This is a genomic window from Peribacillus sp. BM1, from assembly GCF_056679975.1.
Window position 1 is genome coordinate 1,960,835 of the sequence record NZ_CM155259.1, and the last position, 115,343, is coordinate 2,076,177.

Consider the following 115,343-nt stretch of genomic DNA (forward strand, 5'->3'; position numbering starts at 1 on the left):
TTTTATTATTTCTAATAATTTTCTATCTATGCATGATTTACCTGGGGTTTTATAGTCACAATTTTTAAGTTAGACGGTAGTCACTTAAACAGGTTTACTTTTTGCAAACAAGTGAACAATATTAGTGAAAGGTTGTGAATAAAAGGTGAAAATCCTTGGTGTGACTTGTCTAATGATGGCACTTTTATTGAGTTTTACGCTGTACTTGGATATTCTACAAGGCTTTAATTTAAGAACTTCGTTAATGAACGTTTATAATCCCTTTGTTGTGATGGAAACGCCCGAATTAGTTGTTCTATTTCTTCTCATTTTATTATTATTTGTAGATGCGATAATTACCTTTGTTCAAAAAAAGAATGAAAAAACAAAGAAGACTAAAACATAATGCTAAAAACACAGTAATTCATGGAGAAGTGTATTTTCTATTTAGATAAAATGGAGTTTCGAAGAAGTAGTTTGAATGAAATGGTAGATCAGTATGTAAATGAACCGGCTGATGATGAAAAAATGTATGGTTGTAGAAAGAAAAGTAGATATTCTTTGTTTATTCACCGCTTTCGCAAATTACTTACCAACTTATGACTACCACGGAACTTCAGGATTCACCGCTAGACTCGGGCGTATCTCTTCATTGCTGCCAGAGTCCTATATTAAGGACACAGTTAAATACTCCCAATCAAACAAACCGATTCAAATCTTCCGCTCAACATCCAATAGCTAGAATTAACAATCAAGTTACTTAAAGTGCGTGTTCAAAAAGAAGGATAAAAAGAGCCGAGAAGCGCATCTCGAGAGACCTGCGCAGATACAGTAATATGTGAGGACCGGACCTTGCGCAGGATGTGCTGACTTCTGTGTTGCTCGTATGACGTGCGCGATGATGCAATTCGCAAGCTTTTTTACCGGGCTTTTTGAACAACCTCTTAAAAGTTTTTGTTCAAAATATTTAGTGCTCACCGATTATTTTTAGTATAGTAGTAATAGAGACTTAAAAGAGGTGAAGGCCATGTATTTGACGATTAAAGAGACAGCTGAGTATTTATCGATGCCTGAATCTTATATTGAAAGTTTGATTTTGCAGAATAGAATTCGAACCGTTCATGATGGAGAGCAATATTTAATATACAAGGATCAGTTCAAGACTCATTTCGAGCAAGTTGAGACATACAAAAAACACCTTGAAGATATTTTGAGTGAACCGATCCCTGAGGATTTAGATATTAAGGATGAAGATTAAAGACGAGGAGGATCTAGTTTGAGCATTCAAAAAAAAGTGGGTTTGGTGTTGGATGTAGAGACAACGGGTTTAAGTCCAAATGAAGATGAAATGATTGAGCTTGCTATGAAGCTGTTTTCATATAATGAGGCGACAGGGGAAGTCTTGGAAGTAATTGAGGAAGATTCGTTCCTCAGAGAGCCTATGTCGGTGAGTGCAAGGCGGAGCTACGAACATGCTTATGAAGTACATGGGATTCCGTTTGAGTTAGTCCGTGGGAAAAGTTTTTCCGATGTGTTGATTAAGACGTATTTTAACCGTGCAGATGCTATTTTTGCCCATAACGCATCGTTTGATCGCAGTTTTTTAGTTCGGATGTATCCAGATGTTAATGAAGTGAAATGGTATTGCACAATGAGAGGTGTCGCCTGGAAAGACTATGGGATGTATAACAGTAAGTTATTGACATTATTAAAAAATCACGATATATCGGACGTTCAATCTCATAGAGCGATGGATGACATTACATATTTACTTGAACTTATCAAAAAACAAAATCCATATGGTGACTTATATTTGCAGGAGATACTAAAACGTGGGCCGATGCGAAAATACAAGCCTGCTGTTACACAAGTAAAGCGGAAATCAGCTTTTAAATTATGAACGAATTGTTCTACATGCAGTCCTAAATCCGCAAAATGTATGGAAATGGAAAAATCAGAAAGCGCCGTACGAGATTGGAGATAGATAAGTGAATGAAGTAATGAATTTTTTGAAAAGTAAAGGCTTTACTAGGTTCTTAACATTATTAATATTGATTATCGTGCTTACTAGTATCGGAAGTATGGTTAATCTCGTCTTATTTACGTTCATCTTTACGTTTCTTATGGGCAGGCTACAAAATCTTTTATCAGCCTACGCAAATAGATACGTGAGAATTAACCCTAAGCTGATATTAGCTGTGTTATACACAGTATTTGTACTTGCGCTAGCATATGTGCTGTACAAATATCTCCCTGTCATCACGATGCAAATTTCCGAATTAATTGGTCAGATTTTTCATTTTTATCAGCACCCGCCGGATAACCAGGTGATTCACTATATAAAAGATTTTATTAATAGTCCTGATTCGTCCTTCGATATTCCGAAGCAATTCAATGCTGTATATGGTTATCTATCTGGAATAGGTTCACTCGCCATCCAGGTACTTATCTCGATCATTTTAAGCTTATTTATCCTGCTTGAAAAAGATAAAATAATCCGCTTCACGTCCAAATTTAAGCATGGAAAGTTCGGTGAGTTTTTCTTAAATCTTGAACACTTTGGGAAAAAATTCACGAATTCGTTTGGGAAAGTCATTGAAGTACAATTTTTGATTGCGACAACGAATTCTGTTCTTTCTGTATTATTCTTATGGATTCTCGGTTTTCCACAGTTACTAGGGCTAGGAATTATGATTTTCTTTCTTGGTTTAATCCCGGTAGCAGGTGTAATCATTTCCTTAATTCCACTTTGCATGATTGCCTATAGTATTGGGGGGCTGACAAAGGTTATCGCGGTTCTGGTGATGATTGCTGTTATTCATTCATTAGAGGCTTATGTCCTCAATCCTAAGTTCATGTCGGTCAAGACGAACTTACCTACATTTTTCACTCTGGCCGTATTGCTTGTATCTGAGCATTTCCTTGGCACTTGGGGATTGATCATCGGGATTCCAATCTTTATCTTCGTCATTGATATGCTTGAATTACCAAATGAAACTGAAAAACTACCCATTAAGAAAAATAAGGTTAAATAAAGTGAAACTTCAATCAGTGGAGGTTTTCTTCATCCCCACTGATTGTTAGTTGAACCAATCGGGCTTTTACGGGCAGTTGACCCCCACCTCAAGGCTTCTTCGATTCTTCTAAGCCTTTGAGGTGGGGGTCTTTACTGCTCGTTACTGCGGGATAAAAAAAGGATAGGATCAAGTGAATTTTTATCTGCTTGGTTCTATCCTTTAAATGAAAGTATTCTATTTTGTTTTTGAAAGGATGCACAATTGAATTGTGGAAGGTCTTAGATGAATGAAAGAGGGCTCCTATATTGAAAAAGTGACGAATAATTCCACGATTATTAGTTTTTTAGAGAGTAATAGCAATGTCGTTTGGGCTTTAGAATCTGTTTTAAAAGAAGAAGGACTTCCTCATTTTAAATGATGCTCGTACTTATCGGATAAAAACTACCATCGATAGTGAAGGAAATTTTTCCTGTTTCTTCAGATACAACAAGAATCACTGCATCACATTGCTCAGACAACCCTAATGCTGCACGATGTCTTGTACCTAATTTCTTTTCTCCGGCTTGTTGTTTAGTTAAAGGCAGGATATTAGCAGCAGAGAAAATTTCATTTCCGCGAATGAGGACAGCCCCATCATGTAGCGGATTTCCAGGATAAAAGATAGTAGCTAATAATTGTGGGGTAAGTTCAGCACGAATTAACGTTCCTTTTTGAATGAAGCTATCTACAGCGATTGATCGTTCAATTACAATAAGAGCCCCATGACGAATTAAGGAAAGCTGTTGAATACTTCTTGAAATATCTTCATATTTTGCTGTGTATTCTGATAAGTAACAATTCATATAAAAGCTAGCTGCTGCTGATTGGACTTGAATGAAGCGATTCTTAATCTCCTCAAAGCTCCCCAATAAACAATTACTTTCCTTTTGAAGTACGTTCAATGATATCTCGAGGTGCTCGATAATTTCCTTAATATCAGCCTCAATCCTCTGTTTCATCGGCGAAAAATCACATGTATTCATTGTTCCTCATTCTCCTTTCGTTTTAGTTTGAATAAATTCTAGATATTTATGTACATCGTATCCTTAAAATAGTTATAATCGGTCTTCTAAAGAGAGGACTGTTTTTATCTAATTTAATAATTTATAGGAACTGAGTTTATCAACAAATTTATCCACAAGTAACAGGAAAAGGAAGTGGAGGATTCTCCTTAACTCGTCCCTATTATTTAAATAATCTGATTTTTTATCCACGCTATACACAGGGATGTGGATAACTTATCCTGCTTATAAATCGCAGACGTGCATCCTTTTTACTCAGTAGAAATTGGACAGACATACTTCGTAGAGCTTTACATTCGGGATGGAACATAAAGCCACTCCTAGTTAAAATTCTTATTTTCAATAATAACAACCTTTGTTTTTGCTGAACGCCCTGCTTGTTTCGTGTATTCAACTAATTGAACAATAGTAGGATAGCATTGCTTTGCACCTAAGACTAATAAGGGGACACCGATAAAGTCGATTTTTAGCCGTCTAGAAAATAGCCCCCCCATTGTCATTGCAAATGGTACAGTTGGAGAAGTGTTGGAAAAAACAATTCTATCCTCTCCATGATAGACATCTTGCAATATTTCACTTAAATTTTTTAAAGCAGGAACAACGAGTTTATCGTTCTTCCGGCCCAGTGTATAGACAGAGTTTTCATCCTCATCTATGCCATGAAAGATAATTCGGCCCATATCATGGTTCGTTAACTTATTAAAATAATCAATATCTAAAATTTCTGCTTTGGTCAGCGTTCGACCAGTAGGTAATTTGTTTAAATGATACGCTGCCGCCATTGCTGTGCTATGTGTTCCGGCATAATCATTGTATATATAAATCATGATTTCACCCTTTTTTTAAACATTGATATCTTGGTAGTATCTCCATATATACTTGTATTATCCAAAATGAATTCTAAATCGAAAAAAAGTGGCTCGCTCGAAAAGTAGCATTGCCGTTATTCGAACAAGAAGATAGTTTCATTCTCCTGGTCTTGGTCCAGCATTCTTTCCGGAACTTTCAACGGTCAGGATGGGACGTACCGTTATATCTTCATTAACTCGGATTTGACAAGATAATCGTAAATGATCCTCAATCCCTTTTTCTACAAAGGCATTCTTTTCAATCGTTGTTACATCCGAGAAATTACCTGCTAACACTTCCACTCTACAAGTTGTACATTTCGCCTGTCCTCCACAGCGGTGGAGAATATGTACCCCATTATCTTCAAGAGCTAATACTAATTTTTTCCCTTGTTCCACTTCAAATGGTTCTTGCCCCCAAACAGTTACATATGGCATTGTTTAATACGCTCCTTATACAATAATGGTAATACTAATCATTGAAATAATCTAATGAAGAAGCAAACGTTATAAATAGATAATAAATATGAAACAAACATATTTGTCTAGAATCGTACATTTACCTTCAAAAGAACTTTTAAGATGCTGTCTATTTTAAAAATTATCTTACTTCATTTCTTGTTTGTCTTTCCATGGTTCAAAGGAAAATGGGATGCCGATCATTTTAGCTGTTAACTCGTCATACGATACTAAATCCTTTCTTGACAACTCCTTTAAAGAGCGTTTCCCCATTGCTCTAAGTGCGATTTTCATTTCTTCGATACTGGCTGTTAAGAATTTTTCCGCGGCTTTTACTCCTTCTTCTACATTAAATTGGTCTTTGAATTTCCCTTGATTCCAAACACTTTGTGTAGGTGGTTCAAATGGAAGGGCATTCAATGTTTGACTATGTGCGACAGCAAATAATATAGTGGAGCCTAAATATACAGCATCAGCACCGAGTGCAAGTACTTTTAAAAAATGTCCAGGTACTAAAAGCCCTCCTGAGATAATTAAACTAATTTGCCCTTTCATCTTTCTTTTTTCTAAATGATTGGCAGCCCGGACAACCGCATGCAATGTCGGTATTCCGAAGTCGTCTGATAAAATGGGAGGAGCTCCGTGTGTGGCTGCTTGTCCTCCATCAATCGCAATATAATCAACACCAATCTCAATTAAATGATCAATATCTTCTTCGACTTTTCCACCTGCACCCATCTTCACACCAATTGGAACACCACCTGATATGTCTCGAAGTTCCTTAATAAGTTCTTTTATATCTGCTAATGTTTGATCTTCAAAAAAATGTTCAAATATGACGCCATCTTCATTTTCTTTAAGCCCCATAATTTCACGAGCACGACCTGTTAAATTTTCGGGAGATATTTTTCCACCCATTCCAAATAATGCACCCTGCCCGAATTTAATTTCGATCATGTCGGCACGCTTAATAAGGTCTTCTTCCTTGGACCATTCTGTTTTGGAAAACTGCAAAATATATTTTCCTGCTGTGTCTAGTTCTTCAGGTAAGATCCCGCCTTCTCCGGAATTAATCGCGGTTCCGACATTTTTAGCTGCACCGGCTAAAGACAGTCTCACTTGTTCGCTTAGTGCAATTCCATAGGCCATCCCGCTGATCATAAGCGGAATTTTTATTTTTAACGGTTTTTTTGCTTTTGGCCCAATCATTATCTTCATATCAACTTCTTCTTCACCATCAATAGGAAACGGTGTCGTTTGTGCAGGTATAAAGGTAATCGGATCCAAATGCGGCCATTTTTTTGAGGAGCCGAGTGGGCGATGAAGGAGGTCACCAGTTTCTGCACGTAAGCTATTTTCAAGTATATTTTGAACGCCCATATGCCGAAGCCCTGGCATCAATTCCATAATATTTTCTTGATAACTATCGGTTAAAATGATTTTTCCAGTCTGCTTTACGAATCGTTTTATCATCCAACGCCAACCAACGAGCATGAATAAAAATAAAACAAACAAGATGGCTATCATTGCAAAAGTAAAATAAGATAAAAGGTTCAACATATACACTTCTCCATAATCAACTAAAATTTCCCCGCATTAACGGGCAGTAAAGCCCCCCACCTCAAGACATAGAGGAATCAAGGAAGCGTAGGTGGGGGATAACTGCCCAATCTAGTTGCAGCTCCTAGCCCGTCTGAGGTCATAAGCTGTAATACTCTGTGGCAAACTGCGCCACGTCGTATTCCATCTTATGCTTGTCGGGGCTGGGTAGTCGCCTCACTTTTTGAAGTAAAAGCCTGATTGGTGAGATACAGTGAAACTTACCTTTGTGATCTTCAAAGGTTTAGTTGAGGCCCACAGAATCAGGATGTGGGTCACACAGACGAAGACATGAGGACGCGGCGCACTTAGTCTGTGATTCATTGAACCTTAGTTCGTACTGTCGATTGATCGAAGCGAAAGCGAAGATCTTAGCGACAGTACGAACGGGACTAACAATCAGTGGGGGATGAAGAAAATCACCACTGATCGAAGTTTTACTTTATATATAACATTATATCCTAATATAGGAAAATTATGTAGTGTGTAGCTAAAGACGTTTTGAAAGAGCCAATACTTTTAATGCGAATTTTATCTCTTGAAAAATTCCTAAGTCCAGAAAATATGTCCTCACCAATTTCAGGATTTCTTGTATAGAATACCCTAAATGTAGAATTATAGAAAAAGGAGTTAGGGTCACCAGTGAAAAGAGGGGGATCAGCTTGATTCGTAATGTGAGTAAATTAGTAGGGAAAACAAAAGAAAAGAAGCCTCATTTACAAAGGAATCACAAGGATTTTAAACGACAGGATCCCCTTTATGAAAATTTTAATCAAAATGTCGAAACATTTCGTTCGGTTTATGAGAATTGTTCAGATGTCGTTTTCCGTCCGTTCTTCCTTTTTGGAAAAACAAGGGCAATCATAATATATATTGAGGGTCTGTCAGACATCGAGGGAATCGAAGAATTTGTCCTTTCTCCACTTATGAAGGAACCAACCAATGAGGCCCAATCAATCAATGAATTTCTTGAACATAAAATGCCCGTTTCTAAAGTGAAAAGAGTACATACGATAACGGATTGCATCGAGTCAATCTCCACTGGAAATCCCATTCTTCTTTATGAGGGTGAAAGTAATGGATTTTCTTTAGGATTGGCTAAATGGGAAAAACGAGGGATTGAAGAAGCGGTTGCAGAGGCAGGAATCAGAGGGTCTCGAGAAGGATTTAATGAATCTTTAGAGGTAAATACGTCTCAATTGCGACGAATTATTAAAAGTCCTGCACTTAAAATACAAACAATGAAAATCGGAAAGTATACGAAGACGACTGTTGCGATTGCGTATATTGATGGACTTGTAGATACAACGCTTATTGAAGAGATAACCAAACGGTTGGAACGAATTGAGATAGATGGCATATTGGAAAGTGGCTACATTGAGGAAATGATTGAGGACAACCCTTATTCACCTTTTCCTCAAATCATGTCAACTGAAAGGCCAGATATTGCTAGTTCTAATTTGCTAGAGGGACGGGCGGTTATTCTAGTAGAGGGAACTCCTTTTACTTTAATTGCTCCAATATCCTTCTTTTCCTTGATGCAATCACAAGAGGACTATTATCAACGCTTTCTGATGGGCACTTTTATCCGTTGGCTCCGTTATGTTTTCCTTGGAATCTCACTATTACTACCATCTCTTTACATAGCCGTTCTAACGTTCCATCAGGAGATGGTGCCAACGCAATTGTTGCTAAGTATGGCATCTTCCCGGGAAGCGGTCCCTTTTCCTGCCTTAGTAGAAGCGTTGCTCATGGAAATTATGTTTGAAGCAATGCGTGAAGCAGGGATTCGATTGCCGAAGCAAATAGGTTCCTCTGTCAGCATTGTGGGAACGCTCGTGATTGGACAAGCTTCTGTCCAGGCAGGGTTGGTTTCAGCACCAATGATCATTGTGGTGTCCATAACGGGAATCTCTTCTTTTATGATGCCTCGTTATACTGCTGGAATTGCAATTCGAATGCTCCGTTTTCCATTAATGATACTTGCTGGTACCTTAGGACTGCTCGGAATCATGATGGGAATGATTGCTATGGCCATTCACTTGTGTAATTTGCGTTCTTTCGGAGTTCCTTACTTATCACCACTAGCACCGCTAAAAACTCGCGAGCTAAAGGATGTACTGTGGCGATCACCTTTGTGGATGATGGATACACGCCCGCATCTTACGGGGGAATCTAATTTATACCGTCAGTCATCGGGACAAGAGCCAAGTCCAAAAAGGGGAGGAGAATCGGATTAAATAATAGCTAAAGGTGAACAAAATAATGGAGAAAGGAAAGGGGAGTCACTCGATGAAAAGCATCTTTTTATTGATCTCCGTTTGTGGATCGCTTCTTTTACTAAGCGGCTGCTGGGATCGAGTAGAAGTCAATAATTTGGCTATTGTCACTGCAGCAGCCATTGATAAAAAAGGTGACAATCAAATTGAACTCTCCATTCAGGTGTTCATTCCCAAAACATTCAGTAGCGGAGGCGGGCAAGAAGGAGGCAGTTCCGGCGGAGAATTAGTAACGGAGGTAGCATCCAGTAAAGGGAAAAATATTGCAGATGCCCTATCAAGACTTCAAAGCTATATGCCTAGAAAAATCTTTTGGGGACAATGTAAAGTCTTTATATTTGGCGAAGAGGTTGCAAAAGAAGGAATACAAGATCATTTGGATTTCCTGCTCCGCCATCCACAGACAAGAGAAAGAGCCTATGCCTATGTCGGCGAAGGAAAAGCAAAGCGGATCCTTGAAACGGATTCTGGCATGGAACGCTATTCGGGGGAGATCTTACTTGAGGTCTCCGATTTAGGTATCGCGATGCGGACCACGCTGAAGGACTTGAATGAGATGTTGATTGGCACGTCTCATGCTGCTGCTTTGCCATACGTTAAAATATCAACAGCAGTGAAGAAAAAACGAAAGGAGTCATACCATTTCCCACGCATTTTCGGTACAGCTGTTTTTCAAAAAGATCAAATGGTTGGAAAAATTACTGAACGGGAAACAAGAGGGATCTTATGGTTGAGAAATGAAGTGAAAAATTACACGGTTACCGTAAATTCCCAAAGTCTAAATGGAGACGTGTCTTTAAATCCGGTATCAACTGATATCGAGCTAATTCCACGAATGGACGGTGGAAAATGGAAAATGAATGTAAATATCAGCACAGAAGGAAATGTTGTGCAAAACAGTTCGAATATTGATTTTACAAATCCAAAATCAGTTAAGAAAGTAGAGAAAGTGTATCAAGAAGCAATCAGAAAGCGAATCGAATTGGCTCTACAGTTAATCCAGCATGAACTAAAGACGGATATTGTAGATTTTGCTAAAGAATTCGAACGGAAATATCCGAAACAGTGGAAACGAGTCGAAAATCGCTGGGAAGAGATTTTCCCAGAAGTGGAAGTAAAAGTAAATGTTAAGACCAAAATTCGTGGGCAAGGATTATACAGTAAACCTGGAAAATGAGGAAGAGGTGAATGAAAAGTGAGGTGGGGTGCTTTTTTTTGTACAACTGTTATCATCGCTATAATCATTTTATTTGAATGGCCGAGTATGAAAGAAAACCCTAAAAAAGACAAGATGACCTTTTTTACACTGTTCTTCATCGGTTTATTACTATCGATGTTTAATCTCCCAGAATTGACAGGACCTACTGCATGGATTAAAACTATTTTCAGTCCGTTTGGAAAGTTTATGAAAATGTAAATGTTTGTTGCAAGAGGTATGAGTTCATATTTCCTTACTAACACGAAAAAGGAGCAAGATGATGGAGAAAGGCAAAATTTCATCCCTTCAGATGGCACTCATGATGTATCCTACGATGTTGGCTACCATTATTCTTGGGGTACCCAACTTCACAGCACGATATGCCAAAACAGATTTATGGTTGTCACCCATTTTAGCTTCTCTCATCGGCTTTGTGACGGTGTATATCGCTTTTAAGCTACACAAACTTTATCCGAAACAAACGATTATTCAATTAAGTGGTCACATTATTGGTCGGATTCCTGGGAAAATACTAGGTTTTTTATTTTTATTTTTTTATATCCAGGTCACGGGAATCGTTATCAGACAGTATGCAGAATTTGTAGTCAACGCTTTTCTAATCAATACCCCTAGTATTGTGATCATGGCATCGATGGTATTACTCTGTGCCTTTCTCGTAATAGGAGGTTTAGAGGGATTGGGGAGATTTGCTCAATTAATTTTTCCTATATTAATAATTCCACCATTCATCTTAATCATTTTATTGTTACCTGATTTTGATTTTAAAAATATATTCCCGATATTGGAAAATGGCATTATGCCTCCACTTAAGGGAGCGATTGTACCGAGTGGCTGGTTTACGGAATTTTTTCTGATCACTTTTCTCCTGCCTTTTTTAGTGGATAGGAAAAAAGGGATGAAGTATGGGATGATAACAGTTTTCTTCGTTATGATGACATTAGTTGTGGTGAATATTACTGTTCTTTTTATACTCGGACCAACGACGGCTACTATGGTTTATCCCTTGATGATCGTTGCTCGATATGCGAGTTTGGCTTCTTTTTTTGAACATTTGGAGTCCATCGTCATGGCTATCTGGATAGTAGGAGCGTTTGTCAAAATTTCTGTGTTTTATTATGCGACTGCTTTAGGAACCGCACAATGGCTGAATCTTTCGAACTACCGACCCATTGTATGGCCGTTAGGGATTCTGATCGTGGCATTCAGCTATTGGTCACTTCCTAGCAGTATGGAATTGGAACGTTTTCTTGTCCAGGCTTTCCCCTTTTACGGTTTATTGATACAAACGATGATTCCTCTATTTTTGTTGGTAATCGCAGTTGTTAGTAAGAGAAATGAAAAAGGATCTGAAACGAACTGACTTTTGATCACTTGTATAGCCGTATTTCGTATTTGTTAATTAGGTTTGTGGCAAGGAATATAGATTTTGAGAGATCTTTGAAACCTGATTCATTGAGACAAACACCCAAAAGGTATAGACATTCACAACTAAGCGGATAGGTACTCGTTACCCACTCAAAAAACAAAGTAAAAACAGTTCTCTTGCTTTAGGGCGCTGTTTTTTCGTTTTAGAAGGCGTTCTTTGGAAATGTAGCAGAATACGGTGAAGGGCCAAGATAGAGGAACGGTTCGTATTGGACAATAGAACGATCTGTGTAGTCGCAACATTCAATTCAGTACATTGCCACTAGGTCCTCTTTTTTTAACGGAAGAGAAATGAGTACAATAAAAAATTGTTACTACTTTGTGAACGCTATTGCAAATGTGAAAAGGGGATAGTATGATGAATGTACAGAAAGTTAGTGAAAACATTCACAAACTATACTTTAGACAAACTAACCATGGAACGCAAGCATTTTTTTAAGTAATCATGTGAATAATTTCACAAACTTTCGTTAAATTATTTTAAGGAGAGATGTAGAATGAAAACGAATTGGAATAACGGACCGATTATTAGTGGAGTTTGGACAGTATTGAGAATTTGGTTAGGCATTCAATGGGTAATGGGCGGTTGGGGCAAACTTACTAGTGGTGAATTCAATGCAGGTGGATTTATCCAAGGAGCGATAGCGAAAGCTGGTGGAGAACACCCGGCAGTACAAGGTTGGTACGCAAGCTTCCTTGAACAAGTGGCTTTACCAAATGCAGAACTATTTAGCTTCTTCGTTCAATGGGGTGAAATATTAGTAGGGGTCGGACTAATTCTTGGAGCGGCGACAATTCCAGCGTTAATTGCAGGAGCTTTCATGAATCTTAATTTCCTTTTAGCAGGGACGATAAGCACGAACCCAGTTTTCTATACAATCGCTATCATTCTCCTTTTTGCAGGGGCAGGAGCATATAATTATGGTGTAGACCGCTTTGCAATTCCATTCATTAAAGGATGGATAGGTAAAGATAAGGGGAACGGAAAGATTTTTCGCAAAAGAGAAATTGCTCATTAAGATTAAGAAGAGGATGACTCAGTGAGTCATCCTCTTCTTAATGTGTATTATGATTCTGTTTCGCCCGCTTATCGGCTGCTTGTGAGCGTTGTTGTGCTTCTAAATCGTCATGGTCAGCAAGTTCTTGGGAAAATTCAATATCAAGTCCATCGCTTTTCTGATTTTTGAATCGTTGAACTGATTGTTGGTTAAGTTCTTTCGCCATTCTTAATTCCCCCTATTATGCAAAATGAGAATGTCTCATAAGGGTCTGACCTCGCACTCTAAATCAGTATGTAATGTTTCAGATACTAATGTTGTACTGTATTTAGTTGTTACGGGGTCTGACCCTTTGCTTTTGAGATACCCTCATTTAGCTTTTGTAGAAATCAAAATATCATGAGCGGAAATTCCCTCCAGCTTAATATAGTTTGCCAGATGACGCGTATCCACCAGCACGATCCGCTTTCTTAAAGTCCTTAGAGTAGAGAAATTCTTGTGTGGACGTTAATTTGTTCTTGACCAGTTTTTCTTTTCTCTTGCTTCCCATCTTCATCAGCTCCTATTGTGCAGATGTTCTTATTTTTTCCAATTCAATTGATTTTATACGATGAACTTTTAAGGAGAATTGAGTAAACGCCATTCTTTATAATTACTTAACAAGATTCATACACAGATAAAATAAAGCCGGATTAAACTAAACATATGAAAAGGAGGGTGATTATGAAGCAATACTACTGTAATTATTGTTTAACGTTGACTAAGAAGAATGAGATTTGTAAAGAGTGCGGTAATAAAATTATAAAACCAATAGAGGTCAATATTCAAAAGCAAAAAGCTTGAGGAATATTGCTTTTTTTATGTGAAAATATAACTAAGTTCTTCATCGCCTTCCTCTTACCTGCAATCCTTCATCTTTATTGTTTCTAAAAAAATCCTAGAATATATGAAAGAACTTCCAATTTAACAATCTTTATGCAAGCCTTTTGGTTGAACAAGGCACTTGTGATTTTCTTAGTAGACAGAAGATTTACATACTCGGAAGTTCTTCTTCACTTTTTTTGTTGTATCCTTCATAATTGGAATTGTTGGAAATAATGGAAGCTTCACCTCATGCTATCCATGAAGCTGTTCCCATAGTAAGATAAATTCCATGCGTATGATTTTTTTAATGAGCACATAAAGTAGAGTACATAAGGGAGATGGCGTTTGTGAAATGGATATACCTGTTGATGGCACTAGCTGGTGGACTTGCTGTAGGAATCCAGGCAGTGGTCAACGGTGGGCTTGGTAAAAAGGTTGGAACGATAGAAGCTTCATTTATTTCATTCTCTGTCGGCACAGCAGCTTTATTTTTTGTTGTGATTTTTTTCGGCAAAGGGAATTTGCTTGCTATTTCTGAGGTTCCGAAAGGACAATTAATTGGCGGATTACTTGGCGCTTTTTATGTCATAGTTATGGTCACGACGGTTCCAAAGCTCGGAGTTTCTTCAGCCCTCTTTGCCGTCATTGCAGGGCAGATTATAATGGGAGCGGTCATCGACCATTTTGGCTTGTTTGGAGGAGAAAGAATCGCGCTTGACTTAAAGAAATCTGTAGCTATTGTATTCATGATCGGATCTATTTATTTATTTAATCATAAGTAGGAAGAATTTTGTCAAAAAAGACTAGATTTGAAAAAGGACCAAAAATGGTCCTCAATTAAAAATTATTTTAATAAATCGACAAGTGCTGCCTCTAGATCGGGAAAAGCGAAGGTGAATTCATGGCGTTGTAAAACGTTTGGAATCACCTTTTGTCCTTCTAATACGAGGGCGCTCATTTCGCCGAGCATGGTTTTTAACAAAAACGGTGGCACAGGAAACCAATGAGGGCGATGTAGGACGGTCCCAATCGTTTTCCCGAAGTCCTTCATTTGCTGTGGGGATGGGGAGCTAAAATTAACAGGTCCTTTAATTACTTCAAGATTCACACAAAACAAAATCGCTCTAGCAACATCCTTAACATGAATCCAAGACAGCCATTGTCGGCCTGTCCCAATTGTACCGCCGGCAAATAACTTATAAGGAGTTACCATCATAGGAAGCGCCCCCTCACTCTTGCCAAGTATAACACCGAAACGTGCAAATACTAATCGGCTACAATATGCTTTTGCCTTTGATGCTTCTTTTTCCCATAACTGTACTGTACGTGATAGAAAATCTTCATCAATTGTTCCACTCTTTTCTGTGAAAACCTCTTTTTCTGACGTTCCATAATATCCGATTGCACTGGCATTAATGACCACTGCCGGTTTTTCTGTAAGCATTGAAAGGATTCGAGTCATTTCTCTCGTTGTCTCGACCCGACTCTCGACTATGATACGTTTACGTTTATCTGTCCAACGCCCGCTGTTCAACGATTCCCCAGAAAGATTAATGAATGCGTAAATACCTGCCAACTCATTCTCTGGACGTGCAGATTGATTAAGCCATTTCACATATTTTACACCGGTAATAGGCTTTTTGTTTTCTGGATTTCTTGTAAGGATATAGATTTCATGGTTTTCTTTTCTAAGCTCTTGAATAAGAGCCATACCGACAAAGCCGCTTCCGCCTGCTATGGCAATTTTCATCATTTGCCTCCTTGATTCAAGCCTTATCCCCGTTTAACAAGCTGTAATACCCCAACTGATGGAAGTTCCTCTTTTTTCCATCGTTACTTATTTCGATTCTTTTTCGCATAAACCTTCTTTCAAATATGGTACATTAGACAAAGAGGTGGTATTCTTGGCCGTTATTACGAAAATAACAACTCAACAAAAACGAACAGACCGCTATAATGTCTTCATGGATTATGGAAAGGGAAAAGGCGAGGAGTACGCCTTTAGTGTTGATGAAGAAGTATTATTGAAATTTCAGCTAAAAAAAGGCATGGAAATCAATGAATATGACCTTGCCGATATTCAACTGTATGATGAAATTCAGAAAAGCTTTACAAGTGCATTGAATTATTTATCGCACCGTATGCGTTCAGAGCAAGAAATTCGTATGTATTTAAAGAAAAAAGAAGTAGATGAACCGATTATACAAGAAACGGTTTTGAAGCTATATAAATATAAGTACTTGAATGATCTCGAATTCGCTCGTGCTTTTGTAAGAACCTATATGAACGGTGGAAATAAAGGGCCGATCATCATTGGGCAAGAGTTAAGGGAAAAAGGGGTCAAGCTTTCGATTATTGAGCAAGCTATGGTGGAATATCCGAGTGAGCAGCAAATTGAACATGCTATCATGATGGCTGAGAAAGCAACTAAGAAAGAGACGAAGCTTTCTGCGCGGGCCTTACAACAAAAGCTGGACCAAATATTATCTCGAAAAGGCTTCTCTAGAGATGTGATATCGATTGCGCTTGAAGAGGTTACGGTTGAGAAAAATGATGACGAAGAATGGCAGTCACTCATGTTTCAGGCTGAAAGAATAAAACGGCGATATCAGGGGTATACCGGATATGAATATGAGCAGCGAATGAAGCAAGCGTTATTTCGTAAGGGCTTTTCAATTGAAATGATTGACCGATATTTATCAGATGAAAAACACGATTAATCAAACCTGTTGACCGATGTCGATTCGTTTCGGTAAGCTTAAGTGTGAGTGGACCATCTTTTAAAATAAAGCTAAAGGACCGGTGACGGTATTGCTAGAGAGGTGCTAATAATGAGCGAAACAAGATATAGCCAAATGTCAGCATATGAACTTCAACAAGAAATAGCAGGTTTGCATGAGAAAGCGCGCAAAGCGGAACAACTTGGCATCGTAAATGAATTTGCTGTCCTTGAACGGAAAGTAATTATGGCAAAAGCATATCTGCTTGATCCAAAAGATTTCAAGCCTGGTGAAATGTACAGTATTGAAGGAGATCTAGGAACATATTTCAAGATTGATTACCTAAATGGAGTCTTTGCCTGGGGCTATCGATTAAGCGGCACGAAACAGGAGGAAGCCCTGCCAATCTCAATGTTAACACCTTTAAAATAGGCTACCTTCGCATATCTTGTTGCTTTTAAATGATATTTACACGAATATCCGGGGTTCATTTTAGTTACAGGTACTTCGCTTTGTGCGGGCGGTCTAAAGGAGCCTCCTCAGTGTTTTACACTTGCGGAGTCTCCCTAAAACACGCTTCTCTTAGCAGGAGTCTCGCAGATCAACTACAATCAACATCTGTTCGAATCTGTTACTTGCAAAAACAACAAACTTTACGAAAAGAGCCTTAAAATAAAAGCAAGGTCAGACCTGTACCAACTTATTAAATATTATCTGAGGTTCTTTCGTTTGAGGCTCTCATGCGTTCTTGAGGATGGTCATTAATCGTTCCATCTGCACGCTTTGACGAAAATTCAGCTTTTGCACGAGGCCCACCTTCGAACCTATTTTTGTTTTGATTTTGAAAATTACTCGCTTTATTTCTCATGTTTTTTCTCCTCCAAACAATCGGGAATCGTCGCGCTTCTTAGGCACGTACGATTAGTATGAGGCAAACATCTGGGAAGTATGATTAAATGATAGGTGAAAAAATTGGTAAAGGAGAGTACAGAAATGGAAGAATATAAAGAACAATTAACTGAACGATTGCTACAAAAAAATGATCAAATCACTTATGAGCAAGCATTAACCTGGGTAGAATTACTGTGGGAAGATTTTGAAGCCACCTATGCAAAAGCAGGACATGAATACGCAGGGGCGGAAATGACTTTGAAGGTTGTCACACAATGGATTGACAATTATGGCGAACGGCTACATGACTTTGTAGCGAAAAATCCGAAATATCGTCATTTACTTCAAGGGGAAAATGAGATTTGATGTACATGAAATAGGTGATCTAAGAAAGGGTCTGACCTCGCAATCAACACACAGTTTAAAGATTATTTAACCTTCATTAATCTGTGTGTAGTAGTCGCGAGGTTTGACCCTTTGCATTTTGAATGATCCTTTTTAAAGTGGAATTAGCTTCAATTTCTTTCGCAATTTGTCTTCGCTAAATATCCAGCCTGTATAGGAATTTTTAATTTGAAGATCATGGTCTAGATGAACAACGGCAACAAAAGGATAAAATCCGTTGCTACGGTATCTGAGGTCGATGAACCGAACTTCGAAAAATTCGTCGAATTCAGCAATTTCAAATCGATATACTGGTGAAAAAGACAAGAAAGCGGCTAAATTTTTATCGTGTTTCGCTACATGGAGAATCTCACTATCGGGAAGTGGAATCCGGTCAAATGTATCGAGAATCGTTACTTTTCCATTTTCTGCACGAGCGACATAATAATGTTTCTCAGCGATAACCGCCACTTTCCAGCGATGATAGTTCATCGTTGGTGATAAAATAATCTTTGATGCAGATGGAATTGCCTTTTTGACAGCAGCTTTTATGAATCGCTGTTCTCGGAAGCGAGCGATATAGTAGATAATCAGAACGAAGTAAATCGTAAGAAACGTATAGCCAGGCGGAAATCCGAAGCCCCAAAGAATGAGTCCGGCAACATGGATCCCGAATATAAATGGATCAAATGTATTGATAATGCCAAATGCTACCCACTTTGAAGAAATCGGTCGAATGGCTTGCGTGCCATAGGCATTAAAAATGTCAACAAACACATGGAGAAATACGGCAAAAAAAGTCCAAAGCCATAGATGTAGAAGATTAGAAGAAGAAAATATACTGTAAAGAACGCCAGTAATTAAAATGGGCCAAAGCAAAACAGCTGGAATGGAATGGGTAATTCCCCGATGATTTCGAATATAGACAGCATTGTTCCGCAATTTAAGTATGGTATCGATGTCTGGAGCCTGGGAACCAATAATTGTACCAAACATAACTGCTTGGGCAGTTAGTGTATGGTCTGCCACGATAGGATCTAAAGTGGCCAGCCCTGAAAGAGCGATTCCCATGACAAAGTGAGTACCTGTATCCAAAAAGCCAACCCCTTTGTATTTGATAGTAATAGAGGATGTTCAAAAAGTCTGGTAAAAAAGCTTACGAATTGCATCAAAGCTCAAGAATGACCTTCTGTTAAAACCGCGCATGTCCTGTGCGCAACACAGAAGTCAGCACATCCTGTGCAAGTCTGGTCCTTACGTATTACTGCATACGTGCAGGTATAAACGGTCGCTCCTCGAACTTCTTGGCTCTTTTTATCCTCTTTTTTGAACACACACTAATAACTTACATGTAATGAACCGTTTTTTTTATGATATCTAGATTTAAATTATAAATGTTAATATATCGTTATTTTATCCCAATTTAACAGGCTGTAATACCCCACCTCAAGACTTAGTGGAATCAAAGAAGCCTAAGTGAAGGATAAAAAAACCACTGATGGAAGTTTTGCTTTATTCCTACTATACATCATTTAATCACATGATATACTTTGAAACGTTAAGAAATAAAAATGTACGTTCACCCTTATTTATATTCCCTTCTTTAAATGAGGTTAACATCTTGGAGGAAGAAATGTGAAAGAAGAAGTAAATGCATTAAAGACAATAGATCGTAAACAATTTCAACATGACTTAATTTCTTGGTTTGCAAGTGAGCATCGGGATTTGCCATGGCGAGAGAATAAAGATCCATACCGGGTTTGGGTTTCAGAAATCATGTTACAGCAAACTCGAGTCGATACAGTTATTCCTTATTTTAATAGATTTATGGAGTGGTTTCCTACTCTTGATGAATTCGCAGAAGCAGATGAAGAGCGCGTTTTGAAGGCGTGGGAAGGTTTAGGTTACTATTCTCGTGTCAGAAATCTGCATAGTGCTGTAAAAGAAGTGAAGGCTACGTATGGCGGTGTTGTTCCAGATACACCGGAAGAAATTGCACAATTAAAAGGAGTAGGACCTTATACAGCAGGTGCTATTTTAAGCATTGCATATGGAAAACCGGAACCCGCTGTAGATGGGAACGTGATGCGCGTACTTTCACGGATCTTGCTGATTCGAGAAGATATTGCTAAGCCGAAAACGAGGAAGACTTTTGAAGCAGCAGTCAGGGTTTTGATTGACCACGACAATACTTCGTTTTTCAATCAAGCCCTTATGGAACTCGGTGCTTTAATCTGTACACCTGGTAAACCAGCATGCTTATTATGTCCGGTGCGGGAGCATTGCGAAGCATTTAAGGAAGGTGTCCAATCAGAGCTACCAATCAAAATCCAAAAGAAAAAAACCCGTATGGTACCACTTGTGGCCGCGGTACTTATTAATCATAAAGGTGAATTTTTAATTCATAAACGACCAAGTAAAGGCTTATTAGCTAATCTCTGGGAGTTCCCTAACTTTGAAATTCATACTGGCCTTTTGGCAAAGCGCGATTTTTTCAATCAGGAATTGAAGGAGTTACTAGGTGTAACATCAGAATTGGATGAGCTTTTGGTAAAGATCGAGCATGTCTTCTCACATCTGGTTTGGAATGTTGATACATTTTCTGGTGTCATTCCAGCAGAAATTGACCAAAATATCATGGAAAAGCATCAATTCAAATGGGTAAGTGAGATGGATCTTGAACAGTATGCATTCCCTGTCCCACACCAGAAAATGATGGCGGCTTTTAAAGAAAAAAATAAGTGAAATAGAGGAAGACTTCCCCATAAGGAAGGGTCAGACCGCGCAATCACTCATTATACTTTAAATTAAGTGAATGGTTCCGCTAGAAACTGTGAGTTAGTGCGAGATCAGACTCTTTGGGGAATTTTCTAGTTTGTGGTTGTTCAGGAAAAGTAATGAATTAAACAGAACCTAAATAAGCTAGAATTAGCATCATTTGGGTCCTGTGTTTTTACTTATGTGTATTCGAATAATCTGTTTCCAGATTATTTAGGCCACCACGATTTACGATTTCTTCAACAATTTCTCGATGAATCACTTGTCCTTCTTGGTTTAAATAAGGTACCATTTGTTGAAGAGAGTGATGAAAAAAAGCAAGCTCATCTTTATCCCATTCTGACTTTTGCAGCATCGACAATTCTGTCATATCACGACCAACATACATATTAGAACACTCCCTTTTGCATAATCATTCTATTTTTCATTTAAAAAGCAAATTTTATTCTTAGTTCTGAAAGGATGGATCAATCTATGACACAAAAAGTAGCACTTGTAACAGGAAGTAGTAAAGGACTTGGACGAAGCACCGCATTGACGCTTGCAGAGGCCGGTTATGATGTAGTGATTAATTATGCACGCAGTAAATCAAAAGCATTGGAAGTAGCGGCTGAGATTGAAGCGATGGGCAGAAAAACATTAGTCGTGAAAGCAAATGTTGGAGACGTAGAAAAAATTAAAGCAATGTTCCAAGAAATCGAAGAAGCGTTTGGCCGATTAGATGTGTTTATCAATAACGCGGCATCAGGTGTTCAGAGACCTGTGATGGAACTTGAGGAGTCCCACTGGAATTGGACAATGGATATTAACAGTAAAGCTTTCCTTTTCTGTGCACAGCAAGCAGCGAAGCTTATGGAGAGAAACGGTGGCGGAAAGATGGTCAGTATCAGTTCACTTGGTTCGATTCGATACCTGAAAAACTATACTGCTGTTGGAGTTTCCAAAGCTGCATTGGAAGCACTAACCCGCTACCTTGCTGTTGAACTGGCACCGAAGAACATTTGCGTTAATGCGGTTTCAGGCGGTGTTATTGATACGGATGCACTCAAGCATTTTCCGAACCGCGAAGAATTATTGGCGGAAGCGGCCGCAGAAACTCCAGCTGGCCGAATTGTTTCAATGGAAGATATGGTAAAAACCATCATGTTCTTGATATCTGAAGATGCAAGCATGATCCGAGGTCAGACAATTATCGTAGATGGCGGTATTTCTCTTTTAGTGTAAACGGAAAACAATAATTGGATAAACTTGGTTATGAAAATTTGGATATCTAACTCCCTTCCTGGTTATCTTATTATTCGTGGAGGTGATTACGAATGGCAAAGAAATCAAAAGCAGGTACAGATATTCAACAAGTGCAAAAACAAAATAATGCTGCCACTTCAGGGCAATACGGCACTGAATTTGCGAGCGAAACGAATGTCCAAGAAGTAAAGCAACAAAACCAACAAGCACAAGCTGGTAAAAGCTTTGGTAAGTCCAACGATGGATCACAAGGCCAATATGGTACTGAATTTGCAAGCGAAACAAATGTTCAAGAAGTTAAGAAGCAAAATCAACAAGCTGAAGCTGGTAAAAGATTTGGTAAATCCAACGCTGGATCACAAGGCCAATACGGTACTGAATTTGCAAGCGAAACAAATGTTCAAGAAGTTAAGAAGCAAAACCAACAAGCTGAAGCTAATAAAAACCGCAACAGCAATTTTCAAGACTAATCATTTCCATCAGTGAAAAGGCATCCTTATCCGAGGATGTCTTTTCCTTTTGATTGAAAGTCGTCTTAATAATAGGTTCGATGTATATCGACAAAACTTCTCTAATCCCTACATAATCTTTTAAAGGAAATTTATTATGAAGCAAGAATACATATAGATAAATATTCTTTCGGTGAGGTGGGGTCCTGAATGCGAGAATTTGATAGACTGATTAATGAGCAATTAAAAACGATGGATAAATTATTATTTCTACAAACAGAACTAGAACGTTGCCAAGCGATTGAGAAAGAATTATATGACTTAGAGCGAAAATCGCAGGTGGGTACTCTACATGACGAAATTAAGCAGATGAAACAAGAACTAAATGATATTCAAAATCAGTTTGAGAAACAAACCGAAGAAGTGATCCAATATTATCAAAAAGAACTAACGACTGCGAAATAATGATGTAGAGATTAATTATTAGTCAAGATGAGTATAAGCGTATAAAGTCAGTAGAAACATGGAAAATCACTGTTTTTTACTGCTTTCTTCGTTTTTTTACACATTTTTACTAAATGATTAATCTCTTTTGTTTTAAAATCAGCGATAAATCGCTATAATAAAGAGATATAGGAACTTGACAGGCGTATATACAAATGGACTTACATGAATGTAAAACAGAAGTTGGTAAAAGAAAGTAGGGGAAATTAATATGGAGATTCCCACCGAAGGAGGAAGGGTCCAAATTCAGAGTTACAAGCATAATGGTCACATCCACAGAATCTGGGAAGAAACGACCGTTTTGAAGGGAACACAGAATCTTGTTATCGCTGCTAATGATCGCACAATGGTGACGGAGTCTGATGGAAGAACGTGGATAACGAGAGAACCGGCTATCTGCTACTTCCACTCGAAGTATTGGTTCAATGTGATAGGCATGCTGAGAGAAGACGGTGTTTATTATTATTGCAATATCAGTTCACCGTTTATTTATGATTCACAAGCGCTTAAATACATTGATTATGACCTGGATATTAAGGTGTTTCCGGATATGACCTTTAATCTGCTTGATGAGGATGAGTATGAAAGGCATCGGAAAGAAATGAATTACCCGGAAGAGATTGATCAAATATTGAGAACGAACGTTGATTATTTGATTTATATGATTCGGCAACGAAAAGGACCTTTCTCTGCAGAATTTATCGATTCGTGGTATGAAAGATTTTTGACTTATCGTTGAATCAAAGGATGTCCCATAGCGAAAGGGGTCAGAACCCACATCTCCTATATATTGTTTAAGATGTGAACACGACACAATAAACGGTGTATAGAATGTGAGGTCAGACCCTTTGGGGACATCTTTTTCTTTCGAATCAACAACGTTGTAAGTGAAAAACAATAGATTGGTGAAATTGCGTGATTTTATTTTAGTATCACCTTTAGAAAAAATGGAGGATTTCTGTGGACAGCATAAAAAGATATTTGCAATTTGTAAAACCTTATAAATGGCAGATTGCAGGTACGATATTAATTGGCTTGCTGAAATTTGCCATTCCGTTATTAATCCCGCTTTTATCCAAATATGTTGTGGATGATATTATTGCAAGTTCTAAGTCTGTGGATGAAAAAACAAATCAGTTGTTTTGGGTCATTGGGATTATGCTGTTTGTTTTTGTTGTGTTACGTCCGCCGATTGAATATTATCGGCAATATTTTGCCCAATGGGCCGGTACAAAGATTCTCTACGACATTCGCAATAGCTTATTTACCCATATTCAAAAGCTCAGTTTTAAGTACTATAGCAACACAAGAGCTGGGGAAGTGATTTCCCGGGTGATTAATGATGTAGAACAAACGAAGAATTTTGTCATAACGGGCTTAATGAACTTATGGCTAGATATTGCAACGATATTCTTTTCTGTGGCGATTATGTATACAATGGATGCTAAGCTAACCATTGTCAGCTTAATTATGTTGCCATTCTATGTATTCTCAATCAAGTATTTCTTTGGCAGATTGCGTGGATATACGAGAATTCGTTCTCAAGCTCTCGCCGACCTACAGAGTCATTTACACGAAAGAGTTCAAGGAATGCCGGTTATAAAGAGTTTTGCTATCGAGGATTATGAACAAGAGCGGTTTAGTAAACAAAATAAGAATTTCCTTGATAAAGCTCTTCAGCATACGGGTTGGAATGCGAAATCATTTGCTGTTGTGAACACGATTACCGATATTGCGCCACTTTTGGTAATCGGCTACGCAGGTTATGAGGTGATTCACGGGAATTTGACCTTGGGAACGATGGTGGCTTTTATTGGTTTTATTGATCGTCTTTACAACCCACTGCGTCGTCTCGTCAACTCCTCAACGACTATGACCCAAACATTGGCTTCAATGGATCGAGTGTTTGAATTGGTAGATGAAAAATATGACATTGATGATAAACAAGAGGCCGTTGAATTAAAGCAAGTTGCAGGTGAAATTACATTTGACAATGTTTCATTTGCCTATGCAGAAAATGAGCGAGATGTGCTGAAAAATATTCACCTTGATGTCAATGCAGGAGAAACAATAGCATTAGTTGGAATGAGTGGCGGTGGGAAATCCTCACTAATTAGTCTGATTCCGCGCTTTTATGATGTTAGTAAAGGGAGAATTTTGATTGATGGAAAAGACATTCGTGACTTCAAGGTTCGTAGTCTAAGAGACAAAATTGGAATGGTGCTACAAGATAACATTTTATTTAGTGAATCTGTGAAAGCGAATATCCTCATGGGTAAACCAGATGCCACAGACGAAGAAATGATAGAGGCAGCTAAAGTTGCGAATGCACATGAATTTATTATGAATCTTACGGAGGGGTATGACACAAAGGTTGGTGAACGTGGAGTCAAGCTTTCGGGTGGCCAGAAACAGCGGGTGGCCATTGCTCGAGTTTTTCTGAAAAATCCGCCGTTACTTATTTTGGATGAAGCAACATCTGCGCTAGATTTAGAAAGTGAGCATCTTATTCAAGAAGCTCTCGAAAAATTGGCCAAAGAAAGAACTACGTTTATTGTAGCCCACCGACTATCGACTATCACTCATGCGAATCGAATTGTCTTAATTGATCAAGGAGAGATTGCTGAAATCGGTACACATGATGAATTAATGAAATTGCAAGGTCGTTATTACCAGTTATTCCAAGTTCAACAACTCAACTTAACAGAACAAACCGCTGATTGACACGGAGAATATCGTGATTTTGATGTCAAATAGTAGTTAAAAAAGAAAATGAATAACGAGAAAGAGGCCGACATATGTCAGCCTCTTTCTCGTTATTCGTGAATCTAAGTTCTCTCAATCGTCTAGATTAACCGATACCTGGTTTTCATCTTTATGATACGATTGGAAACTGTTAATTAACATTTCAAGATGTTCGAGCTGTTCGTCATACTCATTAATGTATGCAATGAGTGGAACTAATCTAGTGGAAAGCTCAGCCAGTTCATGATCCATTTCATTATGCTGTTTGAAAAATAAATCCAGCAGTTCTTCCCTAGTTAAGCAATTTTCCATCCAGTCTTCCGCGTAGCTCCCTATTCGAATTTTCCTAATATGCTTCAGTAGCATTTCTTCATGCTTGTAAATGAGGCAATCGATATGTTGAATGATCTTCAACTCAAAATCATCAGGCATCATATTAATTTCATTTTCAAATTTATGAATCCGCCTTAAAGTTTCGTAGGCTTTTTTTGTTGTGATGATATGCTGCCGATATACGACAAGCTTTCTGGATGTAGAGATGTTTTCCTTCTTGTACTTGCGTTCTTCCTTAAACATGGAAAAAAGATGCTCCATGTTTATTAAGTCATCTTTGATACGGCTGATATCTTTTTTTAGTAGCGTATGCTCTGAGGCATGGCGTGTACTAATTCGAATCCACTTTAAGATATCTTCGGTGGTGCTACTAATTTGTGAGTAAACCTTCGCTTCATACTTTGGCGGAATGAATACCAAGTTCACAATGAATGAAGAGAGAATTCCTAATAAAATGGACAGAAACCGGAAAGATGCGAATTCCAGAAAATTACCTTGCTGGTTCTCCATAATCGCGATCACGGTAACCACGGTCAGAACAATCGTATTTTCCATTTTTAACTTTAAATTTATCGTTATGACAACCACTACGGCCAATCCGACGAGAAAAAAATTATTTCCAAAAAGCAATACGAATAAAACCGCGACGACTGCCCCAATAATATTTCCTTGTATTTGCTCCATCACTGTCTTAAATGATCGATAAATCGTCGGCTGAATAGCAAAAATAGCAGAAATTCCAGCAAACACTGGAGCTGGCAGGCTAAGAAGTTGAGCTAAATATAATGCCAAAACAATTGCGATTCCCGTCTTAATAATGCGGGCACCAAACTTCATGAGTTAAATTCCTTTCTTCTTCTTCAATTTTTATCTATACATGTATGCGATAATTATTTAATTATAAAAGTAAGGATTCATCTATGTACGTACTACTTTACACGTAAAAGATTACAAGTAAACAATAATGTAATATACATGGTTATTAGCATACTTTCAAGTGATAATTACAAATGAACTGATAAATGTGGAAAGATAGATAGAAAGAAGGATAGTAAAGCTTAAATTGAGCCAATTACATCATTTCAAAAGTGAGGAGTTGGAATTCGGGTTTTCTGCTTTTCTTATACTTAGTGATTGGAATTCAACTCTCGGCTGATATATGCAAGGTGGGCAAGGATTTTGACAGATTCACTTGGATGAACCACTTCATATGCAATAAAGGCGGCTTAAGATAGTAGGAAATGGACGGAAAAATATTATTTGCATCGAAATTGAAATATATGCCATGAATCTAAAATTTATGCTTCAATTGAAAAAATGGATAGATTATATTTGTTCTTTAGATGACACTTGGCATAGCTGGTTCGGTGCAGTTAATGGTAAGTGAGTATTGATGAATTTGAGGAATTGGTCGACGACTCATTTTGTTTTTCTTAATAAGAAAAATCTAGAAGTCATTGACTTCTAGATTTGAACGAAAGAGTATAGTTATACAATTATTTTTGTTCTTTAAGCATTTTAAATGCATGATCAACTGCAATTAATGTATTGTGGATATCTTCCTCTGTATGTGCGATTGTTAAGAACCAGGCTTCGTATTTTGAAGGAGCAAGGTTAATGCCTTGGTGAAGCATAAGTTTGAAGAACTTCGCGAATATTTCTCCATTTGTATTTTCAGCTTGCTCGTAGTTTTCAACTTTTTCGTTTGTGAAGAAAATCGTTAAAGCACCTTTTAAACGGTTAATCGTAATTTCTGTATCGTGTTTTTGGGCAGCTTTTAGGATACCATCTTCAAGAATTGCACCTAGTCGATCGAGTTCATCATAAATGCCTTCTTGTTTAAGAACTTCTAGGCAGGCAATACCTGATAACATGGAAGCTGGGTTACCAGCCATTGTTCCAGCTTGATAGGCTGGTCCAAGTGGTGCAACGGTTTCCATGATTTCTTTTTTACCACCATATGCTCCGATTGGTAAACCACCACCGATGATTTTTCCAAGCGCGGTTAAGTCTGGCTGCACTCCGAGCATGTCTTGGGCGCCGCCGTAACAAAAACGGAATGCTGTGATGACTTCATCAAATATAACAAGTCCCCCAGCTTCGTGTGTTAATTCAAGGACCTCTTCTAAGAACCCTGGATTCGGTTCCACGATGCCAAAGTTGCCGACAATTGGTTCGACAAGGACAGCTGCGACTTCACTTCCCCATGTTTTTAGTGCTTCTTTAAAAGGCTCGATATCATTGAATGGCACAGTGATTACTTCTTTCGCGATTGCTTTGGTTACACCAGCAGAATCCGGTGTTCCAAGTGTTGCTGGGCCGGAACCAGCAGCAACGAGAACAAGATCAGAGTGACCATGGTAGCAACCGGCAAATTTAATGATTTTATCGCGCCCTGTATACGCACGTGCTACGCGAATTGTAGTCATGACTGCCTCAGTACCTGAATTGACAAAACGAACTTTATCCATAAATGGCATCGCTTCTTTAAGCAATTTCGCGAACTTCACTTCATGAGGAGTAGGTGTTCCGTAGAGAACTCCTGTCTCAGCCGCTTTCTTAATCGCTTCTGTAATATGAGGGTGTGCGTGACCTGTAATGATTGGGCCATATGCAGCTAAGTAATCAATATACTTATTGCCGTCTACATCCCAGAAATAAGCACCCTCACCGCGCTCCATCACAACCGGAGAACCACCGCCAACCGCCTTATATGAACGAGAAGGACTATTCACACCTCCAACAATATGCTCTAACGCTTCCTTATGTAAACGCTCCGAATTCGTAAAATTCATTCAAAACCAACCTCCTAAAATAACGTCATTCCCTATCATACCATTAATCCGGGAAATGGGGTCTGACCCCTGCCTTTACATTCCAACCCCCTTGCTACAAGTGTATTTACGAGGGGGAAAAAAGTTCGGGAAATAGGGTCTGACCCCTAAAGTTGCGTCTGAATGAAGGTGAGAAGTGCGATAATGGTTTGGGGATTTTGGATGTTAAACTCCTGATGACGTAGTTCTCCTTTGGGATTGTAGGGTATGATTTTTCCAGTACCTCTTTCTTCATTAATAAATAACTTGAAGCTAAAAGGTGTTTCGGTAATGGAACCAGAATCATCTCTCTCAATAATTTGTCCTAACAGTTCTCCATAATCTGCTTCAAAAAGAAAATCGTATCCGCTATTTTGAGCCAGTTTTTCAACTTGTGATAAGATTAATTGTTGTACAGAACCGATTTTATTCATTCTACTCAACTCGCTTTCACGGGTTTTAAACCCTTTTAGGCATTTTTATTGTTTTACAACTTAGCTTTGGATAGACTAATTCATTGGGTAACTAAGGCAATTGGAGGAATAGTACATGAACAATGCAATTGAAGTAACTCAACTGCGGAAGGAATTCAAATCGTATTCCAGCCGTACAGGATTAAGAGGTGCATTTCGTGATTTGTTGACACGGAACTATAAAATTGTCCCAGCAGTAAACGATATTAATTTTACTGTAAAACAAGGTGAGATGGTAGCTTATATTGGCGAAAATGGAGCAGGAAAATCGACAACGATTAAAATGTTGACTGGAATTCTAGAGCCCACCTCAGGAAAATTACGCGTGAATGGGATGAATCCACATCGTGAACGAGAAAAGTTTACACGGACGATCGGCGTTGTATTTGGACAGCGCTCTCAATTATGGTGGGATATTGCCGTTCAGGAGTCATTCAGATTACTGAAAAAAGTGTATAAAGTATCGGATCAGCAATATGACGAGCATATGGGTCATGTCATCAAAACGCTCGACATCGGTCCTTTACTAGATAAACCTGTTCGGAAGCTTTCGCTTGGTCAACGCATGCGCTGTGAATTAGCTGCAGCATTGATACATAATCCACCGCTATTGTTTTTGGACGAACCGACGATCGGACTTGATGTACTCGTTAAATTGAAAATTCGTGAATTTCTTAAAGAAATTAATGAGAAGTACAATACGACCATTTTATTAACAACCCACGACCTTGGAGATATTGAAGCCCTATGTAACCGAGTGGTTATGCTTGATGAAGGGAAAATTGTGTATGATGGTGAGCTGGATTCTTTGAAAAACAACTGGGCTGAACAAAAAGAAATCCATTTTCAGTTTATGAATCATGTAAACCTATCTGAGCTAAAGTCTCTACCACTCACGTTTTCTGCCGAATGGGAATATGACGAGAAAAGCCAAACCTATATTGCTTATTTAAAAGAAGAAGATGAAAATATCTCTCAACTGATTTCAGTTGTAGTTTCTCAGTTTAAAATTAAAGACGTGAAAATTCATGAAACATCGATCGAGGAGATTGTCCGTAATATTTATGAAAAAGGCATGAAATGATTGTATGAAATTTCTCGTTCAAATACTCAATAGAAAGGAGCTCGAATCTTGGATAAGTATGTAGAGATGATACGAATGCGCTTTTTGATGATGCTGGCGTATCGTACAGATTATTATACGGGGATATTAATATATAGTATTAATATTGGTGCTTACTATTTTTTATGGAATGCGATTTACGGAGAAAAATCCTCTATTGAAGGACTAACGAGCATCCAAATGACAACATATGTAGCAATTGCATGGATGGCGCGTGCATTTTATTTTAACAATATTGATCGTGAAATCGCAGCTGAAATAAAAGAAGGGAAAGTAGCGATTGAACTGATTCGACCTTATAACTACTTAGGGATGAAAACGATGCAAGGGTTGGGAGAAGGAATTTTTCGATTCTTTTTCTTTTCAATACCAGGAATGATTTTGGTTGCGCTCATTTTTCCGATTCAACTCCCTTATAACCCGGTAAGCTGGGGATATTTCGGTATATCATTGTTGTTAAGTTTTGTTATTAACACACAGATTAATCTACTTACAGGGATTACAGCGTTCTTCTTTTATAATAACTCAGGATTAATTCGGGCCAAAAGGGTAATCATTGACCTTTTTTCGGGCTTGATTTTACCGATTAGCTTTTATCCATTTTGGGCTCAAGATATTATGAAGTATTTGCCGTTTCAAGGAATTAGTTATGTCCCGAGTATGATTTTCACCAATGGTTTTAGTGGCAGTGAAATCGTTTATGCATTACTTCAACAATCAGTTTGGGTACTTATTTTGTTGATACCTATTCGACTACTTTGGACAGCCGCGAAAAAACAGCTGATCATACAGGGAGGTTGAAGTGATGTTTTATGTAACGATGTTTTTTCAATATATGAGCCAATATATGAAAACTCGGTTGGAATACAGAGCCGATCTAATTGTAGAAATGATTTCTGATTTTCTGAATCAGGCGGTGAACTTAGTTTTTATTCTTGTTGTATTTGGACATACGCAATTTTTAAGCGGTTGGAGCCGTGACGAAATTATCTTTATTTATGGTTTTTTTCTTATTCCGTTTGCTTTATTCAGTTCTTTTTTTAACATATGGGACTTTAATGAACGGTATATTGTGAAAGGGGAGATGGACCGGATATTAACAAGGCCGATACATAGTTTGTTTCAAGTTATTCTTGAGAGGATGGAGCTTGAATCGCTTTTTGGTGTTGTGACAGGACTTGTAATAGTCGTTTATGCTGGTTCTTCTTTAGACCTAGCCATTAATTGGTATGATCCATTCTTGTTTATCTTATTTGCGATTGGCGGGGCACTAGCATATGCGGCGATTTTCATTGCCATTGCGAGTATTGGTTTTTGGTCGGATGCCAAAACCTCCATTATGCCGATGATGTACAATATCGGTAACTATGGCCGCTATCCAGTGGATATATACAATAAAGTCATTCGCTTTCTGTTAACATGGGTTCTACCATTTGCCTTTGTCGGCGTATACCCAGCCGCCTACTTCCTTGGTAAAAAAGAATGGTACGCCTTTTCTTTCGCAACACCATTAATCGGAATTATCTTCTTTACACTATCCATCCTCATCTGGAACAGAGGAATCCGTAAATACCGAGGTGCCGGGAACTAACCTGGGAAATGGGGTCTGCCCCCTACATAACACCACAAAACCCTTGGTATAACAAGGGTTTTTGTGTATTTAGGAAATTGAAAAATAGGGTCTGCCCCCAAATTTGTTCCTTTTTGCATATATGTGCTGGACAAGGAGTAGGTATAGTATGAGGGAGTTTTATCCTACGCTTAACGGGCAGTAAGGTCCGATTGGTTCAACTAACCATCAGTGGGGATGAGGAAAACCCCCACTGATGGAAGTTTCACCTTATAGTGAAAAGAGGAATGGGGATGACTTTTTATGCGTTGTTGATTGCCATTAACCTTTGTATGGTTATGAGTATTCGTACATTATTCTTGACTACCGGTAATAAGAAGCGATTTTCGATGGAAACACTTGGGTGGGCGGTTAATCTATATGCGACGATCTTAATTGGTTTTGCCTTGATATATCTATTATTTGAACTGCAAAATCATTCCGTGATCCTCGATAATGGCAAGAGAGTGGAAGGGGATTTCTTCCAACAATTACAGACTTCGTTTTATTTCAGTGCAATGACGATGTTTTCTGTCGGTTACGGGGATATCAGTCCAATTGGAATGGGAAGAATGGTAGCGACAATTCAAGCGTTCGTCGGCTATGCACTGCCGGTAGCCTTCGTAATTCGAACGGTGAGCGAGTTGGACCAGTATGAGCGGAATAAGAAGTGAAAGTTGTCTTTGCTGAAAAAATTAGGTACCCTAAATTATAGAACCTATAGAATAGAAACTGGAGGGTATCAAATTGACATTACAAGTAGGAGAAAAAGCACCAGATTTCACACTTCATGCAAGCGAAGGTGGGGAAGTTTCATTATCTGACTATCTAGGAAAAAATATCGTTCTATTTTTCTACCCGAAGGATATGACACCAGGATGTACAACGGAAGCATGTGATTTTAGAGATCAGCACGCTCAGTTTGATGAGCTTAATGCGGTTATCTTTGGAATCAGTCCAGATCCAATAGCAAGCCATAAGAAATTTATCGACAAACACGGTCTGCCGTTTACATTATTAGCGGATGAACATCATGAAGTTTCTGAAACATATGAAGTATGGAAGTTGAAGAAAAACTTCGGCAAAGAATATATGGGAATAGAGCGCTCGACTTTTTTAATCGACGAAAAAGGAACACTGGTCAAAGAATGGCGTAAAGTCAAGGTAGAAGGCCATGTTGAAGAAGCACTCGAATACTTGCGAAACAAAGCAGAATAAGCGAGGGATATGATGAGAGACGAACGACTGAATAAACTGGCGACTCTCCTGCTAACCCATTCGATAAAACTAAAAGCGGGAGAGCGTGTATTAATAAGAGGGCACTACAATGCAAAACCGTTAATAAAAGAATTAATTGATGAAACGTATAAATTAGGAGCCTATCCATACATCGATATTATGGATGACGAATTGAACCGTCATTTAGCGATGGGCTACGAAAAAGAACAGCTTAAAACACTTGCTTCTTGGATGATGAAAAAATATGAAGATACAGATGCAGTCATCATTGCTTATGGGGAAGAAAACGATGCTGAGCTTTCAGAAGTGCCAGCAGAGAAGCATCGAATTCGTGGTGAAGCGATGAAGAAGCCGACATTCTTCTATGTCAATAATCGTCGTTGGGTGCTACTTAACTACCCAACAATGGGTTTGGCACAAAAAGCTGGCATGAGCTTAAGCCGCTTTGAGGACTTTTTGTTGGATGTAAGTACAGCTGATTATGAAAAAATGGACAGTGCCATGCAGCCGTTGAAGCAATTAATGGAACGTACTGATCGAGTTCGTCTCGTATCACCAGGAACGGATTTATCCTTTTCGATAAAAGGTATTCCAGCCATTGTTTGTGCAGGTGAAAATAATATTCCGGATGGGGAAGTATTTACGGCTCCGGTCAAGGATAGTGTCAATGGAACGATTACTTTTAATACTCCATGTCCATATCAAGGCATGACTTTTCGAAACGTATCATTAACCTTTAAAGAAGGTAAGCTGATTGAAGCAAAGTCTGATCAAACGGAAAAAATGAATGAAATTTTTGATACAGATGCAGGTGCCCGTTATATTGGTGAATTTGCTATTGGCGTAAACCCATTTATTACAGAACCAATGGGTGACATTCTTTTTGACGAAAAAATTTGCGGTAGTCTGCACTTCACACCAGGTGAGGCTTATGAAGAAGCGGACAACGGAAATCGTTCAAGTATTCATTGGGATATGGTGTTAATTCAACGTCCTGAATATGGTGGAGGAGAAATCTATTTTGATGATGTTTGTATCCGCAAGGACGGTCTATTTACATTGCCGGAGCTAGTAGGATTGAACCCTGATCAACTAAAATAGCCTGCCTATTTTTCTTGGGAAAGGCTATTGTCCAACTCAACTTTTCTATCATTGAATATATTAAAGTATGGGAATACCTCCTCAGAATAACTTACGCGGGCCAATTGCTCGCGGTTTTTTATGGAAAAAATAATCGACTATGCGTAAATAATATAAAGAGAAAACAATTGCCTATTGGAGGAATTCGTATGCTTGTATTATCAACGATTGTACCATCCAAAAAGATTCAAACTGATATCGCAGCAAACTTCCCGAATATTGAATTTCACTATCGAGAGGAACTTGCGGTAGGTGAATTATCCCAAGCTGAAGTTTTAATTACATACGGTGAAGATTTAGAAAATCAGCATATTCGAAAAGCTTCCAAGCTTAAATGGATTATGGTCATGTCTGCGGGCCTTGAAAAAATGCCCTTTGAAGCAATTATTGAACGAGGTATTCTCGTAACAAATGCCCGTGGTATACATAAAACCCCAATGGCTGAATATACATTCGCTATGGTTCTTCTGCACGAAAAACAAGGGCGGTTGCTGCTTGAAAATGAAAGGAATGAAAAATGGGACCGTGACATTAAAGTAGGGGAACTAAATGGGAAGACGATGCTAATCCTTGGTACAGGTGCAATCGGTGGCGAAATTGCCCGCATGGCTAAAGCATTTAACATGAAGACGATAGGCGTGAATCGAAGTGGTAGCCCGACTGAATATATCGACAGAATCATTCAGAAGAATGCTCTTATTCCTGCGCTTTCACAAGCGGATTATCTTATATCCATTTTACCGTCCACTCATGAAACAAAGGGGCTCCTTCAAGGAGAACACTTTAAGGTGATGAAGAATTCGGCTGTGTTTGTAAATATCGGTCGAGGAGACGTAGTAGACGAGAATATCTTGCTTTCAGCACTTGCTAATCAAGAGATTGCCCACGCGATTCTCGACGTATTCGATCCTGAGCCATTAGCAAAGGGTCATCCATTCTGGAAAATGGATAATGTGACCGTAACTTCTCATTTATCAAGCAGATCCTATGAATATCTACCACGGGCGTTCCGGATTTTTGAACAAAATCTTTCTAGTTATCTCGATGGCAAATCTAATTTTGTTAATAAGGTTGATCCAGAAAAAGGATATTAATTTGGTTTTAAAGAACAATGCTTGATATGGTAAAATTAAATGAATTTCCAAGGCATTGTCAAGACTTCATAGGAGAAGCATTGACAAAGTGAGTCAATCAAAGGTACACTAATTATAAATATTCTAATGTAAGAATATCTACTTGATAAGAAAAAGAGGTGCATTACGGTGTCCCAAGAGCTATTAAAAGAAGCATTGGATTCATTGAAAGATACCGGAGTACGTATCACCCCTCAACGTCATGCAATACTTGAGTATTTAATAAACTCGATGTCTCACCCAACGGCAGACGATATTTATAAAGCTTTGGAAGGTAAATTTCCAAATATGAGCGTGGCAACAGTTTATAATAATCTTCGAGTATTTCGTGAAGTTGGTCTGGTTAAAGAATTAACTTATGGGGATTCCTCTGCGCGATTCGATTTTGTCACAACAAACCATTACCATGTGATTTGTGAAAAGTGCGGTACAATTGTTGATTTCCACTATCCAGCGTTAGAAGAAGTCGAGCATTTTGCTTCACAGGTCACTGGATTTAAAGTGAATACCCATCGTTTAGAGGTTTACGGAGACTGTCCAGCTTGCCAAGGGAAAAGCTTGCACTAAAAAAGGTTCCGCCTACTAAGGCTGGAACTTTTTTTATGTTTAGAAATTAGTAAGCTATCTGCATAATGACATTACATGTTGGAATTATGGGTAGAACAAGGTGAAGTAGATTACTAGTAGGAAGAAAAGAGACAGTGATGCTGCCTCTCATTGTTCGTGTTGAGTTTGTTTACGATTATATTTTTGATCAAACTCTTTACCTTCGAGACTTTTATCAAGAGTTAAAGATTCATCACAGTGCATGCAAATATCTACTCTGCCTAATATTTTTGTAGGCTTACTGCAGTTTGGGCAAATCACCTGCACCGTTTTTGTCGAGAGCATACCAATCCAGAAATAGACGACCGTGCTAGCTACGATGAATAGAAGACCGAGTAACATAAAAATCGTCATAACAATTGGATGGGATTTGAAAAAGATCCCTCCGTACATCACAATAAAACCGATGAAGATCAGACTGAGAGCAAATGTCCTGATTTTATTTATCTTACTAGAATATTTCGCCATAGTTGTCCCTCCTGAAATTTTACTATATCATATTTTATTGGAAAAGAAGAACAACATGCAGTAAAAATATAGCAAATCAAGAAACGGGAAAGTATCTATAAAAGATTGTTCTAATGCAGGGATTACAGGTGGAATGTCGAACAAGTAAACATACCACAATTTTTTGGGGGAATTAAGAAATGGAAGATATTCTTCGTCCGATTTATCAAGAGCGAGCAAGCTTAAAGTCAACGCTAGGCATATTATTAATAGAAAAAAGAAAAAACACAAGCTCTAATACAGACACTTTCGATTATATTTTATTTGTAATAGTAAATGAAGCGGAAGAACCAGTTTTTTTAAAGCATTATACATATAAAGATCAAAAAGCAGCTCTGCACATTGTCCACGAAAATCAATTAAAAGAATGGTTATTGCTTGGCACGAATCGAAAAGTAGTCGATTGGCTTCAAAATGGAAAGGTTTTATATGATCATAATGAATATCTCTACAATCTTAAAACGGAGCTTCGTGAGTTCCCTTTCTATGGACGGAAAATTAAGATCGGTATCGAATTTGCGAAATTAATAAGAAGGTATATGGATGGAAAAGCATTTTTTGAAGATGGACACTATCTAGATGCTTATAATCACGTGGTCCATTCTTTGCACCATCTCGCTAGATTAGAAGTGATTGAACAAGGTTTTTATCCAGAAGTAACGGTCTGGAATCAAGTGAAATATATGGAGCCAGAAATTTTTAAACTGTATGAGGAGCTTGTCAACAGTGAGGAAACTATCGAGAAGAGGCTTGAACTTTTGTTTCTCGCTAGTGAATTTCTTATCTATTCCAGAACTAATACAGGTTCGCAGCATTTATTAGAAATAATGAAAGAAAGACAAGGTTACTGGAGCATATCAGAATTAATGGAACATCCTGAAATTGCCCATTATGCAGTTGATTTAAGTGTGTTGTTAGAATACTTAATAGATAAGACGATAGTTGAAGTCGTTGAAATTGAGACCAAGGGGCATGAAGTTTATCATCGTCATTATCAAGCTTGATAATTATTTTAAAAAAGTTGTTGACCTTATGTTTGTATGATGTTATATTTATATACGTCGCTGAGGGACATAGGTTTTCACAGCGGCGGAGAAACATCTCGAAAGACTTTTTTGAAAAAATATGTTGACAGTACATACGCTAACGTGTTAAATTGATAAAGTCGCTTACGAGATAAACGATAACAAATTGCTCTTTGAAAACTGAACAAAACAAAGCGCCAACGTTTTAAATTAAGTGAGTATACACTATAAAAACAATGAGCAAGTCAAACACTTTTTGGAGAGTTTGATCCTGGCTCAGGACGAACGCTGGCGGCGTGCCTAATACATGCAAGTCGAGCGAATGATAGGGAGCTTGCTCCCTTGATTTAGCGGCGGACGGGTGAGTAACACGTGGGCAACCTACCTGTAAGACTGGGATAACTTCGGGAAACCGGAGCTAATACCGGATAATTTCTTTTCTCGCATGAGAAGAGATGGAAAGACGGTTTCGGCTGTCACTTACAGATGGGCCCGCGGCGCATTAGCTAGTTGGTGAGGTAATGGCTCACCAAGGCCACGATGCGTAGCCGACCTGAGAGGGTGATCGGCCACACTGGGACTGAGACACGGCCCAGACTCCTACGGGAGGCAGCAGTAGGGAATCTTCCGCAATGGACGAAAGTCTGACGGAGCAACGCCGCGTGAACGAAGAAGGCCTTCGGGTCGTAAAGTTCTGTTGTTAGGGAAGAACAAGTACCAGAGTAACTGCTGGTACCTTGACGGTACCTAACCAGAAAGCCACGGCTAACTACGTGCCAGCAGCCGCGGTAATACGTAGGTGGCAAGCGTTGTCCGGAATTATTGGGCGTAAAGCGCGCGCAGGTGGTTCCTTAAGTCTGATGTGAAAGCCCACGGCTCAACCGTGGAGGGTCATTGGAAACTGGGGAACTTGAGTGCAGAAGAGGAAAGTGGAATTCCAAGTGTAGCGGTGAAATGCGTAGAGATTTGGAGGAACACCAGTGGCGAAGGCGACTTTCTGGTCTGTAACTGACACTGAGGCGCGAAAGCGTGGGGAGCGAACAGGATTAGATACCCTGGTAGTCCACGCCGTAAACGATGAGTGCTAAGTGTTAGAGGGTTTCCGCCCTTTAGTGCTGCAGCTAACGCATTAAGCACTCCGCCTGGGGAGTACGGCCGCAAGGCTGAAACTCAAAGGAATTGACGGGGGCCCGCACAAGCGGTGGAGCATGTGGTTTAATTCGAAGCAACGCGAAGAACCTTACCAGGTCTTGACATCCTTTTGCCCTCTCTAGAGATAGAGACTTCCCTTCGGGGACAAAAGTGACAGGTGGTGCATGGTTGTCGTCAGCTCGTGTCGTGAGATGTTGGGTTAAGTCCCGCAACGAGCGCAACCCTTGATCTTAGTTGCCAGCATTTAGTTGGGCACTCTAAGGTGACTGCCGGTGACAAACCGGAGGAAGGTGGGGATGACGTCAAATCATCATGCCCCTTATGACCTGGGCTACACACGTGCTACAATGGATGGTACAAAGAGCTGCAAACCCGCGAGGGTAAGCGAATCTCATAAAGCCATTCTCAGTTCGGATTGTAGGCTGCAACTCGCCTACATGAAGCCGGAATCGCTAGTAATCGTGGATCAGCATGCCACGGTGAATACGTTCCCGGGCCTTGTACACACCGCCCGTCACACCACGAGAGTTTGTAACACCCGAAGTCGGTGAGGTAACCTCTAAGGAGCCAGCCGCCTAAGGTGGGACAGATGATTGGGGTGAAGTCGTAACAAGGTAGCCGTATCGGAAGGTGCGGCTGGATCACCTCCTTTCTAAGGAATATAACGAGCGCTTTTGTTTTGTTCAGTTTTGAATGAGTAATTCATTCAACTCAAAATATGAAGTGAATTAGAAACAAGCTATTCAAGGAAGCAATCAAAGGAGCACCGGAACGTATTTATATACGTGAGGATGCGAGTGAGAGAAGCTGACGAAGAAGAGCGCCGTTTATAATTCGCTGAATCGTTCTTTGAAAACTAGATAATAGATAGAAGGCAAATTTTTGCATTAATTTTTCAAGACATCAAGTAAGACCTTTTAACAACTAGGTTGTTTGGTAAACTTTTCGTTTATCAGCCATCATATGGTTAAGTTAGAAAGGGCGCACGGTGGATGCCTTGGCACTAGGAGCCGATGAAGGACGGGACTAACACCGATATGCTTCGGGGAGCTGTAAGTAAGCTTTGATCCGGAGATTTCCGAATGGGGAAACCCACTGTTCGTAATGGAACAGTATCTTTACCTGAATACATAGGGTACTGAAGGCAGACCCGGGGAACTGAAACATCTAAGTACCCGGAGGAAGAGAAAGCAAATGCGATTTCCTGAGTAGCGGCGAGCGAAACGGAAGATAGCCCAAACCAAGAGGCTTGCCTCTTGGGGTTGTAGGACACTCAACATGGAGTTACAAAGGAACGGGGTAAGTGAAGTGATCTGGAAAGATCCGTCAAAGAAGGTAAAAACCCTGTAGCTGAAACTTCGTTCCCTCCTGAGTGGATCCTGAGTACGGCGGGACACGAGAAATCCCGTCGGAAGCAGGGAGGACCATCTCCCAAGGCTAAATACTACCTAGTGACCGATAGTGAACCAGTACCGTGAGGGAAAGGTGAAAAGCACCCCGGAAGGGGAGTGAAATAGATCCTGAAACCGTGTGCCTACAAGTAGTTAGAGCCCGTTAATGGGTGATAGCGTGCCTTTTGTAGAATGAACCGGCGAGTTACGATTTCATGCAAGGTTAAGTTGATAAGACGGAGCCGCAGCGAAAGCGAGTCTGAATAGGGCGCATGAGTATGAGGTCGTAGACCCGAAACCAGGTGATCTACCCATGTCCAGGGTGAAGTTCAGGTAACACTGAATGGAGGCCCGAACCCACGTACGTTGAAAAGTGCGGGGATGAGGTGTGGGTAGCGGAGAAATTCCAATCGAACCTGGAGATAGCTGGTTCTCTCCGAAATAGCTTTAGGGCTAGCCTCGAGATGAGAGTATTGGAGGTAGAGCACTGATTGGACTAGGGGCCCCCAACGGGTTACCGAATTCAGTCAAACTCCGAATGCCAAATACTTATTCTCGGGAGTCAGACTGCGAGTGATAAGATCCGTAGTCAAGAGGGAAACAGCCCAGACCACCAGCTAAGGTCCCCAAGTTTACGTTAAGTGGAAAAGGATGTGGAGTTGCTTAGACAACCAGGATGTTGGCTCAGAAGCAGCCATCATTTAAAGAGTGCGTAATAGCTCACTGGTCGAGTGACTCTGCGCCGAAAATGTACCGGGGCTAAACGTAACACCGAAGCTGTGGATGGATACCGTATGGTATCCGTGGTAGGAGAGCGTTCTAAGGGCGTTGAAGCTAGACCGGAAGGACTGGTGGAGCGCTTAGAAGTGAGAATGCCGGTATGAGTAGCGAAAGAAGGGTGAGAATCCCTTCCACCGAATGCCTAAGGTTTCCTGAGGAAGGCTCGTCCGCTCAGGGTTAGTCGGGACCTAAGCCGAGGCTGAAAAGCGTAGGCGATGGACAACAGGTTGATATTCCTGTACCACCTATACATCGTTTGAGCGATGGGGGGACGCAGAAGGATAGGGTAAGCGCGCTGTTGGATATGCGCGTCCAAGCAGTTAGGCCGGAAACGAGGAAAATCCCGTTTCCATTAAGGCGGAGCTGTGATGGCGAGGGAAATATAGTACCGAAGTTCCTGATTCCACGCTGCCAAGAAAAGCCTCTAGTGAGATGTAGGGTGCCCGTACCGCAAACCGACACAGGTAGGCGAGGAGAGAATCCTAAGGTGTGCGAGAGAACTCTCGTTAAGGAACTCGGCAAAATGACCCCGTAACTTCGGGAGAAGGGGTGCTTTTTAGGGTGAATAGCCCGGAAAAGCCGCAGTGAATAGGCCCAGGCGACTGTTTAGCAAAAACACAGGTCTCTGCGAAGCCGCAAGGCGAAGTATAGGGGCTGACGCCTGCCCGGTGCTGGAAGGTTAAGAGGAGAGGTTAGCCGCAAGGCGAAGCTTTGAATTGAAGCCCCAGTAAACGGCGGCCGTAACTATAACGGTCCTAAGGTAGCGAAATTCCTTGTCGGGTAAGTTCCGACCCGCACGAAAGGCGTAACGATCTGGGCACTGTCTCAACGAGAGACTCGGTGAAATTATAGTACCTGTGAAGATGCAGGTTACCCGCGACAGGACGGAAAGACCCCGTGGAGCTTTACTGCAGCCTGATATTGAATTTTGGTACAGCTTGTACAGGATAGGTAGGAGCCTGTGAAGCCGGAGCGCTAGCTTCGGTCGAGGCGTCGGTGGGATACTACCCTGGCTGTATTGAAATTCTAACCCGCGCCCCTTATCGGGGCGGGAGACAGTGTCAGGCGGGCAGTTTGACTGGGGCGGTCGCCTCCTAAAATGTAACGGAGGCGCCCAAAGGTTCCCTCAGAATGGTTGGAAATCATTCGTAGAGTGTAAAGGCACAAGGGAGCTTGACTGCGAGACCTACAAGTCGAGCAGGGACGAAAGTCGGGCTTAGTGATCCGGTGGTTCCGCATGGAAGGGCCATCGCTCAACGGATAAAAGCTACCCCGGGGATAACAGGCTTATCTCCCCCAAGAGTCCACATCGACGGGGAGGTTTGGCACCTCGATGTCGGCTCATCGCATCCTGGGGCTGTAGTCGGTCCCAAGGGTTGGGCTGTTCGCCCATTAAAGCGGTACGCGAGCTGGGTTCAGAACGTCGTGAGACAGTTCGGTCCCTATCCGTCGTGGGCGCAGGAAATTTGAGAGGAGCTGTCCTTAGTACGAGAGGACCGGGATGGACGCACCGCTGGTGTACCAGTTGTTCTGCCAAGAGCATCGCTGGGTAGCTACGTGCGGACGGGATAAATGCTGAAAGCATCTAAGCATGAAGCCCCCCTCAAGATGAGATTTCCCATAGCGTAAGCTAGTAAGATCCCTGAAAGATGATCAGGTTGATAGGTCAGAGGTGGAAGCGTGGCGACATGTGGAGCTGACTGATACTAATCGATCGAGGACTTAACCTTATTGTTCTTGAAAAAAGCAAAAAACCTTCTTATTATCTAGTTTTGAAAGAATGAAAAAATATTATTGACTTTATTTAAAAGTATGATATAATAATAAATGTCTTTCAGAAAAAAATGTCTGGTAATGATGGCAAAGAGGTCACACCCGTTCCCATTCCGAACACGGAAGTTAAGTTCTTTTGCGCCGATGGTAGTTGGGGGTTTCCCCCTGTGAGAGTAGGACGTTGCCAGGCAGTTTTTTAAAACCACATTGTATTATTCCGCAGTAGCTCAGTGGTAGAGCATTCGGCTGTTAACCGAACGGTCGTAGGTTCGAGTCCTACCTGCGGAGCCATATGGAGAGCTGTCCGAGTGGCCGAAGGAGCACGATTGGAAATCGTGTAGACGGGTAACCCTGTCTCAAGGGTTCAAATCCCTTGCTCTCCGCCATTCTAAATAACGTGGCCCCTTGGTCAAGCGGTTAAGACACCGCCCTTTCACGGCGGTAACACGGGTTCGAATCCCGTAGGGGTCACCATATACATAACGGAGGATTAGCTCAGCTGGGAGAGCATCTGCCTTACAAGCAGAGGGTCGGCGGTTCGATCCCGTCATCCTCCACCATTATTTAATCAAATTTCATCATTTCTATTATCGCGGGGTGGAGCAGTTCGGTAGCTCGTCGGGCTCATAACCCGAAGGTCGCAGGTTCAAATCCTGTCCCCGCAATCTGGTCCGGTAGTTCAGTTGGTTAGAATGCCTGCCTGTCACGCAGGAGGTCGCGGGTTCGAGTCCCGTCCGGACCGCCATTTTATTTACTAGTTAAACAAGCTTGTTGTTCATATAAATTAACTGGCTCAGTAGCTCAGTCGGTAGAGCAAAGGACTGAAAATCCTTGTGTCGGCGGTTCGATTCCGTCCTGAGCCATCAGTAACTTAATATGGAGGGGTAGCGAAGTGGCTAAACGCGGCGGACTGTAAATCCGCTCCTTCGGGTTCGGCAGTTCGAATCTGCCCCCCTCCACCATTAATTATAGGGGTATAGTTTAAAGGTAGAACAAAGGTCTCCAAAACCTTCGGTGTGGGTTCAATTCCTACTACCCCTGCCAACTTACAAATTCATCTTACATCATGGCGGTTGTGGCGAAGTGGTTAACGCACCTGATTGTGGTTCAGGCATTCGTGGGTTCGATTCCCATCAGTCGCCCCATTTTTAAACATAATGAATTAATTTTTGAATATATATGTAACAATGGGCTATAGCCAAGCGGTAAGGCAACGGATTTTGATTCCGTCATGCGAAGGTTCGAATCCTTCTAGCCCAGCCATATGCGGAAGTAGTTCAGTGGTAGAATACAACCTTGCCAAGGTTGGGGTCGCGGGTTCGAATCCCGTCTTCCGCTCCAAAAGATGGCGGCATAGCCAAGCGGTAAGGCAGAGGTCTGCAAAACCTTTATCACCGGTTCAATTCCGGTTGCCGCCTCCATAAAGTTTTTGCCGGTGTGGCGGAATAGGCAGACGCGCACGACTCAAAATCGTGTTCCGTAAGGAGTGCCGGTTCGACCCCGGCCACCGGTATCAAATGGTCGAGTGAAAGAAAATGCAATCGAAAAAGAGTTCTCACACTTTGTGGGAGCTCTTTTTCGATTCTTCATAAATAGCAAAAATAGTGTCTTAATACAGGAAGCCTTTGATAATGTAGGATTTTTTCTTATTACGCAAACGGACCAGATTGTGGAACAATACGCTCAAAGAAATTTTAATATCTAAATTAAAGTTTAGCATAGTTTGTGTGTGGGAACTTATACTATAGGGAGGTTAGTTTAATAAGAAAAGAAATTTTAAATATAAAAACACAGGGTTAAACTACCCCGTGTTACATTACTTCTGTTTATCTAACGCTAATTTCAACCCTTTTTGATAATATTGCGTCATCGTTTCTTCAGGAACCATGCTTCCACCAGTCCCCCAAATAATATGTGTACCCTTACTCATCTTTTCTGTTAAACTATGCTTCTGTAAATAATCGATGCCCTCTTTACATAATTTACTTGGTCCTATCATGCCTGCTAGTGCAGAAGGTTCTAAGTGGATCCCCTCTGTATCGACTAGTTCTTTTAGCAACTTATACAACTGTTCATCACTAACCGTATAATTACCACTTAAAAAAGGCTCCATAGTTTTACCGACAAACCCAGATGGCTTTCCTACAGCAAGTCCATCCGCGTCTGTTACATTATCGATACCAACATCTTGTACAGAAACTTTATCATGAAGTCCAGTCATTAAACCGAGTAACATACATGGTGAGTGGGTAGGTTCTGCAAAGAAACAGTGAACATGGTCTTGATACAATAATTTCAATCCAAAAGCTACGCCACCAGGGCCGCCACCTACTCCACATGGAAGGTAAACAAACAAAGGATGATTTTCATCAATTGTTATCTCTAGCTCTTCTAATTGTTTCTTCAATCGAGATGCAGCCACTGCATATCCTAAAAATAGGTCGTGAGAATTTTCATCATCCACAAAATAACATGTTGGATCACTATCTGCTTGGATTCGACCTTCTTCTACAGCTTTACTATAATCAGCTTCATATTCAATAACTTTGACATTTTTGCTTCTAAGCAAGTCTTTTTTCCACTGTTTTGCATCAGCTGACATATGAACAGAAACATTAAAACCTAACTTTGCACTGATGATGCCAATACTAAGTCCTAAATTTCCAGTCGAGCCTACTGCGATTGAATATTGTGAGAAGAAAGTTCGAAACCTATCACTATCTAAAATTGAATAATCATTTTGAATCGTTAACAATTGATGTTGAAAAGCTAGTTCTTCTGCATGTTTGAGAATTTCATAAATCCCGCCTCTTGCTTTAATAGATCCTGATATAGGAAGGTGACTATCACATTTTAGTAATAATTCGCCTAATATAGGTTGTTGATACTCCTGTTCTAAGGATTGTTTCATCGAAGGAATTCTTACTAAAGGAGATTCTATGATACCATTCGATGCTTTTGTTTCAGGGAAAACCTTGGCGATATATGGGGCAAAACGTTTCAACCTTTCCTCTGCATCTCTTACATCTTCTAGAGTAAGGGGGGATTTTTTAATTCCCGTTTGAAATTTTTCGACATTTGGATTTATCCAAAATACTTCATCCATCGAAATGAGCTTATTTAGTAAAGGATATTGGTCTTTCCATGTTTGTAATTCCTGGCTTTCAATCTCTTTCATTTATTTGGTCCTCCTAATTATCTTGTAGTAAGGTGTTTTATAAATTATAATTAAATAAACTTAAATACAGTTTAACACACACTTAACTATATGTTAATTAATATTAACTTTATTTAAATTAAATTTAACATCTTATAAAGGAGTATCGATTATGGAAAATATAGATATTGGTAAGAAAGTTGAAAAATATAGAAAAGCTAAAGGATTGAGCAGTAGAGAGTTAGCAAAATTAGCTGATATTACACCTTCAATGCTAAGCCAAATTGAACGTGGATTGGCAAATCCTTCTATTCAAACCTTAAAGGTCTTAGCTAAAACCCTAAATGTTCCAACTTTTAGTTTTTTACTTGAAGAGACAATTACGGAGGATTTAATCGTTAGGTCCAGTAAACGTAAGAAAATGATCATTGATAATTTGTCTTATGAGTTATTGTCGCCGAATTTTACGGGGAATTTAACAACAGCGATTATGAACGTTCCTTCGAATACTTCTTCATCCGAAAATCTTCTAGAACATAAAGGAGAAGAAGTAGCATTTATTTTGGAAGGAAAAATTAAGGTGTATTTGGGTGAAGAAGAATATCTATTAGAAGCTGGTGATAGCGTGAAAATACCAGCAAATTTGAAACATAAATGGGAAAATAATTTTAGTGAAAAGGCAATTGTATTATTTTCAGTTACCCCACCTGCGTTTTAACAACCAACCGAAAGAATTCCCCTTCCTCAAGCCTGTGAAGGGGATGAATTTAGGTTGGCGTTAGCCAAAGGCTTTTATTTTCAGAACTAATGTTCAATGTAATTAGATGTTTCAAGTCCCTCGCGATTAAAGAGTGTATGATAAATTTAACCATTATTTATCAAAAATCCACACTGGTTGTTTATTGTGCGGTATACCCACCATCAAGTACAACAGCCTGCCCGGTAATGCCGCGTGCTTTCTCGCTTGCGAGGAAGATAGCGTAATCGGCAATTTCACTGACATCGAGTAAACGGTTTTGAGGCACCAGTGGATAAATGACTTCTTCCAAAACGCTTTCTAACGGTACTTGCCTTGTTTTTGCCAGGTCTTGCAGCTGTCCACGGACAAGTGGTGTATCTACGTAACCGGGGCAAAGGGCATTTACAGTGATACCTGAAGAAGCGCTTTCTAGAGCGGCGACTTTGGTTAACCCAATGACTCCGTGTTTAGCGCTGTTATAGGCGGCTTTGTTGGCAAAACCAATTAGGCCGTTAATGGAAGCAATATTGATAATTCTGCCAAATCCTTGTGCCTTCATAATTGGCAATACATGTTTGATGGCGATAAATGGGGCCGTTAACATGATTTTGATCATGAGTTCGAATGTTTCAGTTGGGAATTCCTCGATGGGAGAAACATGTTGGAGCCCAGCATTATTGATAAAAATATCGACACGACCGTATTTATTTTTTGTTTGTTCGATTAATTGGATAATGTCTTCTTCTTTAGCCACATCTGCTTTAAGGCCAATCACTTCTAAACCATTACCCTTAAGTTTTTGAGCAGATTCTTCGACCGTTTGTTGATTAAGATCGGACAATACAACTTTTGCACCGTTTTCTGCAAAAGACTTACCAATTTCGAAACCGATTCCTCTTGCTGATCCAGTGATGATGGCGACTTTTTGATTAACCATTTTACATTCCTCCAATAAAAATGTAATGGTTACTTGCAGAAATAGGTCATTGGCATGTGTACTTAGGAAATTTTAAAATAAGGGAAGTTAGTCTGTTTAATAAAAGGGAAGGGGAAGGTCTTTCAAAATTAGAATGTTAGGGTTGGGTTTTGATGAAAAGTCTATCACAATTATCGGAATTTTTAAAGAAAATTATTGAAGTTTTTTCAATTCTCATTTTTGGCATGATTTTTGCATGTATTACTTATAGCTACATATTGTACTAGAAAGAAGAAGTTGAAATGATAAAACAGATTGTACTCATAGGTTCTGGTGTGAAGGGGAGCAGAATTGCACAATCTTTTGTGGTCAGTGGGTATTCTGTCGTCATAAATGATATTAAAGTAGAATGCTTGTCTAAAGCAAAAGGAATAATTTCTGATAATCTTGCATTACTAGTCGAAGAAGGTGTGTTGACTAAACAGGAGAAGCAACACGCCCAATTTACTATTACGTATACTTGTGATTTTTGGGGGGCAAGGGACTTTATTGATTGCTGAGAGACTCTGAATCTAGTGGTATTTCCTTCCTTTTCCTATGTTATAATGAGTGAAACAAAGAGAAAATAAGGAGAATGGGTATGACCATTAATGATCAATCTATTCAATTTGAAATCTTAAAAGCGATCGTGGACAAATTACCGTTTGGCGTTTTTGTTACAAAAAATGAAAGTGATATCTTCATGTGTAATTCACTGATAGTAGAGTTTTTTTCCGAAAATCAACTAGATGTCAAACTTTCGATCATTACCGAAAAAAAGCTTAAGCCTAGAGTAAATACACCCATTCAGTTAAATGGGAACCAAGGTATTGTCCGAAAAGAAGTGATTATGATCTTAAAAGAAGAATATCAGCTTTATCTTCTTTTATTTTCAAATAATAAAAATGATTTTCTTAATATAGATAATCATGAAGAGCTACTATTTAAAGATATGATCGAATTTGCTTATGACGGTTTGGTCATGGTTTGTCCAAAAGGGTACGTTCAAATGCTGAGCCAGGCTTATGCGGATTTTCTTGGTGTGGATCAGGAAAGCTCGATTGGTAAGCATGTGACAGAGGTAATTGAAAACACTCGTATGCATATTGTCGCAAAAACGGGGAAACAAGAGCTAGCGGAGCTTCAAAAAATAAATGAAGGATATATGATCGTGACTCGATCGCCGATTCTGAAAAACGGGAAAGTGATGGGAGCTGTCGGTAAGGTATTATTCAAAAATGTTGGGCAGGTTACTGCTATATCTAAACGGATTAAATTGCTTGAGGTTGAGCTGAAAAAGTACAAAGGCGATTTCCGTGAAAGAAACAAGGCTTCTTATACGTTCGATCATTTAATCGGGGAAAGCGAGGCTTTTAATGAGGTAATTAACCAAGCGAGAAAGGCAGCTAAAAGTGATTCAAATGTATTATTATTGGGTGAAAGCGGAACAGGTAAGGAGTTGTTTGCCCATTCCATTCATAATGCTAGTCGTCGTGCTATGGGGGTATTTGTTAAGGTAAACTGTGCTGCGATTCCAGCAGAGCTATTAGAATCAGAGCTTTTTGGCTATGAAGAAGGTTCTTTTACAGGTGCAAAGAAAGGTGGAAAAGCAGGGAAGTTTGAAGCGGCAGACGGCGGTACTATTTTTCTTGATGAAATAGGTGAACTGCCGATGCATATGCAGGTGAAATTACTACGTGTTTTACAAGAAAAAGAGATTGAACGTGTAGGTTCCGCTGGTAGTATCCCGATTGACGTGCGCGTGATTGCTGCAACGAATCGTAATTTAGAAGAAATGGTAGCGAAGGGTGAATTTCGACTTGATTTGTATTATCGCTTAAAAGTTATGGAAATTACGATTCCATCGTTGAAAGAACGGCAACCGGATATAGAAATTTTAGTCAATCATTTTATCGATAAATACCAACAGATTATGAAAAAACAGGTAAAAGGAATTTGCGAGCATGCTTTGCGTTTACTTACTTTGCATTCGTGGCCTGGTAATATTCGAGAGTTAGAGAATATTATTGAACGCGCCTTGAATTTCGTAGATGAAGGAACAGTCATCGGGAAAGAACATCTACCTGAAGAAATAGCTGGTCATAGAGAAATAAATTCAATTCGTTCATTAGTTGAAGTGATGGAAGATACGGAGCGTAATACGATTTTAGCTTGTTTAGGGATGACTCAAGGAAATAAATCTGAAACAGCGAAACAATTAGGTGTTAGCCGGACAACACTGTATGAAAAAATGAAGAAATATGGTTTGTTATCTTAGGGAAAGCTGTCTTGAAAAAGGTATGCTCTAAATACTCTACAAACAGTGTGCTAAATAAACTTGTAAATACTGTATTTAGGAATTGTGAACCTTTACCTTTGAGACAGTTTTTTTACTTGCGAAATAAGATGTGTTAGAAAATCCGTACATGAAAAAAGGAGAAATCTATCATGTGTAAGATAAACCGAACATGGTTTGGACCATCTATTACTTGTTGTTAATAAAAACGAACAGTGATTGGATAGTTTTAGAATTTTTTCGGACAAATTCTAATTGATTTTACGATGATTGATCTTTTATTAAAATTTTTTAAACAAAGAACGTGTATTGAATTATCGCTTTAAGAAAATGAATCGTTAAGTTTGGCATGAAACTTGCATAGATATAAGATGAATGGTTTCTCTGTGAGATAGATAGTTTGCAAGCATGTACATGGTAGTTAGGATTTTATTTATGTAAGCGTTATCAAAGGTGAGGGAGTTAGTCATCATCCTATTTGATCTGACTTGGGGAAGGCAGGTTTTAATGGGAATAAGCTAATTTAGAGAATCATAGTTATCTTGATAGGCTGAAGATTTTGAAGATAGGAAAGTATAGGTTTCTTTATAGGTTCTGATGTCTAGCTCCAGCTCCTAACCCCTCGAGGTCATAAGCCAATCAAGCTAAGGGTGAGAAAACCATTCTTCCTATATCTTGCCTGTCTTATGCTATGCCTGAGGTTGACCAAGGCGCTTGCGCTTTTCATATGGGGATGGGTTTTAATTTGAATCAAAGGGGGAATTTACTTGGCTATTCAGATTATTGCTATTGTGTTGGCTTTAGGTTTGTTGATCTTTTTGGCGTATCGGGGTTATCCAGTTATTATTATTGCGCCACTTGTTACATTACTTGCTGTTGTTTTATCTGGAGGACTTTTGTTGCCAAGCTATACGGAAACGTATATGACAAATGCTGCTAACTATGTGAAATCATTCTTCCCAATCTTTTTATTAGGGGCCATTTTTGGGAAAGTGATGGAGATGAGCGGTGCAGCGGCATCGATTGCGCAAACGATCGTAAAAAAATTAGGATCGCAGCGGGCGATTTTATCTGTTGTGTTAGCCTGTTCCGCGTTGACATATGGCGGGGTTTCCTTGTTTGTAGTTGCCTTCGCTGTGTATCCATTCGCAGCTGCTATTTTTAAAGAAGCAGATATTCCTAAACGACTTATTCCGGGAGCAATTGCGCTTGGAGCATTTACTTATACAATGGATGCACTGCCAGGAACACCGCAAATCCAAAATATCATTCCAACGAATTATTTTGGAACAGATACTTATGCAGCACCATTAATGGGAATTATCGGAGCCATTATCGTATTTATTGGCGGAATGATCTGGCTGGAGCGTCGTCGTAAACAAGCTTTGGTCAAAGGGGAAGGGTATGGAACTGGCCATATTAATGAACCAGAAAGTACAGAAATGGCTTCACTTCCTAATTTTTGGCTGGCGATTGTACCACTCGTACTTGTAATCTTATTCAATTATTTGTTTAGCCGTAGCGGAATTTCCGTTAAGAACTGGTACGATCAAACCGTATTAGCGGACACATTTAATATAGCTAATGTTAGTACAGTTACTTCTTCTTGGTCATTGATTGTTGCTTTAACAATTGGGGTACTGGCAGCGATGCTTTTAAATGTTAAACGGATTAAAGTAAAGCTGGCAAGCGGATTAACAGCTGCTGCAATGGGTTCATTGCTAGCTATTTTTAACACAGCCTCTGAAGTTGGGTTTGGGAATGTAGTCAAAACATTACCCGGCTTTAAAGTAATTCAAGACTCAGTTTTCAATGCTAGTAGCAACCCACTCGTCTCTGAAGCGATTGCTGTAAACGTTCTTGCAGGTATTACCGGTTCTGCTTCTGGCGGATTGTCCATCGCTTTGGAGGTAATGGGAAGTCACTATTTGCAATTGGCACAAAACCTTGGCATTTCGCCTGAAATGCTACACAGGATTGCTTCCATGGCTTCCGGTGGAATGGATACACTTCCACATAATGGAGCAGTAATCACATTGCTTGCCATCACAGGGTTAACACATCGTCAATCTTATAAAGATATTTTTGTCATTACGATTTTGAAAACAGTGGCCGTATTTATTCTTGCATTTTCCGCATCATTATTTATCTAAAGAATACGAAAGAATGGGGATGGAAAAATGGGAAAAGTTCTATCATCATTAGACGAAGTCATTCAACAAATTGAGGATGGCGCGACAATCGTTGTTGGTGGCTTTGGCTTATGTGGAATTCCAGAAAAATTAATTACGAGTTTACGAGATAAAGGATTAAAAGATTTAACAATAGTCAGCAATAATTGCGGTGTCGACGACTGGGGACTAGGTTTGCTTTTGGAAAATAAACAAATAAAAAAAATGGTCGCTTCTTATGTAGGCGAAAATAAATTGTTTGAACAACAATTTTTAAGCGGCGAACTTGAGGTAGAGCTTGTTCCTCAAGGTACACTTGCTGAACGCCTACGAGCAGGAGGAGCGGGAATTCCCGCTTTTTATACAGCTACAGGGGTAGGGACAGAGGTCGCTAAAGGGAAAGAGCATAAAGAGTTTGATGGCAAAACATATATTATGGAAAAAGGAATTGTTGGCGATTTTGCGTTTGTGAAGGCGTGGAAGGCGGATCCGTTTGGCAATCTTGTTTATCGGAAAACGGCTAGAAACTTTAATCCCGTAGTCGCCACAGCTGGGAAAGTGACAATCGCAGAGGTTGAAGAAATAGTTGGAATCGGTGAACTGAATCCGGATGAAGTTCATACGTCTGGCGTGTACGTTCAAAAAGTTTTCGTTGGTGAGAATTATGAGAAACGAATTGAAAGGCTTACAACAGCTAATGCATAAAAGGAGGGTTTGTTATGACTGGGAGAAAACGTATTCTAGAGCGTGCCGTTAAAGAAATACAAGATGGAATGTGTGTGAATTTAGGAATCGGGATGCCTACCTTAATTGCTAATATGATTCCAGAAGATGTCGATGTCATGTTGCAATCAGAAAATGGCTTACTTGGAATTGGTGCTTATCCGAAAGATATCGAAGTGGACCCAGATTTAATTAATGCCGGAAAAGAAACGGTCACAGCAAAAGCAGGTGCTTCCTATTTCGATAGTGCTGAATCGTTTTCGATGATTCGTGGTGGCCATATTGATCTTGCCATACTTGGTGGGATGGAGGTTGCCGAAAATGGCGACTTGGCAAACTGGATGATCCCAGGGAAAATGGTGAAAGGAATGGGTGGCGCAATGGACTTAGTGCAAGGCGCTAAACGAATAGTCGTGATTATGGACCATGTGAATAAGCATGAAGAGTCCAAAGTCAAGAAGGTTTGTACATTGCCACTAACTGGTCAAGGCGTCGTACATTGCCTAATCACTGACTTAGCGGTATTCCACTTTACTGAAGCGGGGATGGAATTGATTGAGCTACAAAAAGGGGTTACACTTGATGCAGTAAAAGCGAAAACGGAAGCGGATTTTGTGGTGAGTGAATCGCTTTCGGTAAATCACTAATTAATCTGGAGTTTTAGCTTCATGATAGCAAAAGAGGGAGAAGCGATGGCTTTTCTCTCTTTTGGATTTTTGCTGGAAAATATTACTGAACTTTCCGATGAGTTTTTGAATACCCAATACAAACTGATAATATTGTTTAAGAAAAACTTGTCTCATACATAAATTTCGTAAAAAAGAATGAAAACTAGTCATTCATATTAGGACTCTTTTTTCTCTTTTCATCCTAGTCAAAGGTGTATATGATAGAGTTATACATAATTTGAACTAGGAGCTGTTGAACTTGATTAAAGCGATCTTTTTTGATTTGGATGATACCCTTTTATGGGACCAAAAAAGTATAAGTGAAGCATTTAAAGCTACTTGCGAGTTTGCTGTAGAGAAGTATGAAGTAGATGCTTTGCAATTAGAGGAAGCAGTGCGAGAAGAAGCGAGGAAACTTTACGCATCGTATGATACCTATTCTTTTACACAAATGATTGGCATTAACCCGTTTGAAGGGTTGTGGGGGGATTTCGGTGATGAGGGGATCGAATTTGGGAAGATGAAGGAGTTTGCGCCTGCTTACCGCCGAGATTCTTGGACTAGGGGCTTAAAGTCGCTTGGGATCAATGATGAAGAATTTGGTGCTGAATTAGCGGAACGCTTCCCTCAAGAGCGGAAAAAGCGGCCTTTTCTTTATGACGAAACGTTCCAGGTATTGGATGAGCTACATGATAAATATCGTTTATTATTGCTGACAAATGGTTCACCAGAATTACAAAATACGAAACTAGCTATTACACCTGAGCTTGTTCCATATTTTGACCATATTGTTATTTCTGGAGGATTCGGAAAAGGGAAGCCTGACGTATCCATTTTCGAACATGCATTAGAACGGATGAATATGAGTAAGGATGAAGTCTTAATGGTTGGCGATAATTTAATGACAGACATCCTTGGAGCATCCCGCTTAGGCATCCAATCAGTATGGATTAATCGTCATGAAAAGGAACGGAATGAAGTAATTCCTACTTATGAGATTACACATTTAGAAGAGTTGTATCCCATTTTGCAGTCTTTGAAATAAAAGAATCAATTGCATGAAAAAGTTCTCCTATGGGGGACTTTTTTAATTTCACGAAAGCCCCGTAGAATTTTTTTAAAAAAGAGTTGCAAAAATCATGAAAGAAATATATAATTAATTTTATTGATAAGGAAACGCAAATTTCGACAAATTACATGCGGGTGTAGTTTAGTGGTAAAACCTCAGCCTTCCAAGCTGATGATGAGAGTTCGATTCTCTTCACCCGCTCCATACATAGCTACTAACGCAGTGTTTCGTTACATAGAGAACGAGGCATTGCGTTTTTTTATGTTTATCAAGGATTTGATTTCATTATGAGGTTAGGTCCTTTTTTGAGTGGAAGTTATTTGACCTTTTCCAAATAGATAATACAACCTTGCTAATTTATATCGTGTGCAAAAATATGACGTACATCCATTGACAAGAATATAAAAAAAGTGTAAATTTTAAACAACTACTTTGCATAATCAAGTAGTTACTTTTTTAGCAAGCTATCTTGCATAATCAATTAGTGGTTTTTCAAACAATTAAACGTAACTGGCGTAGTTTTTTTGATCACTATCTTGTTTAGCCTAATAGTTGTTGAAGGATGGTGTATATGTCGATAAGAAGTCAATTATTAAAAGGGATTTTAGATGGATGTGTATTGGCGGTGATCGAGAAAGAGACCGTTTATGGGTATGAGCTTTCACAAAAACTGCAAGACATTGGATTAGAGGATGTAAGTGAAGGGACGATTTATCCTGTTTTACTAAGACTTCAAAAGAATGGATTAATTAGAGGAGAGATGAGACCATCTGATTTTGGACCTAATCGAAAATATTATTATTTAACTTCTGCTGGACAAGAAGCTTTATCCACCATTATTGAGGAGTGGAAACAAATATCTGATCCAGTCAATGAATTATTAAAAGGAAGGTGAGTAAGGAATGGAGGCAAGAAATATGTTATCAGCTAAAAGTGAAACCTTTATTGATAATCTAAGACTTTATCTTATGACTTCAGGAAAAAATGAAAGTGAGATAAAAGAACTGATAGAGGAATTAAGGGTTCATCTCCTTGAAACACAAAAAAACGGAAGAAGTATCGATGAAATCATTGATGGTACCCCAGAACAATATATGGTTTCATTAAAAAGAGAAATGAAAACTGATTATAAAAGTCTTATAAAAAATCTACCGTTCTATTTTACAGGAGTCATTGCTTACTTAATAATGGGGCCTGCCATTAGAGGCGAATTTGAACTAAATATGGTCCAAGTTATTGGATTTCCCATCATCGCTGTAATTGGACTTCTTATTTACGTTTTCTTTTTACAACAGTCAGGGAAAAAGCAATTTTCAAACAAAAAGTTTTTTCTTGTAGGAATTATTGCAAGTTCAAGTGTGACCGCCCTTTTTATCATCCTATTGGTGGGAAGTGGACTTATTGTCGAACCTTTCTACAAAGGGAGCACGACAGCCAATTGGATCATTGTGACCATCTGCACTTGTATTTTTGTCTCTTGTGCTATCTGGAGTAAAGTATGGTTTCCCATTTGGATTCCAGCAATATTATTCATCCCAGATTTCCTTTTCCGTTTTTCAAATTTAACGGATGAAACGATTCTCATTATTGGTTTTGCATCCTTTATTCTTCTCTTTGTTTTAATCCTTTTAAGTCTTGTCATAACAGAAAGATATAAGGTAAAAGTCTAATGGTTATCCTCCATAGTTAGTACCAACTATAGACTGGGATTATATTAGTTCTTTTCAATGGATTTATAGTTTGATGTGTAACTTGTCATGATTTGTTCAAATCTCTATCCTTCGAAGGAATAGAAACTGGATCGATTGGATGAAAATGAATGGTATATAGTAACTTAAATTCTTATTTGTAAGCTCTAAAATTTCGTCAGTTCCATCAATTCTAAACGGTACATGCATATGTAGCCGTTCATATTAGCAGAAACGGGGTAGTAAAATGAAAGCATTAATCTTTGAGTCGTTTGGTGGTCCAGAGGTATTGCACTATAAAGAGATATCAGACCCATCCATTAAGAAAGGAGAAATATTGGTGCGAATGAAGGCGATAGGATTGAACTTCGCTGATGTTTACAGAAGGAAGGGGAATTATCATTTAGCAGGTCTACCGCCCTATATTTTAGGCTATGAAGGTTCTGGTATCGTCGAAGAAGTAGGTGTGGGGATTACTGATATTAAAGTTGGTGACCGAATTGCATTTGCGGATGTGCCGTTTGCCAATGCAGAATTGGTTGCTGTTCCTGTTGAAAAAGCCATTTTGTTACCAGATGATATTTCTTTTGAAACGGCATCAAGTGTTTTACTTCAAGGGTTAACGGCTCATTATTTAACAAAGGATAGTTTTGAAGTCAAAGCAGGAAACTCTGTTCTTGTTCACGCGGCAGCAGGAGGTGTTGGACAACTCCTTGTTCAGATCGCTAAACTGCTTGGCGGGCAGGTTATTGGATTAACCTCTTCAACAATAAAGGCGGAGGCAGCATATTTAGCTGGAGCGGATCATGTATTCCTATATGATGAAAAATGGTATGAAAAAGTAAAAGAAGTGACAAATGGTCGAGGAGTGGACGTCGTTTATGAGTCCGTGGGTTCGACTATAGGAGACAGTTTTGAAGCAACAAAAATCTGTGGTACGGTTGTGTTTTATGGCATGGCAGGTGGCGATCCTGCTCCAGTTGATCCACGTATGCTGATGGATACTTCAAAAACCCTAACTGGTGGAGACCTTTGGAATGTTCTAACTTCTTATGAAGAAAGGAATACACGCTCAAGACAATTATTTAACTGGATTATTGATGGAAAACTAGTACTGAAAGAACCGACTACATTTGCTTTAAAGGATGGCGCAAAAGCACATAAATTACTGGAAAGTCGAAAAAGCACAGGGAAAATCTTATTGATTCCATAAAAATCATGAGAGTTTATTAATCCTAAAAACTTTCTTTATAAGTAATCGCGCCTTTTGTATGATTTAGTTCTGGGATTGCAGCATCAGCTTTTTTTAATACCTCAGTACAAAAACACCGTCCGATGATTTGGACGGTGTTTAGAGTCTTCAAAATTACTCTAACTGTAAGGAAGAGGGTCTATTTAACGATTGTATAAAACCCTTCACCGCCATGAACTTGTAGAAACATTTTCATTAATGATTGTGTCAGCTTATCTGCTTCATCTAGTGAAGTAGAGGGCTTCAGGTAAATAATTTGTAGGGCAGAAGTTGTTGTTTCCGTTACCTTGGTACGCTCTGAATCAACGAAAGGACTGCCGAAAGGTCCACTTTTGTCGGCTGATATAATCATATCTTTCATGGAATTGTAGCGGCCATTTAACCCATCGTATTGATCGGTTTCTTCGCCAATTTTTAGCGTGACATCTCCCTCTATTTGGTCGAGGTTATATATACCAATTGGCACCTCGTATTGTAGAGAAAAGAAATTGTTTAAGTCGATGGCAGAATGGATAGGCTGTATGTAATTTTGTTTGCTTATTCGGCGATACAGGGCTTCAACAGACGGTCGGTAGCGTGATGGGTTTGTTCCAGTTGCTTTGAATGTTTGTCGCCATTCTGTAATTCCAGAAAGATCCCTTAATTCTTTGTCTTGAAGATCAAAGAAGATCGATTCCTGAAATAGCTGGAGCCTGCCTTTGACCATTTGCGGCGAGTCGCCTATTACAATATTTTTATAAGAAATAATGCCCGCTTTAAAATTAGGAATTTTATCACGAAGTATGGAGTCAATCTGAACTTCCAAACCTTTCACCTCCAAAAATGGTTGGATATAGTTTATCATAGATGAGAAAGGTTTAAGAAGGAGTATGCTCCTTTTAGTTAGTTGGTAGGAGTGAATGATGTGGATATAGATGCATTTAAGCAAGAAGTGATTCAATATAGTAAGGAAATTGGCATAGATAAGATTGGTTTTACAACGGCTTCAACGTTTCAGGAAATGAAGAATTTACTTATTCGTCAGCAGGAATTAAATTACCAATCGGGCTTTGAAGAGCCAGATATCAATAAAAGAGTGGATCCAACATTGATTTTCAATGAACCGAGATCGATTATTTCGATTGCGCTTGCTTATCCTTCGAAAATGAAGAATGCACCGCAAAGTAAGAAAGGTGAACGTCGTGGGATTTTTTGCCGAGCATCATGGGGACAGGATTATCATGTTGTTCTACGTAAGAAACTACAACTACTTGAAGATTTTATTAAGGGAAAAGTGCCAGGAGCCATGGCGAAATCAATGGTTGATACTGGTGAACTAGTTGACAGAGCCGTTGCAGAGCGTGCTGGGATTGGTTGGAGTGGAAAGAACTGTGCAATTATCACTCCCGAATTTGGTTCGTATGTTTATTTAGGGGATATGATTACAAACATCCCTTTTGCATCAGATCAACCGATTGAAGATCAATGTGGCACATGTAATAAATGTGTGGACGTATGCCCGACAGGTGCACTCGTTCAAGGCGGACAGCTGAATGCGAAGCGTTGTATTGCATTTTTGACGCAAACAAAAGGATTTTTACCAGATGAATTCCGGACGAAAATCGGCAATCGATTGTATGGTTGTGATACATGTCAGACTGTTTGCCCGAAAAATAAAGGCATGGATTTTCACTTTCATGAAGAAATGGAGCCTGATCCAGAGTTGGCTAAGCCGTTATTGAAGCCGCTCCTTACAATTTCAAACCGCGAGTTTAAGGAGAAATACGGCTCCGCATCAGGATCTTGGCGAGGTAAAAAGCCGATTCAACGAAATGCGATTTTAGCGTTAGCTCATTTTAAAGATGAGACTGCACTGCCAGATTTGATAGCTGTTATGAAAGAAGATCCACGACCTGTCATACGCGGGACAGCTGCATGGGCAATTGGTAAAATCGGTGGGGATGAGACGGTACCCTTGCTTAAAGAAGCACGTGAACAAGAGACGGACGAAGAAGTACTAGCAGAAATTGATAAAGGTCTTCGTTTTAGTACGATAACTGAGTAATGAAGGTTCGACCTTTCGTGAGGAATTGCGGGGGTCAGCCTTTTTTTGTGTTTTTACTGAAGTTTTATACATATATCTTATCATATGGGTTTATTCCTATTTTAAATGTGTAAGAAAATCAGGAAAATTATAGAGGTAAAATAGTAGATAAATCCTTGGATCTCATTCATCTGTATAAACCGCGTTTTTCGGGTTAAGATCCCAACCGATGGAAGTTTCACTTTAAGAGGAGGGATTCGTTTGAAACTTCAGCTAAAAGCGATTGTGCAGAAGCGAATTGAACAATATATTGGAAAGTCGCGTGAAGAGGTAGAAGGAAAACTCTTACGTAAACAAAATTTATTTAAACAACGGGAAGCAGAAATTGTCCATGTTAAGGCAACTGGCCAAGTGCTATCTAGGCATGAGAAGCAGAATGAAACAGAATTAGATTATCAGCTTCATCTTCAATATTTTATTAAACAGGGAGACACTTTCTTCATTGAAGAAGAAACAGAAGATAGGAGAGTCACGTTTCAAGATGGAAGAGTGGTCAGTGATTATGAAAATGAAAGAATATATGGTCAGAATCGGGAAGAATGCGAAATCGATGTCGTTGCGGAAAGAATGGATTATACGTACGATCGCTTGAAGGCCGTAAAATATGCAGAAAGATGGTGGAATGATTTCAATCCAGCTTATCCGAAGTTTACTGATGATTGTTCAAGTTTTATCTCACAATGTCTTCATGCTGGAGGAATTCCGATGTGGGGAAGCCCGAATCGAAATAAGGGATGGTGGATGTCAGGGAAGAGTTGGAGCTTTAGCTGGACAGTTGCGAATGCATTGCAGCAGCTACTTGCAGGAGGAAAGGGAATTAGGACAAAGCAAGTTCGTACGGCTGAACAATTGAATTTGGGGGATATTATTTGTATTGATTTTGAAGGAGACGGCCGATTTAATCATTCGTTGATGGTGACAGCTAAGGATGAATACGGAATGCCGCTTGTGAATGCACATACCACAAACAGTCGACATCGTTATTGGACTTATGAAGATTCAAGCGCCTATACGCCTAATATTGTTTACAAGTTTTACAAAATTCTTGACGGAAGCTGATGATGAGGCACAAGGTGCATTTAGTGATATAATATGGATTGAAGTTTATACTAGAGGTGAACAGAACGTGGCAATACATGTCGTTTTATATCAACCAGAAATTCCGGCCAATACCGGAAATATCGCAAGAACCTGCGCGGCAACCGATACGAAGTTGCATTTAATTCGTCCGCTTGGATTTTCCACAGACGATAAAGCTTTGAAAAGGGCTGGACTAGATTATTGGCATCATGTTGATATTCAATATTATGATTCTTTGGATGAGTTTTTTGAACAAAATGAGGGCGGGGATTTCTATTATCTGTCCAAATTTGGAGAAAAACCACATACTGGTTTTGATTACAGCAACCAAGATCGTGAAATTTATTTCTTGTTTGGTCGGGAGACTACAGGGCTTCCTAAGGAATTAATCCAACAGCAAAAAGACCGCTGCCTTCGTATACCGATGACTGGAAATGTTCGCTCGTTGAACCTTTCTAACACGGCTGCCATTCTCGTTTATGAAGCGTTAAGACAGCAAAATTACCGGGAGCTCGATTTGAAGCTAGAAGATTGACTTAAAAGTACGTGTTCAAAAAGGAGGATAAAAGAGCGGGAAAGTTGTGCGAGCGCATCTCGAGAACCTTTCGCGTATGTAGTAATACGTGAGGATCAGAGAGACAGAGCTTTGGTGCAATTCGCAAGCTTTTTTACCGGACTTGTTGAACATCATTTAAAAGGGCCGGTTTAAAAGCTGAGCCCTTTTTTACTAAGCTCTGTTAGATGAAGCTGTTGATTTATGGCTCATTTTTCTCTTGCCGATGAAACGGTGATTTCACATGATTCAAATAAAAATCATTTTATCATCGATTTGGGTGAATAAAGCTTTACCAAATGAACTTACATGAGGGTGAATAGGGTATGAATGAAATTATTGCAAAGATAATGGATCATCGTTCCATTCGATCATTTCAAGACAAGCTATTAACGTCTGAACAGATTGAAGTAATTGTCCAATCTGCCAAAGCAGCTTCTACTTCAAGTTTTGTACAAGCGTATTCGATTATCGGGATTACGGATCCTGTGAAAAAAGCGGCTTTGGCAGAACTTTCCGGTCCACAGTCTTATGTAGAACATAATGGACACTTATTTATATTTTGTGCAGATTTGCATCGTCTTGAGATTGTAGCGGAAATGGAGGAACTGGATTTATCTGTGCCGTTAGAAAGTACGGAAAAATTCATGGTTGCGACCATTGATGCTGCACTTGCCGCCCAAAATGCTGCTTTAGCTGCGGAATCGATGGAACTTGGTATTTGCTATATTGGCGGCATTCGCAATCATTTACCTGAAGTAATAAAGCTTCTCAATATTCCATCCAAGGTCATCCCGTTATTCGGTATGGCTGTCGGGTATCCAATGGGGCAAAGTGAAAAAAAGCCACGTCTACCTATTGAAAATGTGTATCATGAAAATGAGTATCAGCCTGATAAAGAGGAATTTATTGCTCAATTGGAGAATTATAATGATACGATTTCCGGGTATTACCGAAAACGGACGAATGCCGTTCGGAAAGATACATGGACAAGACAAATGGCCGGGATGATTACGAAAAAAAGCAGAATGTATATGAAGGATTTTATAGAACGTCAAGGCTTGAACAAACGATAAAGAAAAACTTTCATCAGGGGTTATTATTTTTTGTAAGCGGGATAAATATGAGCTACCCGTACAAATGTAACGAAACCTTTTTTAAGTAGTGTTTTGAGTAGAGCCATAAGCATTTATGAATCGTTCTATTTTCTGTGTTCAGAATGAGGCGATGAAATAGTTGACATAGAAATCGAAGACAAAGCCGTAGCGATCATTCTAAAAAAGGATGTCCCATTTGAGACATCCTTTTTTAGAATGATCGCTACATTTTAAGTAAAGCCCTTATTAATTCTACCCCATTTAAACTTTGCCACGTGTTTTCTCTTACTTTTTCACAAATGGTTTGTCATTGTATCCAGCTGTGAAAATTGCGACTAAAAATGTCACCATGACCGCAAGAACAATTACCGTTCCCATTATGTACCCCCCTCTAAAACCGAATTCTTCCAATATTGCGTATAAAGGTAGTATACCCCAATTTTTCAACGTTGTGAATGTTAATGGAGGGAATTTTTTGAATAGTACATGGGGCGTTTCCGAATTGCTTTTTCATTTCGTCTGAACTTTTGTACATGTTTGTCAGATTCGGTGCATAGATTAAAGTATTCATCTCTGATAGGTAACAAGGGGAGGTTGCTAAAGATGGACATTTTAGGAAAAATTGCGAGATTTAGAGAAGAAGAGCACAAGTTAAAATGGGAAGGCACCTTCGCGGAATATTTGGAGATTGTCAAAGAACAGTCATGGGTTGCACAATCTGCACATTCACGTGTATATAACATGATCAGAGATGCTGGTATAGAAGAAGTTAATGGAACACGGAAGTATAACTTTTTTAGTGGTCAATTATTTGGATTAGAGGAGTCGCTTGAACGCCTTGTAGAAGAGTATTTCCATCCGGCTGCAAAACGATTAGATGTGAGAAAAAGGATTTTACTCCTGATGGGACCGGTATCGGGGGGGAAATCGACGCTCGTTTCAGCACTGAAGCGAGGGTTAGAATCGTATTCACTTAAAGATACAGGTGCTATTTATGCAATAAAAGGTTGTCCAATGCATGAAGATCCACTTCATTTAATTCCACAAAATTTACGCCAAGACTTCTTTGATGAATATGGTATTCGCATTGAAGGGAATTTGTCTCCACTGAATTTAATGAGGCTTGAGCAGGATTATGGAAAGAGAATTGAAGATGTGATCGTTGAGCGGGTATTCCTTTCCGAAGATAAACGGGTAGGCATTGGAACATTCAGTCCATCTGACCCGAAATCTCAAGATATTGCTGACTTAACAGGAAGCATTGATTTCTCGACGATTGCCGAGTTTGGATCGGAGTCTGATCCACGTGCATACCGATTTGATGGTGAGTTAAATAAAGCAAACCGAGGGATGATGGAATTTCAAGAAATGCTGAAGTGTGATGAGAAATTTCTCTGGCATTTACTTTCGCTTACACAGGAAGGGAATTTTAAAGCAGGTAGATTTGCACTGATTTCTGCTGATGAACTCATTGTAGCCCATACAAATGAAACCGAGTACAAATCATTCATTTCAAATAAGAAAAATGAAGCCCTGCATTCACGAATCATCGTTATGCCAATTCCATACAATTTAAAAGTAACAGAAGAAGAAAAGATTTATGAAAAGATGATTAACGAAAGCGATGTCCATAATGTTCATATCGCGCCACATACATTAAAAGTAGCAGCGATGTTCAGTATTCTGACCAGGATGAAGGATCCGAAAAAAGGAGATATCGATTTAATTAAGAAAATGCGTCTCTATGATGGTGAAAACGTAGAAGGCTTCAATTCAGCGGATATTAATGAGCTGAAAAAAGAGCATCAGGATGAAGGGATGAGCGGAATTGACCCACGATATGTGATCAACCGCATTTCTTCGACGATTATTCGCAAAGAAAACCCATCGATCAATGCACTTGATGTACTTCGTTCTTTGAAAGAGGGGCTTGACCAACATCCTTCGATTACAGCTGAGCTACGTGAAAAATATTTAAATTTCATTTCACTTGCACGCAAGGAATATGACGCGATTGCGAAAAATGAAGTTCAAAAAGCATTCGTGTATTCATATGAAGAATCGGCGAAAACATTAATGGATAATTATCTCGATAATGTCGAAGCATACTGCAATAAATCGAGACTGCGCGATCCATTAACTGGTGAAGAGATTTCTCCAGATGAAAAGTTGATGCGTTCGATTGAAGAACAAATTGGAATTTCAGAAAATGCGAAGAAGGCGTTCCGTGAAGAAATTTTGATTCGAATTTCGGCCTACGCTAGAAAAGGAAAACGGTTTGACTATAATTCACATGACCGTCTGCGTGAAGCCATTCAAAAGAAACTATTTGCTGATTTAAAAGATGTTGTCAAAATTACAACATCTTCGAAAACACCAGATGAGAGCCAATTGAAGAAAGTGAATGAAGTAGTGGCAAGGCTAATCGAAGAGCATGGCTACAATTCTACATCTGCAAATGAATTGCTCCAGTATGTTGGCAGTCTATTGAATCGATAAAGTGAAACTTCAATCAGTGGGGCCCCTCTAAGCCTTGAGGTGGGGGGCATGACTTTCTGTTAATGAGGGATAAACATGGGAAGGGTCTGACTTTTGCTTTTAGAGGTCAGATCCTTTTTGCCTCAGAAAAGGGTAAAAAGAAAGGGGGAACTGGCTTTAAAGATTCAGGAGATCGTAAAGCATGATCAATAAGTAAGGTGGAAGGGATGCTATGGCATCCCTTCAGCTTTTAGATAAAAAGATCTAGGTTAAATAGGAGTTTTAGTGTTTAGTTTTGCGAATTGCCTATTATTTTACATATTCTTTACTTTTAGATATTTCCCTATTAACACGAAAAAATGTAATGGACAGGGTCACTCTACTTATTAAGAATGAATGAGACTCAGCATAAAAGGCCTGTACAGTTTAAAGGTATTTGCCTATTTTTTAAATTTTTTTGTAAATTATTGCGTGTCCTTGCATAGGATAGAGTAATACAATCTTTTACGAAAATAATTTACAAAGTCTATGGAAGTTTCACGTTATAGTATTAGGGTTATAAAGATTTCCGCACTACCGTATCATATGCAAGGAGATAAAGGATGGTTCGAGAATGTATTAGAAATAAGAAGACTAATTCATAGAATATCGGTGTATAGCACGATACACGATCATGATTGCGATAATTGTACGGACTTCGATATTTGCAAAAAGAGTGTGGGAGAAGTAGTCAAAGTTTCATAAAGCCGCCTGTGTGTCATCGGCCAGAGACAAGTCAATCTGTCAAAAAAATCATAAAGCGATCTTTATGCCTGCTCATTTTGTTCTTGTCGCCGATAAGCAGACGCATTATGCTTTGCTATTAAGGGGGGAAAGTGTATGACGAAAGAGAATAATCATCAGTTTGCAATTTCACAGGAGGATTGGTCCCTCCACCGAAAAGGTTTTGATGATCAACAAAGACATCAGGAAAAGGTGCAAGAAGCGATCAAGAATAATCTTCCGGATTTAATTTCTGAGGAAAGTATTATCATGTCTAATGGAAAAGACGTCGTGAAAATCCCCATTCGTTCACTGGATGAATATAAGATCCGTTATAACTATGATAAAAATAAGCATGTAGGTCAAGGTGACGGAGAAAGTCGAGTTGGAGATGTAGTGGCAAGAGATGGCTCACCAGAAAAAGGACCAGGTAAAGGTCAGGGAGCAGGGGACTCGGCAGGAGAGGATTATTATGAGGCGGAAGTAACCATGCTTGAAATTGAAGAGGCATTGTTTAGTCAGTTAGAACTTCCAAATTTACAGCGCAAAGAACGGGATGATAACACAGTAGAGGATATTGAATTTAATGATATTAGAAAAACGGGTTTGATGGGAAATATCGATAAGAAGAAAACGATGATCTCTGCATTTAAACGAAATGCCTTAAGTGGTGATCCAGGTTTTCATCCGATTTATAAAGAAGACTATAAATTTAAAACCTGGAATGAAATCGAAAAGCCGGACTCTAAAGCAGTCGTTTTAGCGATGATGGATACGTCAGGAAGTATGGGACTCTGGGAAAAGTATATGGCTCGTAGCTTCTTCTTCTGGATGAATCGTTTTCTCCGGACGAAATATGAATCCGTTGAAATCGAATTTATTGCTCACCATACAGAAGCCAAGGTCGTTTCAGAAGAAGATTTCTTTTCAAAAGGAGAGAGCGGTGGTACGATTTGCTCATCCGTCTATCGCAAAGCTTTAGAGCTCGTTGACACAAAATACGCCCCTGATAGATTCAATATCTACCCATTTCATTTCTCAGACGGTGACAATCTTACCTCAGATAACGCCCGCTGTGTAAAACTCGTCGAAGAACTCATGAAGGTATCTAATATGTTCGGTTATGGAGAGGTCAACCAATACAATCGCCACTCAACTCTTATGACAGCCTACAAAAATATTAGCAACGAAAAGTTTCGCCATTATATTTTAAAACAAAAATCTGATGTTTTTCACGCGATGAAGAGCTTTTTTAAAAATGAAGAAACACAAATACATGCTTAATTAGAGCAAACGCAGAACAAGATTTCTTGGTCTGCGTTTATTTGTTATGATGGGGGTGGAGTATAAAAATTTAAAGAATACACAGTATGCCATGTATTGGGCAAGAATGAGAAATGGGTGAAAAAGATTGAACGATTCACATACAGATTTTCAAATTTCTTTGCAAAATATCGAATTTCTTGCACCTAGAGTAAACAAAGGAATTAAGATCATCCTTGTTATAAATGGTGAATTAAAAATTGAAACCAATAGTCGTTTTTATCATTTGGAAGAAAAAGACTTCCTTGTTATTAATCGCAATCAGCTTTATCAGGTCCAAGGAAGTGAAAGTAATAGCACGCTTGCTTTAACTATCTCGGATGCCTTTATGGATCATCATTACGCGGAGTATCGGAATCGTCGATTTGAATGTTATTCCAGAGAAATCGATATGGGAAGAGATGACATGATTCAATCCATTCGAAGACTGCTTGCAAATGTGATGGTCAGCCATTATAGACAAGAAGAAAGCTATAAGATCGAGATTCATGGAAATATCAGTCAAATACTTTTGATCCTCATCCGTCGTTTCAAAGAAGAGGGTAGTGTCTTTGAAAGAGCAGATACGGACAACTTACGATTATCCCAGATGATTGACTATATGGAAAAGAATTATGAGCAGATGATTACCTTAGAAAAGGTAGCCGAGAAATTTTATCTTTCTACGAGCTACCTATCCCGCTATTTTAAAAAAAAAATGGGGATGGGGTTCAGCCGTTTTTTAATGAATATCAGGCTTAAACATAGCATGAAGGATTTACTATATACGTCTGATTCCATTTCGCAAATTGCCATGAACAATGGATTTCCCAATTCTAAGTCCTTCTCTAGCCTTTTTAAAGAAGTATACGAAATAACCCCTCATGCTTATCGGGAAAAACATGGGATACAAACAGAAGATTCTGTTCAAAGCTATAGCATTGAGGATGCTGCGATGTTGATTCGTTCACCAGAAATAGTTGCGAATTTAAGCAGTCTGCTGATGGAAGATCAAAAGTCGTATTCTCACACTGAGACGCGTTTTGATAAGCTGTCAATCAACTTGTCCAAGCCGTTATCGTTGAAATTAAATTGCCCAGATCACATTCTTAATATTGGAGAAATCATCGAATTATTAAAGGAAGATGTTCAATCTCAAGTACTGGCAGTGAAACAAGATTTACAGCTTCGGTATATTGGAGTTCATCATCTGCTTAGCCGCACAGTGATTCCTCCAGAGGTAGAAACAGATGAAGCGATTGCGACAACCTCTCCATATTTCAATATTGATCGTGCACTAGAATTTCTAAAAAAGCATGATTTGGCTCTATTCGTACGGATTGATTATAAGGATATTTCAAGTAATGAAGATCGTTATTTTACTAAGCTCACTCAATTCATGAGGCATTGTTTGCAAATATACGGAGAAGCGTTTGTTAAACACTGGCATGTTATGTTTTATGAGTCGTATTCTACAGGTGTCGAAGCGAAAGAGCTTCAAAGAATCTATCTAAAATTACATGGAGTACTGAAAAAGTATATTGGATTGATTCATGTTGGGGTTTATATGCCGTTTTCTTTCCACAAAGAAAAAACAAGCGATCATCATATATGGCAATTAGGATGCAGTGAGTACATAGATTTTATCGGCTACAGTGCGAACCAAAATGAGTTTATTGACTTTGAAGAAATGGTAGATGACTCGTTCCAATTAGCGAAGGATTATATTAAAGAAAAAACAAGTAAGATGAAGCGGTATTTTAAAAAAAACCATTTAGAAAAACCGCTCCATCTCGTATCATGGAATACATTGTCTGGAAATACCCGATTTACAAACGGCACTTTTTTTCGGGGAGCTTTAGTCTTAAAAAACGTTTTGGATATCGCGAATGACGTGGAATCGGTCGGATTCTGGATTAACACAGAAGTCCATGAAGAGGGGGGGAGGGATCAGCGTTTTCGAATGGACGGCTTAGAATTATTCCATTATTTTAACGGAAAGCGTCCTGCTTATTTTGCCATGATGTTCTTAAAACGTCTTCATGGCGAAGTTGTGGCACACGGTTCAGATTACGTGATGACGCAAAATGAGCGAGGTTTTCAATTGGTATTGATGAATTGTACAATTGTTAATCCTTATTTCTCACTCGAAGAGACGATCCTTCAAAAACTTAATAAAGATATTCGCATTACTATTTCTGGATTACAAACTGGCGAATATCAAATACGTAAACAAGTGTTTGACAAAGAACATGGAGCTTTATATACGAAATGGTGGAACTTAAACAGTAACCATGGAATGGATGCCGAAATTATTGATTACATCATCAATTCCAGCCGGCCTTCTTTGGAATTATTTGATGAAACGATTGATGGAAATTGGTCATTTTATTCCTACTTGACGAGCAACGCAATTCACTTCTTTGATATTCGAAAAACATATCAATAAATAAAAGGATCAGACCCCCAGCGAAAGAATATGGGGTTTGATCCTTTTCTGCTTTTAAAAAACATCTTTAATAATAGATGGTAAAAAATCAACCCTCTTTTTTTTACCTGATTCGAGACGAGGTTTAATATTGCACGCCAAATGGTATAAAACAACATAAGAATTAACTCTACTGATTTACCTGGATTTTTTATAATGAATGTAGAGAAAATAAACATAAGGTTCCTGCTAAGATTTGTTCTAATAGATTATTTTTACAAATTAAAGCTATTATGGATACTATTTCTATTGTGAAAACTTTACCCTATGCAAATGATAGAGGTAAGTAATCATTTAATCTTTAGGAAATCTGACAGAAATCTAATCAAAACATCAGGAGGTTTATCATGGAAACAAGTTATAAAGGCACAAATAAATTGATTATTGGTATTGTTTTCGGGGTTATCACATTTTGGCTGTTTGCTCAATCAATGGTCAATGTCGTTCCAGCCGTTCAATCAGATTTAGGGATTTCACTTGGAACAATAAACATAGCCATTAGTTTATCTGCCTTGTTCTCAGGCATGTTTATCGTTGCTGCTGGTGGCTTTGCAGATAAGATTGGACGTAAAAAAATCACGTATGTAGGGTTAATTTTAAGCGTTATCGGCTCCTTGCTTATTGTTATAACACAAGGAGCAGCATTGTTGATTATCGGACGTATACTTATAGGGATTTCAGCAGCATGTATTATGCCAGCAACAATTGCGTTAGTAAAAGATTATTATGAGGGGGCTGATCGACAACGAGCCCTCAGTTACTGGTCCATCGGTTCTTGGGGTGGCTCAGGTGTTTGTTCACTTGCTGGTGGAGCAATAGCAACATATATGGGCTGGCGATGGATTTTCATCTTTTCTATTATCTTTGCAATTCTTGCGATGTGGCTTATAAAAGATACTCCAGAAAGTAAAGCAGAATCAACAGGTACTTTTAAATTTGACTATTCTGGATTAGGTATTTTTATTATTACGATGCTTGCTTTAAACTTGTTTATTACTCGCGGTGCGGATTGGGGCTGGACAAGCTCTTTAACTTTAATTTGTGCAGTGGTCGCAATCATAGGGATCATTGTATTCGTTAAGGTGGAATTAAAGAAATCAATTGCACTAATTGACTTCTCTTTATTTAAAAATAAACCATATGCAGGAGCCACCTATTCCAACTTCTTGTTAAATGCAATTGCTGGAACACTTGTTGTTGCCAATACGTATGTTCAAGTCGCTCGCGGATTTACGGCCTTCCAATCAGGAATGTTATCCATCGGTTATTTAGTAGCAGTGCTTGCGATGATTCGTGTCGGTGAGAAGATTTTACAAAAATCAGGCGCAAAGTCTCCAATGATTTGGGGGGCTGTAATAACTACAGTTGGTGTAGCTCTGATGGGATTAACATTCTTACCCGGTATTACCTATACAGTTGTCGTATTTATTGGGTTTGCTTTGTTCGGTCTTGGACTTGGAATTTATGCAACCCCATCTACAGATACATCTGTATCTAATTCACCTTCTGATAAAGTTGGGGCAGCAGCTGGGGTTTACAAAATGGCAAGTTCACTCGGTTCGGCGTTCGGCGTTGCGATTTCTGCGTCTGTTTATGGTGCCATTGCGGCTACTAGTAGTGTTGAATTAGCTGCAACAGGAGGGATAATTGTCAACGTAATATTTGGTATACTTTCCATCATCTCGATTATTTTTATGGTTCCTAGTGATGCTGGAAAAACATCCAATGAGCCATCACCTCGATCAAGAAAAAATACTGGTCAACCACATCCTAGTCATTAAAGAAAAACATTGGTGGAAAGATCATTTCATTTTAGAGGAAATACAGGAAACTTTCTGAGCTTAACTTTAAATGAGGTAGATATTATGAGAAGCGAATTAATGAATTTACTTGAAGCACGTAAAGAAGAAATGATTAAAATTCGTCGTTTTTTACATGAAAACCCTGAATTATCTTTTAAAGAAGAAAATACAGCACAATATATCATTGATTTTTATAAAGGAAAAGATGTGGATATTCAAACAAATGTCGGCAATGGGTATGGAATTATCGTAACGATTAAAGGTGGCAAACCAGGAAAAACAATTGGATTACGGGCAGACTTTGATGCGCTACCCATTGTTGAGGAAACAGATGTTCCGTTTAAATCGAAAAACGAAGGAGTCATGCATGCATGTGGGCATGATGGACATACGGCCTATTTATTAGTGTTAGCTGATTGTTTAATTCAATTAAAAGATTCTCTTGTAGGAACGATTAAAATCATACACCAACATGCAGAAGAAGTTCCACCAGGTGGAGCCAAGAGCATTGTTGAATCGGGCTTGCTTGATGACTTGGATGCGGTATATGGAATTCACTTGTTCCCAACAAGTCCAGCGGGTAGTGTAGGCCACCGTAGTGGCTATGCAATGGCAGGAAGAACATATTTCAAATTAGGGGTTCAAGGTGTTGGTGGACATGGTTCCTCGCCTCATTTAGCTAATGATGCCATTGTGGCCGCTACCCATTTTGTAACAGCTGTTCAAACCGTAATCAGTCGCCGTTTAAATCCATTTGAGGTCGGTGTTATCACGATCGGATCTTTTGACGGAAAAGGTACTTTCAATGTAATTAAAGATCGTGTTGAACTTGAAGGGGACGTTCGTTATATGACGAAAGAAACGCAAACATTGATCGATCAAGAAATTCATCGAATTGTAAAAGGAATTGAAGCGGAATTTAATGTGAACTGTGAACTCACGTATACTGCGGATTATCCGCCATTATACAATAATCCTGAATTGACAACTAAAGTTGTTCAAAGTCTTGAAAGTCTGAAAGATCATGATCCAGATATTAAGAACGTGTATGAGTTCGACATGCTATCTGGATCAGAAGACTTTGCCTACTATTTGGAAAAAATTCCTGGCACATTTTTCTACATTGGCTGTAAACCTAAAGGGGTAAAGAAAGCCTATTTCAATCATCATCCAAAATTCGATATCGATGAAGATGCCCTGCTTGTAGCGGCAAAAGCAGTAGGGCAAGTAGTTTGCAGTTATTCTGATATAGAATAAGGTATCGAGTTAAATTTGGATATTAATGGCTTAACATCGTTTCTGTAATAAAAGTAGTCATGATTAGGGAGGGAACTATTGTGAGAAAACAATTATTGGACATGTTAGAAGAACGTAAAGAAGAAATGATTCAAATTCGCCGTTATTTACATGAAAATCCGGAATTATCCTTTAAAGAAGAAAAAACGGCTCAATATATTGCTGATTTTTACAAAGGAAAAGACGTTGAGATTCAAACAAATGTCGGTAATGGTTATGGCATTATTGTAACGATTAAAGGTGGCAAACCAGGAAAAACAATTGGTTTACGAGCAGACTTTGATGCGTTGCCAATCGTGGAAGAAGCAGATGTTCCGTTTAAATCGAAAAATGAAGGAGTCATGCATGCATGTGGTCATGATGGACATACTGCTTACATGTTAGTTTTAGCTGATTGTTTGATTCAATTAAAAGACTCAATTCCAGGAACGATTAAAATTATTCACCAACATGCGGAAGAGGTTCCGCCAGGCGGAGCAAAGAGTATTGTTGAATCAGGTTTGATTGACGACTTAGATGCTGTTTACGGCATTCATTTGTTACCAATGGGTCCAGCAGGAGTTGTGGGGTATCATGCAGGATTTTCATTCAATGGAAGAGCGTATTTTAAATTAAAAGTTCAAGGGATAGGGGGACACGGTTCGTCGCCTCATCTGGCTAACGATGCGATTGTTGCTGGTTCATACTTTGTTACTGCCATTCAAACGATTATTAGTCGCCGGTTAAATCCTTTTGAAGTCGGCGTTATTACAATTGGTTCATTTGATGGAAAAGGTACTTTTAACGTCATTAAAGACAGTGTCGAACTTGAAGGTGATATCCGTTATATGGCTGTAGAAACAAAAGAAAAGATTGAAAAAGAAGTTCGTCGTCTTGTTAAAGGCCTAGAAGAAGAGTTTGGCGTGACTTGTGAGCTAACATATGAACCGGATTATCCGCCTTTATACAATAACCCGGAACTTACAGAACAGGTTGCAGCAAGCCTAAGAAGTATGAATGATAAACATATTAAAGAAGTGAAGGAATTTCCGGCATTACCGCCATCTGAAGACTTTGCCTACTATGCAGAAAAATTCCCTGCTTGCTTCTTTTACATCGCATGTTCTCCAAAAGGTGTAGAAGAACCTTACTTCAATCATCATCCAAAATTTGATATTGACGAAGATGCCCTTCTTGTAGCGGCAAAAGCAGTAGGACAAGTTGTATGCAGCTACTATGAAGTAGACTAACACAAAAAGTATATGAATTCGTTATTCAAATTTTCCCCTGAAATGAGAGCTTAGTTTTTTTACATCCCCTTTTATTCGAATGAAACCTTATTGCATTCCTCGTGTTGTACGAGGGTGTGATAAGGTTTTTTTGTTTTATATAGAAAATTATACCGGTGATCCTACGTCTTGAGGCTTAGAAAAAGATAATCCTAGGGCTCCATGCTTTTAATGTAATTTTTTTCTAAAATGAACATGCAACCTACATGTTAGTTACGAGGAGGAATTATGAATGAAATGTAAAATTGTTAACTTTTAAAATTAACAAAATATTCTGTACGTTTTTAGTGGGTCTATGGTAATATTTGTATCGGTGTCAAATTTATCTATTGAGAGGTGACGTGGAAGTGTCGTTTATAACGAAGTGGTCGTTTGGTAATAAAGCTGCAGTTTCATTAATGACTATATTAATTTTAATCATTGGTATTGTTAGTTATTTGAGATTGCCAATGGAGTTTCTGCCTGCTGCTGATAATCCACAGGTAACGATTATCGCAATGGGTCAAGGTACCGATTCGAAAACAATGGAAACGGAGGTAACCATTCCTGTAGAAAGAGCAGTAACAGGTGTGAATGGAAAAACATCGGTTTACTCTACAACGGGAGATGGTTTCTCAAAAGTTGACATCTTTTTCGAAGCTGGCTCGGATATGAAGCAAGCTAAACAAGAAGTTCAAGATGCGTTAAATCGTGTAACATTACCTCCTAATATATCAAAGCCTACCGTTTCACAACTTAATACATCTATGATTCCTATCGCTAATATAGCCGTAACTTTTGAAGATGGAATGACGGCAGATAATATGGCATTAGCACGGGAAAAACTCCAACCGCTATATCAAGATATCAAAGGTGTCTCGAGTGTTGATATGTATGGGATTACAGATTCCAACGTATCCGTCAAAATTAATAATGATAAATTAACTGAAAAACAAATTTCACTCCAAGCAGTTATGGGAGTTCTTCAAGGTCAAAACACAGCCTTATCCATCGGGGAAAAAATCATTGATGGAAAAACAAGCAACATTAAGGTGATCGGTGACGTAACTAGTTTAGAGAAGCTGAAAGGATTAGTGGTAGCTCCAAATGTAACGCTTGGAGATATAGCAACGATTGACGAAACAAAGAATGCCAATTTCATTAGTCGTTTTAATGGGAAAGATAGTCTAGATATTAGCATTACGAAGGACAGCCAATCAAATGCAGTGACAATAAGTAAAGAGGTAGAAAAAGTAACGAAGGAAATAAATGAAATGTATGATCAGCAGGAATCTGTGGTTTACATATCATCTGCTGACATGGTACAGACTTCCGTACAAACCATGATGAAAGAAGTCCTGCTTGGTGCACTATTCGCAACCATTGTCATTATGGTGTTTTTGCGAAATATCCGGTCTACTTTTATTACCATTGTTTCGATTCCACTATCACTTTGTTTTACACTGTTCTTGCTGTCGTGGTCTGGAATTACATTGAATATTTTAACGCTTGGCGGAGTCGCTGTTGCTGTTGGTCGTCTTGTTGATGACAGTATTGTTGTCATCGAAAATATTTTCCGAAAAATGCAAACAGAGAAATTTTCTGTCCAAATGGTCATTGATGCAACGAAGCAAGTAGGAGTTGCCATTACCTCCTCAACATTAACGACAGTGGCTGTTTTCTTACCGATGAGTCTGTTGAACGGAGGACTTCAAGAATTTCTTTTACCATTTGCTTTAACGGTCACATACTCCTTGCTAGCTTCCCTCATCGTCGCATTGACCGTTGTACCATTAATGAGTGCAAGTTTACTGGAGAATACAAAGCTTCCTGAACATAAACCAGCAGTACGTTTTCCAAAAATGGTTACTTGGTCATTAAATCACAAATGGATTGTATTCTTGATTGCATTCCTTCTTTTTGTCGGTTCGATCGGGACATATTTTGTCATCCCTAAGGGGGCAGTTGATAATTCATCTGCTGATTATGTCGTTGCCACATTAAGTTATCCGAATGATACACCGATTGAAGAAGTAAAGAAAAAGACGATTGAACTAGAATCATGGGTAAGTGGAATGGATGAGGTCAACTATGTATTCTCACAAGTAGGGTCTCCGGCTGAGGCTGCTCAGTTCGGCTATGTTGGATCACCTACTGAAGCGACCTTAAGTATTTTGTTACATGATAAAGAAGACACAGAAAAGATACTAGCTGAAGTGGAAAATAAGAAAAATCAATATCCTGATGCACAGTTAGAGGTATTCGCTTCCTCATTTATGATGGGGGGAGGCAGTACGAATGTCACAATCGATGTAGTCGGGGAAAATGTAACTGATCTTGAAAAAACAGCCAACGCTATTAAAGAAAAAGTAGAAGAAATTGATGGCGTCAAAGAAGTGAAAACTAATCAAGATGAAAAGAAAACTGTTTATTCCTTAACGGTAGATCCTGCAAAAGGGAATACAGAACAAATCGCCAAACAAGTTGGTATCATGTTAAATCAAACACCAATTGGAACGATCAATTTGAATGACAAACAAACACCAGTCTTTCTAGAGCCTATTCTTGATACGAAAACGCCTGAAGAATTGAAAAATATTCCGATTTCTACAGGTACTGGTCTCGTACCAGTATCGTCTATCGCTTCATTACAAAGTGAAGAGCGTTCAACTAACCAGTTTCATAAAGACGGAGAAACCTACCTTCGCGTAACGGCTTCTGTCGATTCTGCAAAGCTGTCCGAAATATCAAGCAAGGTAAATCTTGAGATATTCGGGGACCAAAAGGATCATGAAGGGATGAATCTTCCAGAGGATGTAGACGTTCTTATCGGAGGAGCTAGTGCTCAGCAGGCAGATGACTTTACGGATTTATTTCTCATCATGCTTGTTTCCATCGGCATTGTATTTTTAATTATGGTCATCACCTTTAAGTCGATTAAAGCACCGATTGCCATTCTTTGCTCTCTTCCGCTTGCAGCAATCGGCGCTATTTTAGGAATTGTCATAAGCGGAATATCTGTAGATATAACTGCACTTCTAGGAGCATTAATGCTTATAGGAATTGTCGTGACAAATGCAATTGTTCTTTTAGATCGGGTTAAACAAAACGAACAAACGATGATTATTCGGGAGGCGCTGGTAGAAGCAACAGCTACTAGAATGAGACCGATTTTCATGACAGCAATTGCCACAATCTGTGCAATGCTTCCACTATTATTGAAAGAATCGGAAACTGGCAGCTTAGTTTCACAAAGTTTAGCCATTGTGGTCATTGGAGGCTTAGCCATGGCAACCTTACTGACACTAATCGTCATCCCGTGTATTTATGAGCTGTTATACTTTAGAAAATCAAAGAAACAACGGGCTGTAGAAAGCGTTGAACAGGAAATTTCATTATAATTAAAGGGGTAAAGAGGGTGTCCAAATAGTGTTTGACCCTTTTATTAAGTTGAAAAAATAGGAAACATCTGATCACCCTTTGGTGGTCAGGTGTTTTGTTTTTTTATAAGCTCATAATCATAAATGGGAAAATAATAAATAATAGGAAATCATAACCTTTTTAGAAAAGAAGTAATGGATCTTCTAATTTTATGTATAATTGAATATGTATGTTGTTAGTGGCATAAGTAAAGGAGGACACAACTATGGTTGAAAACCCAGCAGGGTTTTGGGTGCGGTTTGGCGCACAGGTGATTGATGCACTTATTTTTATCGTACTTGGATTGGTATTAGGAACTATTCTTTCGAATGGAACATCTGAATGGGTGAGCAATATTATATCATTTTTATATGCTCTATTGCTTCCTATCTTTTGGTATGGATATACAGTCGGGAAAAAAGCGCTCAAGGTTCGAATTGTAAAGCTTGATGGGACTCAGGTTTCGTTCTGGACTATGATTAAGCGCTATGTCATAGCAGGGATTGTATATGGATTGCCTTCATTTATAGGTGTTATCGGCTTTCTTGTAACGGTCGGTGTTTCAGGATTTGATGTATTCATGAGTGAGAATTTGATGAATGATGAGGTACTTGGCGGACTACTATTGAAAGGGTTCGTTTGGGTGATGATCGGCCTTTTACTATCAGGTGTTCTCTATATAATTAGTGCCTTCATGATTGGACTAAGAGAAGATAAGCGCGCGCTTCACGACTTGATTGCAGGAACATTTGTAACGAAAAACCTGCCGTAATGAAAAAGGATCAGACATTTGATGTCTGATCCTTTTTGAACCTAGAAAACTACTTGGAGATATACGAATTCCCTGTAATCCAGAAACGCCATGGATAATCCTTTGCTTCACCGCTATTCTCAATACCGATTCTAGGACCGCTGGAGATATGTTCGGAAATAATGCCAGGGGTGATATAAATCGGCGGTTTTGTATAGATCAAGCCATAGTCCTGCATTGTAATCCCGAGTGCCTTTGTTAACTTCCCAGGTCCATTCGTCAACTTCTTCACAGTTTGTAAGCCGCGCCTTTGCTGCATCAGTTCAATTCCTTCGACTGGTTCCACAGCTCGAATGAGGATGGCTTCGGGTTTATCGACTCCACCACTAACGACATTGACCAATGTATGAGTATGCATTTGATATGTATAGACCAATCCAGATTGGCCAAACATAATTTCTGTCCGTTTCGTCCGTCGATTGCCAAAACTATGTGCGGCACGATCGCAAGGTCCCATATAAGCTTCGGTTTCCACGATATACCCTGAACAGATGCCTTCGGGTGTTTCTTTTACCAATAAACAGCCAAGTAAAGATTGCGCAAGATCCAATGTTGGTTTCTGATAAAAATCACAGGCTAATGCATGAAATTTAGTCATCTGTTTTCCTCCACTGTTTAGCAATATTATCCCGCATGAACGGAAAGTCAAAACCCCCAATGATTGAAGTTTCACTTTATAGGTCCATATATTTTTTTGTTATTGGGATCTATCTGAGAAAATATCTTAATTGATAAATAATAGCATAGTTCATTTAAATCATCTTATAATAAAGTGAAACTTCCATCAGTGAGTTTTTTTCCACTGTACTGTTAAACCGGGATAGAATAAACAAATAGGATGTGTCTTATATGAATAAACAAATTGGATTTATTGGCTGCGGAAAAATGGGGCAGGCCATGGTTGAAGGGATGATCAGGGCGGGCGTTGTACCAGCTGATTCAATAAAGGTAAGTACAAGTTCACAAACAACGTTATTCCAGGTAACTGAAAAGCTCCGAGTTCAAGGATCACTTAATAATAAAGATATTGCCCGATTTGCAGATTTCTTATTCTTAGCGGTTGAGCCATCAAGTTATACGAAAGTGATCGAAGAAGTTAAGCATGATGTGAAAGAAGATTCTGTAATTATTTTGCTCGCTGCAGGCATCTCTATTCAAACAGTGGAGTCTGCTTTCGGCAAGTCGGTTAAAGTGGTACGGACGATGCCAAATACACCATCTTTAGTTAGAGAAGGAATGACAGCCTTTGCCATTAATGAGTTAATAACTGAAGAAGATTTGGCTAATGTAGAAGATATCTTGAATGCGTTTGGAAAAACAGAAGTTCTGAAAGAAGAACTGATGGATGCTGTGCCTGCTATTAGTGGTTCTTCACCTGCCTATGTGTATATGTTTATTGAAGCATTAGCTGATGGCGGAGTCAGAGATGGCATTCCAAGAAAGCAAGCGTACAAAATGGCTGCCCAAGCTGTGCTCGGAGCCGCGAAAATGGTTCTTGAAACAGAGAAGCATCCGGGTAGCTTGAAGGATGATGTGTGCACACCAGGAGGATCAACCATTCGAGCAGTTGCTGCATTGGAAGAAAGCAATTTCAGAGCCTCGATCCTGAATGCCATGGAAGCATGCACTCGAAAAAGTAAAGGATTAGATGATGAATAAGAATGGAAGAAAAGCCAGCTACGATTGGCTTTTTTTTGTTTAGCGAGCTATATGAAGTTAATTTCCATAATAGAAGCATTAATATATTTAATCTTCTGTCAATATGAATTAAGATTAGGTGGGACAACGATTAAAGAAGAGGTGGCCAATATGCTGAATTATGTAAAAGAGTTAAAAAGTCTATTAGCAGAGGACCGGGTAACCATTAATCAAACGATATTAGAGCAGCACAGCCGGGATGAGTCCTATCATACTCCACATTTGCCGGATGTCGTTGCTTTTCCAGAAAGTAAAGAAGAAGTGAGTGCTCTCTTAAAATTTGCCAACGAACAAGAAATCCCTGTTGTTCCTTTTGGACTCGGTACAAGTTTGGAAGGGAATGCGATTCCTTATAATGGCGGCATCTCTCTGGATATGTCGCTGATGAACAAGGTGATTGAAGTACGAGAAAAAGATTTTTTAGTCAAAGTTCAGCCTGGTGTTACACGAACACAGCTTAACAAGGCGCTGAAGAAGTATGGACTGTTCTTTTCAGTTGATCCAGGTGCAGATGCTACCCTTGGTGGGATGGCTGCGACCAATGCTAGTGGAACCACAGCGGTTAGATACGGGATCATGCGCGATCAAGTTCGTGACCTTGAAGTGGTTTTAGCTAATGGGGAAATCATCCATACCGGAAGCTTAGCGACAAAATCTTCGTCAGGATTACATTTGAACGGTTTGTTTGTCGGTTCGGAAGGGACACTAGGTGTATTCACCGAACTGACTCTTAAAGTATATGGCATTCCAGAAGAAATCGTCGCAGGAAGAGCTTTGTTTCCTTCTGTTAAGCAAGCGATTTCAGCTGTGAATGGCATTATGTCTGCTGGGATTCCAATCGCAAGAATCGAACTGATGGATGCGCGCTCAATCACACAAATAAATACCTATATGAACAAGTCATATGAAGAAAAACCAACTTTATTCCTTGAATTTCATGGTAACGCAGCAGGCTTAGCGCAAGATGTCGAGTTTGCAAAGGACATTGTTCGTGATTTTGGCTGTGAGAATATTACGTTTGAAATCGATTTAATCGCTAGGAATGAACTATGGGAAGCGCGCCATAAGCTTGCATATGCTTTAATTCATAGCTCACCTGGGAAAAAGCTGATGTCTACTGACGTGAGTGTTCCACTTCACGAATTAGCGGATGCGATTCTGAACACTCGAGAAAAAATAGACCTCTCGAAAGTAGAAGGAGCCATTGCAGGTCATGTTGGGGATGGCAACTATCATGTGCTCTTTATGTTGGATTTAACTGATCCGTTTGAAGTAGCCGAGGCGATGCGGTTAAATGCAGAAATTGTTGACTATGCACTTAGTCGTGGGGGGACATGTACAGGTGAACATGGGGTCGGGATTGGCAAAAGAATTTACCAACGCCGTGAACATGGAAATGCGTATGATGTCATGTTATCGATTAAGCAAGTATTAGACCCGAAAGGAATACTAAATCCAGGAAAAATATTTTTGGAAGAAACGGAATAAATCAATTTAATTTCCAATTATCGAGAGATCTGAAAGTGAGTGAAAACATTTCCTGGTCTAAACAATTTGTGATCCTCAATTTGCCCGTTGTTACTCGTCATGTTCATAAATATCGGTGATATAGGATAAGGTAAATAAAAGTGTTAAAACTTATTCATGATAGGAGAGAGGAAGAATCATGCACGGTGAATTTAAGCAGCTTGATCATCGACCTTTTCCTTTGCCTTCCTCACCTTGGTTGTTGAGTCAGGTGTGGGAGGACTTATTATTTATGCATTATCCAATGGACCCGAATGTTTTAAGGAATTACGTACCATTTGAACTTGAACTGGATGTTTATGAAAATAGGGGATGGGTCACTATCATTCCATTTAGGGTCACTAATATGAAAGCGAGGAGAATTCCTTCTCTTCCAATGTTGAATTCCTATCTGGAGTTAAACGTCCGAACTTATGTGACCTATAAGGGCATCCCAGGAATCTATTTTTTCAGCCTGGATGCAAACCATCCACTCTTTGTGATTGGGGCAAAGTTCTCAGTAGGGCTTCCCTATAAACATGCCCATATGAAATTTCAGCAGCTGAAAAATGGTTTTCAATTTAAGAGCGAAAGGCACTTAGATAAAAGCACCTCTGAAAAAATTGATCTTACCTATAAACCAGGAGATGTATTGTTTGAATCACTGCCAGGGTCTTTAGATCACTGGCTGTTGGAACGGTATTGTATGTATTCGTTTCAGGGAAAAAAACTATTAAGAGGAGACATCCATCATGATAAATGGAAGGTATCGAAAGCTAAAGTAACTACTTTAATCAACACGATGGCATCCTTTTTGCCAGTAGACAATATTGCGAAAATCCCTAGTTTACTACATTACTCAAACCGAAGAAGGGTTTTCGTCTATCCGCCAAAGAAGGTAGGAGAGAGAATGAAGTAGATTAAGAGCGTAAAAAAAGAGAGGAGTTAGGATTAGCAGCCAAGCGAACATTAACCGATGTCTGGCTAACAAGGGGAAATATAAATAAAAGAAAGCTTCCATTCAAATAACGAGTAGGGAAGCTTCCTTTTATTTATATTTCCTAGTACTTTTCATGTGAAATTATTTATCAATGACTATTTTGAAGATGACCTTCAAACATATCGATAATTTCAATAAACCTTTCTGCTTCCCTAAATACATGATCAGCTAGAAGAGGGTGAATATTACTCTTTATCCGGCATGCTTCGATTAAATCTCGCGCTGTTTTCTTGAAGTCCCTTAGTGAAACGACGGAAACCCTGTTTTGATCTAAAAATTGGTCTAGAAGGGCAGGTGTCTCGGATTCTGGTCTCATATGCTCCAAATCGATTGCTTGGTACAGAAGTTGATCAAAATCATGACTAAATTCTCGTGCTTGGTCAACTAATTTTCTTTCGCTAGGATCTAAAAGATGGCCGATAAACTTGGCGTGATCTGCCATAATTTTAAGGAAGAAAACATTTTCTTGAATAATCGCCTCAGGCAAAGGCACAAGTTTTCCTTCATTGAGCTCTTTCAATCGATTCGCGAAATAAGCAGCTTCTCGACTCGTGTGATCAATCAACAATGGGTAGTTATTTGAGAGCACCTCACATCGTAAAGTTAGACCCAATACCTTTCGTTTATAAGCCCAAATAGACGCCACGGATTGATACACTTGATTGTTAAATGCTTGAACCTGCTGCGGATCTGAACTGGGGGAAAACCGATTTACTTGCTCCTCAATTCTTTCAAAAACAGTGATAAATTGCTTGGCTTCATCAATTAATTTAGTATCATCTGAACTGAAACCCAAACTTAAAAATAAGGAGTGCTCTTTCATAATCCTTGACCAGAAACGGATTTCATCTAATGATCTGCTTACAAATTCATTTGCCATTAAAGCCCCTCCTCTTATCACAAGCTATTTAATCTATATGTGATACTGCTAGAAGTCATACATTTTAGCGGAGGGGTTCCTAAGTTTTGCTAGATGTCTTTTATTAGAGCGTGTTCAAAAAGGAGGATAAAAAGAGCCGAGAAGTTCAAGGAACGATCGTCTCGAGGACCGGAACGTATGAAGTAATACGTGAGGACCGGAGAGACAGAGAGACGAAGAAATTCGACAGCTATTTTTCCCGGACTTTTTGAACATCCTCTATTATGGAAAAATGAACAGGTACACTTAATGCACAGTGATGTTGCCGCTCGATACTTGAAGGTCTATTGGATATTTACCAGTGCCATACGTTCCTTCTATATTCTTATCTGATGTCGTTGCGTTTTTTAATTGAAAGCTATTATTAATAACTCCACTGCTTACTTTGCCATTAAGCGTAAAGCTCGCGTCGTCTGGTACATCTAATTTGACGGAACCTGAACTTACTGTAACATCAGCTGGAGCGGTTAATTTATCAAGCTGGATATTTACAAGGCCAGAAGAAACCTCAGCTTGTAGTTGGCCACTATAATGTTTGACAACCATTCTGCCAGAACTCACGTTAAAGTTTCCGGAATCTGTTGTAATAGCGTTCATTTCAAAATTTCCTGATGAAACAACAGAAGTGAAGGTATCTACGTTAAGATTGGCGAAATCTGCGTGACCTGACCCAATATTTATGGAAAGGTCTTTAAGTTCCATTGGATGATTCTTTGAGTCACCAGCAAACTTCAAGCTGCCAGACGAAACGGAAATGTCCATGTTTTCATGATAATCTTCAGGAATATAGACCGTAAGTTTAGGAGCATTGAAGAAGCCAATTTGCTCAAACCATTTACGCTTGTATTCAATCATTACTTTATTCCCTTTTTGCCTTACGTTGACAGAACCCTTGCCACTTAACTCTGCCTTTATATCTGACCTTTTTTCGGGAATGATCTTTGCTTCGACACTTGAAATATGAAAATCAAGTGTATCTATTCCTTTTGACACTTTAGTATGATTCGATTTCCCATGAGAAAAAAGCGAAGGAATCGTATTGGATATTGTAAATAATAAGCCAATTCCAATAATAACAAGAAAAATCATTAGATAATTTTTCACAAAAAAACCTCCATTAGTGATTTGTTTTCGATAATTTAAGTTTAAGGAAATACAGTTGTTGAAACAATGAGCTGGGGAATTATTTATTGCTAGGACTTGAGACGTAGTAATAAGGTGAAACTTTCATCAGTGTTTTTTTCACTGATGGTTAGTTGAGCTGGGATAAACGTAACAAAAGGTGAACGAGATTCGTACAAATACAGTCGTTATATGTAGAACTAAATGGTCAAATAATAAAATAGCGCTTCTTTGAAATATGATACCGGGCAATTTCAAATCCCATTTACAATCAAGCTTTGTCTGTAAAAGTATTAAAAGCAGTGGATTTCGTTCACGAAATCCACTGCTTTTATCTTTGTTCTTTTATATGTGAGGTTCTAAAAAGAAAACGGCTTAGAGGATTAAGATGTTTTCTTAATAGCCTCATCCATTAATATTTTCATTTTTTAACGCCGTTTCAACGTGTACGTATTTATAGCCAAGGTCTTTAGCAACGGCCTCAAAGGTAATTTCGCCGTTTGCGACGTTTACTCCTTTTGCCAGTGCTTCGTTTTCAAGAATGGCTGTCACGGCACCTTTATTGGCAATTTGTAGCGCATAGGGTATTGTCACATTTGTTAAGGCTAGAGTTGACGTATTTGGGACAGCTCCAGGCATGTTCGCGACGGCATAATGGACGACTCCATGCTTTACATATGTCGGTTGATCGTGAGTGGTAATCTTGGTAACTGTTTCAAAAATCCCGCCTTGGTCAACAGCAACGTCAATGACAACTGAACCAGGCGACATCGATTTGACCATTTCTTCTGTAACAAGCTTAGGAGCCTTTGCTCCAGGAATCAATACGGCACCAATGACTAAATCAGATTCAGATACAGCTTGTGCTACATTATATGGGTTAGATATTAATGTGGAAATTTGGTTTCCGAAGATATCGTCTAATTGGCGAAGACGGTCAGGGCTAAGATCAATAATCGTAACATCTGCGCCTAAACCGATGGCTATTTTCGCTGCATTCGTACCGACAACACCGCCGCCGATAATCGTTACTTTTCCACGTTTTACACCAGGAACACCACTTAATAAGATTCCTTTGCCACCATGAGGTTTTTCCAGGAATTGAGCGCCTATTTGTGCAGCCATTCTACCAGCTACCTCACTCATTGGCGTCAATAATGGTAGAGTGCGATTTACAGAAACCGTTTCATAGGCTATGGCTAGGACACCACGATCTTTAAGTGCTTTTGTTAAATCAGGATCTGCTGCTAAGTGTAGGTATGTGAAAAGAATTAAATCTTTACGGAAATATTGATATTCTGACGCGATGGGTTCTTTTACTTTAAGGATCATTTCAGAAGTGGTCCAAACGTCTGCGGCTGTTTCAGCAATAATGGCACCAGCAGCCAAATATGATTCATCTGAAAAGTTGCTTCCTTGACCAGCGTTTTTTTCAACATTTACTTCATGACCAGCGTTACGTAAAGCAACAACACCAGCGGGAGTAATGGCGACACGATTTTCATTGTTTTTTATTTCCTTAGGAATTCCAATTCGCATAATCAAATCACTCCATTTCAAAAAAGAATTACTCTTTGTACACAAAGTATAACTGTATCAGAAAAAATATGATATGTGAAATCAGAAAATTACAAGACGAATATTTGTGGAATTCTACAAACGTTAGTTCAATTAATCAGTTTTTGCTTCTAATCGCATCAAAATTCGACGCTTCCGATAGAGCATACTGCCAACTTCAGCTACGTCAGCAATCATGCTCCGATTGGTAAAGGCCCCAAAGACCATACCGGCAATCGGAATCATTTGCAGGAGTTTTTTCCAACCAAATTGATCACGATATGTATAGACAACTTCACGCCAACCTTGAAGCTGACTGACCATTTCCTTTCGATCAGTCTGTTCGTTGCGGTGAAACGAGGCTAAATCATTTAATATTGCTTCTTTGCCAACAATATCTGCTGTCGCAAATTGCAAGCATTTAACAATAAAAACTCGTTCTTCTTTGTCTTTCGGATCAAAGCCATATGCTAGGGAGATATCTTGTAAGGTTTTCAGAGACAAGCTCAATAATAAAGGGATGTCAATAGACAACGTGAAAATCCCCCCAATTCCAGTGGATGCCCCTTGTACAGTAGCAAGCTTGCTATTGGTCTTTTTAATATCTTCACTTACCGAGTTCATGACAAGGAGCGAAACATTGGCACAATCATCCACAGAGGTAATGGATTCTCCTGGGACATATCCTTCAATTCGCTTAAATACTGACTGTTCTTTCGTTAAATATTGCCCACCACTTTGAACGAAGCTTCCTAATTCATCGAGTAAGAGAGCGATCTTGTCTTGAATAAATGCAGGGGTGGCTTTATCAAGTAATTTAAAGGGTAAACGGCCAATTTTCTCCCAAAACCATAACCCTTTTTGCTCCTTTTCCCATGTATTTATGATTTGTAGCTCCGATTCCAAATATTCCTTTGATTCATTGTTCAAGGGGGATCCCATCCTTTTATTTTTTCTTAAAAAATCTTGATCATGCCTGATTTTTAAATCTAGAAAGATAGTCATTTTGTGCATGGATCCTTCAAGCAAACATGACTAACTTCTACAATTCGCTTCAAGCGATAATTAAGCTTGTTAACATGGATATGAAGCTGTCTGGCGGCATCATTTTGACTACAGTCTCTTTCACTTTATTTTAATCGATTTGTTGACTTATTAGAAAGAATAAGTTCCTTTGAAGGGGGAAAGAGAACAAGTGAAAAAAGCGGACAATAAAAAAAACCCTTCCGCTTCAGTAGGTCGGAAAGGAGGATAAAGAGTATTACATAAATAAATTCAGTACGAAGTAAATTAAACCTGCAAGCGTTGCTGAAATAGGTAATGTAATAAACCAAGTAATAATCATACTCTTGGCAGTACCCCATTTGACACCTTTAATCCGGTGAGCTGAACCTACACCAAGGATAGATGAAGAGATAACATGGGTTGTACTGACTGGTAAGTGTATAAGTGTTGCCCCGAAGATGATGGCAGCACCTGTTAAATCTGCCGCAACTCCGTTTACAGGACGGATTTTCATAATTTTTCCACCAACGGTTTTAATAATTTTCCAACCGCCAACTGATGTACCAATACCCATTGCTAGCGCACAAGAGAATTGTACCCAGAACGGAATATCATCGGTAGTTGCGAAGCCGTTCGTCATAAGGGCAAGAGTGATAATCCCCATCGCTTTTTGAGCATCATTTGTTCCGTGTGAATACGATTGAAGGGCAGCCGTAGCAATTTGAATGGTACGGAACTGCTTGTTTGTTTTTGTTAAATTATTATTTTTAAAGATCATTTTAATAATGGAATAAACAATAAAACCTACAGCAAATGCGAGAATTGGTGAAATGATTAGGGCTTCAAGTATTTTTAAAAATCCGCCCCATTTAATTTCAGAGAATCCAGCAGCAGCAATCGCAGCGCCTGCAATCGAACCAATTAGTGCATGGGAAGAACTACTTGGAATCCCATAATACCAGGTAATTAAATTCCAAGTGATGGCAGCAATAAGGGCAGCGAGAATCACAATGGAGCCGTTCGGTAATGTAAACGGATCGACAATGCCCTTCGTTATCGTTTTGGCCACACCTGTGAATGTCATTGCACCGACGAAATTCATCGTTGCAGCTAAGATAATCGCGTGGCGTGGTTTTAATGCTTTCGTTGATACAGAAGTTGCAATGGCATTGGCAGTATCATGGAAACCATTAATAAAATCAAATGCAAGTGCAAAGATGACGATTAATATCGTTAATAGAAATAAACTATCCATTTGTGGAAGACTCCTTACGCGTTTTTCATGATAATAGTTTCAAGTGTATTGGCGACAGTCTGACAATGGTCAGCAATTTCTTCAAGGCTTTCATAAATTTCTTTATATTGAATAATACGGATTGGATCTTTTTCAACTGAAAATAGGTTTTTGATGGATTGACGTTGAATTCCATCACAAACTGATTCTAAATCTTTAATTTTAATCGCATGTTCACGAATGTCTAGTAATTTTTTTGTTGCTAAAAGATCAACAGATTTCTCGATTTCATACGTGCATTCTTTAATCGCTTCGACAAATTTCAACATGTATTCATCCACATGGATAATTGAATACATTTCAAATAAAGCGGCACAATGCTCTATGCCGTCTAAAACATCATCCATGCTCATTGTTAATAGCAGGATATCTTCACGCTCAATCGGCGTAATGAAGGCATTGTTAAGGTCTGTAATGACGCCGTGGACCATATCATCGCCTTTGTGCTCATACTCTTTCATCATTTCTGAGAAAACCTTAAGATCGCTTACGTTCTTTAATTTGAAATCAGCAAAATAGTCTGCGCTCTCTTTTAAATTTTGAGAAATATTAATAAGAGCTTGTGCGAACTTGTCTTTCTTTGATTTGAAAACCATTTGAAAACCCCCATTAAAGCAGAATTGGCATAGCTTTGACAATTAAAAGTCAGAAGCCTATGTATAGTATTAGCGAACTTATTGTAACGAATTCTCTTAGTTGTAGGGAAGATATTTCGACGAAAATTTACAAAATCTTAACAAAACAAATACAGAAAATTTAAAATACATCAAATTAGATGCTTTCTACATCAATAAAGTTCAATTATAATATAAGGTTATGTATTTTTTTGGGAAATGATTATAGACAAGATGGTTCCTTATGTCCAAATCATTTCTTTAGAAGAAGAAACCAGTTAATGGTATAATTTGTGTAAGTATAGAAGGAGGTTATTCGATGATTAAAAGTATGAACGAAACAATCACCTTACATAATGGTGTAGAAATTCCACAGCTCGGTTTTGGCGTTTTCAAAGTTGAAAATGGAAGTCAAACAATCGAATCAGTAAAAAAAGCGTTAGAAGTAGGCTACCGTTCCATTGATACTGCTGCGATTTATAAAAATGAAGAAGGCGTGGGGCAGGCCATTAAAGAAAGCGAAATTCCTCGCGAGGAACTTTTCATCACATCAAAAGTTTGGAACACGGATCAAGGGTATGAGTCAACTCTTCAAGCATATGAAGCAAGCCTTGAAAGACTAGGACTTGATTATTTGGATTTATACTTAATTCATTGGCCAGGGCAAGATAAATATATCGAAACTTGGAAAGCGCTTGAAACTCTTTATAAAGAAGGCCGAGTTCGTGCCATTGGTGTAAGTAACTTCCATGTTCATCATTTGGAAAACTTATTAGCGAATACAACCATTAAACCTGTTGTGAACCAGATTGAACATCATCCACGACTTGCGCAGCTTGAAATAAGAGAGTTTTGTAAACAGCATGATATTAAAGTGGAAGCATGGGGTCCGCTTGGGCAAGGACATCTTATTGATGAACCAACAATCAACCACTTAGCTAAGAAACATAATAAATCTGCTGCACAAGTCTTAATAAGATGGCATTTACAGAATGGAACGATAGTGATACCTAAATCAATTACACCATCAAGAATTGAATCAAATACTAAAAGTTTTGACTTCGAATTAAGTTTAGACGAAATGAACAAAATTGATGCATTAAATCTTAATGAACGATATGGATCAAATCCTGACGAAGTCAAATTTTAAACCAAAACCTGAAACAAGCAGATTATTGCCTGTTTTAGGTTTTTTTGATGATCGCTTGTCGCGTGAGGGTGTGATGAATGAAAAACGGACGTAAATAAAAAGAAACGTCACAGAGAATAGGTATCTTCGTAATTTCCTCAAGTATTCGAATACATCTTTATGCCGATCTAAGTGTTCCTTCGTACTAGAACAAAGATCCCTATACCCCACAATGTTCAAAAATAATCGTTGAAATAATTACATTTTTTTATTCGGCTTTTTTTGGTTTTAGAATCTAAATAGGGGGAAAGTAAGTATATAAGACGGCAAGTAAGGTGTCAGTACAGAATACTCCGAATGGGGTGACGGGTGACATCGCAAGGGATAAGATAGAAATCAGGATATTATTCAATATTATAGAAATATGTCACTCGATTTTTGAACTGCACCTAAAAATCGCTTCCGTTGGTTAGAAGTAAGAGGGTGCGCAACCTCTTAGCATTTGCAAATCTATTACATTGAAGGAGGAGTTAAATAGTATGAGTTTTCTTTGGTCATTAATTATTGGTGGGATTATCGGTTGGTTAGCAGGAATGATTATTGGACGTGACGTGCCGTTTGGGATTGTCGGAAATATTATCGCGGGTTTCGTCGGTGCTTGGTTAGGGTCATTGATTTTAGGAGATTGGGGACCTGTTGTTTCTAACTTTGCTATCATACCAGCATTGATTGGCGCTATCGTATTCGTTTTTATCTTAAGTCTGATATTACGCGGCACACGACGCGCTTCATAACATAAATTCCTATAAACAGGATGCCGAATCGGCATCCTGTTTATTTTATAAGGGAAAAATGGGCGGTTTATCTAAATATGGTGCAGTAATACACAGTTTTTCTTCAGTCATGGGATGAATGAAGGCTATTTTTCGGGCATGTAGAGCTTGACGGGGAAATATTTTCTTACCCCCATACAATGTATCGCCTGCTAATGGGTGCTGAATATGACTAAAGTGGACACGGATTTGATGAGTGCGTCCACTGTCTAATGTACAGCTTACCATGGTTAGATTTTTTTCGGGAAAAGATCTTAGTACTTTATAATGAGTGATGGCTGTTTGGCCAGTCGGCGATACTCGTCTTCTCGTAGCATGATGGCGGTCCCTCCCTATTTTAGCATCAATGCGACCTTGGTCATTCGTCATTTGCCCCTCTGCTAATGCTACATAGGTCCTAGTTATGGTACGTTCTTCTAACATCCGATCTAGAATGGCACCAACGAAGGGGTTTTTCGCGAATAGCACAGCACCTGTTGTATCTTTGTCAAGGCGATGGATATGTTTGATGAACGACTGTTGATTCGTTTCTGCTAAGTGATAAGCAACTCCATTAAGAAGTGTGTTGTTTTGTTCAGGCTTTGCGGGATGGGTATCCATACAAGCTGGTTTATTAGCAATTAGGAGGTGGTCATCTTCATATAAAATATTGATATGGAGATCCTTCGGCACTGGGGAATCGGTGCTGGGAATTTCGAATACGGGAATTCCCAGCACATCATCTTCTTGTAACGGTTTTGTCCACTGGGCAGTTTCTCCATTAATTGTCACCTTTTTACTCATTCGCCATTCGTGTGTCAGCTTTTTGGGGGCTTTCCAATAATCTTTCATAAGTTTTTCTGTTGTTAATTCATTCCACTTTTTTGGCACGGTTATTGCCAAATTATCTTGAATTCGCTTGTTAGTAAGCATTTTTCCACCACTTTCGACATATAAATATTTAATTCGACAAAATACTACATTGCTCTGATAGGATAATGGAATTTTTACCAATCTTTCTACCTATAAAAAAAGTAAGTGGCGATATTTTCCACCCTTTCTGCCTAAATCTTATGGTATTCTATTGAAAGAAACTGAAACCATTATCATACTTATTGATTTACAAGGGTGGGTTGTTAGTGAAGGTTGTTTATTCTTCTACATATGAACAAGAACAAAGAATAGAGAATCTTGTATCATATTTTTTTGACTTTATTTTCCCAAATTACTTTCCGGAAAACGAAATCTCACATTTCAAAAAAATTGGTGTGCTTCAGTCTGAGGCATACGCTGGGACGTTAAGAAGAGCGTATCAGATTATGACTAGTTTGCAAGTAATCACCACGATTCTTGAGAAAAATGAAAATAGTGAACAGAATTCGATTGATATGAAAATGGAATTACTATTAAGCAAAAATATTCAATTACTTAATGAAAGCGGTATGTTTTTCCCTTTTCTTAGCAATCACTTTCTTCAATCAAATAATGAAAACGAAGAAAATAATGAAAACTCCTCAATGTTCTACGAAGAGCTGGTCAATCAATTTTTAAACTAGTCATTATCCTTCATTTTACCTAAACAAGAGGCTGACGCAAACTCGTCAGCCTCTTGTTTATCCTTTAAAAAGTTGTTTCATTACTTTTGCAGTTTAGTTAAAAGCAGAAGTACTTAAAAGGGTTGTTTGCTCTTAATTAACACCATTATCTTCGAACCATTGTTTAAATGTTGCTTCGTCATTTTCACTTGTGATGCGAGCTTGTTCAACACCATTTTTATAGAAAACAATTGTCGGCGTTACTTCTAAATTAAATTCATTCCAGCCTTGTTCGAATTCAAGAAGATTGTATTGAACAAGGTCGATGCCCATTTCTTCAGCAAGTGGAGCTACAACTGGTGTTGTTCTTTTGCAGTGCTCACAAAGTGGACTGAAGTAATAAACGGCTACATCTTCTTTCGCTTTCAACTTTTTATCTAATTGTGCTGGCAGGATGATGTTTTGATAGTTTGGATCATCCAATTGGTCGATAGTTGCCGGGTCAAGCTTGTCGGTGCCATATGGATTATCCGCTGTCTTTAGTTTTTCGTCTTTTTGCATAGTTGTTACAATCCCTAGTGTTGCGAATAACGCAATGATGACGACTAGAAAAATAATGATTTTTTTCATGCGTACTCCTCCTTGGATTTTTTCCAGATGATAATGCTACAGATGAAGATTAGGACGAATGCAGTCAAAGCAAGGAACGGAATGGTAATAAAGCCAAACCAGTTAATGTATTGCCCTGTACAAGGAACCCTTCCACAGGAAGCAGCATGATCACCGAATAGAGCAACTTTTTGAATTAAATAATGATAGCTTGAAATTAGTGCTCCAACCCCGGATAGAATCATGGTATATAAACTAATCCGATAATCTTTTCTAACAACCGCAATCCCTACTATCACTGTAAATGGATACATGACAATTCTTTGGAACCAACATAGTTCACATGGTTCATATTGCTTAATCTCGGAAAAGTACAAACTGCCGAGCGTTGCGATGACAGATACTGCCCACGCAAAGAATAAATAGTTATCACGATTGTCTTTTATCGTTTTCATCTTCTCTCCACCTATTGTTTTTTCATAAAAATTATAGTATGTCCAAAGCCCTTATGTAAAATAAATGTACTTACTAAAAGTTATTTGCACAATGTTAAAAAGTGGATTTATCCCGTATTAATGGAAAGTCAAGACTCCCAGCTCAAGACTTAGAGGAATCGAAGAAACGTAGGTGGAGGATGAAGAAATCTCCATCGAATGAATTTTTCCTTTATTTGGATATTTAGAATAGAATTGCCGATTGTTCTATAAGTATTCTGGGTAAATGCAAACGGATGAATGGGTTTTTGTGTGAAAGTAGTGATAGATATTATAGTAAGTTAAATGGGTCTAAAGAAGCAGGGAAATAAGATAATTTTAAGTTACATAAATTTCAAAAAAGTAAATGTGAAAACATCCTTGTTTTCTATGATTTTTACTCGTTTCGGGGCTTGTTCATTTCTTTTGGAACAGTCGCTTTTTCTGCTTCTTTTTTTTATACAAATGTGGTACGGTAAAAAGGAAATATATATCCAAGTGTGAATTTTCAAAATGTTATCCACGTTATAGAAAAGGGGACTGTGCTTGTGAATTGGAGAGATACATACGCAAAATGGATAGGGGATCCAAATTTAGACAACGAATTACGAGTGTTGCTTGACCAATTAGAAGGCGATGATGCATTGCTAGAGGATGCATTCTATAAAAATCTTGAATTTGGGACAGGCGGAATGCGTGGGGAAATCGGCGCAGGGACGAATCGGATGAACGTATATACAGTCCGAAAGGCAACATTGGGTCTAGCTCAATATATAGAATCATTTGGCGAGGAAGCGAAATCACGTGGTGTAGTCATTGCCTATGATTCCAGACATAAGTCTCCAGAATTTGCATTAGAAGCAGCAAAGACCCTTGCGACTTCCGGAATTAAAGCTTATCTCTTCGATGAGCTGCGTCCGACACCAGAATTATCATTCGCTGTTCGAGAATTGAATGCTTTTTCGGGAATTGTTATTACTGCAAGTCATAATCCACCTGAATATAACGGATATAAAGTATACGGTCCAGATGGTGCCCAGTTGCCACCAGATGCGGCAGACAAAGTCATTCAATATGTGAATGCAATTGAAAATGAACTCGTTCTTCAAGTTGATGATGCAAAGACATTGAAGGAAAAAGGGCTTATCGTTTCCATTGGCGAAGAGCTGGATACAGCCTATAATGAACAATTATTAAGCATTCCAGAAAATCCAACACTTGCAGCGGAAACGGATATTTCAATTGTCTTTTCACCGCTTCATGGTACAGCTAACAAATCCGTGCGGCGTGCATTGAAGGATCTTGGATATAAGAATGTCCATGTTGTAAGGGAACAGGAGCTGCCTGATCCTAATTTTTCTACGGTTACCTCACCGAATCCAGAGGAGCCAGCGGCATTTGAATTAGCCATTGAGCTTGGTAGCAAAGTAGACGCGGATCTATTAATTGCAACAGATCCGGATGCTGACCGCCTTGGAGTCGCTGTGAAAAATTTGGATGGAGAATATGTAGTGTTAACTGGCAATCAAACCGGTGCACTGTTCTTGGACTATTTATTAAAACAAAAACAAACAAAGGGAACTTTACCTACAAATGGAGTGGTATTGAAAACGATTGTGACATCCGAAATAGGCCGCACGATTGCTACTAATTTCGGGTTACAAACGATAGACGTCCTGACTGGGTTTAAATTTATTGCCGAGAAAATTGGTCAGTACCACGAGTCAGGTGAACACCAGTTTCTATTTGGATATGAAGAGAGCTATGGCTATTTAATTAAAGATTTCGCGAGAGATAAAGATGCCATTCAATCTGTCGTATTAGCTTCTGAGGTATGTGCATATTACAAACAACAAGGCATGACATTGTATGAAGGCTTACTAGAAGTTTTTGAAAAATACGGTTTCTACCTGGAAGGGTTACAATCACTTACGCTTAAAGGAATTGATGGTGCCAGACAAATTCAGGGGATATTGAATGAGTTCCGTGAAAATCCGCCAAAAGCAATTGCTGGATACCATGTAGTGGTTCAGGAAGATTACCAAAGCAGTCAAAAGCTTTTCTTGCTAAAAAATGAACAAACGGCAATTGACTTACCTAAATCCAATGTACTTAAATACTTTTTAGAAGACGGCACATGGGTATGTTTACGACCATCGGGTACGGAACCAAAAATCAAATTTTACTTTGGTGTACAAGGAAAGACGATGAAGGACACGAAAGAAAAATTAACGGCTGTTATGGAAGATTTCATGACACGTATTCAACAATTGATCTAATGGGTATGTAAAGAAAAAAGGGCGTCTTATAAGGGTCTGACTCCGCACTCTAAATCAGTATGTAGTGTTTCATACACTAATCTTGTACTGTATTTAGTTGTTACGGGGGCTGACCCTTTGCTTTTTTAGACGCTCCTCTTTTTCATGTATATATGTTTCCAATTTGCAGAAGCTATAGCAATGTTAGCTAGGAAGCAGCTCAAAGTAATCTGTCATATTTTCAGCCGCATGATCGAGGTAACGAAGTAATGCATATAGATGTGTTTCAATGAGCTTGTGATCATGTTCAAAGTGATATGCATGCAAAAAGCGCTCAATCTTTTTTGAGAGAAAATGATCTCGGGTGCGGACCATTAAGATAAGCAAATTATCCCATTCTGACCTGTGTGTGTAAAACAATGCTCTGTCGTAATCCGTTTTGGTCATGAAATCTCCTCCTTACTAAGGAGCTATTTGTAGTTTGTTCAAACTTGTTCGTTTGTTACAAAGAAAAATGTGGAGATGTTATTTCTTAGGGATTGTTGCTATTTACCTGGATAAAATGAAAGTTCCATTAGTGGAGATTTCCTCCCCCCATTGATAGTTAGCGTTGTTTTACTGTCGCGTTGGTAAAGTTCACCGTATCTCCCCAATCAAAGATTTTCTTATAAAGTGAAACTGCAATCAGGGAGAGGCTTGACTTGCCAATAATGTGGGAGAAAAACTGAAGTACTATTAGTTCGAACTTGTTAAACTGGGTAAACGAAGGTGGTTTATAAATGAAACGAGTCATCGTTTGCATAGTAGGTTCCATGATTTTGATTGGTTTTCCCATTCAAGCTGACACAAAGACACCAAATTCTGTCTATACAGTTGGGCAGTTTGAAAAAGAGATAAAGGATTTGGAGAAACGCTATCATCTTGACTTGATGTCAATCGGTCAATCTGAAAAGGGAAAGAATATTTGGGCTGTGAAGCTTGGAAAAGGAAAACAATCAATTTTGATTAACGGTTCACATCACGGCAGAGAATGGCTCTCTACTGTATTAATCATGAAAATGATCAATGCATACGCAAAAGCCTATGAATCAAAGTTGAACATTGATGGGTATTCCACCAATATATTAGATGAAGTCAGCCTCATATTTGTGCCTCTGTTAAATCCGGATGGTGTTCAAATTCAACAAGGGGATTTTTCCGCATTTGATCTACAGGAAAAATGGGCATTATTTAGGATGAACAACTTTAGCACAAACTGGTCAAGGTGGAAGGCGAATGGAAGAGGGATAGATTTAAATCGTCAATATCCAGCTGGTTGGAATGAACTGGACACAAATACACAGGCACCAAATTATCAATTTTACAAAGGAAAGAAACCGCTGCAAGCCTCTGAATCAAAAGCGCTCGTTCACTTTACTAAGCAAATCAAACCAATACTTGCTGTTTCCTATCATACATCAGGGCGTGAAATTTTTTGGTATTACCATAATAAGCCTGAGAATATCTTACGTGATTATTCTTTGGCGGCAAAGACAGCGGTTTTAACAGGTTACAACTTGTCTATTCCTGAGAAACATGCCAATGGAAGCGGCTATACCGATTGGTTCATTACCGAATTTCAACGACCAGCCATGACAATTGAATTAAGCTACCTTGTCGATGAAACGAGCCCTCCACTCGAGGTAATTTACGAGGAATGGAATCGCAACCGTGCCGTTTTATTGATGCTCGCATCGTCCGCTTTTTAAAACCTTAGAATAAGAAGAAGAATACGTTCCATACTATAGATATACCATTGCAACAGGAGGAAAATGATGAAGAAAATCATAGGTATACTCATATTCATCCTAAGCCTTAGCTCGTTTCAACTCGTTTTGGCCCAACAGCCCGATTATGAAAAGTACGGAAAAATTGCCATTGCTGTTATACAAGCAAACCATCCGGCTGAAGAAGTCACCGACTACGAATATAAAGGCCGAAAACAATTGACAAAAAATGAAGTAGAAGATGATTTTCTTTTCTTGGTAGCGGAAAGTGGAAAAGAATTCAATGTGCTGGTCAAAATCAAACATAACCTGGCCAATAATAAGTTATTAACTTTAACGGTTGAAGAAAGTAAGTGAATAAAAGAATTGAAAGGCATGGCAGAAAGCTGTGTCTTTTTTTGTATTAAGAGCATGGGAACGGGGATTCGCGACTTACTAATATAGCCAATTTACTTAGAAGGGATACTTATTATATTGAGTAAGCATCCAAAAATCCAGCTCTGCACCACCACTCTTGTGAATAGGTGAGTGTAGCGTGATATGTAATCGTAAATATTGGTATATTAACGCCATATTCGTTTTGTTTGGAAAAAAGACAGGAGGGGAACCTCGTTATTATTTGGGAGCTATTCCAACTTCCGTCATGTTCCCGCGCTTTTTTCATACATTAATGTAAGGAAGAAAAAAGGGGGAGAGGCGGATGAATACAGAAGATCAGAAAGCATTGGAATATGCGATAAGTGAAATTACTGAGATTGCAGAGGGATTTGGGCTGGATTTCTATCCGATGCGGTATGAAATTTGTCCATCAGAAATCATTTATACATTTGGTGCGTACGGAATGCCAACCAGGTTTTCCCATTGGAGCTTCGGGAAACAATTTCATAAAATGAAAATTCAGTATGACTTTGGGTTGAGCAAAATATATGAATTGGTTATTAATTCAAATCCTTGCTATGCATTTTTATTGGATTCAAACTCGCTCATTCAAAACAAATTGATTGTTGCGCATGTGCTTGCTCACTGTGATTTCTTTAAAAATAATGTTCGATTTCAGAATACAAAGCGTGATATGGTCGAAAGCATGGCAGCAACGGCCGATCGGATTCGCCAATATGAAATTCTACATGGCAAAAAAGAGGTCGAAATATTTCTAGATGCAGTGTTGGCCATTGATGAACATATCGATCCGTCATTAGTCCGGCCGAAGCTAGCTTGGTCCATGGAGGACGAAGATTATGATGAGGATGAAATTAAACCAATTGTGTCCGCATATGATGATCTGTGGTCCTTGGATAACAAGGAAAAACCACTACGTAGTGTAGGGAAAAAGAAAAAGAAATTCCCACCACAGCCAGAAAAGGACATCTTACTATTCATTGAACAATACAGCCGTGATTTGACCGAATGGCAGCGGGATATTTTAACAATGATGCGCGAAGAAATGCTTTATTTTTGGCCACAGCTTGAAACGAAAATCATGAATGAAGGCTGGGCATCTTATTGGCATCAAAGAATCGTCAGGGAATTGGATTTGACCTCGGGAGAAGCATTGGAGTTCGCCAAGCTCAATGCCGGTGTCGTCCAACCATCACGTACAAGTATAAACCCATATTACCTCGGTTTGAAGATTTTCGAAGATATTGAAGAACGTTATAATAACCCAACTGATGAAATGAAGAAGCTTGGTGTCAAGCCAGATTCTGGTCGAGAAAAGATGTTTGAAGTTCGAGAAATCGAAGCGGACATATCTTTTATCCGGAATTATTTAACTAAAGACTTAGTGACACGTGAAGATATGTATCTATTCCAAAAGCAAGGGAAGGATTACAAAGTGGTTGATAAGGCATGGGAGCAGGTTCGCGATCAGCTCGTCAGCATGCGCGTCAATGGCGGGTTTCCATATATTACGGTCAATGATGGCGATTATCTACGAAATGGTGAGCTTTATCTGAAACATTGGTACGAAGATATTGAGCTAGATTTGAAATATCTAGAAAAGGTACTGCCTTATATTCACCAGCTTTGGGGACGCCCTGTTCATTTGGAATCGGTCATGGAGAAAAAAGAAGTACTCTTTTCATATGATGGTAAAGGTGTGCATCGGAAATATTTATAAAGGATAGCCGGCCGCTTATATGGTCGGCTGTTGAATATGTACCTCAGGGTAGACCGTGCAGTAATAATGAAACCTATTAAAAACAGACAAAGTTAATTATTTATGAGTTACGGAATTATTACAGAGTTGTAACGACAATTTATTTGAACAATAAATTGGATATAAAACCTGATTTAAACAGGAATCATGGTGCTAGTATAGCCGTGTCGATAAGACTATACTAGCGCCATACATATGAAGACTAAATGCTTCAGTAACCCAATTATCCAAATTATAAAAACTCACAAATGCTTTAAATATTCCGTTAAACAATTACTAGCTATGTAATCGGAGTTAATTTGAAACCATTTTTTAAGCAGCTTAAAGTAACAGTTTTTTATTGAAGATGCTTTTTGGCTTGCGTATATAAGAATATGCTTATACAATGATGAGGGGTTAAAAAGATTTAAAGGATATCTTTTTATATAAGTATATAATTATTTATGAATCAGTAAGGGAGGTAAGTAAAACATGCAAATGAATGAAAAATTAGATATTGAAATGACGGCAAACGTTCTTAAACTTCTTGGTGATAAAACACGTTTGACCATGGTTAAAATTATGTCTGAGCATGAGTGTTGTGTCTGCGAATTTGTGGACCTATTTGATATGAGCCAACCTGCTATTAGCCAACATTTACGAAAATTAAAAGATAGCGGAATCGTGAAAGAAGCCAGAAGAGGGCAATGGATATTCTATTCGTTAAACCCAACATCTTCGTATTTCTCATATATTCAAACCGTTATCAAGGACTTGCCAAGTCTAAACTTTAAATTAGAAGAATTAACAGCACAAGGAAAACGAATATGTTGTGACTAACTAGGAGGAACTACTTCAGTGGGATCAGTTATTTTGGCAATTATCATTTTTTTATTAACACTCCTTCTTGTTATCTGGCAGCCAAAGGGATTGTCAATTGGATGGTCAGCTTGTGGCGGTGCGGTTTTAGCTTTACTTGTTGGTGTGGTAGATTTTACAGATGTCATTGACGTGACATCAATTGTTTGGAACGCAACGCTCGCTTTCGTCGCCATTATTATTATCTCCCTTATTTTAGATGAGATAGGCTTTTTTGAATGGGCAGCTCTACATATGGCTAGAGCGGCTAAGGGAAATGGTGTAAGAATGTTTGTCTATGTAAGTATTCTGGGTGCTCTTGTGTCTGCTATTTTTGCAAATGACGGAGCGGCTCTTATCCTTACACCGATTGTATTAGCAATGGTTCGTGCCTTGAAGTTTAGTGATAAAATGATTTTCCCATTTATCATAGCGAGTGGTTTTATTGCTGATACTACCTCTTTACCTTTGGTGGTAAGCAATCTTGTAAACATTGTGTCGGCAGACTTTTTCAGTATTAGTTTTGCCGAGTATGCATCAAGAATGATCATACCAGACCTCTTTGCACTGGTAGCAAGTATTTTGGTTTTATATTTGTTTTTCCGTAAAAGTATTCCGAAGAATTATGATGTATCACAACTTAAAAAACCAGTGGATGCCATTCAAGACAAAAGAATGTTTCGACTGTCTTGGATTGTATTAGGAATATTGCTGATTGGTTATTTTTCAAGTGAATTTATTGGGGTACCTGTATCCATCATTGCAGGCATCGTCGCAATTTTCTTCCTAATGATGGCTAGAAGGAGCCCAGCAGTCAACACGAAAACAGTGATTAAAGGCGCACCATGGGCAATTGTATTTTTCTCGATTGGCATGTATGTAGTAGTTTACAGCCTACGAAATGTTGGATTAACGAATGTATTAACAGATGTAATCCAAGTTACCGCTGATCAAGGCTTATTCACAGCAACGATGGGAATGGGCTTTATTGCGGCTATACTTTCCTCGCTCATGAATAATATGCCGACTGTTATGATTGATGCACTTGCGATCAAGGATACGAGTACAACAGGCGTGATCAGGGAAGCGCTGATTTATGCAAATGTCATCGGTTCGGACTTAGGACCGAAAATTACACCAATTGGTTCTTTGGCTACATTATTGTGGCTACATGTACTTTCATTAAAAGGCGTGAAGATCTCATGGGGAACTTACTTTAAAACAGGCCTTATTTTAACCATCCCAACATTGTTTATTACATTAGTTGGCTTGTATATATGGTTGCTTATTATTCATTAAAAACGAACTTTACTTAAAAAGGAGAAATCAACATGATGAAAAAAACACTTTACTTCTTATGTACGGGAAACTCTTGCAGAAGCCAAATGGCGGAAGCTTGGGGAAAAAAATATCTAGGAGACGAGTGGCAAGTGCTTAGTGCAGGAATTGAAGCACACGGCTTAAATCCTAATGCTGTAAAAGCAATGAACGAAGTTGGACTTGATATTTCCAATCAATCTTCGGATATCATTGACCCTGATATTTTAAATAATGCCGATTTTGTTGTAACGTTATGCGGCGATGCGGCGGACAAATGTCCCATGACACCTCCACATGTAAAACGTGAACACTGGGGATTTGATGACCCAGCGAAAGCGGAAGGAACAGATGAAGAAAAATGGGCTACTTTTGGGCGTGTCCGTGATGAAATTGGCAAAAGAATTGAACGTTTCGCTAAAACAGGTGAATAATTAACAAGGGAAAGCCGTGAGACATCTCTCGGCTTTTCTTTTAATTCATGTATAAGTAAATGGTTATGTGAGAGGGATGCCGATGATGAAAGTTGAAAGTTTTGATCCTGTCATCATTTAATCTCATAAATTTTAGTTAGCTGTTTAATAGGACTTGTTATCTTGAATACAGGAGCTTACACTTTAATTAACAATGAAGAGGAAAGGGACAAAAAAATGAAAGTTAAGCATTCGTTGATGATTGTGATTTGTGTTTTATTAGGAGTAGTATCAGCATGTTCAAATACTAAGGTTGAGGAACAGAAAAGTGAAAAAGAAGAAGTTCATGCAGAACACACAGAACATGCTATTAGTGATATCCGTGAAGAAACAAGTAGCGTTGATGTATTGCCGAAATTTATGAACGATAAATCAGAAGATATGAAATTAATTTATACCACAGCCGCTAACCATAAAGGTTTGCTTGAAAAAATCCCTTGTTATTGTGGATGCGGTGAAGCGGTGAATCATAAAAGTAACTATGATTGCTTTATTTTTGAAAACAAAAGGAATGGAGCATTAACTTGGGATGATCATGGAACAAAATGCGGTGTCTGTTTAGAAATAGCCGCACAATCGATCATTGATTATAGCGAAGGAAAATCTATTAAAGAAATCCGAAAAGCAATTGATAAAAAGTATGAGAATGGATACGCTAAGCCTACACCAACTCCAGAAGCTTAATAAATTAGGAAAGGGTCAGATCTCACACTCTATACAACCGTTTATACGTCATAAACGATAGAGAGAAGGTCTGACCCTTTTATTAATCGGAATGTGAATATGTAAAATTTAGCAAACATTCAAACAATTGTTTGACTAATGAAAAAATACCTCATATACTAATAGTCAAACAAGTATTTGAATAATGGCGGTGAAAAAAATGAAACAAACTGATGTATGTGAAGTAACTTGTATTGATGAGTCAAAAGTAAGAAGAGTGAAAGAATCTGTATCCAAACAAAATACAATGGCTGTCTCGCAAATATTCAAAGCATTGGCTGATGATACAAGAATTAAAATCGCTTTATCGTTGAGTGAAGAAGATGAATTATGTGTATGTGATGTAGCGAGTATTGTTGGGTGTACAACTGCAACTGCCTCTCACCACTTAAGGTTACTGCGAAACTTAGGTTTAGCTAAATATCGGAAAGAAGGAAAGTTAGTGTTTTATTCCTTGGATGATGATCATGTTAAACAATTAGTCCAAATTGCATTTACTCACCAAAGGGAGGTGGCAGTGCATGAATAATAAGCTAGAGACTTCAGAAGAAAAAGCAGTCTATCGAGTTCAAGGATTTTCTTGTGCAAACTGTGCAGCTAAGTTCGAAAAGAATGTCAAAAGTCTAGATGGAGTATCAGATGTACAATTAAACTTTGGGGCTTCTAAAATTACAGTTTTTGGTGATGCCTCCATTGAAGAATTGGAAAAAGCGGGGGCTTTTGAAAATTTAAAAGTCACTCCCGAAAAACAACGACTCATAGAAGTGAAGGAACCTTTCTGGAAAAAGAACTCAAGCGTTATAGGTGCATTTGTCTTCCTGTTAATTGGATATTTTTATGGGCAATTAAATGGGGAAGAAAGTGTAGCTACGGTATTGGCTTATGCAGCATCTATGATTATTGGTGGTTATCACCTCTTTCTCACGGGAGTTAAAAACTTGATTCGTTTTCAGTTTGATATGAAGACTTTAATGACGATTGCTGTAATAGGGGCTGCCGTTATTGGAGAATGGGGTGAAGGTGCTACTGTTGTGATTCTCTTCGCAATAAGTGAAGCATTAGAATCCTATTCAATGGATAAAGCCCGCCAATCGATTCGCTCTCTTATGGATATCGCACCAAAAGAAGCGTTCATTCGTAGAGGAACCAAAGAGTTTATGATAGAAATTGAAGAGATCAAAATCGGCGATATCATGATTGTAAAACCTGGGCAAAAAATTGCAATGGATGGAATAGTTAGTAAAGGTGCATCCACGATCAATCAAGCGGCTATCACTGGAGAATCGGTACCTGTTGCTAAGGGAATAGATGATGAAGTGTACGCCGGAACCTTAAATGAAGAAGGACTTCTTGAGGTACGGGTTACGAAACATGTGGATGATACGACGATTGCAAAGATTATTCACTTAGTGGAAGAAGCACAAGCAGAACGAGCCCCTTCCCAAGTATTTGTAGATCGGTTCGCTAAATATTATACACCATTAATCATCTTGGTTGCTTTAGGGGTGGCAACCATTTCTCCACTGTTTTTTGATGGTGATTGGAACAAATGGATTTATCAAGGCTTGGCTGCATTAGTGGTGGGCTGTCCATGTGCATTAGTTATTTCTACACCTGTTGCGATTGTAACAGCAATCGGAAACGCTGCTAGAAAAGGTGTCTTAATTAAGGGAGGAATCCATTTGGAGGAGATGGGCGCAATTAAAGCCATCGCATTCGATAAAACGGGAACCTTGACGAAGGGTGTTCCTGTTGTAACGGATTATCTTCCATTAACGGATATGAATTCGGGTGAACTTCTAGCGATTACCGCAGCTTTAGAGAACGGATCTCAACATCCATTAGCATCAGCTATCATGAAAAAGGCAGAGGCAGAGAATATACCTTATAAAGAAGTAAACATCAAAGACTTCATTGCCATTACAGGTAAGGGCATTAAAGGGCAGGTAAAAGATGAGACTTATTATGTAGGAAGTCCCCAATTATTTAATGAAATGATTCAGAATGGAATCCCGACAACCACAAAGGAAACGATCACTGGATTGCAAAATCAAGGGAAAACAGTCATGTTGATTGGTACTGCAAATGGAGTGTTAGCCTTGCTTGCGGTCGCGGATATAGTGAGAGAAAACAGTAAGACAGTTATCGAAAAGCTTCACTCACTGGGTATTCAGAGAACGATCATGTTGACTGGAGATAATGCAGGCACAGCAAATGCGATTGGGAGCCAAGTCGGTGTTTCCGATATAGAGGCTGAATTACTCCCTCAAGATAAATTAGCTTTTATTAAGGATCTCAGAAGAAAATATGAAAAGGTGGCCATGGTTGGAGATGGTGTGAATGATGCTCCAGCACTTGCCGCATCGACGGTTGGTATTGCAATGGGCGGTGCAGGAACTGACACGGCTCTAGAGACAGCTGATATCGCTCTTATGGCAGATGATTTAGAGAAATTACCATATACGTTACAACTAAGCAGAAAAGCTTTATCAATCATCAAGCAAAACATCACATTTTCATTAGGAATTAAACTTGTGGCTTTATTATTGGTAGTCCCTGGTTGGTTAACACTTTGGATTGCAATTTTTGCCGATATGGGTGCCACTTTACTTGTCACACTTAACAGCTTACGACTTCTTAGATTAAAAGATAAATAAAAAGTGCCGGGCATAGAATCTTATGCCCGATGATACAAATAATTGGAACGGATATCGGAATAGACTTTTATCCCGCATTAACGGAAAGTCAAGACCCCCACCTCAAGGCTTAGAGGAATCGAGGAATCGGTAGGGATAACTGCCCGTAACCCCCCCACTGATTGAAGTTTCACTTTATGATGTTTACAAAATTGTCGGAAATACGTGCGAAATGATCGAGGCTAAAAATGTTATGATAAAAATGTTATATAGAAAAATATTAGTCAAAAGAAAGGATCGATAATGAAAAAGTTACTCTTTATGTTGATATGTATGTTCATATCAATCCCTACCATGGCAAGTGCACATACTCATCTATCTTCATCTAACCCTACAGAAGGCCAAGTTGTGACCGAGGAACTTAAGGAAATCACTCTCGACTACGCGGGGAATATTGAAAAATTAAGTACTATGAAGCTTTTGAAAGATGGAGTAGAAATACCACTTTCTCAAGTCCTAGTACAAGACAAGCAAATGGTTGGGACATTATCCGCACCACTTGAAAATGGCTCTTATATCATTGATTGGAATATTGCGGGAGAAGATGGACATCCCATAACTGGCAAGGTTTCATTCGCTGTAGAAATAGAACAAATAAATGAAGAAAAAGAAACACCAGAACCAAAAGTAGAGGAAAATAAACAAGAGAATAAACAGCAGGATAAAGTAGGGACTCCAAAAGTAGAGACCCAAACTGAAGATCAAACATCAACCAATACAGTAACAACAATTATTACAGTACTTCTTTTAGCCATTTTGGTTATAGGTCTAGTTGTATTGTTCAAGAAGAAGCGTAAATGATGAATATACTAATTCAAATTGCTGAATTAGGAAATTATCTGATGTTTTCAATTCTAGCGGGGTATATCGCGCTGCAATTTGTACCAGAAGAAAGTAAGCCAAAGATAAATGTTCCGAAATCTGTATTATTACTTTCAACTCTTGGGATCATTATTTTTACTTTAATGCCCATTGTGCAAGTCATCTCCTATTTTAAGGACAGTGTTGGGTTACAGCAGGCGACGATGTCTGTACTTACTGAATTTCAGATTGGGAAGTCCTGGATTTTCATAGGCTTTATGGCAACGTTTTTATGGATGACTATTTATGTAAAAGGATCTAAATATTTACAGGCGTTGCTGCTATTCTTAATGATTCTAGGAGTAGGATATGCTAGTCATAGTGCTTCGTTGTCTTTTTGGAAGGGATTATTCTCTCATACGACACATTTTCTAATCGTCTCATTATGGACAGGTATACTCATTCATATATCATGGTTTTCAAAAAAACATTCCTCTTTGTTAAAATTTTTGCGCTGGTTTACCCCATTTGCTATCGTCTGTATAGTCGTAATTTTTATAAGTGGATTTATGATAATGGTACCGATTGTGGAACCGAAAGATTATGTGAAGTCTTGGGTCCTACCTTATGGGCAAATGCTGCTTCTAAAACATATTAGCATCATACCTGTCATTGTTTTTGCTTTTGTTAACGGATTTCTTGTGAAAAAAGCAATGAATCATTCGTCCTTTAACCCACGTCCTTGGCTAATTTGTGAAAGTATTTTACTACTGTTCGTATTTTATTTTACTGCTGTAATGGGGACGTTATCGCCCCCTCATACAATTGATCTCACAGTAATCTCTGAAGGTGCCTCTCCTTGGGTAGAATGGTTATTAGGTAAAGATATTATTGTTCCGTTAGATGTACAGTTTATTCCATTTTTTCAAACGATATTGTTAATCATCATCTCATTCGTATTTTTGGCGATGATTATTGTAAGTTTTAAAAATAGAAAACCTTATTTAGGGTTAATATTCGGAGTGAGTTTTATGGCTGCTGTGTATATGGGATTAATGTTATCCATGTCCATATAAATCCATATACAAATATGTTGTTATCAAATCTAAATGTGGATCAAAGTCATCTTCTTGTTAAAGAAGGATGGCTTTTTTCTTCCGAATTAATTGAATTTTCGCTATAAAATAGAGTTAATATTGCCTATTTACATGAAATAGTCTGAATAACAGGATGTTTAAATCGTTTATATGGAGATATTTACATAGGGTTTGAAGAATTCAGTGAATTTTGAATTGGATCATGTATAATTAATTTTACCAAGCACGTGTGAGGAGAATGTGAGTAAAGATGATTTATACTATTGCTGTATTTTTATTTGCGGGATTAGCAGAAATTGGTGGAGGTTATCTTATTTGGTTATGGCTTCGTGAGGGAAAGCCCTTTTATTTGGGGATGTTAGGAGGACTCGCCTTAGCTTTATATGGAGTTGTTGCTACGTTTCAAACATTTCCATCTTTCGGTCGTGTTTATGCTGCGTATGGAGGTGTCTTTATTATACTTTCGGTATTATGGGGATGGGGAGTAGATAAAAAAACGCCAGACTTGTACGACTGGGTAGGTGGTGCCATTTGTTTAATTGGTGTATCTGTTATGTTATGGGCACCAAGGCAATAAATAAATCGATTGTAATGAAATAATACTGTTATTATATTATCCACAATAAAATAAGCTTGTAATCTTTTATCAAGAGAATAAGGCGAATATATTTGAGAAACAATATCTTTGTCTCCTTTGTCGCGACAAAGTTAGCTTTCTTCGTTATTGAATGCTTGAGACTCGTCCTTTACCATTAATGATGAATATAATGAAGGGAAGAGAGAAAATGGCTCAATTAAATATAAAAGTAGCTATACAAAAGTTCGGGAATTTCCTTAGTTCGATGGTCATGCCGAATATTTCAGCTTTCATAGCGTGGGGGTTAATTACTGCACTATTTATACCTACTGGTTTCTTTCCAAGTGAAAGTTTAGGCCAAATGGTCGATCCAATGGTTAAATACTTGCTGCCGCTATTAATCGGGTATACAGGTGGTAAGATTATACATGATCAGCGCGGTGGTGTTGTTGGAGCTATTGCAACGATGGGTGTCATCGTAGGCGCAGAGATTCCAATGTTCCTTGGCGCCATGGTTATGGGGCCGCTTGGTGGCTATGCGATCAAGAAGTTTGATCAATGGATTGAAGGGAAGGTCAAAGCTGGGTTTGAAATGTTAGTAAACAATTTCTCAGCAGGAATCATTGGCGGAGTTCTCGCTATTCTATCCTTCTTAGGAGTCGGTCCTGCCGTAACTGTGTTTACAGGATGGCTAGTTACGGGTGTTGATGGACTCGTAGCGGCAGGATTATTGCCATTAACGAGCATCATCATTGAACCTGCAAAAGTATTGTTCTTAAATAATGCAATTAACCATGGTGTCCTTTCACCAATTGGTATTGAACAAGTTAAACAGACTGGACAGTCCGTTTTATTTCTACTTGAGGCAAACCCAGGACCTGGTATTGGTGTCTTGCTTGCTTATAGTATTTTTGGAAAAGGGACAGCCAAGAAATCAGCACCGGGAGCTGCCATTATTCAATTCTTTGGTGGAATCCACGAAATTTACTTCCCATATATATTAATGCGTCCGATGTTATTTTTTGCCGTTATCTTGGGTGGAATGAGTGGCGTATTTACATTAGTACTTTTAGGTGGAGGATTATTCGCCCCAGCATCACCTGGTAGTATCCTAGCGATCGCTGCAGTTACTCCACATCACACAAGTGCGTTTATAGCAAACTTTGCAGGTGTGTTAGTAGCTGGAATTGTTTCATTTGTTATTTCTGCATTCGTCCTGAAAACAGGGAAACAAACAGATGAAAGCATTGAAGATGCAGCTAAAAAAATGCAAGAAATGAAAGGGAAGAAAAGTTCTGTTGCAGATGTATTTGTTTCACAAGGTACGATGCCAGATAACGTGAATAAAATCATCTTTGCATGTGATGCCGGAATGGGTTCTAGCGCAATGGGTGCTTCTCTTCTTCGCAAGAAAGTGAAGGAAGCAGGAATGGATGTCGCTGTTACGAATACATCTATTAGTAATCTTCCTTCTGATGCCCAAATTGTCATCACACAGGAAGAACTGACACCGAGAGCACAGAAACAAGTGCCGAATGCGTATCATATTTCCGTGGATAATTTCTTATCAAGTCCAGAATATGATCGATTAATCAGTCAGTTAAAGTTTCCAGCCAATGCAGAGCTTCATGAAATCGTAGAGGATGCACAAGAAGCTGTTCCTGGTAACCCTGATAGTGACAATGACAATGACGGCTTGCTTCGTCCGGAAAATGTGTTTCTAAATCAAGAATTCGCTAATAAAGAAGAGGCGATTCGCTTTGCTGGAAGAGCATTAGTGAATGCTGGATATGTGAACGAAAGCTATATTGAAGCCATGATTGATCGTGATGAAATGACTTCAACCTATATGGGTAATGATGTTGCGATTCCACACGGTACTGAAGAAGCGAAAAAGGATGTTCTCAATTCTGGATTTACCGTTTTACAAGTTCCAAATGGAGTGGACTTTGACGGTCAAAAAGTACGTTTAATCTTCGGTATTGCTGGGAAAGACGGTACACATCTTGAGATATTATCTGGAATCGCCGTGACCTGTTCTGATATGGATAATATTGAAAAGTTAGTCGAAGCGAAAACGGCGCAAGAAATAATAGCTATTTTAGGAAAAGAATAAATACTTACATTTACGAATAGAAAAGTGAACCAAGCGCTTTTCTAATCTCCCTTTTGTAAGAGTGAATTCTTACAACAAAGCTGTTTTCTAGCGCAAGGCGCAATCGGTTCTAGGAACATAAGACGATTAAACTGATAGGAAGAAGGATATTCCTTATGCAGCTTGATAAGTCTTTATCCGGTCACCGAAACTTGCTCCTTGCGCTTTTCTAATGAAATGAGATGGTAGCATGTATATTACCTCAAGGGAAAAAGCAATTATTGAATTAATTATTAAAACATCTGGGAAACATACAGCTTTTTCTATTGCGAATTATCTAAATGTAAGTGTGAGAACCATTCATCGTGATTTAAAAGCAATCGAAAAGATTCTCCTGCCATTTGAGCTTGATTTAGCCCGCAATGCGGATAAGGGGCTCAAGATTGAGGGGAAGAATGAACAAATATTTCGATTGGTTCAGTACTTATTGGGAATTCACCCAATCGATGAAACACCAGAGGAAAAAAAACTGCAGCTACTTTTAGCACTATTGCAAGAAGAATCATACAAAATCCAGTCGTTAGCCACTAGTTTAGGTGTCAGTAGTACGACACTAGCCACCTACTTGGATGAATTGACAGACTGGTTAACTCATTCAAATGTGCAAATCACTAGAAAAAGAGGAGTCGGGGTTGAGCTTCTCGGGACGGAAGCAAATAAACGAAAAGCCTTGGCAAACTATTTCTTACTGTATTTTAATGAAGAACTGATTGAGAGCTTATTTTTATTAGAAAATGGAAAATACTCAAAAGAAATGGTCTTGTATTATTTTCTTCCAGAGTATTTTCTTGCTATTGATCGATTAGTTATTATGACTTTAAATCGTTTACAGCCACGTCTTGCGGATGGCGATTATATTGGATTGATTGTACATATGTGTATTTCCATGCAAAGGACAGAATCTGATTTTCTCTTAGAGGAAATTGTAGATTATTCGCTTGAATTAACTGAGGAATATAATCTAATCGTGAAAATATGTAAGGAGATTGAAGAAACTTACTCGGTCGTGTTTACTAAAGCCGATCTGATTTATTTGGCGGTTATTCTTAAAGGATCTAAGCTACAAGCAGCTGATACCGTTCCCTATGATAGCGTTGTATTAAGTCGAAAGGTAAAAAGCTTCATCCGAAATGTGTCCTCAAAGCTACATGTTGATTTAACAATGGACTTTTCCTTGTATCAGGGGCTTCTTGCTCACATGGAACCTGCGTTGTTCCGCCTTAAACAACAAATGGGATTATTTAACCCACTTAAAGAGGAAATCAAACAAAAGTATCCGGTTCTATTTATGGCCGTACAGAACAGTGTAGAAAAGGAATTTGAAGAAGTTGAATATTTTCCCGATGACGAAATAGCCTTTATTGTCCTTCATTTTGGCTCAGCACTCGTTATGAGGGAAGAAGGAATATCAATAAAAGCACTGATTGTGTGCCCAACTGGTATAGGTACCTCAAAGATGCTGGCAAGTCGAATAAAAAAAGAAATTTCAGAAATTGATTTTGTAGAAATCAGTTCGATTAAAGATCTTCAGAAGCATGGAAATTTAAAAAACTTCGATGTTATTATTTCTACCGTCCGCCTTCCTTTTATTCACGTTGAAAATATCTTGGTTTCGCCACTTTTAACTGAGGAAAACATTTTGACGATTAGGAGATTTTTACGGAATAACATCGAGAACTTAACGAAAAATAAGCATTATAAAAAAACAGCAAAAACGGGCTCCTCCTCTTCTCGCGTAGCAAAGGATGGGATCAGGGAAATCTTACAAGAGCTGAAGGATGTACAAGAAAGCATCCAGGCTGTTCTAGACCATTTTCGGGTGTATCGGAAACCTCAGTTAAAAGGCCATGAACAAGTTATTAAAGAAATGGTTTGGATGGCGCAAGAAGATAAGCTTTTAACTCATGCAAATGAAGTGTTTGAACTGTTAATGGATAGGGAAAGAAAAGGCGGGCTTGGCATTCCGAACACAGGAATGGGTCTTTTTCACTGCAGAAGTGAGAATGTTCAAGAGCTTATTTTCCAAATCTCCCATTTAGAAGAGCCTTGTCTGATAAAAGGGATGGATGGTAGAGACATGTATATGAAGAATTTGCTGTTAATGTTGGCGCCTGAGGAAATGAGTGTAAATAAGCAGGAAATCGTAAGTTTGATAAGTACAAGTTTAATTGAGAATAATGAATCGATTATGACTTTTTCCTCATCGAATGAGGGCATGATTCGTGCAAAATTAGAGGCCGTTTTTCTAGATTATCTTCATACTAATTTAATAAGGGAATGATATGAATGAAACAAGCAGTACATTTTGGAGCAGGAAACATTGGAAGAGGATTTATTGGAGCACTTTTTTCACAGTCTGGTTATCAGGTGACATTTATCGATCTTGCGGATCAAATCATTAATCAGTTAAACGAGAAGAAGAAGTATCAAGTTAAATTGGCTACAGATCAGAAAGAAGCTGTAACGATAGAAAATGTATCAGGACTAAATAATATGAGGCAGGAAAATGAAGTTATTGAAGCGATTAAAGGTGCAACTTACCTGACGACTGCAATTGGACCGAATATCTTACCACGTATTGCTCCATTGATCGCAAAGGGCTTGGCTGCTCGCGTAAAGGAAAATGATGAAAAAATCTACGTGATCGCTTGTGAGAATCAAATCTCGGCAACAGACCTTTTAAAAGGCTATATATTAGAAAATCTAGATGAAGAGACCAAAGCAAATTTAGCTGGTAAAGTCTATTTCTTTAATTCAGCCGTTGACCGCATTGTTCCCATTCAAAACAATCAAGATTCTCTCGATGTACTGGTTGAGCCTTATTATGAATGGGTTGTAGAAACAAGTGAAAGCATTCCGCCAATCGAAGGGATGACAATTGTTTCAGAACTTGCACCATTTATTGAAAGAAAGCTTTTTACAGTGAATACAGGACATGCTGTTATTGCATACCTTGGGTATCTTGAGAATAAGTCGACGATTGACCAAACGTTAGCTGATGAAAAGATTATCAAGCAAGTTCAAGCAACACTTGGTGAAACGGGTGCTTATTTAATTAAGCAATATGGCTTAAATCCAGAGGAGCATCAACAATATATTAATAAGATTATTAATCGCTTTAAAAATGCTTACTTAAATGATGATGTGACTAGAGTGGGCCGCTCGCCTCTTCGTAAGCTTGGAGCAAATGACCGTCTAGTACGCCCCGCTACTGAAGCAAAAAAAGCTGGACTATCTTACACGAATCTCACAAAGGCAATCGCATCGGCCTTACTCTTTGATAACAAGGAAGATGAAGAAGCAGTAAAAATGCAAGCCATGATAAAAGAATATGGTGTAGCGCATGTTCTGAAAGAAGTGAGCGAATTAGATGAAAATAGTGAAATTACGCTAGAAGTAATCAAGCATTACGATGTATTAAAAAAATAAAGTGAAACTGCAATCAGTGGGGGGCTTCATCCCCACTGGTTTTTTTACCATATTACCGCAAGCAATTATGTTGCACTAAGCAAACATTTTTCGAATACATTATGTAGTAAAAAGGAGAGAACAAGATATGTCTTATTCACAGCGGACTCAAAAGAAAATTGTAGGGTATTCAGCGATCTTTAAACAACTCGGAATCATCACTGAACAAGAATATCAAGAAATTAAGCAAGCATATGTTATTAAGAAAGCTGATTAAATATTATCAAACATAATCCGCTAAACAAGCCAGTGTTCAAAGGACATGGGGACTTAGTCTCCGCGACTTATTAATATAGCCAATCTACTTAGCATGTATACGGATTTAAAGCATCCAAAATTCCGGCTCCGCACCGCCACCATTGTGATTAGGTGATGTAGCGTGCTATACAGGATTAATCATTCATGGTAAATATTAGCGTTTTGACACCATACAGGTTTTGTATGCAAATAATCGTTTGTACGCGAAAAAAATCCAGCAATAGCTGCTGGATTCAGATAAGGAGGAAAAGGTATGTTGCTTATTCTTTATAGTATAGGATAATGATGAACAAATTATGAATAAAATGAGAAATTCTTATGAAATGAAGAGATAAATGAAACACGTTGATATAATAGTAAAAACCGCCGATATATTTCTAATTCGGCTGATATATTGTCGGAATCGATTGATATATGTAAAAGAGCCACATTTATGGAGGAAATGCTGGACGCATGGTCGTGATCGAATCTTTTTAATGGATATAACACGATCTAGTTATTTGGAATTGACGGAAAGGCTTGTATACTATACTCTAAATAGAGAAAAAGTGGTTGTATCGTCGAGGAGTAGATTGGTTAATACTTGTTTTCGGTTGCCGGCTACTTGTCGAAATGAAGCGGATGCCTATTGCCTTAGTCTGGCATCCTTTTTAGTATGCAATCGTTAGAAGATGGAGGGTATTACAAATGGAATCCATTATTATGGATATGATTGAAGCCTTTAAAGGATTGGGCTATTTTGGAATCATGCTTGCTTTGACCTTTGAATTTATACCGGCAGAGCTCGTGTTGCCACTTGCAGGTTTTTGGGTGTACGAAGGGGATATGAATCTTTATTTGGCCATTTTCGCTGGTTCGATTGGCGGCGTGTTAGGACCTCTAACACTGTATGCTTTAGGACGCTATGGCGGAAGGCCGATTGTTTTGAAATTTGGAAAATACTTTCTTGTGAAAGAAGTTCATATTGATAAAGCAGACCATTTTTTTGAAAAATATGGTGGAAGCGTGGCATTTTTCGGACGATTTATACCTGGTGTACGAACAGCTATTTCAATCCCATGTGGAATGACGAAGATGAATATTTGGAAATTCATCGTGTACACCTATGTGGCTATGCTGCCTGTCACAAGTGTTTATGTTTATTTAGGCTATAAACTTGGACCTCAGTGGGAAAAGGCCGGTGCTATCTTTGGACAATACGCAAACCTTCTCCTTATCCCCATTGCGATTATCATCATTTGGATGATTGTGAAGGCCAGAAAATCGAAGGCAAGAACAAACTAAAAATTAGAATATGCTAGCTTGTGGAGAGAAGGAAATGTATCTCTGCAAGCTTTTTTCGTTTTTTAGAATAGATTAGATTTGAAGCTGTCTTTCAATTAGCCGTAATTAATACCGTGAAGCAGTAAAAGATTAACGCGAAATAGATACAATAAGGAAAGACGCTCATACAAGCGCCTTCCTTCATTATTTAAGCTTATTAGCAACAACCATATCCTCCACCGTGTCCCCCTTGGAAACCTCCGACAAATCCACTGCACCCGATAATAATCAAAAGAATGAATAACACAATGATTTAAGCAAAACCATTATTGAATCCACCACAATCGCGTTCGCCCACACAAGACATAGTAGTTCCTCCTCTATTTTGAAAAGCTTTCTAGTGGCTTAGTAAAAGCAAATGATCTAAGCTAATTCATCATATGTCCATCACACAAAAATGTTTGCCTGTTTATTAAAATGGGCGCTAGATGATGATGATAAAGGCTGTGAGATGCTTATTAGATT

Annotated in this window: 105 protein-coding genes, 15 tRNA genes and 3 rRNA genes; 93 read left to right on the forward strand and 30 right to left on the reverse strand. The window is 38.8% G+C overall.

Annotated elements, in window-relative coordinates:
• The first annotated feature begins 175 nt into the window (after positions 1–175).
• The 4 genes from AC1MGI_RS09430 to AC1MGI_RS09445 all read left to right on the forward strand — a co-directional run bounded on the left by AC1MGI_RS09430 (position 176) and on the right by AC1MGI_RS09445 (position 3,014).
• Positions 176–385, forward strand: a complete 210-nt coding sequence (locus tag AC1MGI_RS09430; protein ID WP_480349752.1) for a YczF family membrane protein — start codon at positions 176–178, stop codon at positions 383–385.
• A 621-nt stretch (positions 386–1,006) separates the two neighbouring features.
• Entirely contained in the window at positions 1,007–1,237 is a 231-nt protein-coding gene (locus tag AC1MGI_RS09435; RefSeq protein WP_062183538.1) for an excisionase family DNA-binding protein, read from the forward strand.
• An 18-nt stretch (positions 1,238–1,255) separates the two neighbouring features.
• Positions 1,256–1,879, forward strand: a complete 624-nt coding sequence (locus AC1MGI_RS09440; protein ID WP_480349483.1) for an exonuclease domain-containing protein — start codon at positions 1,256–1,258, stop codon at positions 1,877–1,879.
• A gap of 88 nt (positions 1,880–1,967) precedes the next feature.
• Entirely contained in the window at positions 1,968–3,014 is a 1,047-nt protein-coding gene (locus AC1MGI_RS09445; protein WP_480349484.1) for an AI-2E family transporter, read from the forward strand.
• 392 nt (positions 3,015–3,406) lie between these two features.
• Here the strand turns inward: AC1MGI_RS09445 and cdaS are convergent, their stop codons facing one another.
• The 4 genes from cdaS to AC1MGI_RS09465 all read right to left on the reverse strand — a co-directional run bounded on the left by cdaS (position 3,407) and on the right by AC1MGI_RS09465 (position 6,924).
• On the reverse strand, positions 3,407–4,018 hold the full coding sequence (gene cdaS / locus AC1MGI_RS09450) for a sporulation-specific diadenylate cyclase CdaS (RefSeq protein WP_480349485.1): 612 nt from the start codon (positions 4,016–4,018) through the stop codon (positions 3,407–3,409).
• A 359-nt stretch (positions 4,019–4,377) separates the two neighbouring features.
• Positions 4,378–4,884 (reverse strand): DUF3189 family protein, encoded by a 507-nt coding sequence (locus AC1MGI_RS09455; RefSeq protein ID WP_480349486.1) that lies wholly within the window; start codon positions 4,882–4,884, stop codon positions 4,378–4,380.
• 138 nt (positions 4,885–5,022) lie between these two features.
• Entirely contained in the window at positions 5,023–5,343 is a 321-nt protein-coding gene (locus tag AC1MGI_RS09460; RefSeq protein ID WP_480349487.1) for a 2Fe-2S iron-sulfur cluster-binding protein, read from the reverse strand.
• Between the two features lie 168 nt (positions 5,344–5,511).
• The gene (locus AC1MGI_RS09465; RefSeq protein WP_480349488.1) at positions 5,512–6,924 is read right to left on the reverse strand and encodes an FMN-binding glutamate synthase family protein; all 1,413 of its coding nucleotides are present in this window, start codon (positions 6,922–6,924) and stop codon (positions 5,512–5,514) included.
• A gap of 701 nt (positions 6,925–7,625) precedes the next feature.
• Here AC1MGI_RS09465 and AC1MGI_RS09470 point away from each other — a divergent pair.
• The 5 genes from AC1MGI_RS09470 to AC1MGI_RS09490 all read left to right on the forward strand — a co-directional run bounded on the left by AC1MGI_RS09470 (position 7,626) and on the right by AC1MGI_RS09490 (position 12,905).
• Entirely contained in the window at positions 7,626–9,203 is a 1,578-nt protein-coding gene (locus AC1MGI_RS09470; protein ID WP_480349489.1) for a spore germination protein, read from the forward strand.
• 52 nt (positions 9,204–9,255) lie between these two features.
• Complete coding sequence (locus AC1MGI_RS09475; RefSeq protein WP_480349490.1) at positions 9,256–10,419, forward strand: Ger(x)C family spore germination protein; 1,164 nt, start codon at positions 9,256–9,258, stop codon at positions 10,417–10,419.
• Positions 10,420–10,437: 18 nt separating this feature from the next.
• A complete protein-coding gene (locus AC1MGI_RS09480; RefSeq protein ID WP_480349491.1) occupies positions 10,438–10,659 on the forward strand; it encodes a hypothetical protein in 222 nt (73 codons plus the stop codon).
• 58 nt (positions 10,660–10,717) lie between these two features.
• Positions 10,718–11,821: a GerAB/ArcD/ProY family transporter gene (locus tag AC1MGI_RS09485; RefSeq protein ID WP_480349492.1), complete on the forward strand. Its 1,104-nt coding sequence runs from the start codon at positions 10,718–10,720 to the stop codon at positions 11,819–11,821.
• 562 nt (positions 11,822–12,383) lie between these two features.
• Positions 12,384–12,905: a DoxX family protein gene (locus tag AC1MGI_RS09490; RefSeq protein WP_480349493.1), complete on the forward strand. Its 522-nt coding sequence runs from the start codon at positions 12,384–12,386 to the stop codon at positions 12,903–12,905.
• 37 nt (positions 12,906–12,942) lie between these two features.
• On the opposite strand, the gene AC1MGI_RS09495 is transcribed toward AC1MGI_RS09490, so the two are convergent.
• Positions 12,943–13,110 carry a YfhD family protein gene (locus tag AC1MGI_RS09495; protein WP_480349494.1) on the reverse strand — a complete coding sequence of 56 codons (168 nt, stop codon included), beginning with the start codon at positions 13,108–13,110 and terminating at the stop codon, positions 12,943–12,945.
• A gap of 195 nt (positions 13,111–13,305) precedes the next feature.
• Positions 13,306–13,434, reverse strand: coding sequence for a YfhE family protein (locus AC1MGI_RS09500; RefSeq protein ID WP_480349495.1), 129 nt, complete (start codon positions 13,432–13,434; stop codon positions 13,306–13,308).
• Between the two features lie 661 nt (positions 13,435–14,095).
• Here AC1MGI_RS09500 and AC1MGI_RS09505 point away from each other — a divergent pair.
• Positions 14,096–14,530, forward strand: a complete 435-nt coding sequence (locus tag AC1MGI_RS09505) for a DMT family transporter (protein ID WP_480349496.1) — start codon at positions 14,096–14,098, stop codon at positions 14,528–14,530.
• Between the two features lie 62 nt (positions 14,531–14,592).
• Here AC1MGI_RS09505 and AC1MGI_RS09510 read toward each other — a convergent pair whose 3' ends face one another.
• A complete protein-coding gene (locus tag AC1MGI_RS09510; RefSeq protein WP_480349753.1) occupies positions 14,593–15,498 on the reverse strand; it encodes a TIGR01777 family oxidoreductase in 906 nt (301 codons plus the stop codon).
• 145 nt (positions 15,499–15,643) lie between these two features.
• On the opposite strand from AC1MGI_RS09510, the gene recX reads away from it, so the two are divergent.
• Both recX and AC1MGI_RS09520 read left to right on the forward strand, forming a co-directional pair.
• Positions 15,644–16,468 carry a recombination regulator RecX gene (gene recX / locus AC1MGI_RS09515; RefSeq protein ID WP_480349754.1) on the forward strand — a complete coding sequence of 275 codons (825 nt, stop codon included), beginning with the start codon at positions 15,644–15,646 and terminating at the stop codon, positions 16,466–16,468.
• Between the two features lie 111 nt (positions 16,469–16,579).
• Positions 16,580–16,900, forward strand: coding sequence for a YfhH family protein (locus tag AC1MGI_RS09520; RefSeq protein WP_480349497.1), 321 nt, complete (start codon positions 16,580–16,582; stop codon positions 16,898–16,900).
• A gap of 271 nt (positions 16,901–17,171) precedes the next feature.
• On the opposite strand, the gene AC1MGI_RS09525 is transcribed toward AC1MGI_RS09520, so the two are convergent.
• A complete protein-coding gene (locus AC1MGI_RS09525) occupies positions 17,172–17,336 on the reverse strand; it encodes a small, acid-soluble spore protein K (protein WP_062183486.1) in 165 nt (54 codons plus the stop codon).
• 125 nt (positions 17,337–17,461) lie between these two features.
• Here AC1MGI_RS09525 and AC1MGI_RS09530 point away from each other — a divergent pair, with 125 nt between their 5' ends.
• A complete protein-coding gene (locus AC1MGI_RS09530) occupies positions 17,462–17,725 on the forward strand; it encodes a YfhJ family protein (RefSeq protein WP_480349498.1) in 264 nt (87 codons plus the stop codon).
• Positions 17,726–17,857: 132 nt separating this feature from the next.
• Here the strand turns inward: AC1MGI_RS09530 and AC1MGI_RS09535 are convergent, their stop codons facing one another.
• Positions 17,858–18,838, reverse strand: a complete 981-nt coding sequence (locus AC1MGI_RS09535) for a metal-dependent hydrolase (RefSeq protein WP_480349499.1) — start codon at positions 18,836–18,838, stop codon at positions 17,858–17,860.
• 540 nt (positions 18,839–19,378) lie between these two features.
• Here AC1MGI_RS09535 and mutY point away from each other — a divergent pair.
• Entirely contained in the window at positions 19,379–20,488 is a 1,110-nt protein-coding gene (gene mutY / locus AC1MGI_RS09540; RefSeq protein ID WP_480349500.1) for an A/G-specific adenine glycosylase, read from the forward strand.
• A gap of 208 nt (positions 20,489–20,696) precedes the next feature.
• Here the strand turns inward: mutY and AC1MGI_RS09545 are convergent, their stop codons facing one another.
• Positions 20,697–20,909 carry a hypothetical protein gene (locus AC1MGI_RS09545; RefSeq protein WP_480349501.1) on the reverse strand — a complete coding sequence of 71 codons (213 nt, stop codon included), beginning with the start codon at positions 20,907–20,909 and terminating at the stop codon, positions 20,697–20,699.
• Positions 20,910–20,995: 86 nt separating this feature from the next.
• Between AC1MGI_RS09545 and fabL the strand changes: the two genes are divergently transcribed.
• The 5 genes from fabL to AC1MGI_RS09570 all read left to right on the forward strand — a co-directional run bounded on the left by fabL (position 20,996) and on the right by AC1MGI_RS09570 (position 25,443).
• Positions 20,996–21,745 carry an enoyl-[acyl-carrier-protein] reductase FabL gene (fabL, locus tag AC1MGI_RS09550; RefSeq protein ID WP_480349502.1) on the forward strand — a complete coding sequence of 250 codons (750 nt, stop codon included), beginning with the start codon at positions 20,996–20,998 and terminating at the stop codon, positions 21,743–21,745.
• 92 nt (positions 21,746–21,837) lie between these two features.
• On the forward strand, positions 21,838–22,236 hold the full coding sequence (locus AC1MGI_RS09555; RefSeq protein WP_480349503.1) for a gamma-type small acid-soluble spore protein: 399 nt from the start codon (positions 21,838–21,840) through the stop codon (positions 22,234–22,236).
• Positions 22,237–22,425: 189 nt separating this feature from the next.
• Positions 22,426–22,680: a YgaB family protein gene (locus tag AC1MGI_RS09560; protein WP_480349504.1), complete on the forward strand. Its 255-nt coding sequence runs from the start codon at positions 22,426–22,428 to the stop codon at positions 22,678–22,680.
• Between the two features lie 250 nt (positions 22,681–22,930).
• Positions 22,931–23,458 (forward strand): nucleoside tri-diphosphate phosphatase, encoded by a 528-nt coding sequence (ntdP, locus tag AC1MGI_RS09565; protein ID WP_480349505.1) that lies wholly within the window; start codon positions 22,931–22,933, stop codon positions 23,456–23,458.
• A gap of 221 nt (positions 23,459–23,679) precedes the next feature.
• Complete coding sequence (locus tag AC1MGI_RS09570) at positions 23,680–25,443, forward strand: ABC transporter ATP-binding protein (protein WP_480349506.1); 1,764 nt, start codon at positions 23,680–23,682, stop codon at positions 25,441–25,443.
• 114 nt (positions 25,444–25,557) lie between these two features.
• Here the strand turns inward: AC1MGI_RS09570 and AC1MGI_RS09575 are convergent, their stop codons facing one another.
• From AC1MGI_RS09575 to AC1MGI_RS09585, 3 genes are all read right to left on the reverse strand, one after another.
• A complete protein-coding gene (locus AC1MGI_RS09575; RefSeq protein WP_480349507.1) occupies positions 25,558–26,634 on the reverse strand; it encodes an FUSC family protein in 1,077 nt (358 codons plus the stop codon).
• Between the two features lie 659 nt (positions 26,635–27,293).
• Positions 27,294–28,592 (reverse strand): glutamate-1-semialdehyde 2,1-aminomutase, encoded by a 1,299-nt coding sequence (locus AC1MGI_RS09580; protein ID WP_480349508.1) that lies wholly within the window; start codon positions 28,590–28,592, stop codon positions 27,294–27,296.
• A gap of 146 nt (positions 28,593–28,738) precedes the next feature.
• The gene (locus AC1MGI_RS09585) at positions 28,739–29,044 is read right to left on the reverse strand and encodes a hypothetical protein (RefSeq protein ID WP_480349509.1); all 306 of its coding nucleotides are present in this window, start codon (positions 29,042–29,044) and stop codon (positions 28,739–28,741) included.
• A 115-nt stretch (positions 29,045–29,159) separates the two neighbouring features.
• On the opposite strand from AC1MGI_RS09585, the gene AC1MGI_RS09590 reads away from it, so the two are divergent.
• The 8 genes from AC1MGI_RS09590 to perR all read left to right on the forward strand — a co-directional run bounded on the left by AC1MGI_RS09590 (position 29,160) and on the right by perR (position 35,894).
• Positions 29,160–30,167 (forward strand): ABC transporter ATP-binding protein, encoded by a 1,008-nt coding sequence (locus tag AC1MGI_RS09590; RefSeq protein WP_480349510.1) that lies wholly within the window; start codon positions 29,160–29,162, stop codon positions 30,165–30,167.
• Between the two features lie 48 nt (positions 30,168–30,215).
• Entirely contained in the window at positions 30,216–31,007 is a 792-nt protein-coding gene (locus AC1MGI_RS09595) for an ABC transporter permease (RefSeq protein WP_480349511.1), read from the forward strand.
• A gap of 4 nt (positions 31,008–31,011) precedes the next feature.
• The gene (locus AC1MGI_RS09600) at positions 31,012–31,797 is read left to right on the forward strand and encodes an ABC transporter permease (RefSeq protein WP_480349512.1); all 786 of its coding nucleotides are present in this window, start codon (positions 31,012–31,014) and stop codon (positions 31,795–31,797) included.
• A 272-nt stretch (positions 31,798–32,069) separates the two neighbouring features.
• Positions 32,070–32,489, forward strand: a complete 420-nt coding sequence (locus AC1MGI_RS09605; protein WP_480349513.1) for a potassium channel family protein — start codon at positions 32,070–32,072, stop codon at positions 32,487–32,489.
• A gap of 73 nt (positions 32,490–32,562) precedes the next feature.
• Positions 32,563–33,033, forward strand: a complete 471-nt coding sequence (gene bcp, locus AC1MGI_RS09610; RefSeq protein ID WP_480349514.1) for a thioredoxin-dependent thiol peroxidase — start codon at positions 32,563–32,565, stop codon at positions 33,031–33,033.
• 12 nt (positions 33,034–33,045) lie between these two features.
• On the forward strand, positions 33,046–34,155 hold the full coding sequence (locus AC1MGI_RS09615) for an aminopeptidase (protein ID WP_480349755.1): 1,110 nt from the start codon (positions 33,046–33,048) through the stop codon (positions 34,153–34,155).
• 188 nt (positions 34,156–34,343) lie between these two features.
• Complete coding sequence (locus tag AC1MGI_RS09620; protein ID WP_480349515.1) at positions 34,344–35,288, forward strand: D-2-hydroxyacid dehydrogenase; 945 nt, start codon at positions 34,344–34,346, stop codon at positions 35,286–35,288.
• A 168-nt stretch (positions 35,289–35,456) separates the two neighbouring features.
• Positions 35,457–35,894, forward strand: a complete 438-nt coding sequence (gene perR / locus AC1MGI_RS09625) for a peroxide-responsive transcriptional repressor PerR (protein ID WP_480349516.1) — start codon at positions 35,457–35,459, stop codon at positions 35,892–35,894.
• A gap of 147 nt (positions 35,895–36,041) precedes the next feature.
• Here perR and AC1MGI_RS09630 read toward each other — a convergent pair whose 3' ends face one another.
• A complete protein-coding gene (locus tag AC1MGI_RS09630; protein ID WP_062183417.1) occupies positions 36,042–36,401 on the reverse strand; it encodes a YgzB family protein in 360 nt (119 codons plus the stop codon).
• Positions 36,402–36,580: 179 nt separating this feature from the next.
• Here AC1MGI_RS09630 and AC1MGI_RS09635 point away from each other — a divergent pair, with 179 nt between their 5' ends.
• The 18 genes from AC1MGI_RS09635 (at position 36,581) to AC1MGI_RS09720 (ending at position 44,074) form a co-directional block, all read left to right on the forward strand.
• A complete protein-coding gene (locus AC1MGI_RS09635; RefSeq protein ID WP_480349517.1) occupies positions 36,581–37,444 on the forward strand; it encodes a nucleotidyltransferase-like protein in 864 nt (287 codons plus the stop codon).
• A 274-nt stretch (positions 37,445–37,718) separates the two neighbouring features.
• Positions 37,719–39,269, forward strand: a 16S ribosomal RNA gene (locus tag AC1MGI_RS09640).
• A 313-nt stretch (positions 39,270–39,582) separates the two neighbouring features.
• A 23S ribosomal RNA gene (locus tag AC1MGI_RS09645) occupies positions 39,583–42,518 on the forward strand.
• Between the two features lie 117 nt (positions 42,519–42,635).
• A 5S ribosomal RNA gene (gene rrf / locus AC1MGI_RS09650) occupies positions 42,636–42,751 on the forward strand.
• Together the 16S, 23S and 5S rRNA genes with 14 tRNA genes alongside form the textbook arrangement of a ribosomal RNA operon.
• A gap of 26 nt (positions 42,752–42,777) precedes the next feature.
• Positions 42,778–42,852 (forward strand) — tRNA-Asn (locus tag AC1MGI_RS09655).
• Positions 42,853–42,855: 3 nt separating this feature from the next.
• Positions 42,856–42,947: transfer RNA gene (locus AC1MGI_RS09660), tRNA-Ser, on the forward strand.
• A gap of 13 nt (positions 42,948–42,960) precedes the next feature.
• A tRNA-Glu gene (locus AC1MGI_RS09665) sits at positions 42,961–43,035 on the forward strand.
• 10 nt (positions 43,036–43,045) lie between these two features.
• A tRNA-Val gene (locus AC1MGI_RS09670) sits at positions 43,046–43,121 on the forward strand.
• Between the two features lie 31 nt (positions 43,122–43,152).
• Positions 43,153–43,226: transfer RNA gene (locus tag AC1MGI_RS09675), tRNA-Met, on the forward strand.
• Between the two features lie 3 nt (positions 43,227–43,229).
• A tRNA-Asp gene (locus AC1MGI_RS09680) sits at positions 43,230–43,306 on the forward strand.
• 45 nt (positions 43,307–43,351) lie between these two features.
• A tRNA-Phe gene (locus AC1MGI_RS09685) sits at positions 43,352–43,424 on the forward strand.
• Positions 43,425–43,439: 15 nt separating this feature from the next.
• A tRNA-Tyr gene (locus AC1MGI_RS09690) sits at positions 43,440–43,523 on the forward strand.
• Between the two features lie 8 nt (positions 43,524–43,531).
• A tRNA-Trp gene (locus tag AC1MGI_RS09695) sits at positions 43,532–43,605 on the forward strand.
• A 25-nt stretch (positions 43,606–43,630) separates the two neighbouring features.
• Positions 43,631–43,706, forward strand: a tRNA-His gene (locus AC1MGI_RS09700).
• Positions 43,707–43,749: 43 nt separating this feature from the next.
• Positions 43,750–43,824 (forward strand) — tRNA-Gln (locus tag AC1MGI_RS09705).
• Positions 43,825–43,827: 3 nt separating this feature from the next.
• Positions 43,828–43,902, forward strand: a tRNA-Gly gene (locus tag AC1MGI_RS09710).
• 6 nt (positions 43,903–43,908) lie between these two features.
• A tRNA-Cys gene (locus AC1MGI_RS09715) sits at positions 43,909–43,982 on the forward strand.
• A 10-nt stretch (positions 43,983–43,992) separates the two neighbouring features.
• Positions 43,993–44,074: transfer RNA gene (locus tag AC1MGI_RS09720), tRNA-Leu, on the forward strand.
• A gap of 303 nt (positions 44,075–44,377) precedes the next feature.
• Here AC1MGI_RS09720 and AC1MGI_RS09725 read toward each other — a convergent pair.
• Entirely contained in the window at positions 44,378–45,739 is a 1,362-nt protein-coding gene (locus AC1MGI_RS09725; protein ID WP_480349518.1) for a D-serine ammonia-lyase, read from the reverse strand.
• 151 nt (positions 45,740–45,890) lie between these two features.
• Here AC1MGI_RS09725 and AC1MGI_RS09730 point away from each other — a divergent pair, with 151 nt between their 5' ends.
• The gene (locus AC1MGI_RS09730) at positions 45,891–46,436 is read left to right on the forward strand and encodes a helix-turn-helix domain-containing protein (protein WP_480349519.1); all 546 of its coding nucleotides are present in this window, start codon (positions 45,891–45,893) and stop codon (positions 46,434–46,436) included.
• Positions 46,437–46,617: 181 nt separating this feature from the next.
• Here AC1MGI_RS09730 and AC1MGI_RS09735 read toward each other — a convergent pair whose 3' ends face one another.
• On the reverse strand, positions 46,618–47,394 hold the full coding sequence (locus tag AC1MGI_RS09735) for a 3-hydroxybutyrate dehydrogenase (RefSeq protein ID WP_062182878.1): 777 nt from the start codon (positions 47,392–47,394) through the stop codon (positions 46,618–46,620).
• A gap of 281 nt (positions 47,395–47,675) precedes the next feature.
• Between AC1MGI_RS09735 and AC1MGI_RS09740 the strand changes: the two genes are divergently transcribed.
• From AC1MGI_RS09740 to AC1MGI_RS09790, 11 genes are all read left to right on the forward strand, one after another.
• Positions 47,676–47,933, forward strand: coding sequence for a 3-hydroxyacyl-CoA dehydrogenase NAD-binding domain-containing protein (locus AC1MGI_RS09740; protein ID WP_480349520.1), 258 nt, complete (start codon positions 47,676–47,678; stop codon positions 47,931–47,933).
• A gap of 80 nt (positions 47,934–48,013) precedes the next feature.
• Entirely contained in the window at positions 48,014–49,690 is a 1,677-nt protein-coding gene (locus tag AC1MGI_RS09745) for a sigma-54 interaction domain-containing protein (protein ID WP_480349521.1), read from the forward strand.
• 785 nt (positions 49,691–50,475) lie between these two features.
• Positions 50,476–51,861: a GntP family permease gene (locus AC1MGI_RS09750; RefSeq protein WP_480349522.1), complete on the forward strand. Its 1,386-nt coding sequence runs from the start codon at positions 50,476–50,478 to the stop codon at positions 51,859–51,861.
• A 27-nt stretch (positions 51,862–51,888) separates the two neighbouring features.
• Positions 51,889–52,584 carry a CoA transferase subunit A gene (locus AC1MGI_RS09755; protein ID WP_480349523.1) on the forward strand — a complete coding sequence of 232 codons (696 nt, stop codon included), beginning with the start codon at positions 51,889–51,891 and terminating at the stop codon, positions 52,582–52,584.
• A 14-nt stretch (positions 52,585–52,598) separates the two neighbouring features.
• Positions 52,599–53,249, forward strand: a complete 651-nt coding sequence (locus AC1MGI_RS09760) for a 3-oxoacid CoA-transferase subunit B (protein ID WP_480349524.1) — start codon at positions 52,599–52,601, stop codon at positions 53,247–53,249.
• Positions 53,250–53,270: 21 nt separating this feature from the next.
• Positions 53,271–53,411, forward strand: coding sequence for a hypothetical protein (locus tag AC1MGI_RS09765; RefSeq protein ID WP_480349525.1), 141 nt, complete (start codon positions 53,271–53,273; stop codon positions 53,409–53,411).
• A gap of 118 nt (positions 53,412–53,529) precedes the next feature.
• Positions 53,530–54,315, forward strand: a complete 786-nt coding sequence (locus tag AC1MGI_RS09770) for an HAD family hydrolase (protein ID WP_480349526.1) — start codon at positions 53,530–53,532, stop codon at positions 54,313–54,315.
• A 154-nt stretch (positions 54,316–54,469) separates the two neighbouring features.
• Positions 54,470–54,543, forward strand: a tRNA-Gly gene (locus AC1MGI_RS09775).
• Positions 54,544–54,910: 367 nt separating this feature from the next.
• Complete coding sequence (locus AC1MGI_RS09780; RefSeq protein WP_480349527.1) at positions 54,911–55,234, forward strand: PadR family transcriptional regulator; 324 nt, start codon at positions 54,911–54,913, stop codon at positions 55,232–55,234.
• Positions 55,235–55,256: 22 nt separating this feature from the next.
• Positions 55,257–56,009: an HAAS domain-containing protein gene (locus AC1MGI_RS09785; RefSeq protein WP_480349528.1), complete on the forward strand. Its 753-nt coding sequence runs from the start codon at positions 55,257–55,259 to the stop codon at positions 56,007–56,009.
• Between the two features lie 265 nt (positions 56,010–56,274).
• Positions 56,275–57,240 (forward strand): quinone oxidoreductase family protein, encoded by a 966-nt coding sequence (locus AC1MGI_RS09790; RefSeq protein ID WP_480349529.1) that lies wholly within the window; start codon positions 56,275–56,277, stop codon positions 57,238–57,240.
• 178 nt (positions 57,241–57,418) lie between these two features.
• On the opposite strand, the gene AC1MGI_RS09795 is transcribed toward AC1MGI_RS09790, so the two are convergent.
• Positions 57,419–58,084: a B3/B4 domain-containing protein gene (locus tag AC1MGI_RS09795; protein ID WP_480349530.1), complete on the reverse strand. Its 666-nt coding sequence runs from the start codon at positions 58,082–58,084 to the stop codon at positions 57,419–57,421.
• A gap of 99 nt (positions 58,085–58,183) precedes the next feature.
• Here AC1MGI_RS09795 and queG point away from each other — a divergent pair, with 99 nt between their 5' ends.
• The 12 genes from queG (at position 58,184) to AC1MGI_RS09855 (ending at position 77,659) form a co-directional block, all read left to right on the forward strand.
• Positions 58,184–59,323, forward strand: coding sequence for a tRNA epoxyqueuosine(34) reductase QueG (queG, locus tag AC1MGI_RS09800; protein WP_480349531.1), 1,140 nt, complete (start codon positions 58,184–58,186; stop codon positions 59,321–59,323).
• Positions 59,324–59,563: 240 nt separating this feature from the next.
• Positions 59,564–60,421 (forward strand): amidase domain-containing protein, encoded by an 858-nt coding sequence (locus AC1MGI_RS09805; protein WP_480349532.1) that lies wholly within the window; start codon positions 59,564–59,566, stop codon positions 60,419–60,421.
• A 67-nt stretch (positions 60,422–60,488) separates the two neighbouring features.
• Entirely contained in the window at positions 60,489–60,977 is a 489-nt protein-coding gene (gene trmL, locus AC1MGI_RS09810; RefSeq protein ID WP_480349533.1) for a tRNA (uridine(34)/cytosine(34)/5-carboxymethylaminomethyluridine(34)-2'-O)-methyltransferase TrmL, read from the forward strand.
• Between the two features lie 344 nt (positions 60,978–61,321).
• Positions 61,322–62,071 (forward strand): oxygen-insensitive NADPH nitroreductase, encoded by a 750-nt coding sequence (gene nfsA / locus AC1MGI_RS09815; protein WP_480349534.1) that lies wholly within the window; start codon positions 61,322–61,324, stop codon positions 62,069–62,071.
• Positions 62,072–62,695: 624 nt separating this feature from the next.
• Positions 62,696–64,591, forward strand: a complete 1,896-nt coding sequence (locus AC1MGI_RS09820) for a PrkA family serine protein kinase (protein WP_480349535.1) — start codon at positions 62,696–62,698, stop codon at positions 64,589–64,591.
• An 858-nt stretch (positions 64,592–65,449) separates the two neighbouring features.
• Positions 65,450–66,616, forward strand: coding sequence for a sporulation protein YhbH (gene yhbH, locus AC1MGI_RS09825; protein ID WP_480349536.1), 1,167 nt, complete (start codon positions 65,450–65,452; stop codon positions 66,614–66,616).
• Positions 66,617–66,743: 127 nt separating this feature from the next.
• Entirely contained in the window at positions 66,744–69,083 is a 2,340-nt protein-coding gene (locus AC1MGI_RS09830) for a helix-turn-helix domain-containing protein (protein WP_480349537.1), read from the forward strand.
• 383 nt (positions 69,084–69,466) lie between these two features.
• Positions 69,467–70,903: an MFS transporter gene (locus AC1MGI_RS09835; protein WP_480349756.1), complete on the forward strand. Its 1,437-nt coding sequence runs from the start codon at positions 69,467–69,469 to the stop codon at positions 70,901–70,903.
• 84 nt (positions 70,904–70,987) lie between these two features.
• Complete coding sequence (locus tag AC1MGI_RS09840) at positions 70,988–72,181, forward strand: amidohydrolase (protein ID WP_480349538.1); 1,194 nt, start codon at positions 70,988–70,990, stop codon at positions 72,179–72,181.
• 80 nt (positions 72,182–72,261) lie between these two features.
• Entirely contained in the window at positions 72,262–73,449 is a 1,188-nt protein-coding gene (locus AC1MGI_RS09845) for an amidohydrolase (RefSeq protein ID WP_480349539.1), read from the forward strand.
• Between the two features lie 386 nt (positions 73,450–73,835).
• A complete protein-coding gene (locus AC1MGI_RS09850; protein ID WP_480349540.1) occupies positions 73,836–76,868 on the forward strand; it encodes an efflux RND transporter permease subunit in 3,033 nt (1,010 codons plus the stop codon).
• Between the two features lie 245 nt (positions 76,869–77,113).
• Positions 77,114–77,659 carry an RDD family protein gene (locus tag AC1MGI_RS09855; RefSeq protein WP_480349541.1) on the forward strand — a complete coding sequence of 182 codons (546 nt, stop codon included), beginning with the start codon at positions 77,114–77,116 and terminating at the stop codon, positions 77,657–77,659.
• A 49-nt stretch (positions 77,660–77,708) separates the two neighbouring features.
• On the opposite strand, the gene AC1MGI_RS09860 is transcribed toward AC1MGI_RS09855, so the two are convergent.
• Positions 77,709–78,296 carry a DNA-3-methyladenine glycosylase gene (locus AC1MGI_RS09860; RefSeq protein ID WP_480349542.1) on the reverse strand — a complete coding sequence of 196 codons (588 nt, stop codon included), beginning with the start codon at positions 78,294–78,296 and terminating at the stop codon, positions 77,709–77,711.
• Between the two features lie 251 nt (positions 78,297–78,547).
• Between AC1MGI_RS09860 and proC the strand changes: the two genes are divergently transcribed.
• From proC to AC1MGI_RS09875, 3 genes are all read left to right on the forward strand, one after another.
• Positions 78,548–79,357, forward strand: a complete 810-nt coding sequence (gene proC / locus AC1MGI_RS09865; protein ID WP_480349543.1) for a pyrroline-5-carboxylate reductase — start codon at positions 78,548–78,550, stop codon at positions 79,355–79,357.
• 153 nt (positions 79,358–79,510) lie between these two features.
• Positions 79,511–80,884 (forward strand): FAD-binding oxidoreductase, encoded by a 1,374-nt coding sequence (locus AC1MGI_RS09870; protein WP_480349757.1) that lies wholly within the window; start codon positions 79,511–79,513, stop codon positions 80,882–80,884.
• Positions 80,885–81,062: 178 nt separating this feature from the next.
• Complete coding sequence (locus AC1MGI_RS09875) at positions 81,063–81,821, forward strand: YqjF family protein (RefSeq protein WP_480349544.1); 759 nt, start codon at positions 81,063–81,065, stop codon at positions 81,819–81,821.
• Positions 81,822–81,990: 169 nt separating this feature from the next.
• Here the strand turns inward: AC1MGI_RS09875 and AC1MGI_RS09880 are convergent, their stop codons facing one another.
• From AC1MGI_RS09880 to AC1MGI_RS09910, 7 genes are all read right to left on the reverse strand, one after another.
• Positions 81,991–82,782 carry a DUF2935 domain-containing protein gene (locus AC1MGI_RS09880; RefSeq protein WP_480349545.1) on the reverse strand — a complete coding sequence of 264 codons (792 nt, stop codon included), beginning with the start codon at positions 82,780–82,782 and terminating at the stop codon, positions 81,991–81,993.
• A 285-nt stretch (positions 82,783–83,067) separates the two neighbouring features.
• Positions 83,068–83,925 (reverse strand): LiaG family protein, encoded by an 858-nt coding sequence (gene liaG, locus AC1MGI_RS09885; RefSeq protein ID WP_480349546.1) that lies wholly within the window; start codon positions 83,923–83,925, stop codon positions 83,068–83,070.
• A 423-nt stretch (positions 83,926–84,348) separates the two neighbouring features.
• Complete coding sequence (ald, locus tag AC1MGI_RS09890; protein ID WP_480349547.1) at positions 84,349–85,482, reverse strand: alanine dehydrogenase; 1,134 nt, start codon at positions 85,480–85,482, stop codon at positions 84,349–84,351.
• A 132-nt stretch (positions 85,483–85,614) separates the two neighbouring features.
• Complete coding sequence (locus AC1MGI_RS09895) at positions 85,615–86,430, reverse strand: EcsC family protein (RefSeq protein ID WP_480349548.1); 816 nt, start codon at positions 86,428–86,430, stop codon at positions 85,615–85,617.
• A gap of 71 nt (positions 86,431–86,501) precedes the next feature.
• A complete protein-coding gene (locus AC1MGI_RS09900; RefSeq protein ID WP_480349758.1) occupies positions 86,502–86,585 on the reverse strand; it encodes a helix-turn-helix domain-containing protein in 84 nt (27 codons plus the stop codon).
• A 176-nt stretch (positions 86,586–86,761) separates the two neighbouring features.
• Complete coding sequence (locus tag AC1MGI_RS09905) at positions 86,762–87,760, reverse strand: inorganic phosphate transporter (RefSeq protein WP_062182644.1); 999 nt, start codon at positions 87,758–87,760, stop codon at positions 86,762–86,764.
• Positions 87,761–87,774: 14 nt separating this feature from the next.
• Positions 87,775–88,395: a DUF47 domain-containing protein gene (locus AC1MGI_RS09910; protein WP_062182641.1), complete on the reverse strand. Its 621-nt coding sequence runs from the start codon at positions 88,393–88,395 to the stop codon at positions 87,775–87,777.
• Positions 88,396–88,732: 337 nt separating this feature from the next.
• Here AC1MGI_RS09910 and AC1MGI_RS09915 point away from each other — a divergent pair, with 337 nt between their 5' ends.
• A complete protein-coding gene (locus tag AC1MGI_RS09915; protein WP_480349549.1) occupies positions 88,733–89,563 on the forward strand; it encodes an aldo/keto reductase in 831 nt (276 codons plus the stop codon).
• Positions 89,564–90,081: 518 nt separating this feature from the next.
• Positions 90,082–90,336 (forward strand): GlsB/YeaQ/YmgE family stress response membrane protein, encoded by a 255-nt coding sequence (locus AC1MGI_RS09920; RefSeq protein ID WP_480349550.1) that lies wholly within the window; start codon positions 90,082–90,084, stop codon positions 90,334–90,336.
• Between the two features lie 45 nt (positions 90,337–90,381).
• On the opposite strand, the gene AC1MGI_RS09925 is transcribed toward AC1MGI_RS09920, so the two are convergent.
• Entirely contained in the window at positions 90,382–91,287 is a 906-nt protein-coding gene (locus AC1MGI_RS09925) for an RluA family pseudouridine synthase (protein WP_480349551.1), read from the reverse strand.
• Positions 91,288–91,493: 206 nt separating this feature from the next.
• On the opposite strand from AC1MGI_RS09925, the gene AC1MGI_RS09930 reads away from it, so the two are divergent.
• A complete protein-coding gene (locus tag AC1MGI_RS09930) occupies positions 91,494–91,910 on the forward strand; it encodes a DUF5365 family protein (protein ID WP_480349552.1) in 417 nt (138 codons plus the stop codon).
• A 132-nt stretch (positions 91,911–92,042) separates the two neighbouring features.
• On the opposite strand, the gene AC1MGI_RS09935 is transcribed toward AC1MGI_RS09930, so the two are convergent.
• Complete coding sequence (locus AC1MGI_RS09935; RefSeq protein ID WP_480349553.1) at positions 92,043–92,519, reverse strand: thioredoxin family protein; 477 nt, start codon at positions 92,517–92,519, stop codon at positions 92,043–92,045.
• Positions 92,516–92,953: a disulfide oxidoreductase gene (locus tag AC1MGI_RS09940; protein WP_062182626.1), complete on the reverse strand. Its 438-nt coding sequence runs from the start codon at positions 92,951–92,953 to the stop codon at positions 92,516–92,518. Before AC1MGI_RS09940 ends, AC1MGI_RS09935 begins: the two co-directional genes overlap by 4 nt.
• 566 nt (positions 92,954–93,519) lie before the next feature.
• Between AC1MGI_RS09940 and AC1MGI_RS09945 the strand changes: the two genes are divergently transcribed.
• Entirely contained in the window at positions 93,520–95,250 is a 1,731-nt protein-coding gene (locus AC1MGI_RS09945; RefSeq protein ID WP_480349554.1) for a phospho-sugar mutase, read from the forward strand.
• Between the two features lie 183 nt (positions 95,251–95,433).
• Here the strand turns inward: AC1MGI_RS09945 and AC1MGI_RS09950 are convergent, their stop codons facing one another.
• Positions 95,434–95,676 carry a YhdB family protein gene (locus AC1MGI_RS09950; RefSeq protein ID WP_403072311.1) on the reverse strand — a complete coding sequence of 81 codons (243 nt, stop codon included), beginning with the start codon at positions 95,674–95,676 and terminating at the stop codon, positions 95,434–95,436.
• Between the two features lie 332 nt (positions 95,677–96,008).
• Between AC1MGI_RS09950 and AC1MGI_RS09955 the strand changes: the two genes are divergently transcribed.
• The 17 genes from AC1MGI_RS09955 to AC1MGI_RS10035 all read left to right on the forward strand — a co-directional run bounded on the left by AC1MGI_RS09955 (position 96,009) and on the right by AC1MGI_RS10035 (position 114,839).
• Positions 96,009–96,977 (forward strand): M14 family zinc carboxypeptidase, encoded by a 969-nt coding sequence (locus AC1MGI_RS09955; protein ID WP_480349555.1) that lies wholly within the window; start codon positions 96,009–96,011, stop codon positions 96,975–96,977.
• A gap of 63 nt (positions 96,978–97,040) precedes the next feature.
• Positions 97,041–97,352 carry a DUF3889 domain-containing protein gene (locus AC1MGI_RS09960; RefSeq protein ID WP_480349556.1) on the forward strand — a complete coding sequence of 104 codons (312 nt, stop codon included), beginning with the start codon at positions 97,041–97,043 and terminating at the stop codon, positions 97,350–97,352.
• A gap of 343 nt (positions 97,353–97,695) precedes the next feature.
• Positions 97,696–99,114 (forward strand): SpoVR family protein, encoded by a 1,419-nt coding sequence (locus AC1MGI_RS09965; RefSeq protein ID WP_480349557.1) that lies wholly within the window; start codon positions 97,696–97,698, stop codon positions 99,112–99,114.
• 510 nt (positions 99,115–99,624) lie between these two features.
• A complete protein-coding gene (locus tag AC1MGI_RS09970; protein ID WP_480349558.1) occupies positions 99,625–99,972 on the forward strand; it encodes an ArsR/SmtB family transcription factor in 348 nt (115 codons plus the stop codon).
• Positions 99,973–99,990: 18 nt separating this feature from the next.
• Positions 99,991–101,289 carry an arsenic transporter gene (locus tag AC1MGI_RS09975; RefSeq protein WP_480349559.1) on the forward strand — a complete coding sequence of 433 codons (1,299 nt, stop codon included), beginning with the start codon at positions 99,991–99,993 and terminating at the stop codon, positions 101,287–101,289.
• A gap of 32 nt (positions 101,290–101,321) precedes the next feature.
• On the forward strand, positions 101,322–101,741 hold the full coding sequence (gene arsC / locus AC1MGI_RS09980; protein ID WP_480349560.1) for an arsenate reductase (thioredoxin): 420 nt from the start codon (positions 101,322–101,324) through the stop codon (positions 101,739–101,741).
• A 216-nt stretch (positions 101,742–101,957) separates the two neighbouring features.
• On the forward strand, positions 101,958–102,464 hold the full coding sequence (locus tag AC1MGI_RS09985; protein WP_480349759.1) for a PCYCGC motif-containing (lipo)protein: 507 nt from the start codon (positions 101,958–101,960) through the stop codon (positions 102,462–102,464).
• 199 nt (positions 102,465–102,663) lie between these two features.
• Entirely contained in the window at positions 102,664–103,032 is a 369-nt protein-coding gene (locus AC1MGI_RS09990; protein ID WP_480349561.1) for an ArsR/SmtB family transcription factor, read from the forward strand.
• Positions 103,025–105,160, forward strand: coding sequence for a heavy metal translocating P-type ATPase (locus tag AC1MGI_RS09995; RefSeq protein WP_480349562.1), 2,136 nt, complete (start codon positions 103,025–103,027; stop codon positions 105,158–105,160). Before AC1MGI_RS09990 ends, AC1MGI_RS09995 begins: the two co-directional genes overlap by 8 nt.
• A gap of 282 nt (positions 105,161–105,442) precedes the next feature.
• Positions 105,443–106,000, forward strand: a complete 558-nt coding sequence (locus AC1MGI_RS10000) for a copper resistance CopC family protein (RefSeq protein WP_480349563.1) — start codon at positions 105,443–105,445, stop codon at positions 105,998–106,000.
• Positions 105,997–107,076: a copper resistance D family protein gene (locus tag AC1MGI_RS10005; protein WP_480349564.1), complete on the forward strand. Its 1,080-nt coding sequence runs from the start codon at positions 105,997–105,999 to the stop codon at positions 107,074–107,076. The genes AC1MGI_RS10000 and AC1MGI_RS10005 overlap by 4 nt, the downstream gene beginning before the upstream one ends.
• A gap of 271 nt (positions 107,077–107,347) precedes the next feature.
• Positions 107,348–107,674, forward strand: a complete 327-nt coding sequence (locus tag AC1MGI_RS10010) for a YnfA family protein (RefSeq protein WP_049680264.1) — start codon at positions 107,348–107,350, stop codon at positions 107,672–107,674.
• Between the two features lie 208 nt (positions 107,675–107,882).
• Positions 107,883–109,790, forward strand: a complete 1,908-nt coding sequence (locus AC1MGI_RS10015) for a PTS mannitol transporter subunit IICBA (RefSeq protein ID WP_480349566.1) — start codon at positions 107,883–107,885, stop codon at positions 109,788–109,790.
• Between the two features lie 229 nt (positions 109,791–110,019).
• Positions 110,020–112,110 (forward strand): BglG family transcription antiterminator, encoded by a 2,091-nt coding sequence (locus tag AC1MGI_RS10020; RefSeq protein WP_480349567.1) that lies wholly within the window; start codon positions 110,020–110,022, stop codon positions 112,108–112,110.
• Positions 112,111–112,115: 5 nt separating this feature from the next.
• On the forward strand, positions 112,116–113,258 hold the full coding sequence (locus AC1MGI_RS10025; RefSeq protein WP_480349568.1) for a mannitol-1-phosphate 5-dehydrogenase: 1,143 nt from the start codon (positions 112,116–112,118) through the stop codon (positions 113,256–113,258).
• A 127-nt stretch (positions 113,259–113,385) separates the two neighbouring features.
• Positions 113,386–113,514, forward strand: a complete 129-nt coding sequence (locus AC1MGI_RS10030; protein WP_403072349.1) for a hypothetical protein — start codon at positions 113,386–113,388, stop codon at positions 113,512–113,514.
• Positions 113,515–114,242: 728 nt separating this feature from the next.
• Entirely contained in the window at positions 114,243–114,839 is a 597-nt protein-coding gene (locus AC1MGI_RS10035) for a DedA family protein (RefSeq protein WP_480349569.1), read from the forward strand.
• Positions 114,840–115,035: 196 nt separating this feature from the next.
• Here the strand turns inward: AC1MGI_RS10035 and AC1MGI_RS10040 are convergent, their stop codons facing one another.
• The gene (locus AC1MGI_RS10040) at positions 115,036–115,125 is read right to left on the reverse strand and encodes a hypothetical protein (protein ID WP_480349570.1); all 90 of its coding nucleotides are present in this window, start codon (positions 115,123–115,125) and stop codon (positions 115,036–115,038) included.
• Positions 115,126–115,343 lie beyond the last annotated feature (218 nt).

Excerpts from the sequence above, each read along its gene's own strand:
- AC1MGI_RS09500 (WP_480349495.1), bottom strand. The coding sequence starts at position 13,434 with ATGGGAAGCAAGAGAAAAGAAAAACTGGTCAAGAACAAATTAACGTCC.
- AC1MGI_RS09495 (WP_480349494.1), bottom strand. The coding sequence starts at position 13,110 with ATGGCGAAAGAACTTAACCAACAATCAGTTCAACGATTCAAAAATCAG.
- AC1MGI_RS09525 (WP_062183486.1), bottom strand. The coding sequence starts at position 17,336 with ATGAGAAATAAAGCGAGTAATTTTCAAAATCAAAACAAAAATAGGTTC.
- ntdP (WP_480349505.1), top strand. The coding sequence starts at position 22,931 with ATGGAGATTCCCACCGAAGGAGGAAGGGTCCAAATTCAGAGTTACAAG.
- AC1MGI_RS09950 (WP_403072311.1), bottom strand. The coding sequence starts at position 95,676 with ATGACCAAAACGGATTACGACAGAGCATTGTTTTACACACACAGGTCA.
- AC1MGI_RS09925 (WP_480349551.1), bottom strand. The coding sequence starts at position 91,287 with ATGCTTACTAACAAGCGAATTCAAGATAATTTGGCAATAACCGTGCCA.
- AC1MGI_RS09935 (WP_480349553.1), bottom strand. The coding sequence starts at position 92,519 with ATGAAAAAAATCATTATTTTTCTAGTCGTCATCATTGCGTTATTCGCA.
- yhbH (WP_480349536.1), top strand. The coding sequence starts at position 65,450 with ATGACGAAAGAGAATAATCATCAGTTTGCAATTTCACAGGAGGATTGG.
- AC1MGI_RS09555 (WP_480349503.1), top strand. The coding sequence starts at position 21,838 with ATGGCAAAGAAATCAAAAGCAGGTACAGATATTCAACAAGTGCAAAAA.
- AC1MGI_RS09820 (WP_480349535.1), top strand. The coding sequence starts at position 62,696 with ATGGACATTTTAGGAAAAATTGCGAGATTTAGAGAAGAAGAGCACAAG.
- AC1MGI_RS09965 (WP_480349557.1), top strand. The coding sequence starts at position 97,696 with ATGAATACAGAAGATCAGAAAGCATTGGAATATGCGATAAGTGAAATT.
- AC1MGI_RS10025 (WP_480349568.1), top strand. The coding sequence starts at position 112,116 with ATGAAACAAGCAGTACATTTTGGAGCAGGAAACATTGGAAGAGGATTT.
- AC1MGI_RS09970 (WP_480349558.1), top strand. The coding sequence starts at position 99,625 with ATGCAAATGAATGAAAAATTAGATATTGAAATGACGGCAAACGTTCTT.
- AC1MGI_RS09615 (WP_480349755.1), top strand. The coding sequence starts at position 33,046 with ATGAGAGACGAACGACTGAATAAACTGGCGACTCTCCTGCTAACCCAT.
- AC1MGI_RS09755 (WP_480349523.1), top strand. The coding sequence starts at position 51,889 with ATGGGAAAAGTTCTATCATCATTAGACGAAGTCATTCAACAAATTGAG.
- AC1MGI_RS09905 (WP_062182644.1), bottom strand. The coding sequence starts at position 87,760 with ATGGATAGTTTATTTCTATTAACGATATTAATCGTCATCTTTGCACTT.
- AC1MGI_RS10005 (WP_480349564.1), top strand. The coding sequence starts at position 105,997 with ATGATGAATATACTAATTCAAATTGCTGAATTAGGAAATTATCTGATG.
- AC1MGI_RS09580 (WP_480349508.1), bottom strand. The coding sequence starts at position 28,592 with ATGAATTTTACGAATTCGGAGCGTTTACATAAGGAAGCGTTAGAGCAT.
- proC (WP_480349543.1), top strand. The coding sequence starts at position 78,548 with ATGAATAAACAAATTGGATTTATTGGCTGCGGAAAAATGGGGCAGGCC.
- AC1MGI_RS09880 (WP_480349545.1), bottom strand. The coding sequence starts at position 82,782 with ATGGCAAATGAATTTGTAAGCAGATCATTAGATGAAATCCGTTTCTGG.
- AC1MGI_RS09875 (WP_480349544.1), top strand. The coding sequence starts at position 81,063 with ATGCACGGTGAATTTAAGCAGCTTGATCATCGACCTTTTCCTTTGCCT.
- AC1MGI_RS09475 (WP_480349490.1), top strand. The coding sequence starts at position 9,256 with ATGAAAAGCATCTTTTTATTGATCTCCGTTTGTGGATCGCTTCTTTTA.
- AC1MGI_RS09600 (WP_480349512.1), top strand. The coding sequence starts at position 31,012 with ATGTTTTATGTAACGATGTTTTTTCAATATATGAGCCAATATATGAAA.
- AC1MGI_RS09735 (WP_062182878.1), bottom strand. The coding sequence starts at position 47,394 with ATGGTTAATCAAAAAGTCGCCATCATCACTGGATCAGCAAGAGGAATC.
- arsC (WP_480349560.1), top strand. The coding sequence starts at position 101,322 with ATGATGAAAAAAACACTTTACTTCTTATGTACGGGAAACTCTTGCAGA.
- AC1MGI_RS09740 (WP_480349520.1), top strand. The coding sequence starts at position 47,676 with ATGATAAAACAGATTGTACTCATAGGTTCTGGTGTGAAGGGGAGCAGA.
- AC1MGI_RS09460 (WP_480349487.1), bottom strand. The coding sequence starts at position 5,343 with ATGCCATATGTAACTGTTTGGGGGCAAGAACCATTTGAAGTGGAACAA.
- AC1MGI_RS09855 (WP_480349541.1), top strand. The coding sequence starts at position 77,114 with ATGGTTGAAAACCCAGCAGGGTTTTGGGTGCGGTTTGGCGCACAGGTG.
- AC1MGI_RS10020 (WP_480349567.1), top strand. The coding sequence starts at position 110,020 with ATGTATATTACCTCAAGGGAAAAAGCAATTATTGAATTAATTATTAAA.
- AC1MGI_RS09630 (WP_062183417.1), bottom strand. The coding sequence starts at position 36,401 with ATGGCGAAATATTCTAGTAAGATAAATAAAATCAGGACATTTGCTCTC.
- fabL (WP_480349502.1), top strand. The coding sequence starts at position 20,996 with ATGACACAAAAAGTAGCACTTGTAACAGGAAGTAGTAAAGGACTTGGA.
- AC1MGI_RS09605 (WP_480349513.1), top strand. The coding sequence starts at position 32,070 with ATGACTTTTTATGCGTTGTTGATTGCCATTAACCTTTGTATGGTTATG.
- AC1MGI_RS09730 (WP_480349519.1), top strand. The coding sequence starts at position 45,891 with ATGGAAAATATAGATATTGGTAAGAAAGTTGAAAAATATAGAAAAGCT.
- cdaS (WP_480349485.1), bottom strand. The coding sequence starts at position 4,018 with ATGAATACATGTGATTTTTCGCCGATGAAACAGAGGATTGAGGCTGAT.
- ald (WP_480349547.1), bottom strand. The coding sequence starts at position 85,482 with ATGCGAATTGGAATTCCTAAGGAAATAAAAAACAATGAAAATCGTGTC.
- AC1MGI_RS09510 (WP_480349753.1), bottom strand. The coding sequence starts at position 15,498 with ATGAAAATTGCCATAGCAGGCGGAAGCGGCTTTGTCGGTATGGCTCTT.
- AC1MGI_RS09785 (WP_480349528.1), top strand. The coding sequence starts at position 55,257 with ATGTTATCAGCTAAAAGTGAAACCTTTATTGATAATCTAAGACTTTAT.
- AC1MGI_RS09860 (WP_480349542.1), bottom strand. The coding sequence starts at position 78,296 with ATGACTAAATTTCATGCATTAGCCTGTGATTTTTATCAGAAACCAACA.
- AC1MGI_RS09790 (WP_480349529.1), top strand. The coding sequence starts at position 56,275 with ATGAAAGCATTAATCTTTGAGTCGTTTGGTGGTCCAGAGGTATTGCAC.
- AC1MGI_RS09960 (WP_480349556.1), top strand. The coding sequence starts at position 97,041 with ATGATGAAGAAAATCATAGGTATACTCATATTCATCCTAAGCCTTAGC.
- AC1MGI_RS09940 (WP_062182626.1), bottom strand. The coding sequence starts at position 92,953 with ATGAAAACGATAAAAGACAATCGTGATAACTATTTATTCTTTGCGTGG.
- AC1MGI_RS09575 (WP_480349507.1), bottom strand. The coding sequence starts at position 26,634 with ATGAAGTTTGGTGCCCGCATTATTAAGACGGGAATCGCAATTGTTTTG.
- AC1MGI_RS09435 (WP_062183538.1), top strand. The coding sequence starts at position 1,007 with ATGTATTTGACGATTAAAGAGACAGCTGAGTATTTATCGATGCCTGAA.
- AC1MGI_RS09485 (WP_480349492.1), top strand. The coding sequence starts at position 10,718 with ATGATGGAGAAAGGCAAAATTTCATCCCTTCAGATGGCACTCATGATG.
- nfsA (WP_480349534.1), top strand. The coding sequence starts at position 61,322 with ATGAATGAAATTATTGCAAAGATAATGGATCATCGTTCCATTCGATCA.
- AC1MGI_RS09590 (WP_480349510.1), top strand. The coding sequence starts at position 29,160 with ATGAACAATGCAATTGAAGTAACTCAACTGCGGAAGGAATTCAAATCG.
- AC1MGI_RS09635 (WP_480349517.1), top strand. The coding sequence starts at position 36,581 with ATGGAAGATATTCTTCGTCCGATTTATCAAGAGCGAGCAAGCTTAAAG.
- AC1MGI_RS09490 (WP_480349493.1), top strand. The coding sequence starts at position 12,384 with ATGAAAACGAATTGGAATAACGGACCGATTATTAGTGGAGTTTGGACA.
- AC1MGI_RS09560 (WP_480349504.1), top strand. The coding sequence starts at position 22,426 with ATGCGAGAATTTGATAGACTGATTAATGAGCAATTAAAAACGATGGAT.
- AC1MGI_RS10015 (WP_480349566.1), top strand. The coding sequence starts at position 107,883 with ATGGCTCAATTAAATATAAAAGTAGCTATACAAAAGTTCGGGAATTTC.
- AC1MGI_RS09455 (WP_480349486.1), bottom strand. The coding sequence starts at position 4,884 with ATGATTTATATATACAATGATTATGCCGGAACACATAGCACAGCAATG.
- AC1MGI_RS09765 (WP_480349525.1), top strand. The coding sequence starts at position 53,271 with ATGATAGCAAAAGAGGGAGAAGCGATGGCTTTTCTCTCTTTTGGATTT.
- AC1MGI_RS10035 (WP_480349569.1), top strand. The coding sequence starts at position 114,243 with ATGGAATCCATTATTATGGATATGATTGAAGCCTTTAAAGGATTGGGC.
- AC1MGI_RS09955 (WP_480349555.1), top strand. The coding sequence starts at position 96,009 with ATGAAACGAGTCATCGTTTGCATAGTAGGTTCCATGATTTTGATTGGT.
- AC1MGI_RS09910 (WP_062182641.1), bottom strand. The coding sequence starts at position 88,395 with ATGGTTTTCAAATCAAAGAAAGACAAGTTCGCACAAGCTCTTATTAAT.
- AC1MGI_RS09995 (WP_480349562.1), top strand. The coding sequence starts at position 103,025 with ATGAATAATAAGCTAGAGACTTCAGAAGAAAAAGCAGTCTATCGAGTT.
- AC1MGI_RS09985 (WP_480349759.1), top strand. The coding sequence starts at position 101,958 with ATGAAAGTTAAGCATTCGTTGATGATTGTGATTTGTGTTTTATTAGGA.
- AC1MGI_RS10000 (WP_480349563.1), top strand. The coding sequence starts at position 105,443 with ATGAAAAAGTTACTCTTTATGTTGATATGTATGTTCATATCAATCCCT.
- AC1MGI_RS09520 (WP_480349497.1), top strand. The coding sequence starts at position 16,580 with ATGAGCGAAACAAGATATAGCCAAATGTCAGCATATGAACTTCAACAA.
- AC1MGI_RS09585 (WP_480349509.1), bottom strand. The coding sequence starts at position 29,044 with ATGAATAAAATCGGTTCTGTACAACAATTAATCTTATCACAAGTTGAA.
- AC1MGI_RS09915 (WP_480349549.1), top strand. The coding sequence starts at position 88,733 with ATGATTAAAAGTATGAACGAAACAATCACCTTACATAATGGTGTAGAA.
- AC1MGI_RS09725 (WP_480349518.1), bottom strand. The coding sequence starts at position 45,739 with ATGAAAGAGATTGAAAGCCAGGAATTACAAACATGGAAAGACCAATAT.
- AC1MGI_RS09430 (WP_480349752.1), top strand. The coding sequence starts at position 176 with ATGGCACTTTTATTGAGTTTTACGCTGTACTTGGATATTCTACAAGGC.
- AC1MGI_RS09990 (WP_480349561.1), top strand. The coding sequence starts at position 102,664 with ATGAAACAAACTGATGTATGTGAAGTAACTTGTATTGATGAGTCAAAA.
- AC1MGI_RS09920 (WP_480349550.1), top strand. The coding sequence starts at position 90,082 with ATGAGTTTTCTTTGGTCATTAATTATTGGTGGGATTATCGGTTGGTTA.
- AC1MGI_RS09545 (WP_480349501.1), bottom strand. The coding sequence starts at position 20,909 with ATGTATGTTGGTCGTGATATGACAGAATTGTCGATGCTGCAAAAGTCA.
- AC1MGI_RS09780 (WP_480349527.1), top strand. The coding sequence starts at position 54,911 with ATGTCGATAAGAAGTCAATTATTAAAAGGGATTTTAGATGGATGTGTA.
- AC1MGI_RS09620 (WP_480349515.1), top strand. The coding sequence starts at position 34,344 with ATGCTTGTATTATCAACGATTGTACCATCCAAAAAGATTCAAACTGAT.
- AC1MGI_RS09760 (WP_480349524.1), top strand. The coding sequence starts at position 52,599 with ATGACTGGGAGAAAACGTATTCTAGAGCGTGCCGTTAAAGAAATACAA.
- AC1MGI_RS09745 (WP_480349521.1), top strand. The coding sequence starts at position 48,014 with ATGACCATTAATGATCAATCTATTCAATTTGAAATCTTAAAAGCGATC.
- AC1MGI_RS10030 (WP_403072349.1), top strand. The coding sequence starts at position 113,386 with ATGTCTTATTCACAGCGGACTCAAAAGAAAATTGTAGGGTATTCAGCG.
- AC1MGI_RS09530 (WP_480349498.1), top strand. The coding sequence starts at position 17,462 with ATGGAAGAATATAAAGAACAATTAACTGAACGATTGCTACAAAAAAAT.
- AC1MGI_RS09840 (WP_480349538.1), top strand. The coding sequence starts at position 70,988 with ATGAGAAGCGAATTAATGAATTTACTTGAAGCACGTAAAGAAGAAATG.
- AC1MGI_RS10010 (WP_049680264.1), top strand. The coding sequence starts at position 107,348 with ATGATTTATACTATTGCTGTATTTTTATTTGCGGGATTAGCAGAAATT.
- AC1MGI_RS09465 (WP_480349488.1), bottom strand. The coding sequence starts at position 6,924 with ATGTTGAACCTTTTATCTTATTTTACTTTTGCAATGATAGCCATCTTG.